The following is a 115,343-nucleotide window of genomic DNA, read 5'->3' on the forward strand; positions in this document are numbered from 1 at the left end:
ACCATTTGTTCGCTCATGCGTAATATTTTGCTCACGGTCTTGGGCGACTCTCCTTCGTGCAAAGCCAATAAACCCAAGGCGCGTGGGCGAAAATTGGCGTGATGATGCTGTTGCGCCATGCTCTCTAACATGACGATTTCATCGGGCGTGAGTGGTTGACCTAAAAGATTACGTTTCAAGCTTGGCTCCTATGAAGAGCCTATTTTGAAGCAAAATTCATTCCAATTAGTTGCAAGGAACTACTTAGTTATTAAAATCTTGGATTTTTTCCCAGAGCGTAGAGGTAAGTGATTCTGGAACCTGACAATCATCGATTACTACAGGAATGATTTTTGTTCCTTTCGAGAGTTTTCTAACTACGCTGGCATTCAGCTCTTCACGAACCCATGGCTTGTTAACGCTGAACTCAGATAGGACAATTATTACTGCTTGTGCGTCTTTAAGACCTTCCTCAAAAATTTTATCGACTAAGCTATCCCCGGGCAGCATTTCCCATTTATCAAGCCATGCGTCAACACCATTTGCTCTCAATTTAGTAGCAAATTCGATTACAAATCGTTCTTTATCTTCACTGGCATGGCTTACAAATACTTTGGGATGCATATTTATTACCCTGTATGTTGTTATGCGGATAGATGACTTGCTTTTGTTAGAAATGCAGTCTGTAGTCAGAATTTCAAGTAGAGGACAGGGTAGAAATCGTAGAGGTTTGCTATGGATTAAGCTTGAATTGCGGAATGGGTGATGTTTTGCGGAATAATGAGCAACGAATTTAAAACGAAAAAAAAGCCCCAGATTTCTCTAGAGCCTTATTTTTATTCAAGATTTTGGCGGAAGCGCAGAGATTCGAACTCTGGGGGGACTCACATCCCCGACGGTTTTCAAGACCGCTGCCTTAAACCACTCAGCCACGCTTCCGTTCTTGAATAGGTGCGCATATTAGCAAGGTTTTTTGCGCTTGTCTCGCTTTTTTGCAAAATTTTTTACAGTTTTTCCAAAACAGCGAAATTAGCCAGTGATGCATTGGCCGTGTGTTCAATCGCCGGTGAGAGTCGGATACGGTAGGTTTTACCTTGCGCAGCCAGACGGAACTCGCGGTTGTCGGCAAAAAACGCTTGCGGTACGACCAGGAAACGATTCTGGTTAATCGTGGTATTTTCTGGCGAGTACACACCAAAAAAGCTGCGATTACCCAGTAGCGGCGTTAGCTCAACGACGATGGGTGTTTGCGACACCGTTTCAATCCCGACATTGACCTGGCCTTCGCGGGTTTTGGTAATGCGGCGCACAATGCCAACCGAAACCGGGCTCATGCCTACACCATCCATGCCGACTATTTCACCCACTTGCAGCGCGTCTTCGCGCTCTGTCTGGTAATTCACACCAAAGCCAGTGGCGCTTTCATTATCAATCGTCCAGCGATCCCGGCTTGATTGCTGCGGTGGCGTGCCGCGCAGATGGCTGATGACATCATCAAGCCCGCGTGTGACATTGATCGATTTTTGCGTGGCGCGGCGCTCCGATTTGCGCACCGGTGCTGGCGCGTCGCGTGACCAGAGCGAGATCAGATGTTGCATCAAGTCCAGATTGGCGGCATTGGCCGAATCCGGTGGCAGCCCCAACTGGCTGGCTTCTTCGCCCTGATTGAGTTTTTCGATGGTTTCCTTGATGTGTAAAACCAGCGTTTCGGTAAACCAGTAGCGCCAGTTTTCACCGACCATATCGCGGCGTAAACGTTTGGGTGGCGTTGATCCGGCCACATTAATGGCAAAGAGCTGGCGGTTGGGATTGATCTGGGTTTCCAGATCGATCCGGCTGACCCAGCGCTTGAGCCATTGGGTCACCAGCTCGATTTGCGCTGATTGCATTTTTTCTGGGTGCGCCAGCGACAGCATCATCAGTACCATGTATTCGCGGCGTACGTCGGTGATTTCCATTTCCGGATACGGCTGCAAAGGGGTAGAAGCAAAGCCCTGTTGCTCGGCATACAGGTAGAGGCGGTTCAGATTGCGCCAGGTGCGGCTATCGACTTCCATATAGCGCAAATAAGACCAGCGAGCCTGTTCGACAAAATACATAATGCCGCGCAGTGTAAAGACCTGCAGTTCTTTTTCCAGACCGCGTGGCAAGCTTTGGCTGGCTTGTTTGACACAGAAACGGTAGGCATCGCCCATATCGTTCCAGAACGCCAGCAAGGTTGGCAAAACCTGTTTCGGGCTGGCACCATCGTCCAGTGTTTTGCCTTGGTAAATATCGACTAGGTGCGCCTGCAGCGAGCGGGCTTTTTCATCCAGGTAGGGAACGGTTTTAAAGCGTTCCTTGGCGCTGGTTTTCGGGTTGCTATTGAGTTGCTTGAGTGCTTTTACAATTTCGATCTGCGCTTGCAGGATGTCGCTCTCGGGGAGCTCCTGCATCATAATCGTGGCCGACTTGTAGTTGTGGACGCCTTCTTGTTCGCGTTTTCCGAGCAGCGCCCCGATCAGACTTTTAAAGTCAAACATAGGGTTATTCCTAGCTATGCCTTAATTATTAAATATATTTTTATTCTGCAACGATAAACGTGTTCTTGGCTTTGCGGCAAGCTTTGCCTTTGTTTTTCCAAGATATAGTGCCTGCGCTGTTGCAGTAATGTGATGTTGTGCACATTTTGCCCGAATCATGCTGTTTTGTAATTACAAAACCAGACGCAGGGGCTGTGATAAAATACTGCGTTTTCAGCCGCTTGGCTGCGCACTTTGCGGCGAGCTTGAGCGAATTCTTCTCGCTGATGGTGATAGGGTACACGCACAATATGATTAGTTCTAATGGCATTACGATGCAGTTTGGCGCCAAGCCACTGTTCGAAAAAGTCTCGGTAAAATTCGGCGATGGCAATCGCTATGGTTTGATTGGCGCCAATGGTTGCGGTAAATCGACCTTTATGAAAATCCTCGGTGGCGATCTGGAGCCATCTGCGGGTAATGTGTCGCTCGAACCCGGCGTGCGTCTGGGTAAATTGAAGCAGGATCAATTCGCGTATGAAGACCAGCGCGTGCTGGATGTGGTGATGCAAGGTCACGTTGAATTGTGGGCGGCGATCCACGAGCGTGACGCGATTTACGCCAATCTGGAAGCGACCGAAGACGACTATATGCGCGCCGCCGAGCTCGAAGGTCTGGTTGCCGAATTTGACGGCTACACCGCCGAAGCGCGCGCGGGTGCTTTGCTGTTGGGCGCGGGTGTGCCGATTGAGCAGCACAATGGCCCGATGTCGGATGTAGCGCCAGGCTGGAAATTGCGCGTATTGCTGGCGCAAGCGCTGTTTAGTAATCCTGACGTGCTGCTGCTCGATGAGCCAACCAATAACTTGGACATCAACACGATTCGCTGGTTGGAATACACGCTGAATGAACGCAATTCAACGATGATTATCATTTCCCATGACCGTCACTTCTTGAATCAGGTGTGTACGCATGTGGCCGACGTTGATTACGGCAATATCCAGATTTATCCGGGCAATTACGACGACTACATGCTGGCTTCAACGCAAGCGCGTGAGCGGACGCTGACCGATAACAGTAAAGCCAAAGAGCGTGTGGCCGAGTTGCAGGCTTTTGCGCAGCGCTTTGCCGCGAATAAGTCGAAAAGCCGCCAAGCCACCAGCCGTTTGAAGTTGGCGGACAAAATCAAGGAAGGTATGGTTGAAGTCAAACCATCGTCGCGGCAGAACCCGTATATCCGCTTTGAAATGGACGATAAACAAAAGCTGCATCGCCAAGCTTTTGAGATTACCAATGTGTCGAAGGCCTTCGATAAAACGCTGTTTTCCAAGTTGAACTTCATCTTTGAAGCTGGCCAGAAAATGGCAGTCATCGGTGGTAACGGCGTGGGTAAATCCACGCTGATGAAAATGCTGGTTGGCGTCCTGGAGCCGGATGCCGGCACGATCAAGTGGGCTGAAAAAGCCGAGCCGGGCTATTTTGCGCAGGATCACGAAGAAGACTTCGCTGAAGATATCACCTTGTTTGACTGGATGAAGCAATGGGGCCAGCCAGGCGACGATGATCAGGTAATTCGCGGCATCCTGGGTCGTCTGCTGTTTGGCGGCGACGACGTGAAGAAATCGGTCAAAGTGCTGTCGGGTGGTGAAAAAGGCCGCATGTTGTACGGCAAATTGATTTTGCAAAAGCCGAACGTGCTGGTGATGGACGAGCCGACCAACCACATGGATATGGAGTCGATCGAGTCGCTGAATATGGCGCTAGAGCTGTATAAAGGTACGCTGATTTTCGTCTCGCACGACCGCCAGTTTGTATCGTCTTTGGCGACGCAGATTCTAGAATTGAACGGTGACGGCACGTACACCCACTTCCTTGGGGGTTACGAGGAATACCTCGAAAGCCGTGGTCTGGAATAAGCGGCAAGGTATTGAAAGAATCAAACAAAAAACCCAGCGCTGGCTGGGTTTTTTTTTATGCTGTGAATTGCTATGCGGTGCTGTGCGATGGGCAATAAAAAAAACCGAGCCTAAGCTCGGTCTTGGGGTATTGCCTTGTAGCCAAGTCTGCACTTGGCTTGCAGCCGTATACCCGTATTAGCGGCGGCGGAAATTGCCACCTGAAGGAGGGCCGCCGCGCTCGTCTTTGTGACGGAAAGTGACGCGACCTTTGGTTAGGTCATACGGTGACATTTCAACGGTCACGCGGTCGCCCGCGATAATACGGATGTGGTTTTGACGAATCTTGCCTGAAGCGTAGGCGGTGATTTCGATCCCATTCGTCAGAGTTACACGAAAGCGCGTGTCCGGGAAAACCTCGGCCACAACACCTTCCATTTCAACTACGTCTTCTTTTGACATGCTTTATTCCAGTAAGGCTGACGCCGATCTGTTTGAGCGTCATTTTTTTAAATAAGGGCGAACTATACAGGTTTTAGCCAAAAAATGCGCCACTTTTTGTGCGTTTTTGAGCGTAACCATTTGTATTTATGCTTGATTCAGTGTAGCAGCAACTTTAAGCTTGCCGCCTCTATGAAGTGGAATCGAATACCCATGCGTCGGATCTTGATATTAAGTGCGGCTTTGCTCCTTGCTGCCTGTGCTAGCCAGCCCGTAACAGCGCCGCTGGGCACGCCTGGCGTGAGCCCGGCGCCAACCGCAACAGCGCAGACCATCCTTGCCCAAACTCCCCAGCCCACGCCTAGCGTGAGCCCAACACCCAGCGCAGCGCCAACGGCGCGCCCGAGCGCGCGCCCGCAGATCAGCGAGGCGCAGGGACGGGCGCTGATGGGCAAGCTGCTACCCGCTAAAATGCCGGATCGCGAGGGCTGGATTGACGATATGCTCGACGCGTTTACCGCGCTCAAGCTGGCCTACACGCCGGAATATATTTGCGCGCTGGCCGCCACCATTGAGCAGGAGTCGAGCTGGCAAGGCGATCCGGTGGTGCCGGGTTTGCCAAAAATTGTCTGGGGTGCGATTGAAGATCGGGCTGAAAAATACCATCTGCCGCTGCTTGCGGTGCAGACCGCGCTGCTGAAAACATCGCCTACCGGGCAAAGCTACAAAGCCCGTATTGATAGCTTGCGTACCGAGCGCGAGATGAACAATCTGTTTGAAGATCTGGCGGCCGAGGCTAAGAATCTGAAATTGCCACTGAATATGAAAAACCCGATTCGTACTGGCGGGCCTATGCAGGTGAGCATCGAGTTTGCTCAGTCGCATGTCAAAGTCTGGCCTTATCCGTATGCACTGAAAGGCAGCGTGCGCAGCGAAGTATTTACGCGCCGGGGAGGGGTGTATTTCGGTACAGCCATTCTGTTGCAATACCCTGCGCCCTATACCGATATGGTGTATCGCTTTGCCGATTTTAATGCCGGGCGCTATGCCAGCCGCAACGCGGCTTTTCAGCAAGTGGTGTCGCATTTAAGCGGCAAGGCGCTGGTTGAGGACGGTGATCTGTTGCGCTACCAGAATGGCAATCCAAGCGGTACCAGCAGTGTGCAATCGGCTTTATACGGTTTGTCTGCGCAGCTGGGCTTGAGTCGGGACGAAATATTGCGCGATCTGAAGCTGGAAAAGCTCAATGCATTTGCCCAGTCGTCCCTGTATCAAAAAGTCTATACGCTGGCTGAGCGTAATGGCAAAAGCTGGCCGCGTGCCAGCATGCCGCAGATTGATCTGAAGAGCCCGAAAATTACCCGCAAGCTCACCACTGAATGGTTTGCCAACCGGGTTAAATGGCGCTACGACACCTGCATGAAGCGGCTTTGATACACCGATTGCCACTGCCGATGATTGCTTCACCTGCTGCCTATATTTATAATTTGGATTAATCAATTCAATTTTATTGAAGGCGCAGAATGAAATTCACCCTGAGGCAATTGGAAGTTTTCGTCGCTGTGGGGCAGGGGGAGAGTGTATCGCGCGCCGCCGAGCAGTTGAAAATGTCGCAATCGGCGACCAGCACGGCGCTGGCCGAGCTGGAACGCCAGTATGAAATGCGGCTGTTTGATCGCGTCGGCAAACGCTTGCAGCTCAATGAATTGGGGGCGCTGCTGTTGCCGCGCGCAATCGAATTGCTCGACCGGGCACAAAGCATGGATGCCATGCTCAGTGGCCAGCATGGCTTTGGCCCTTTGCGTGTTGGCGCTACGCTGACGATAGGCAACTATCTGGCGACCTTGCTGATTGGTGATTTTATGCGCCAGCATCCGGGCTGCCGCGTGAGCCTAGCCGTGCACAACACCGCGACGATTGTGAACCAGGTGGTACATTTCGAGCTGGATCTGGGCTTGATTGAAGGCGATTGCCAGCACCCGGATCTGATTGTTTTGCCCTGGGTTGCCGATGAGCTGGTGGTCTTTGCCGCGCCGCAGCATCCGCTGGCGCAGCAAAAAAAAGTCAGCTTTGAAGATCTGGTGGCTGCGTCGTGGATTGTGCGTGAACAGGGCTCGGGAACGCGGCAAACCTTCGAATTCGCCATGCGCCACGCCTTATCGCAGCTGGATATCCGGCTGGAGCTGGAGCATACCGAAGCGATCAAACGTGCGGTTGAATCCGGTCTCGGCATTGGGTGTATTTCGCGGCTGGCACTGAAAGACGCCTTCCGGCGCGGTAGCCTGGTGCCACTGGATGTTGCAGGGCTGGATCTGGCGCGGCAATTTCATTTTGTGGTGCACAAACAGAAATACCAGACGCCCAGCATGGGCGCTTTTCTAGACTTATGCAAAACGGCAACGGCAGGCATTCGCCGCAGCGACGAAATTGCCATGCCTTATATCCCCTAGGGGTATATTGCTGAAAGCATTTTCCATATTTAATTGCAGGGATATACCCACCAATGAAAAAGCCCGCAATGCGGGCTTTTTCATTGGGCCGGAACAGGCGGTTTAGTGAATGCCACCGCTTTGCTGGTAGCGTTTCTCCAGATGGTTGACCCCGGCAGCCAGTACCAGTGTCATGATCAGATAGATCAGTGAAATGGTCAGGTAGGGCTCCCAGTAGCGCGAATAGGCACCGGCCACCGTGCGGGCGGCGTAGGCGAGCTCTCCCAAGCCAATGGCAGAAACAAGCGAGCTATCTTTAAGCAGCATGATTGCTTCATTACCTAGCGGCGGCAGCATGCGGCGAAATGCTTGCGGCACAATAATAAAGCGCATGGTTTGCCCGTAGCTCATGCCCAGCGAGCGTGCGGCTTCAAACTGCCCTTTGGCAATTGACTGAATGCCAGCGCGGAAAATTTCGGTGATGTAGGCTCCGGCATTGAGCGTGAGGGCGACAAGGCCGGATAGAAAGGCGCCGTATTCCTGGCGCAGTGTTGAAGCCATTTCACCGCTGAGAATCAAACCATGATCGGGGTGAACCAGCAGGGGCATGACGGCAAAATGGGTTAGCAAAATCTGTACAAAGAGCGGTGTGCCACGAAAAAAAGTGACATAGGCGGTAGCGGGCCAGCGCAGAAAAAATCTGACCGGATACTTCCACGGGCCGTGCTTGACGTCGGCCAGACGTGCCATGCCAGCAAACAAGCCGATCAGCGTACCCAAAATAACGGCAATCAGCGTGATGCCCAGCGTCATTTTGATACCGTCGATAAAGAGCTCGCGATATTCCCAGACCATCTGGAGCTGGAAGTTTTCTAGCAGCGGGACGGCATGCTGCACTTGTTGCCAAAATTGATTGAAATCCATTGCGTGTACCAATCTGTTCGCTCAAGACAATAAAGCACAACTCAAGGTTGCGCTTTATTGTGCTTCGCTAATGAGCCAAAAAGGCCGATGCCTTATTTGCCGAAATACTGTTTGTAAATCTTGTCGTAAGTACCATCAGCCTTGATTGCGGCGATGCCTTTATTGATTTGATCCAGCAGTGCTTTATTGCCTTTTTTCACCACAATGCCGTAGTACTCTTTGGCAAATGTCGCGTCATCAATGGTTTTAAGCTTGGCTTTAGGATTGTTGGCGACATAGTTGACCACAACGCCGTTATCTGCGATCACTGCATCAACACCGCCAGTCTGCAATTCCTGAATCGCCAGTGGCGTTGATTCAAAACGTTTGATATTCGGGCTGGTTTTGCCGAGCAATTTTTGTGCAACTTCATCGCCGGTCGTGCCAGTTTGGACACCAATTTTCTTGCCCTTCAAATCTGCTAGCTTGCTGACTTTGCTGCTTTGGCCAACGGCGATCAGCTGTTTGGCTTCAAAGTAGGGTTCAGAGAAATCCATGGATTGCTTGCGTTCCGGGGTGATGGTCACCGCTGAAATCACAATGTCACGATCGCCATTGTTCAGTGAGGCAAAAATGCCTTCCCACGGGGTGTTGACAAACTTGATCTTCAACCCTGCTTTGGCGGCAACCGCTTTCATGATGTCCATGTCAAAGCCAACAGCTTCTTTTTTCTCGTTCAGCGATTCGAACGGGGCATAAGCGGCATCGGTAGCAACCTGATAGGTTTTGGCTGCATGCGCTGGAGCATTTAGCATCAGACCGGCCAGTAGAGCTGTAGTTAAGAAGCGAAATGGGGTGCGCAACATTGTGAGTTCTCCAGCGATGTAAAGAAAAAGGGCAGACATCATAACCGATCTTACGGTTTCAATGCTCTGCCCTGATGCTAGTAAGCTTTAGCTATTGAGATAATCAGGTCTTTCCCTATTTTTCTCTACGGCCACGACTTCGATGCAAAAATTCAGTTTGCGAATTAGGCAATTAATTCGTCCAGTCCGCTCGAGAGATCAGCCAATTCAATCAGTTTTTCAACAAGGCTGGTGTGATCCAAACCAGCCAGTTGGGTAATGCTATCGGAGATGGCAGTTGATATTTCGTCAGTGGATGCCGATTCCTGTAATTGATGAGTGATGACTTTGGCCAAATGCAAAATTGCCGAGAGTTTATCTGAAGGCTCCTGATCCTCTGGCTGGTTCTGGTATTTGATCGCCTGCTGAATCGCTACCGGGAAGTTCCAGCGGCGGGCGAGTTCTTCGCCAACCATGACGTAGTCAAAGCCGATATTGTTGTCTTCCAGCGCAACCCGGTCGGCTGCGCCGTTTTCAACAAACTGATCAATTTTGACTGCAATTTCGGGGGCTACAATGTGAATCAGCATTTCGCCAATGTTGTGAATCATGCCAGCAGTGAAGGCGACTTCACCATTGATTTTGGCCAATTTGGAGAGCCATTTGGCAACCGTAGCCACTTGCAGACTGTTTTTCCAGAATTTCTTGCGGTCAAAGCCCGGAGTGGCGACGAATGCACCCGTGATACCTGAAGCGACAACCAGGGTTCTGACGGTATTAAAGCCCAGCACTACCACGGCTTCTTGGACTGAACCAATCTGGCGGCTGGCACCAAAATGGGCTGAGTTGGCCAAACGTAATACTTTGGCGGTAATAACCTGGTCTAGCGCGATTTTTTTGGCAATGGTGTCGATGTCGATATCGTCATTGCTGAAACTATCGATCAATTCTTGTACTACCTTTGGAATCGTTGGTAGCTTATGCGTTTGTTCGAACACTTCTTCCAATTTCATGACAACACTCCCGTGGGCATTTTTCTTATCGGTTTAAAACCAATTTCATACTAGAACAGACGAACGGGCTCTGCTAGCTGGAAAATAAAAAAACCACACCTTTTGGGTGTGGTTTTTTTCAGAGTAGTGTCAGTTTATTGCTTGGTTTCTACTTGGGCTAGCGTGGCTTGCGCACTGTCTTCGTTTGAGATGCTCGCCTGTACGTCTTTGCGGCGACGGCGGGCAGGTGCTGCAACGGTAATTTCTTCCGTAGCGACGGTCGGTGCAGAGCGAGTTTCAACCAGTTGTAATGGCTCCGGGGTCACTGCCGTTTCAGTGGTGTTGCTTTGCACATCCTTGCGGCGACGGCGTTGCGGTAGCGCTGGCTCGGTGTCGGCAGCTGGGCTAGGCTCTGCACGTGTCGCAACCTGAGTCAGGCCGACTTCTGCCGGGCTGGCTACAACAAACTCCGTTACAGCTGCAGGTGCTACTTGAACGGCGACAGGGGCAATTGGCGCTGGCTCAGCACTGCCTGCTTCTGCTGCAGGTGCTTCGCTGGCTACTTCGACTGCAACGTCTGCTGCTGCGTTGCTTGCAGTGTCTTCAGCCGCAGCTGGTGTCGTTTCAGTGATAGGGGTAGAGGCTGCTTCGGCTGCTATGGCCACTGGTGCTGCCACAGCCGTTGCTTCTGCCTGTACTTTCACAACTTCTACCGCCGGAGCACTTGGCTCGGTTGCAACTGGTGTCACAACTGGTACTGCTTGTACTGCTTCGGCTGTTGCAGTGGCCTGTGCTGTTTCTGCCGCTTGTTGGGCCTGCTGTTGCAAGATCACCTCGTTAGGCACAAAGGCAGGTGCTGCAACTTCTTCAGTTTCTACTGTCGTGCTGTTGTCTGCTGCATGAGTGCGATCATTGCGGTCGCGACGATCACGGCGGCTGCGACGACGGCGATTGCGTGTTTCACCATTTGCTTCTGTATTCGCGGTTGGCTCAGCGGTCGCTGCATCATTCAGCTCTAGTGCAGGCGTATTCAATGGCTCCTGCACTTGCTCTGCGCGTGCTTCCTGACGCTGGCGCTCTTCGCGCGGTTGACGCTCGCCACGAGGAGGGCGCTGCTGGCGCTCTTCACGTTTCTGGATGTCTTCCTCGATACGAGGTTTGCCAGAACGGTTATTACGATCCGTCCGTTCTGGGCGCTCGGCTTTTTCGCCGCGCTCAGTGCGTTCACCGCGTTCGCGTGGTGCCTGGCCTTCACGCCCTTCGCGATTCTCATTGCGATCAAAGCGGCCATTACGACGCTCGTTGCGACCACGTGGTTGGCGTGGCGCAGGCTTGGCTTCTTCAACCGGTTTTGGTTGGTCCGGCTCACTGCTAAACCACGCGACGATTTTTTTCCACAACGAAGTTTGTGCTGGTGCCGCTTTCACTTCCGGTTTGGCTGCACGTTCGGTGCTGGCGGGGGCAGGTTGCGCTGGCGTAATACCTTTCACTGCCGCTTCCTGGCGTTTAGCTTGCTCTTCTTTGCCTTTGCCGGGCTTGTAGCCTTCTTCTGCAGGCTGTTCCACCATGCGGTATGACGGCAGGGCATCTTCGTAAGACAAAACGTCTTCCGAGCGCACACGAGTAATGCTGTAGTTTGGCGTTTCCAAATGCATATTTGGAATCAGCATTACGCCGACTTTCAGGCGCGCTTCAACGGCGAACAATTCAGCACGTTTTTCATTGAGCAAGAAGGTCGCAACATCCACCGGCACTTGCGCATGCAGCGCGCCAGTGTTTTCCTTCATTGCTTCTTCCTGAATGATGCGCAGGATGTGCAATGCCGATGATTCGATGCCGCGAATAAAACCGGTGCCGTGGCAGCGTGGGCAAGCGATATGGCTGGTTTCTTCGAGTGATGGTTGCAGGCGTTGGCGTGACAATTCCATCAGGCCAAAGCGGCTGATTTTGCCGGTCTGGACGCGGGCACGGTCGTGGTGCAGCGCTTCACGCACGCGGTTTTCAACGTCGCGCTGGTTTTTCGGGTTTTCCATGTCGATAAAATCGATCACGATCAAACCGCCTACGTCGCGCAAACGCATCTGGCGTGCGATTTCATCGGCGGCTTCCAGATTGGTGCGCAGCGCGGTTTCTTCGATATCGCCGCCGCGTGTCGCTTTGGCCGAGTTCACGTCAATCGACCACAACGCTTCGGTGCGATCAAGCACGATGGCGCCGCCTGAAGGCAAGCTCACCTCACGCGAGTATGCAGTTTCGATTTGATGTTCGATCTGGAAGCGCGAGAATAGCGGCACGTCGTCTTGGTAGAACTTCACTTTATGCACATTGTTGGGCATGACGTGGCTCATAAACTGCTGAGCTTGCTCGTAAATATCTTTTTTATCGATTAGCAATTCGCCGATATCAGGCTGGAAGTAATCGCGAATCGCGCGAATGACAAGGCTGGATTCCTGGTAAATCAGGAAAGCACCCGTCTGGGTATTGGCTGCACCTTCAATGGCTCTCCAGAGTTGCAGTAGATACCCCAGGTCCCACTGCAATTCTTCGGCATTGCGGCCGATGGCTGCGGTACGCGCAATCAGGCTCATGCCGTTTGGTGTTTCGAGTTGATCCATCGCGGCGCGCAATTCATTGCGCTCTTCGCCTTCGATGCGACGCGAAACACCGCCGCCACGCGGATTGTTTGGCATGAGTACGAGGTAACGACCAGCCAAGCTAATGTAGGTGGTCAGTGCTGCGCCTTTATTGCCGCGCTCGTCTTTTTCTACTTGAACGATCAGTTGCTGGCCCTCTTTCAGGCTATCAGCGATGCGGCCGCGGCCACCGTCACCTTCACTGAGGTAAGCGCGGGCGATTTCTTTGAATGGCAAAAAGCCATGACGGTCGCAACCGTAATCGACAAAACACGCTTCGAGCGATGGCTCGATGCGGGTAATAATGCCTTTGTAGATATTGGATTTGCGTTGTTCTTTGCCGACGGTTTCGATGTCGAGGTCGATCAGTTTCTGGCCGTCGACAATCGCAACGCGCAACTCTTCGGCTTGAGTTGCATTAAAAAGCATACGCTTCATGGGTGTAGGGCTCCTGCGCGCACCCCACGGCAGAACCAAGGATTTTGACAGGCAGATCGATTGTGACGGCAGTTCGGCAATACAAAATTGCAACCTTTGCTGGCCGCTCATTGCTGGTATTCACCATCTTCGCACCTGCTTGATATCAGGTTTGAGACTGCATGCAGCGCGATGAGGCTGGCTTTCGTGTGCGGGTTGACTATTCAAGCGCATCGACAAGCTGGAAATAAGCAAGCTGAACGGGGTTCAAAGCTAAAGGCCTAGCCGTAGGCTAGTTTGGCGGACAATCGTATTGGCTTAGGAACTGGGTATCGTTACTCCGGTGATCTGTATGCTCTGTCGGGCGAACACCCAGCCAGCGTCGTAGCATGGCTAGGCGTATAAAATCCGGTGAGTGCGCTAATGTAATAAATCAATTACCATCGCTACTTCTTGTTGAGCGGTGAGCGTCATAACCGCCAATCACTGCTTTCACTAGCGTTGTACACCAGACACTTTCATTTTGTGAGTCCCGCGCCGCTGCTCTATGTCGAGTAGGTAACGTCATCCGTTACGGCGGGAAAGAAATCACAATCGTGAAAGTCGGTTACTCGCTGTAAAATAAGCGATTATTAATTCCAATATCGAGTCAAGCCAGCTCGTAGCCGGCAGCCAAAATGGTCTGCACAAACGCGTTTGCTGTTGCCTTGACTCATCCCGTAAAGACAGAGCCTTTGCGGGATAACCAGCTGCTTTATATTGCAGCGTGCCATAGAGTATATGCCAATATGTCCGAGACTAGCAAAGCGTCTGTGAGCTTCGTGACGGTCGATGAAGAAGATGCCGGTCAGCGGCTCGATAATTTCCTGCTTAAGCGCCTGAAAGGCGTGCCCAAAAGCCATGTTTATCGCATCGTTCGTTCGGGTGAAGTGCGTGTCAATAAAGGCCGTGCCGATGTCACGACGCGCGTTTGTGCGGGTGATGTAATTCGCCTGCCGCCCGTGCGTGTCGCCGAGCAACCCAAAGCACCCAATAACGCTAGCGCCGCAGCCGATTCAATGCAATTGCCGATTGTGTTTGAAGACGACGCGCTGCTGGTGATTGATAAACCGGCCGGAATTGCCGTGCACGGCGGCTCGGGGATCAGCTTTGGCGTGATCGAGCTATTGCGCGCGCAGCGCCCGCAGGCGAAGTTTTTGGAGCTGGTGCATCGGCTTGATCGCGAAACGTCGGGTTTATTGCTGGTGGCCAAAAAACGCAGTGCCTTGGTGAAAATGCACGAAGTGCTGCGCGAAAGCCATGGCATCGACAAGCGTTATCTGGCGCTCGTTGAAGGTGTCTGGCCGCACACGCGCTGTCACGTCAAAATGAAATTGCTGAAATACGAAACGCCCGATGGCGAGCGCCGCGTCAAAGTGCATGCCGACGGCCTTAGCTCGCACACGGTGGTCAATCGCCAACAAGCGTGGCCTAGCGCGTCCTTGCTGGAGTGTGAATTGAAAACCGGTCGTACGCACCAGATCCGCGTGCATTTATCGGCCAGCGGTCACGCGATTCTGGGCGATGATAAATATGGCGACTCAGCGGTGAACCGGGCTTTACCAAAACAAGGCCTGCGCCGGATGTTTTTGCATGCTTGGCGTTTGACGCTTAACCATCCGCTCACGGGCGAGAAAATGACGCTGGAAGCGCCGTTGCCTGCCGATTTGCAGGCTTATATTCATCAACTCAATTCCAATCAATCCAATACGCAAGGTTAGGGCTATGTCACGACGTTTTGATTTGGTCGTTTTTGACTGGGACGGCACGCTAATGGATAGCACGGGCATGATTGCGCGTTCGATCCAGCGTGCTTTTGACGATGTTGGGCTGGCTGTTCCCAGTGATCAGGAAGCGCGCTACGTGATCGGCTATGGTCTGGGCGAGGCGATGGCGCATCTGGCTCCCAATGCGACCGAAGCGCAGATCCGGCAGGTGGTTGACGCTTACCGCACGCATTTTCTGGCCAAAGATCAGGATTTGAAGCTTTATGATGGTGTGGAAGAAGGGCTTACCCGTTTGCGGGATGCCAACTTCCGCATGGCGGTGGCCACTGGCAAATCGCGCGCCGGGCTCGATCGCGTGCTCAAGGCCACGCAGCTGGGTGGATTTTTTGAAGTCACGCGCACGGCTGATGAAGCTTTTTCTAAACCTCATCCGGCAATGCTTGAATACATCCTGGGGTATGCCGCTGTAGAACCCGAACGTGCTGTCATGGTGGGCGATACCACCCATGATTTGCAGCTGGCTTTAAATGCTGGCACGGCGAGCCTGGGTTTGACCTACGGCGCGCACGAAAGCGAAGCTCTGCTCGATCTGCAAGCGCTGGCTTTGTTTGATGATTTCAATTCACTGGTTGAATGGATTTTGACCCATGGTTGAGATTTGCAGCTCGGCACAATTGCTTGAGCGTGGTCTGGCGGTGCGCTTTCAGGTGTTGCAGGCGGGCGTGATAAGGCCGGCGATTGCTTTGCGCTATGATGGTCAGGTTTACGCCTACCTGAATGAATGCGCGCATATTCCGATTGAGCTGGATTTCAACCCCGGTGATGTATTTGACCTCAGCCGGCAATATTTGATTTGTTCGACGCACGGCGCATATTATGATCCGACCACGGGTTTGTGTCTGGGAGGGCCGTGTAGCGGGCGGCGCTTGAAAAAATTACCCGTTGTAGAGAAAGACAATGCAGTCTGGCTGCTTGAGGAAAATAAATTATGAGTGATTCAATCGAGCGCGATGCGCTCAATGCCATTTTGACCGCTTCAGTGAAAGAGCAGCGCAGTGCGCGCCGCTGGGGGATTTTCTTCAAGCTGCTGACGTTCACTTATCTGTTTGTGATTCTGGCCCTGATGATGGGCTGGGTGGGCGGCCAGCAAAATGAGAGCGCCTCCGCCGATGCGCATGTGGCGGTCGTGAATCTGCAGGGCGCTATTTCATCCGATAGCGATGCCAGCAGTGCGCTGATTCTGCAGGGTTTGAGCAACGCTTTTGAAGACAAAAACACCAAGGCCGTGATTTTGCGCGCCAACAGCCCCGGCGGTAGCCCGGTGCAGTCGGGCATGATGTACGACGAGATTGCGCGCTTGAAGAAAAAATATCCCAAAACCCCGTTTTATGTGGTGGTTGAAGATGTGTGTGCTTCCGGTTGCTACTATGCCGCCGTGTCGGCCGACAAGATTTTTGCCGATAAAGCATCGATTGTCGGCTCGATTGGGGTATTGATGGATGGCTTTGGTTTTACCGGTACGATGGAAAAGCTGGGTGTCGAGCGCCGCCTGATCACCGCCGGGGCCAATAAAGGTTTCCTCGATCCATTCTCACCACAAAGCGAAGAGCAAAAGCAAAAAGCGGTCACCATGCTGGCTGAAGTGCATCAGCAGTTTATTAATGTGGTAAAGCAGGGGCGTGGCAAGCGGCTGGTACAGGACAACCCGGATCTATTCTCGGGTCTGGTCTGGTCGGGCGAGTCGGCTCTCAAGCTGGGGCTGATCGACGCGCTGGGCTCGGTCGATAGTGTGGCGCGCGATGTGGTCAAGGTAGACAACGTCGTCGATTTCACGCCGCAGCCCACCTACGCTGACCGTCTGGCGCGTCAGTTTGGCGTGGCCGTCGCGACGACGCTGGGTGCCAAAATGGAATGGCAGCTGAAATAATCTATTGTAGGTATGTGGCTGTAGGCTAATTTGGTATTGGTTTACAGCGATATACCCATTGATCGAGGCGGATATGGCGCGTAGAAAAAGAGTCGAAGAGCATGAAAACCACGAGCGCTGGCTGGTTTCGTATGCCGACTTTATTACGCTGCTCTTTGCCTTTTTCGTCGTGATGTACGCAATTTCCTCGGTCAATGAAGGCAAGTACAAAGTCTTGTCCAACTCGCTGGTTGATGCTTTCAAACAGCCCAAACAATCGGCCGATGCCATTCGTCTGAACGACCAGAATACACCTGGTGCGCCGCAAAAACTGATTGTGATCCCCGGCGTCACCATGATGCCCAATGCCGGGAAATTTGAAGAGCAAGCCAAAAAAATGCAAGGCATTGCCGGCGATTTGCGCCAATCGCTGGGCTCCTTGATTGACCAGGGCAAGGTGAGGGTAACGCAGTCCAAACGCGGGATTGCGGTGGAAATCAGCGATTCGATCCTGTTTGCCACCGGACGCGCCGATTTGCAGGAAGAATCAGCCAGCGCCCTGCTGGCTATCGCCGATCTGGTCAAAAATTCCGACAATCTGATCCAGATCGAAGGCCACACCGACAACCAACCGATCCGCGGCGGTTTGTTCCCCAGCAATTGGGAGCTATCGTCAGCGCGTGCGGCCAGTGTTGTGCGCCTGTTTCAAAGCGCCGGCGTGGCACCACAAAGGATGGTCGCGGTGGGCTACGCGGAATTTCGTCCTGTTGAATCCAATGATACTGTCGAGAGCCGGGCCAGAAACCGCCGTGTGACCTTGAATATTCTGGCTGATAATCAGGATGAAGTCGCCGTTATCTCCCCCTGATCGCCCGCTTTGAACGCCATAAACGGAATAAATCGAGAGTCTGTTTGATGAATGCTCATGAATCAAGCCCGGATAAAGCCAAACACCCCGCAGTGGTAGAGCGTATTACCAAGCTGGTGTATCGCAATTCGGTGTCCGGGCAAATTATCTGCATTTTAATCTCGGCCGTGCTGGCGATGGCCTATTTCGGCCATCTGAGCCAGTTGGCGTTGGGCTACTGGATTGCATCGACTTGGCTGATTGCCTTGTGGCGTTTGCATACCGCCCAGCAATATCATCAGGCAATCCAGAGGGCTCAGGTGGACTATGGTACCTGGAGCAAGCGCTTTTTTCTGGGCGTCAATGTGTCCGGTCTGGTCTGGGGCGTAGGCGGCTTTATTCTGATGCAAAACGCCTCTGACTCGCTGCGGCTGTTTACTGCGTTTGTGATGTCGGGCGTGGTCTCGGGCGCGGTGCCGATTCTGGGGGCGCACTATCAGGCATTTCGCAATTTCACGCTGTTTATTCTATTGCCCGTGCTGGCGTCGGCTTTACTGGGGCAAGGTCCGCTCGATACCGTGCTGGCGATCATGTGTTTTATGTATATGGTCGTCGTGATTAAAGGCGTGCGCAATTACAACGAAGCAATTATTGAAAGCATTGTGCTTGAGCTTGAGCAAAAAAGCCTAGTCAATGATTTGCAACAGGCGCGTAATGCGGCCGAAGCGGCCAGCCGGGCCAAAAGCGAATTTATTGCCAATGTCAGCCATGAAATCCGCACCCCGATGAATGGCATTGTTGGCATGGCCAATTTACTGGCGCAATCGGATCTGGACGAGCAGCAACAGCAGGAGCTGGCGGTGATTTTGTCCTCGTCCGATTTATTGCTGGCACTGGTGAATGATGTGCTGGATATTGCCAAGATTGAGGCAGGGCAATTTGAAATCGTCGAAAAAGATTTCGATCTGGCTTTGCTGCTCAATAACACCAACAAGATGTTTGCCGTAACGGCGAAAAAGAAAAACGTCGAGTTGATTCTAAAAGCCAGCTATGCCGGCAATTGGTGGGTGCATGGCGATGCGATTCGCCTGCAGCAGATTCTGGTTAATCTGCTGGGTAACGCAGTTAAATTTACGCATGCAGGCCGGGTTGAGCTTGATTGCCATGTGGCAGAAAACCGCCTGCAATTTTCCGTCCGTGATACGGGGATTGGTATTCCAGCATCCCATCTGGCGCATATTTTTGACGCTTTTGTGCAGGGTGATGGCTCGCTGTCGCGCCAGTACGGCGGCACCGGTTTGGGGCTGACGATTGCCAAAAAATTGACCGACTATCTGGGCGGTGAGTTAACCGTCAAATCCGTACACGGGCAAGGCACCGAATTTTCGTTTTCCATTCCCTTGAAAGCAGCCAAGCAAGTCGTACACATCGAAAGTGCGCTAGCAGAACCCGAAAATCAGCTCCGTATTCTGCTGGCAGAAGACAATCCGACCAATCGTCTGGTGGCCACCCGGATTCTGCTGGCCGCCGGACATCATGTCATTTGTGCCGAAAATGGCGAGCAAGTGCTCGGCTTGGCGCAGAGTCAGCAGTTTGATCTGATACTGATGGACATCCAGATGCCGGTGATGGATGGGCTGGAGGCCACTAGGCAGATTCGAGCTCAACAATCGCAGCGCGCAATCCCGATTATCGCACTCACTGCCAATGCCATGGATGCCGATCGTGATGCCTGCTTTGCTGCCGGCATGGATGGGTTTATTACCAAACCGGTTCGGCCGGAACAATTGGCTGCGGCAATCAAGGCTGCACTCAAGTCTGGTACACCCTAGCTTTTTTGTGTGGATTGTGATCTATCCGCTCACCCTCTATAAATAAACATTGGTGTACAAGGTATGCGGGCGTGGATAATTTGAAGCTGATTGATGCGGTGGATGTCCCCGAGTTACTGGGGAAAATCGAGTCCTGCCTGTTGCAGGATGTCGATCAGGCATTGATGCTGAGTTCTGCGCTGCAGTTGCGTTGCAAACACCTGTCGCTTGAGCCCGAACTAAGAGTGCATGCTTATCTCAACCATGCCAAGGTATTGTGGAGCTCAGGTAATCTGCGCCCGGCTTTAAGGCTAATCAACCGGACTATTCAGCTCTCCAACCAGTTACCACTGAATCATTTTCGGGCCGAAATTTATCTGACACGAGGCAAAATCAACTACAACCTGAAACGCTATTCGGCAGCCATTGACGATTTTGCTCTCGCCGCCGATGTCGCGGTTGATTTGCTCAGTGTCGATGTCGCAATCGAAGCCTATCTGTATATCGGTAGCATTTATATTGTCTTTGGCAGGCACGACCAATCGTACGAAGTGCTCAATTTTGGCTACAAAATGGCGCACGCCATCAATAGTGCCAAATTGATTTCCAAAAGCGCCATTTTTCTATCCGGCTATCTGCTTGACCAGCACCGCTATCAGGATGCGTTAAAAATCATGTACCAAAGTGAGCCTAGCTTGCTGGAATACGGCGATATGACTTGGCTGATCGAGTGCGGCAAAACAATGGCGGTCTGTTATCAGCATCTGGGTCGCGAGGAAGATGCTGATCTGTATTTTAATTGCATGCTGGCAATTGCCAAAGGGTTGAATGTCAAATGGGCGGGAGCCTTGGTCGCTATCAACTATGCCCGCTTTTTGCTCCTGAAAACACAACCGGCTCTAGCGATTGAAATGCTTGATTCGGCGCAAGAAAATCTGGCTGATTTCGATGATGTTTATTTGGCGCAGCAAAGTGCCGAGTATCGTGTATCGGCCTACAAGCAACAAAAAGATTATCAAAATGCTTTGCACGGACTTAAAAAACTGGAAACCATCAAGCTGAGATGGATACAGCTTAATGCATCAATCCGCGAAGTAAACCGCTATGGCCGCTTCAATGATTTGCAGAAAGTCATTACGCTGGTTGATAAAACCCGGCAGGAATTTGAAAGACTGCTGGGGTTGATTATTTCCCGCAGCTCGATTGGCAGAGAGAGTGTGCTGCTGGAAAAATGTAAAAACCTGCCCGCCGCAGAGACCATTTTTCTGATGAAAATAGATGCCCAATTGATGTTCCGGCGCTTGGTGGAAAACAAAGTCGATTCGGTTTTTCGCGAGTTATGCATGGACGGCGATTTATGGGTGCGCACCATCACCGGGGAGTACCTGGTCTATTTTGCCGATTCCCCGCGCGAGCACGCTGCGCTGCTGACCGGGACTATTGCCGATTTCCCCTGGTCCTGGCATGAGTGTGAAAATCCGAAAATAGAAGCGCACTGGCTCACGCCGGCTGAAGCGCTGTTAAAGCTGCAAGCACGGGTTGCCTGATGAGCGAGTATTTTCCGGAACTTGATACCAGAATTGCCGAGCTCATTAGCGGCATCGAGCTGGCGTATTGGGAGTCAAACCAGTCTCAGCATGATGACAGCAAGGCTTTGCTTGATCTGTGTTTGCAATGCAAGCATCCGCTGCTGGGTTATGCCTATCTGCTGTATGGACGCACTTTGATGCTGGTGGGAGAGCTTGAGCAGGCCTTGCTGATGATGGAGCAGGGGGTGGCGTGGTGTCGCAAGAAGAAAGATCTGACTCATCTGGCTCTGGGTTTGCTCTGGCTTGGTTCGCTGCTCAGTAAACAGAAAAAATACCCTCAGGCTTTGAAAATCTGGGTCAAGTCGCTTGATCTGGCTCTGGCGCAGGAAAATCTGGAAATAGCCGTCGAGATTTATCTGAATCTTGGCTGCCTTTATCTGATGCTGGGTTTGCGTGAGGAATGTTATGCCATTTTGATGGATGGTTTTTCTCTGGCCGAAGCCATTAATAATAAAAAGCTGATTGCAAAAAGTGGCGTTTTTCTGTCTGACTTTTTGATTGAATCCGGGCAGTATTTGTCGGCAATGTCAATTATTGCCCGCTCAGAGCTCGATATCATTCGGCATGCCGACTTTACTTGGGTGATTGAGCTGTGCAAAAACAAGGCATGTTGCTTATGGAAAATGGGCTATGCCGAAGATGCTATGGCCTGTTTTGAATCGGGCATTATTCTGGCCCGAAAATTTGATCTGGCCTGGGCTTGTATCATGCTCTCGATTGTTTACGCCGAATTTTTGCTTGAACAAGAAAAGGCCGGATTGGCCAGGCAGCATCTGGACAATGTCCATTCGTATTTCAATGCTTATTCGGATGCCGAGCTTTACCGTAAATGGTGTTTTGCTCATTATCAATCTGCCAAAGCGGAAAAAGATTTTCAGCGGGCATTGGCATCTTTGAAAGCCCATCAAGCCTGCCAGACGCATTCGATCTTTGAATTTGTGCTCTCCAGCACGATGGTCAAGCTGAAAACCAGTTTAAAGAAACTCTATCCAGGTTTAAGGCGGGATTTTCGCAATATCACCAATCTGGGTGATGCACCCAGTATTTTTATGACCATGAAGCAATTACTTGAATTCAAAAAGCGTTGCGAAAGCGGTCTTGATTCAGCCAGAGTGATCGAAGTATGTGTACCCTGCAGGGGAGAAAAACAGGCCGAACAGCGGGTGTTACTGATTATCAACGACTATTGTTCGGTTAAGGACATCTGGATTCGCGCATCGCCCGATTCCTATTATGTTTTTCCCAGTCATGAACAAAAAAGCCTGCATGCATTCTCGACTCGTTTGCTGCGGGCGATTGCCACCCAACCCTGGGCCCGTTTGAAAATAGCACCTGTACAGGCACGAACACGCATTCTGATGGTCAGCCAGGATTTTATCCGTCAGGTTGACCAGATTATTCAAAGAGGCTGGCATGACGCAAGATGATTTCACTGCATGCCTTGATCGGCAGGCGCAATACCGGCTGAGAAATTATGATCAGGCGTATGAGCTGGCCATCGAGCTGGAAAATATGGCGGCAGGCCTGAGCGATCCAGCCAGACTCGAGCTGGCGCTCTACCTGAAAGGCGAGGCGCTGGAAAAACTGGGTAAGTTTAGCGAAGCCAAATCGGTGTTGCTGACGCTGGAAAAAAAACTGCTACAGCGCAGCAAGAAAGAATTTCTGCTGCTCGATCTATATGAATGCCTCGGCAAGGCCTGCTACGCCATTGGTGAGCTGAATCTGGCGCTGGAATACTGGAGCGCCTGCCTTGAATTATCGCTAGAGCACCAATCGATTGTGCACTACATCAAGGCTTATACCGGCATTGGTGGTGTTTATCTGTACTACGGTTTTTTTGAGGATTCATTACGGCATCATCTGCTGGCGCTGGATTACGCCAAAGAGCTGGATGACCCGGTGCTGTTAATGATGCTCAATTTGTGGCTGGGCAGTGATTACAACGAATTGGGCCAACATCAGGAGGCGCTCAAGCATTTGGCGCTGGCGCAAAATTTCTACCGGCGGCAAGCCGATACCGGGCAGGTGAGTGAAGTCCTGATGCATATGGGCTTCTCCTATCTGGGGCTGGGCAATATTGTCGAGGCATTCAAGGCCTTTAATGACGCTGTGCAAATTGCCGAAAATAACCACCATGCCTGGCCCATGTCGATGGCACATCTGGGGATGAGCGAATTGTTTTTGCTGCAGGCGCGTTATAAGGACGCGCTCACTTACGCACAAAAAGCTCAGGAATACGCCGTTAGCGTCAAGTCGGTGCATCACGAGTTGCGCGCTTGCCGTGTCAAATCAGCGGCGTATGAGGGCTTGAATGAATTTGAAAATGCCCTGCTCGCCTACGAGCGGCATTATGAATTATCGGTCAAGCTGGCGCAGGAAATCACCATGACGCAATTGCAGAGTAGTGCCTTGCGCCGGATTAACCGCTCTGAAATCCGTTTGAAATTACTGCGTACCGAGCAGCAGAAAAAGAATCTGGAAAACGAAAGTATTTTAAGACAGGCCGAGTTTCTGGCCGAAAAAAATGCCCTGATGGCAGTTAATCAGGCCAAGAGCGAATTTCTGGCGCTGGTGAGTCACGAAATCAGAACGCCGCTCTCCGGGGTGATCGGTATGTTGCGCCTGGCCAAGGCGCAGAAGGAGCTGCGGCCCAATACCCGTGAGCAAATCAGTATCGGGTTGGAAAATGCCGAAATGCTGATGGGCATTATCAATGATCTGCTCGATGCGTCAAAAATCGAGGCAGGCAAGATTTCAATCGAAACTATTCCATTTGATCTGCACCGGATTATTGCCCAGGTTAGCGCCCTGTTTGCGCCCAAGGCCGAAGAAAAAGGCTTGGCGTTTCTGGTTGATGTGGCGCACTTGCCGCATGAAGGCTGCCTGGGCGATCCGACCCGCTTGCGTCAGGTCTTAATCAATCTGGTCAGCAATGCGATCAAGTTTACCGAGCACGGTTCGATCAAACTCAGTGCTTATCGGGATGGCGAACAGATCAAGTTTTCAGTGGTTGATACCGGTATTGGGCTGGACGAACAAAGTCTGGGCCGCATTTTCAACAAATTCGAGCAAGCCGATACCTCAACCACGCGCAAATATGGCGGAACCGGCCTGGGATTGTCGATCTGTCATGCGCTCATCGAATTAATGCACGGTTCCATCGCTGTAACCAGCCAGCTGGGCGAGGGAACGTGTTTCCGCGTTGACGTGCCTTTGGAGCCGGTGCAACTGATGAGCGAGCCCGAAGCCGAACCAATCGTGCTGGCGCCGCTGCCTTACCAGCTTAAAATCCTCTACGCCGAAGACATTGTGACCAATCAGCTGATTGTCGGCGCGCTGCTCGAAGAAATGGGGCTGGGTTTGCAGGTGGTCAACACGGGTCTGGCGGCCATTGAGGCGCTGGCCAAAGAGCAGTTTGATCTGGTGCTGATGGATGGCCGCATGCCGGTGATGGATGGCCTGACGGCGACCCGGTTGATCCGTCAGGGCGGCCATCAGGCGCTCACGGTGAATGACCCCGAAGTGTATATCGTGGCTTTGACGGCCAATGCTGCGCAGGAAGACCGGCAGTTTGGCCTTGAGGTGGGAATGAATGATTATTTATTAAAACCGATCGATCCGATCAAGCTGAGAAAAGTCATTATGGATGCCTGCGAGTATCAGTTAAACCGGGGCCGCAGCCTGCAGCCGCTGTTCAAGCCTGCTGCGGCAAGCAATCAGGCTTTGTCGGCGGACGATGTGCAGTTATTGCATCAGCTGGAGCTGGCGGGGGTCGCCGTCAACGAGGCCTTGCAGCGGCTGAATGGCAATGTGATGCGTTTCAAACGCTGGCTCTGGCAGTTTTTCCAGGAGCAGCAAAATTTCTTTGCCGAACTGGACGAGCTGGTGCTGGGGCGTGATATTCCGCAATTGATTAGCAAAGTACACGCCTTGCGCGGTGTGGCCGGAACGCTGGGCTTGACGGCGCTGTATGAGCAAGCGAGCTTGCTGGAGCAAAATCTGAACCATTTTACCCGGCACGGCGGGGTATACCCGGATGCCAATCGCCTGAGTCAGGCCTGGGCACACGCACAGCAAACCATCTGGCCGCTAGTTCAGATGACCAGCCAGATCGCCGAGCATCAGCCCTTGTCCAAGCCTTTGCCTAAATCCTACTGGCCGCAGGCTGGGCAATTGCAGCAAGCGCTGGAGTCCAATAGCCTCAGAGCCCGACACAAGCTGCAGGAATTGCTGGCCTTGCTGGAGGACAGCGAAGCCAAAGTGTCGCTGGGCGGTGTGATTGCTGCGCTGGACAGGCTGGATTATCCGGCCGCTTTGCTGGCTTTGCAGGCCATCATGGTTGAGGGCGGCGATGAATAGTGATTCATATATTCTGGTTGTTGATGACCAGATGGCCAATATCGAAGCGCTGGGCGAATTATTGGCCGATCAATACGATGTGCATTTTGCCCTCAGCGGGCAGGCCGCTTTGGCACAGGTGGCCAAATCCAAGCCCGACCTGATCCTGCTCGACATTATGATGCCGGATATGGATGGTTACGCGGTCTGCCGGCAACTGCAAGGCCAGCCTGAAACGGCCGATATTCCGGTCATTTTTATCACCGCGCTGGCCACGCCGGACGAGGAAACGCGCGGGCTGGATGCCGGAGCGGTCGATTACATAGTCAAACCGTTCAATCCGACTATTGTGCGCGCCAGGGTGCGCAACCATCTGGCCTTCAAGCGCGCCAAAGATCAATTGCGCTTATTGGCACAAACCGATGGGCTTACTGGTCTGGCCAATCGGCGCTATTTGTTCGAGCGCCTGCAGGCCGAGCTGGAACGGATGCGCGAGCAGGCGACGACGCAGCCTTTTTCGCTGATCCTGATCGACGTCGATCACTTCAAGCATTACAACGACAGCCAGGGGCACGTGGCCGGCGATTTATGCTTGCAGCGCGTGGCTGGGGTGCTCAAGGCCGAATTGCGCAATCCGGATGACCTGATGGCCCGCTATGGCGGTGAGGAATTTTGCTGCCTGCTGCCGCATACTGCTCTGGCCGATGCCGAGCAGATCGCCCTGCGGATTTGCCGCCGTATCAATGAGCTGGCGATTCCGAATGCCGATGGCGACCACGACGTGCATCGCGTGGTGACGGTCAGCGCCGGGGTGGCCTTGTGTACGGCAGCAATGGCCAGCGTCGAAACCTTGCTGCAGCAGGCTGATCGGGCGCTTTACGCGGCCAAGGCAGCAGGGCGAAATCAGGTTAAGGTATGGGTATAGCCCTGTAGGCTATTTATTTATTGCTCTGTAGGGCTATACCCGTCATGGCTATTTGAGCTTTTTCTCCAGCTTGGCCAGGCTGATATACAGCACTGGCGTGATATACAGTGTAATCAGCTGTGAAAACAGCAGGCCGCCCACGATGGCCACGCCCAGTGGCTGGCGCAGCTCGGCACCCGCTCCCAGCCCCAGCGCCAGCGGCATGGCGCCCATCATCGCGGCCAGTGTGGTCATCATGATGGGTCTAAACCGCTTGGCGCTGGCTTCACGGATCGCGGCAATAGGGTCGAGCTGCTCTTTGCGCTCGGCCTCCAGTGCAAAGTCGATCATCATGATGGCGTTCTTTTTCACAATCCCGACCAAAAGCAAAATACCGATCATCGCAATAAAGGTCAGCTCCAGCCCGATCAGCTGCAAGGCCAGCAGCGCGCCAATTGCCGCCGATGGAATGCCGGCCAGAATCGTGAGCGGATGAATCCAGCTCTCGTACAGTACGCCCAGTACCAGATAAATCACCGCCACCGCAGCCAGAATCAGCCAGAGCTGGCTGGTCTGGGTCTGGCTATATAGCGCCGCATCTCCGGCAAAACCGCCAAAAATATACTCAGGCAGGCCTATCGCCTGCTCGGCGGCCTTGATCTCCCGTGCCGCATCCGACAATGAAGCGCCCTCGGCCAGATTGAAAGACAGCGTAATTGCTGGCAATTGCCCCTGATGATGAATGGTGGTGGTAACGGCGGTGCGCTCAACGGTGGCAAAGCTCGAGAGCGGAATCAAGGCGCCAGTCTGGCTGCGCACGTGCAATTTGCTTAGCTTGCTTTCGTCGCTGCGATCCTGCTCGTCCAGCTGCATTAGCACCGAGTAACTATCTTGCGGTGCGTAGATGCTGGTGACTTCGCGCTCGCCATAGGCGGCGTACAGCGTGTCGCGCAAGGACTGCATATTCACGCCCAGCTCGGCGGCACGGTCGCGCTGGATATTGAGTTTGGCCTGCAGCGTTTTTTGCTCGGCATCGGAATTGACATCGCGGAAAGCTGGGTTTTTCCCCAGCTCGGCCAGCAGGCGATTGCTCCATTCTTCCAGATCATTGGCGTTCACCGCCTGCAGTGTGTACTGATAGCTGCTTTTCCCGCTGCGGCCACCAATATTCAGATTCTGCGTCGGGCGATAAAACACGCTAACGCCAGCAATCTTGCCGGTGCTTTTGCGCAGGCTTTCCAGCGTTTTTTGCATATTGTCACGCTCGCTACGGGGTTTGAGCGTAATAAATAGCCGGCCTCCGCTGCCGCTGCTACCCAGGCTTGACGCCACCGTGGCGACGTTCGGATTGCTGGCCACGGCTGAAGCCACGCGCTGCTGCAGCTTGAGTAGGGCCGGGTAGCTGATATCTGGTGCAGCATCAACGCTGGCCTGAATCTGGCCGATGTCTTCTTGCGGGAAAAAGCCTTTCGGAATCGCCATATACAGCCAGACGGTAACGCCAAAAGTGGCCAGCGTCAGCAATAGCATCCAGACCCGATGGTGCAAGACCCAGGCCAGACTGCCCTGATAGGCCGCCAGCAAACGATTGAACCCGGCTTCAAAGCAACGGCTCCAGGCCGGAGCCTGATGCTGGGCATCGTGTGGTTCTGGCTTGAGAAAGCGCGCGGCGAATAAGGGAATTAGTGTCAGCGATACCAGCATCGACACCAGAATAGCCAGCGCCACGACGACAGCAAATTCATGAAACAGCAGCCCCATTGTGCCGGGCATAAAAAAGATGGGGATAAAGACAGCCACCAGCGAAATCGAAATCGACACCACGGTAAAGCCCACTTCGCTTGCGCCCTTGATCGCCGCTTCCATCGGCGTAATGCCGTCCCCGGCTTCCTCCAGATGGCGGACGATGTTTTCCAGTACCACAATCGCGTCGTCAACCACCAGCCCCAAGGCCACGGTCAGCCCCATCAGCGAGATGTTGTCCAGGCTATACCCCAGCCAGTACATCAATGCAAACGTTGCCAGCAAAGAGATAGGGAGAGATACCGAGGGGATCAGCGTGGCTGCTGTGCGGCGCAGAAAAAGCAGTACCGACATCACGACCAGTGCCAGAGTCAGCAGCAAGGTCAGATTCACATCATGGATGGATTCGCGAATCGAGACCGATCTGTCGTTGAGTACGCGCACATTCACCGAGTCGGGCATTTGCGCTTCCAGCCTGGGCATCATGGCCTTGATCGCATCAACGGTGGCCACCGTATTGGCACCGGGCTGGCGCTGTACGGCCAGAATAATCGAGCGCTCGCCATTAACCCAGCTACCGGATTTGATGCTCTCCACGCTGTCTTCAACGCTGGCAACATCCTTGAGCCTGACCAGCCCGCCCGAGGCGCTGGAGCCAACGACCACTTCGGCAAATTCGGCCGCATTTTTCAGTTGCTCGTTCGCCTGCAGCATCAACGTCTGGCGCTCGCCTTCGAGCTGGCCAACGGGTGAATTGGCATTGACGGTTTTTAGAGCATTGGACAGCTCTGGCAGCGAAATATCACGGGCTGCGAGCTTATCCGGGTCAACAGCAATCCGGATGGCGTATTTTTTCTGGCCATAGACCTGTACCTGTGCGACGCCATCAATGGTCGATAGCGCGGGGGCGATCAGATTGTCGGAAAAATCATTCAGTTGCGACAGCGACATCGACGGCGAATTGATCGCCAGCATCAGAATCGGCGCATCGGACGGGTTCACCTTGCGGTAGCTCGGCGGGCTTTTCATCTCGCTGGGCAAGCCGCGCGTGGCACGATACAACGCAGCTTGCACATCGACCGCCGCAGATTCGATATCACGGCTGGGGGCAAATTCCAGCGTGATCGACGTGCTGCCCAGACGGCTGCTGGAGCTCATCATCGCCAAGCCGGGAATGGTCGAAAACTGCTTTTCCAGCGGGGTGGCGACCGAATTGGCCATGGTTTCCGGCGAGGCACCGCTGAGCGAGGCCGACACATTGATGGTCGGCGTGTCATAGCTGGGTAGTGCCGAAATCGGCAGGTGAAACCACGCAATACCACCCGCTACCATCACGGCCAGCCAGAGCAACAGCGTGGCGACGGGGCGGTGGATGGCCCACCATGAGATACCCTGTTTCATCGGCTTTGTACTCCGCTTGCAGCAGCAGGGCGGCTCGCTTCGCTCACCGCACCGCCTGGGCGAACATTCTGCCCGCCTTCGCGGATCACTTTGGTGCCAGCCTTGACTCCGCTAATCAGTGCCTGACCTTCGTGAATACGCAAGACCTGTATCGCTTGCATCTGTGCCTTGCCGTCGTCGGCGATGCGATAGACAAAGCGCTGTTCCGGGCCGGTCTGGATGGCTTGCAAAGGCAGAATCAGGCCTTGCTCCATGCCCAGCTGAACCTTGATGCCCGTACTCAAACCCGGCCAGAGCTGGCGGTCGCGATTGGCAAATTCGGCTTTGGCCAGCACGGTGCCACTGCTTTTATCCACCATGCTATCGAGAAACACCAGTTTGCCCTGGCGCACGCTGCCATCGGGCAGGCTGGCTTCAACGCTGATTCCGGCGGGTGCGGCCAGCAGGGCGGGCAGGTCGCGCTCGGCCACGCTAAAGCTGATGCGCACCGGGTCTAGCTGGGTTAGTGTCACCAGAGCTTCGCTGCTATTGGCCTGTACCAGACTGCCACTGCGGGCATTGATTTTGCCGGTTCGTCCGGCAAATGGCGCGACAATCCGGGTGTATGAGAGCTGTGCCGTGCTGGCGGCCTGATCGGCCTTGGCTGCCGCCAGCTGCGCACGCAAGGCGTCGGCTTTGGCGCGAGCCGTATCTACGGCCGACGGTGAAATGAATTTGGCTTGCGCCAGCTCGATCGAGCGAGCCAGATTGCGATCGGCTTCGAGCAATTGGGCGTTGACCTGCATCACGTTGGCCTTGCTGCGTTGCGCCTGGGCTGCATCGGTGCGCGAGTCGAGCGTGAACAGCAGCTGGCCTGCGCGCACTTCATCGCCTTCCTTGAAATGCACGCTGGCCAGCTGGGCGCTGATTTGCGAGCGGATATCAACCATCTGAACGGCTTCGACGTGGCCATTGGTCGTGATCATGCGCGGCAGCTCACCGGCTTTGACCACGCTGCTCACCACCACGGTGGCTCGCTCGTTTTTGCCGGCGGGTTTCTTGTTGCCACCCTGACCACAGGCCGCCAATAAGCTGCAAACAAGCAGGGTGCCAAGTAGCGGGATTTTTGTTCTTGTCATCATGATCTTTATGCCTAAGGGAGCGTGGACGCTTTTCTCTTACTGGTTAACGGTGCTCAATCATGCAGCAGCCCCTGCCTGAGACTTTGGCGATAACGCAGGATGATCCAGCTCATCACCAAAATCACCAGTCCGCCAAAGCCGATAATGATCAGATACATCGGCGGCAGGCCGTTGTGTGCAAATTGCTGCTGCAACAAGGCGCTGCTGTCGGCGGTCAGCGGGCTGCTCCAGTTTTTGACCAGCCAGGCATGCAGGCCAACCATGACCAGAATGCCCAGATTTTCATTAAAATTCTGGACCGCAATCGAGTGTCCTGCGCCCATCAGGGTATGCCCGCGATGCTGCAGCATGGCATTGAGCGGCACGACAAAAAATCCCGATAGCGCACCAATAATCAACATCAATAACGCAGCCAGCCAGATCTGGTTGACCCAGAGCATTGAAATCAGCAAAGCACCCATTGCAACACCGGCCCACAGCACGCTGAACGCTTTGTGCAACGGTATCCAGCGGCCGGCGGCGATGGCGCCAAAGGCGATGCCAACGGCGACCAGTGCTATCAGCTGGCTGGCTTGTTCGAGTTTGAGAGACAGCCAGATGACCGCCCAGTTCAGTACCACCAGCCTCATCGTTGCACCTGCGCCCCAGAACAGTGTGGTGACGCCCAGCGAGAGCTGGCCTTGCGGATCACGCCACAGGCGCTTGACGCACCAGGCGAATTCTTTAGCCTGATGCACCGGATCCAGGTGTAAGGGTTTGAGGCGTACGGCCAACTTGGGGATATAAAGATTGATATACGCGGCCAAGCAATAGAGCAGCACCGTAGCGCAGATTGCAAATTCGGCCGGGCTAAGATACTGGCCTAGTGTATTGCCTGCTAGCCAAATATCGATATGGCTGCCAGATAAATACCCCCCAATCACTGTGCCAAGGATAATCGCAGCGACGGTGGCACCTTCTAGCCAGCCATTGGCGGCGACCAGTTTTTCATGCGGCAGATATTCGGTAATGATGCCGTATTTGGCCGGAGAGTAAGCGGCAGCGCCAAAGCCGACAATGGCATAGGCAAAAATTGGCGGCATGCCAACGATCATGCTGGCACAGCCCAGCAGCTTGATGCTGTTGCAGATCAGCATGGCGCGGCCTTTGTGCATGGAATCGGCAAAAGCGCCGGCATAAGGCGCAATCACCACATAGGAGACGGTGAACGCCCAGAGCAGCATGGATAAATGCCATTCCGGTGCTTTTTGTTCTTTTAACAAGGCCAGCGCGGCAAAAAACAGGGCGTTATCGGCCAGCGCGGAGAAAAATTGCGCGCCCAGAATGGTAAAAAATCCACGGTTCATAGGGATACACTTTCGCAGCGAGGGTTCACGTCTGCTGCTTATATCACGGATTGATGACATTCAAACTGCGCCTTGTCATCTGATTGCAGCAAATTAAAAACGCCGCGCTCGTGCTATCATCGCCGCCATTGGCCTTTTTTGTGACGGTTTGTCATGGATATTCTCCAGTCGCTCATCGGAATTTTTACCGACTACGGCTATTTGGCTGTCTTTACTGTGCTGCTGATTTGCGGGTTTGGCGTGCCGATCCCGGAGGACGTTTCTCTGGTGGCGGGCGGCGTGATCTCCGGTCTGGGTTATGCCAATGTGCATACGATGTTTGCCGTTGGCATGGCGGGCGTGCTGATCGGCGATAGCGCCATGTTCCTGCTCGGGCGCTACTGCGGTGAAAACTTGCTTGAGCATCGCTATTTCAAGCGCATGATGACGCCGGAGCGCTATCAGGCCGTGCAGGACAAATTCGAGCGTTACGGCAACCGAGTGCTGTTTGTTGCCCGCTTTCTGCCGGGCTTGCGCGCTCCCATCTACCTGACTGCGGGCATGTCGCGGCGCATTTCATATTTACGCTTTTTGTTGCTCGATGGTTTTGCCGCGCTGATTAGCGTTCCGATCTGGGTGTATCTGGGTTACTACGGCGCGTCCAACCATCAGTGGCTGATGACCTGGCTGGGGCGTGGACAAACGGCGATTCTGGTGCTGGTTGGCATTATCGCGCTGATTGTGGCCGTCTGGTACGTGCGCAACCGCAAGCAAAAAAACTAAGCGGGTTACTTATCTGTCATTCGGGCTGGGGCCGCATCCAGCCTTTCCCGTACTTTGCTCAGCACTGGCTTGCCTAAGACGCAGGCGAGGGCGCATCATTTATTCCCGTCTTTGAGTTGCGATACCACCATGTCTCGTCCGATAGAGGCTGTGATCCACAGCGCCGCACTGGCACATAATTACCAGCAGATTAAAAAAAACGCACCGCAGGCGAGGGCGTTTGCCGTCGTCAAAGCCAATGCCTACGGTCACGGGCTTGCACGTGTGCTTGCAGCGCTGCCGCAGGCCGATGGTTTTGCCATTCTGGAGTTTGATGCGGCCATTGCCATGCGCGAGCAGGGTGTTAAACAGCCCATCTTGTTGTTGGAAGGTGTATTCAGTATTGCCCAGCTACAACAAAGCGCCGCACATCAGCTGATGCTGGCGATTCACGAGCCACGGCACTTGCTCTGGTTGCGTGAAACGCCGCTAAGCGCGCCTGTCGATGTATTTCTTAAGCTCAATACCGGCATGAACCGCCTTGGCTTTGCCCCCGAACAGGCCGCCGATCTGGTCGCGCAGCTGCGTGATATGCCCAATGTTGCCAGCGTGACGCTGATGACCCACTTTGCCACTGCCGACGATCCGGCCAGAGGCATTGCCCGGCAATGGGCACGCTTTCAGGCGCAAACGGCGGGGCTTGATTGTCCGCGCTCGCTGGCCAATTCGGCCGCGACGCTGGCCTATCCTGAGGTGCACGCAGACTGGGTACGCCCCGGCATTGCTTTGTATGGCTCTTCTCCATTTGCTGATCGCAGCGCGCAGTCGCTTAATTTGCAGCCAGCCATGAGTTTGCGCTCGCGAATTATTGCCGTGCAACAGCTGCAGGCAGGCGATGAGGTGGGCTATGGGGCGACTTTTACTGCCGATAAACCTATGCGCATTGGTGTGGTGGCCTGTGGTTATGCCGATGGCTATCCACGGCATGCCCCGACCGGAACGCCGATTATCGTGGCAGGCAAAATGAGCCGGCTGCTGGGACGGGTGTCCATGGATATGTTGTCCGTTGATCTGAGCGAGATTGCCGAGGCAGAAATTGACAGCGAAGTGGAACTTTGGGGGCAGAGTTTGTCCATTGATCAGGTCGCGCAGGCGGCAGGAACAATCGCTTATGAATTGATGTGTGCAGTTGCCCCGCGTGTCCCGGTGTGTATGGATTGAATGCGTTTATATAGCGTTTTGATGTCGAAATACCCTATTTGACGCAGTTTCCATTACAATAATCTGGTTTTTATTAATTTTTCCAGCCTGCAGGTTAATCATGGCATTGATCGTCCAAAAATATGGCGGCACATCGGTTGGGTCTCCTGACCGAATCAAAAACGTAGCGCGTCGCGTCGCCAAGTTTAAAGCCCAAGGGCATGACTTGGTGGTGGTTCTGTCGGCGATGTCGGGCGAAACCAATCGCCTGATCGCACTGGCTAAAGAAATGCAAGCCAATCCGGATCCACGTGAACTAGATGTAATTGTTTCGACTGGTGAACAAGTCACGATTGGCTTGCTGGCAATGGCGCTGAAAGACATCGGTCTGGATGCCGTGTCGTACACCGGCTCACAGGTCAAGATCCTGACCGATAGCTCGCACACCAAAGCCCGAATTCAGCATATTGACGATGCTAATATGCGTGCCGATCTGAACGCGGGTCGCGTGGTGATTGTGGCGGGCTTCCAGGGTGTAGACGCCAACGGCAACATCACGACCTTGGGTCGTGGCGGCTCGGATACTTCGGGTGTGGCTTTGGCCGCAGCGCTCAAAGCCGACGAGTGCCAGATTTATACCGACGTCGACGGTGTTTATACCACCGACCCGCGTGTGGTGCCGGAAGCGAAAAAGCTCAAAACGATTACGTTTGAAGAAATGCTGGAAATGGCCAGCTTGGGCTCGAAAATCTTGCAGATTCGCTCGGTTGAATTTGCAGGCAAATACAATGTGAAATTGCGCGTATTGTCCTCGTTCCAAGAAGAAGGCGAGGGTACGTTGATTACTTTTGAGGAAGACTCTACCGTGGAAAAACCAGTCATCTCCGGCATCGCCTTTAATCGCGACGAAGCCCGTATCAATGTGATCGGTGTCCCTGATAAACCAGGTATTGCTTACCAAATCCTCGGCCCGGTGGCTGATGCCAATATCGACGTGGATATGATTATCCAGAACGTCGGCCAGGACGGCACTACGGATTTCTCGTTCACCGTGCCAAAAGGCGAAATGGCGCGTGCCATCAAGGTACTCGAAGGCGTACAAAGCCAGATTGGTGGTAAGTCAGTGTCGGGCGACGACAAGATTTGTAAAGTATCCATCGTTGGCGTTGGTATGCGCTCGCATGTGGGCGTGGCATCAACGATGTTCCGCACGCTGGCGGAAGAGGGCATCAATATCCAGATGATCTCGACTTCAGAAATCAAGATTTCTGTCGTGGTGGATGAGAAGTATCTCGAATTGGCTGTGCGCGTACTGCACAAAGCCTTTGGTCTGGAGCAGCAAGGCTAATCGCCGTCCTAGCCTCTTTGCCAGTCCAAGCCGCCGTTACTGCTGTGCAGACGGCGGCTTTTTCTTGGGCGTTGGCAGCACTGATTACCCTGCGGTTGTTGTGCCCTTGGGGTGGATGAGAATATTTTGCCTTTGCGGTGAGGTACTTACGCAACCAGTCGGAAAATTTTAACGATAAGTGTTGACGAGTATCCTGGGTGTGGGTATTATCTCGCTTCTCTGAACGGAGACGTGGATGAGTGGCTGAAATCACCTCCCTGCTAAGGAGACATACGGGCTAAAACCTGTATCGAGGGTTCGAATCCCTCCGTCTCCGCCAGAGGCTTTAAATTGTTGTGTATAGTGCGCCCGTAGCTCAGTTGGATAGAGTATTTGGCTACGAACCAAAGGGTCGGGCGTTCGAATCGCTCCGGGCGCACCAGCACCACAATGTAGTAATGATGTTTTAGATGTCCCTATAGTTTAGCGGTTAGAACACTGCCCTTTCACGGCGGCGGCCGGGGTTCGATTCCCCGTGGGGACGCCAAAAGCGTCAAGTAATACAGTATGAAAAGTTTTAAATCAGTGCGCCCGTAGCTCAGTTGGATAGAGTATTTGGCTACGAACCAAAGGGTCGGGCGTTCGAATCGCTCCGGGCGCACCAATTTAAATCTGCATGCTGAATGTTTCAAGTATGTCCCTATAGTTTAGCGGTTAGAACACTGCCCTTTCACGGCGGCGGCCGGGGTTCGATTCCCCGTGGGGACGCCAAATTCAGAAACGTTGGTATCAGCCAGCGCTTCGCACTAGAAAAAGCCGATCAAATTAGATCGGCTTTTTTCATTTGGAGCCGCCCATTCCCATAATGAGCGGCGGCTTGCATTGTCTTTTCTATGCCTTTCGGCTTATTTCTGGTAAGGCCATCTCTTGGTGTGTATTTTTCCTAAGGGTATATCCCTGTTGGCTATGCCAGTAGATGGATGTGGATTAATACTTGCATAGAGTATGTGAGCTGTTTATTCTGCATCTCACATCTCACATCTCACATCTCACATCTCACATCTCACATCTCACATCTCACATCTCACATCTCACACCTCACACCTCACATCGTCGCAATGTTAAACTGTCGCCATGAAAAGCTATGACGCAGATTTAATCATTGTGGGTGGCGGGCTGGTTGGTGCTGCTTTGGCGCTGGCGCTTAAAAACACCACGCTGGACATGATATTGCTGGAAGGGCGCGAGCCGCAGCTCGATTGGCCGCTGGCAAGCTGGGATCAGCGCGTGTACGCGATCAGCCGCGCCAGCCGCCGTTTGCTGACCAACATCGGTGCGTGGCCACTGACTCGGCCAGAACGTTTATGCCCGGTATCAGCGATGCGGATTGCAGGTGATCAGCCTCACAGCCGCTTGGAGTTTGCGGCGCTGGAAAGCGGTGTCGACGAGCTGGCGTTTATTGTCGAAAATCGTGAATTGCAGCGCGCTTTATGGCTGGCGCTGGCGCAGTGCAGCAATGTGCGGGTGATCACCGGCGTGAGCGCACAAGGTCTTGAAATCAATGCCGACGCGGCACAATTGAGCCTGGATAATGGCAGTACGCTCAAGTCCAAGCTGCTGATCGGCGCTGACGGTGCTAATTCCTGGGTGCGCCAGCAGCTTGATATGCCTTCCCGTGCCAAATCGTACGAGCAGTTCGGGGTAGTGGCCAATTTCGCGTGCGAAAAGCCGCATTACGGCGTGGCACAGCAATGGTTTATGCCCGATGGCATTCTGGCCTGGCTACCGCTACCTGATCAGCAGATGTCCATGGTCTGGTCGTGCGATCAAGACCGCCGGGGTGAACTTTTAGGCCTTTCGGCTGACGAACTCGCACAGCGTGTCAGCTTGGCCGGACAATCGCGTTTGGGCGAGCTCAAACTTATTACGCCGGCGGCGGCTTTTCCATTAAAACTCACTCACGTTCCTGAAATTGCGCGCTCGCGCGTCGTTTTGGTCGGTGATGCTGCGCATACCGTGCATCCTCTGGCGGGGCAGGGCGTCAATTTAGGTTTTGGCGACGTCGCTGAGTTGGCTAAAGTGCTCGCCAGCGTGCATCCGGCTCGCATCGGCGATGCACTGGTGCTGCGCCGTTATGAGCGCGCTCGCCGCGAATCGGTCTTGCTGATGCAAACGGTGTGCGATGGATTACAGTCTTTATTTAATAATCACAACCCGATACTTAAATCTTTGCGTAATATCGGGCTTTCAATGACCGACTCTGTACCGTGGATCAAGCGTCAATTGATCCGCCATGCAATGGATTCCTAAGGAAGAAAATGAAATACCTCACCCGAATGATGATGGCTGCCGGTGTGTTGGCCATGGTGGCATGCTCTGCGCAGGCCGATAGCCAGCCCAAAGATCTGAAGGCCACGATTGCCAAAAAACTGGGTCGTCCGGTTGATAGTGTTAACCCGACACCAGTAAAAGGCATTTACGAAGTCGTCATGGGCAAGCGCCAGATTATCTATACTGATGCCAAAGGCGAGTACGCTTTTGTCGGCGAGCTGGTCGATATTGCCAAGCAGGAAAGCATCACCGAAAAACGCATGGCCGCTTTGATGAGCACGGATTTTAGTAAGCTACCGCTGGCCGATGCGGTCAAGATTGTGCGTGGTGATGGCTCCCGCAAGCTGGCCGTCTTTACCGATCTGGATTGCCCGTTTTGCAAACGACTGGAGCAACAAAGCCTGGCCGGTATCGACAATGTCACCATTTACAATTTCATGATGCCGCTGCCCCAGCTGCACCCTGATGCCGCACGCAAATCGGCGATGGTCTGGTGTAGCAGTGATCCGGCCACGGCATGGCATAACTGGTTCTTTGAGGGTAAATTGCCCGAAAACGCCAGCAACTGCGCCAACCCGGTGCAACGCAATATGGAGCTGGGTGCCGCACTGGGCATCAATGGCACACCTGCACTTATTTTTGTTGATGGCCAGATTGTCTCTGGCGCCATTCCGAAAGAGCAAATCGAAGACTTGCTCAATAAAGCCAAACCAAAGAAATAATCCCGCAGTAGTCCAGATTGCAAAAAGCCACCGAATTCGGTGGCTTTTTCATAGGCTTCATTTAGGTTTGCTGATGTCGAGCGACAAATATATAGCTTTCTATGGGTATTGCCCGCTAGGTTGGCTATCAATTGACTTGTAGAGCTATACCCCTAGAAGCCAATTTTTAGCTGCGCGGCCACAAAACCTTCGACATCCACCGCCTGAATGGTGGGTACAATAAACAGATTCAAGCCAAGGTGATAATCGGTCTCCAGTGAAACCAGAAAACCGCCTGCCGGCACAATCGGGTAGCCTTTGTCGGTGTTTTGATAGCCACTCACCAAGCCAGCTGCCGCGCCGATTGACAGGCTGGCTTTGTCGCTAAATTGCCATTGCAATGGTGTCCAGCCCAGCTGCGCGTAAATCGATGGATCGCGCAGCGAATTGCGATACGCGCCCAACATCCAGTGCCAGCGGCCATTGCTACGCTCAATCCCGAGGCCTGGATTGCTCTCGCTCAGATTGTCGTCAATCACAGCTTGGCGATCAAAGTGGCGTGTCATCACTGGGGCCACCACCCATGTTTTCCATGCTTGCTCGGTATTCATGCCTTGCAGCCAAGTGGGTGTGGCTTCGCCAAAAGCCTGATTATCAGCCCCTAGCACGCTATTGCTAGTCATACCCAGGGTTAGTATTGCTGTATATGCGAATTTTAGAGCTTTCTTCATGGCTATACCCTATTTTTTCTTGATAGCTCGCTAGTCGTTCCGCCAGCGTACCGGTATGTAGTTCAAATAAATGATTGTCGAAATCATAAAAATACAGTGATTGAGCTTCACCCGCGATGCGCGGGCGCGATGGTTTTATTTCGACGCCCAGCGCAATTAATCGTGCTGTGATCTCGGCTAAATCGGCCTCATTCACCGCAAAAGCCACATGCTGATAGCTGCGCTCGGTCGGCGGCTTGCCTTGCATCGCTGCGATCCAGATCTCGCCCAGCAGAAAGAATTTTTCTGGCGCCACTGAAAACGTTTGCGCGCCGCTGTCATACACTTCGCTTGCGCCTAGTCCTTCACACAGGAAACGCGCCATCCGTTCCAGATCTTTCACAATAAAAGTGAGATGACTGATACCACTAATCTGCACTATTAAATACCCGTTGCAGTATATTTTTCAACTCATTGTAGGTATTGGTCTTGCTGGCTATACCCCTATTCATGCCCGAATGCCCGTTCGCGCAATTGTTTGAGTTCGTCGCGTAGCTGTGCGGCGCGTTCAAACTCCAGATTTTGCGCCGCATTCATCATTTCTTTTTCGATACGCTTGAGCTCTTTCGCCAAAGTTTTCTGATCCATCTCGGCCACAATGCGCTGCTTTTTCTCCTCCAAGCGCGCTGCAGTCGCTTCTTCGGCGTTGTACACGCCGTCGATAATGTCCTTGATGCGTTTAACTACGCCGCGTGGCGTGATGTTGTTGGCCAAGTTAAACGCGATTTGTTTGTCGCGGCGGCGCTGCGTTTCGCCAATCGCTTTTTCCATCGAATTGGTAATGCGGTCGGCGTACAAAATCGCCTTGCCGTTTAGATTACGCGCCGCGCGACCGATGGTTTGAATCAGACTGCGCTCGCTGCGCAAGAAGCCTTCCTTATCCGCATCCAAAATTGCCACCAGCGATACTTCTGGAATATCCAAACCTTCGCGCAATAAGTTAATCCCGATCAGCACGTCAAACACGCCAAGGCGCAAATCGCGCAGAATTTCGACGCGCTCGACGGTATCAATATCCGAGTGCAAATAGCGCACTTTGATGCCGTGCTCGGCCAGATAATCGGTGAGCTGCTCGGACATCTTTTTGGTTAAAGTCGTGACCAAAACGCGCTCGCCAACGTCGGTGCGCAGTTTAATTTCGGACAGCAAATCATCCACCTGCGTACCCACCGGGCGCACTTCGATAATCGGGTCAACCAGGCCAGTCGGGCGCACCACTTGCTCGACCACTTGGCCTTGATGCTGTGCTTCGTAGTCCGCAGGCGTGGCCGAGACGAAAATCGTTTGCGGCATGAGCCGCTCGAATTCTTCGAATTTCAGCGGGCGGTTGTCCATTGCGGAGGGCAGGCGGAAACCGTAATCGACGAGGTTTTCTTTGCGCGAACGATCGCCCTTATACATCGCGCCGACTTGGCCTATCATCACGTGGCTTTCGTCCAAAATCATCAGCGCGTCTTTCGGGATGTAATCGAGCAGCGTCGGCGGCGCTTCGCCGGCCGGTTTGCCGGAAAAATGCCGCGAGTAGTTTTCAATGCCTTTGCAAAAACCCATCTCGGTTAGCATTTCCAGATCAAAACGCGTGCGCTGCTCCAAGCGTTGCGCCTCAACCAGTTTTTGCTCTTTGTAATAAAATGCCAGTCGGTCGCGCAGCTCGTCTTTGATCGTTTCAATCGCGCGCATGACGGTATCTCGCGGCGTGACATAGTGGCTGCTAGGGAAGATCGTATACCTACCCACCCTATTTTTAACGTGGCCGGTCAGCGGGTCGAACAGACTGATACGCTCGATCTCATCGTCAAACATCGACACGCGGACCGCCAGCTCGGCCGATTCGGCGGGGAAAATATCGATCACATCGCCGCGTACGCGAAACGTGCCGCGCGAAAAATCGAGCTCGTTTCTATCGTACTGCATCGTCGTGAGGCGCTTGATAATGTCGCGCTGGCCTATGGTTTCGCCTTCGGCCAAATGCAAAATCATCGCGTGATACGAGCTCGGGTCGCCAATACCGTAAATCGCCGACACGGTCGCGACGATAATGCAATCGCGCCGCTCGAGCATCGCCTTGGTCGCGCTTAAACGCATTTGCTCGATGTGCTCGTTAATCGCCGAGTCTTTTTCAATAAATAAATCGCGGCTCGGCACATAGGCTTCGGGCTGGTAGTAATCGTAATAACTGACGAAATACTCGACCGCGTTATTGGGGAAAAACTCGCGCATCTCGGCATACAGCTGCGCCGCCAACGTTTTATTCGGCGCCATAATAATCGCCGGCCGCCCAGTGCGCGCGATGACGTTCGCCATTGTGTACGTTTTGCCCGAACCCGTTACGCCGAGCAAAGTCTGGTATTTCAAACCATCGTCCAAGCCTTCAATCAGCTGCGCAATCGCAGTCGGCTGGTCCCCAGCGGGCGGGAAGGGCTGGAATAGGTGGTAGGGCGAGTCTGGAAAGTCAACAAACATGGCGGCCGCACGGTGAAAAGGGCAATCGCATATTGTCGGCGTAACTGGGTTTGCGTTCAAGTATGTTGAACGTTTGTACTATAAACGCTGCAAAGTGAATGCGAGTTGCTACGCTGAGTCGCATGAAGCCAGTGCTTCGTCATTTAGCGATTTAGCCGCTTGTAATTTTGAACTTTTCCAATGTTTGAGGGGCAGCTGGCGACCCAAAGCAGAACATTACCAACAAGGAAACAGTCGCCTATGTCGGCAGTATGTTGATGTGGAGTGGTAGTTATTTACGAAATACAAGTTCGACCATATCTGCGCAGACCAGCTTTAATATGCCACCAGCAACAAACTCTATCTCAATCTCAACCACAGCTGCCTCATCGTTTCCATGAGTAACGAAAGCCATGTCATAGTTGGGTCTCGAATTCACATTAACAGACCCTATGATATTGAGTCGGTCAATCTTGAACTCACTAATTTCATAGACAGAAGCCAGAATAAGGCAATTTGGTAGCGGTTCAATATTTTTATTCCAAACCTCATCAAGCGATAATCCTATATGCACAGCACCATTTCCAAAGATAAAAATGGAGTCGAGGGATGAATCGTGCAACTCAATTTTTTCAAGTGCTTCAGATACAGTCATAACCATTAGTCAATTACCTATTTTTGTTTTTGTGGGCGGCAGCTTCTGGCCGATTGCGGCTCATCGCATAGTTTAAGCCATTGCCTATTTCCAAGCTGCTTCTTCTGTAGGAACGTGGCTGAATTGCTCAGAGTGGTGACGATTCCCTTAAAATTGCTGCTGCTGATCTGATCAAAACTGCTTATCGATCTACTCGTCTTTTGCCATTAAATTCCGCTCAAAATTCACCAAATCTGCCCCTGCTTTAATTGAATACAGTTGCGCCAAGCGCCCACCTGAGCTTGTTTTTTCGTCTAAAGCGGTGAACATTTCGCTCGCTTCAATGCGCCGCATCAGGCTTTTGCGCTGAATCGGTTTTTCAATGATGGTTTCGATGACTTGCTGCAATTGGGCGATGGTAAAGCGCTCGGGCAGGCAGAAGGCGGGGATCATTGAATACAGCGTTTTTTGCTGTAGCCGCGCTTGCGCCAAGGCGATGATCTGCGCGTGATCGAATGCGAGTGGGTGCAGGCTTAAATCTTTCACATCGATCCATTGGGCGATTTTCACGCTATCGATTCGCGCTTTAACTGGCGCATGCGCCACGAGGGCGTAGTAAGCCAGTGTGACACTGTAGCCGCGCGGGTCGCGCTCGGCACCCGAAATGACCTGAAGCTGCTCCAGATATTGCGGTGTAAAGCCGGTTTTGTCGCGCAATTTGCGGTGCGCGGTTTCATCGGTGTTGGCATCCTGTTCAATATCGATAAACCCGCCCGGCAATGCCCATTGGCCTAGAAAAGGCGCTTTCGCGCGTTTAACCAATAGCACTTTGAGCGTGTTGTCCTGCACGGTAAACAGCACGCTATCAACGGTAAACAGCGGATTTTTATACGACATAGCTCGGATATCTTGTTAGTGTCTGAGAGACATTTTAAGCAATAAATCGGCTGAGGCCAATGTGTCACTTAGCCTGAGTTGTAGGGCTGAGCGAAGTGGCATTCATCACGCAGCGAAAGTGAAAAATAAAAATTCGTTGACATAGTGTCTCTGTGACACTAATATCAAGTCATCGCAAGAGATTGCTTGTTTCGAAAGTAAGTGAAAGCCATTGCTGGCGTTTGTTGGTGAATGTGCTTACGCTGTGCGAACGAAAAGGAGGTGGTGATGAGTGACCGTTTGTTATCCAGTTATGATTTACCCGCACCCGCTGCGCAGGGTGAGGCTTTAAAACTGTTTCAATTTGGCAGTGGTGAGCAACATGTGCAGCTATTGCAACAGAGCGCCAGTCACGTGCAGATACGTTTTCGCTACCGTGGTGATGCGTCGATCATGCAGCTTTTACTGCTCACCGATGCGCTAAAACGCCAAGGCGCTAGCGCAATTGATTTGCTGATTCCGTACTTTCCCGCTGCGCGGCAAGACCGGGTGTGTAATGACGGTGAGGCCTTATCGGTGAAGGTGTACGCCGATTTGATCAACCAGCAAGCGTATCGCCAAGTCACTTTGTTCGACCCGCACAGCGATGTGGTCGTGGCCTTGCTTGATCGGGCGCAGGTCGTAAAAAACTACGCGCTGGTGGAGCAGGTCGTTGGCCAGCTTGGCAGCGATGTAGTGCTGGTGTCACCTGATGCGGGCGCGAATAAAAAGGTGTTTGCGCTGGCAAGCTACTTGAGTGGCATGCCGGTCATTCGCGCCGACAAGATACGCGATGTACGCAACGGCGCGATTATCGATACCGAGGTGTTTTGTGATGATTTATCCGGCAAAACCGCGCTGATTGTCGACGATATTTGCGCCGGTGGCCGCACCTTTATTGAGCTGGCGAAAAAGCTAAAGCAAAAAAACTGCGCGCGCATTGTGCTGGCGGTATCGCACTTTGAAGGCACGGCCAATTTGCAATTGCTGGCAGACAGCGGCATTGATGCGGTGTTCAGCACTAATAGTATCAACGATTTAAGCAGTGATGACTTTTTAACGATTTTCGATATTTGGTCAGTGATGCCCAGTTTAGGAGAGCAAAAATGAGACTCAACCCAGTGACCGCGATCGATGGTTATAAAGTCGATCACCGCCGTCAGTATCCGGATAACACCGAAATCATTTTCAGCAACCTCACCGCGCGCACCACGCGCCGTGATTACACCGATGAAATGGTGTTTTTTGGCCTGCAGCACTTTGCAAAAGATTTTCTGATCGAGAGCTGGAATAAAGATTTTTTCCAGCAACCCAAAGATGAAGTGATTCGCCGCTTTGCGCGCCGGATTAATAATTATCTGGGCCCGAATAATGTCGGCACGCAGCACATTGCCGACCTGCACGACTTGGGCTACTTGCCGATCAAGATTATGGCCTTGCCCGAAGGCACGGTTTACCCAGTGCGCGTGCCGTGCTTGGTGATTTACAACACCGACGAGCGTTTTTTCTGGCTAACTAATTATCTGGAAACGATTCTATCGACCAATATCTGGGGTATGTGCACCAGTGCCACTACAGCACACGAGTACAAGAAGATACTCACCCAATATGCCTTGGAAACCGACGGCAGCACCGAGTTTGTAAATTGGCAGGGCCACGATTTTAGTTTTCGCGGCATGTTTGGCGCCGAAGCGGCGATGATGAGCGGCGCAGCGCACTTGCTCAGTTTCACCGGCACCGACACGATTCCGGCGATTGATTTTCTGGAAGACTACTACGGCGCCAATAGCGATCTGGAGCTGGTCGGTGGCAGCGTGGCGGCGACCGAGCACTCGGTGATGTGTGCGGGCGGCATGGATAACGAGCTAGAAACTTTCCGTCGCTTGATCGAAGACATTTACCCAGCTGGGATTGTCAGTATCGTGAGCGATTCTTGGGATTTCTGGCAGGTAATGACCGACTTTACCGTGCGCCTGAAAGACAAAATCTTGGCGCGCAACGGCAAAGTGGTGTTCCGCCCCGATTCGGGCGACCCAGTCAAAGTGATTTGCGGCGATGCGGATGCGCCCGTCGGTAGCCCTGAATACAAAGGCGCAGTGGAGTGCCTGTGGGACGTGTTTGGCGGCAGCACGAGCAGTAAAGGTTATAAATTACTCGATGCGCACGTTGGAGTGATTTATGGCGATTCGATCACGTTTGAGCGGGCGCGGGCGATTTGCGCTGGCTTAAAAGCCAAAGGCTTTGCCTCGACCAATATCGTGTTTGGTATCGGTAGCTATACCTACCAATACGTGACGCGTGATACCGATGGTTTTGCGGTGAAAGCAACATTTGCCAAAGTGGCGGGCCAAGATCGTGAGATCTTCAAAGCACCAAAAACCGGCGACGGCACCAAAAATTCAGCCAAGGGCTTGGTGGCAGTGTACAAAAATGCTGAAGGTAAGCTGTATCTGAAAGATCAAGCCACTTGGGATGAAGTGAATCAGTGCGAATTTATCCCAGTGTTTGAAAATGGCCGCTTGCTCAATGAAACCACGCTGGCTCAAGTGCGTGCCCGACTGGCGGCGACATTGTAAGTTGATCCATGCTGGACAATGCAAAAGCCCTGCTTTTCAGGGCTTTTTGTTGGGTATAGCCTTGTAGGTAAGATTCTAATTGGGTTGTGGCAATATACATGATGGTGTATTTCAATTAGGCAAAAAAATACCCGCCATCCTGAGGATGGCGGGTAAAGATACTGTGGTTTAACAGTACAAGCGTAATTGTGGTGCGGCTTGATTCGCGTACCGATTAGATTGCGGATTGACGCAATTGCTCCAGAATCGCCGGGTTTTCCAAAGTAGAAGTATCCGCAGTGATTTCCAGGCCTTTAGCGATGTCACGCAACAGGCGACGCATGATCTTGCCTGAGCGAGTTTTTGGCAGATTGTCGCCAAAACGGATCTCGTCTGGCTGTGCGATCTTACCGATTTCGTGCGCTACCCATTCACGCAGCTCTTTGGCGATGCGTTTGGCTTCATCGCCTTCTGGGCGCGCGCCTTTCAGTACCACGTAGGCAACAACTGATTCGCCTTTGATATCGTGTGGTTTACCCACGACAGCGGCTTCAGCAACCAGTGGGTTGGCGACCAGCGCAGACTCGATTTCCATCGTGCCAAGGCGGTGGCCTGATACGTTTAATACGTCGTCGATCCGGCCCATGATCCAGATGTAGCCATTCTCGTCGCGGTGCGCAGAGTCGCCAGCCAGATACAATTTGCCGTTGTAGTCGTCCGGGAAGTAGGTTTTCTTGAAGCGATCTGCATCGCCCCAGATATTGCGTACCATTGATGGCCAAGGTTTGCTCACCACGAGGAAGCCGCCTTTGCCCAGATCAACTTGCGCGCCAGATTCATCCACGATGTCGGCCATAATGCCTGGGATTGGCAAGGTGCAAGAGCCTGGTTTGGTCGCAACTGCGCCTGGCAGTGGGGCGATCATATTGCAGCCCGTTTCAGTTTGCCACCAAGTATCCACGATTGGGCAACGGCTGCCACCGACTACTTCGTAGTACCACATCCAAGCTTCTGGGTTGATCGGCTCACCCACGGTGCCCAATAGGCGCAGGGACGACAGATCATATTTCTTCGGCAAATCGCCACCGAGTTTGATCAATGAACGGATCGCAGTTGGCGCGGTGTAGAACGTGGTGACTTCGTGTTTTTCAATCATTTGCCAGAAGCGTGATGCATCCGGGTATGTTGGTACGCCTTCAAATACGACTTGTGTTGCACCAATGCCCAGCGGGCCGTAGGCGATGTAAGAGTGGCCAGTAATCCAGCCCACGTCGGCCGTGCACCAGTACACATCTGATTCTTTGTAATCGAATACCCATTTCATCGTCACTTGCGTGCCGAGCAGATAGCCCGCTGATGAGTGCTGGATGCCTTTTGGCTTACCGGTAGAGCCTGAGGTGTAGAGAATGAACAGTGGGTGTTCAGCTTCAACCCATTCTGGCTCGCACGTGTCGGCCTGATCTTTCACCAGCTTGTGCCACCAGATATTGCGCTCTTCGTTCCAGTGTTCTGGCTTAGTGCTAGTGCGTTGGAACACCACTACTTTTGATACTGACTCGCAACCACCCAAGCCCAAGGCTTCGTCGGTGATTGATTTCAGTGGCGTCGCTTTGCCGCCACGCACTGTTTCATTGGCCGTGATCACCACTTTGGCTTGTGCATCCTGAATACGATCGCGCAGCGCGCCGGCAGAGAAGCCGCCGAATACCACCGAGTGAATCGCACCGATACGCGCACACGCTTGCATCGCCACTACGGCTTCAATCGTGTGTGGCATGTAGATCACCACGCGATCGCCTTTGCTCACGCCCAAAGATTTCAGGCCATTGGCAAACTGACACACGCGGTGGTACAGCTCGCGGTAGGTGATGCGGGTGACCGAGCCGTCGTCGGCTTCGAAAATAATTGCTACTTTATTGGCTTTGGTTTCCAGATGGCGGTCGATACAGTTGTATGACACATTCATCACGCCATCTTCAAACCATTTGTAGAACGGCGCGTTATCGCTGTTCAGAATCTTGGTGAAGGGTTTTTTCCAGTCGAGCATGGACTTGGCCAGATCGCCCCAGAAGCCTTCATAGTCGTTGTTCGCTTTTTCGCACAGCGCGTTGTAGCCTTCCATGCCGGAAACGGTGGCGTTGACGCGGAAATCATCCGATGGCGGAAATGAACGGGTTTCTTTCAAAACAGAATCGATACCACTCATGCTGTGTACTCCTGCAAGCCAAGTTGAAAAACAGTTGGTGAAAATTGGTACCATGACTGTATGCCCGCGCCAAAATCAAAGCTAATTGTCTTTTCTGATGTGGCAAATCAATCTGGCTGATGCGAGGTGTAAGTGCCTGTAAATTAAGTCATATTAGGGTTTTTACTTAGCTTTAGGAAGATCATCGCGGCCATCAGCGCGTCATTCAGTGGGTCGTGCCGTGCCAGCGCGGGCAGATCCAGTGTGTGCAAAATCCGCTCCAGCCGCAGATCCACTTCCGGGTTATAGGCGCTCACCATGCGGTCGTAATACAGGCCGGAGACATCAATGGCGCGGTTGGGCAAGGCCATTCCCAGCCATGGTTTGAGCTGGCGATTGATCACTGCCAGATCAAATTCGAGGTAGTAGCCAATGATCGGGCGCGAACCGATAAAGTGCAGCAGCTGGCTTAGCGCATCTTCCATCGCCAGCCCTTGCGCCACGTCCTGTGCGCGCAAGCCGTGGATGGGAATGCTTTTAGGATCGAGCACGCCGCTGGGCTTGATCAATAGCGATAAAGCATTCGACAGGACAATCCGTCTGCCCGAGATGCGTACGGCGGCGATGCTGATGATTTCGGCATTTCTGGGGTCAAGGCTGCTGGTTTCGCAATCGATGCTGACCCACTCCTGTGCCGGTTCGCTGGCCAATAGAAAATCAAATTCGGCTTTGAGTAGCCGGGATCTGAGCCAGCGTTGCCGCCAGTAGCGTAGCGAAAGCGGGCTTGGTGCCGGGATTGGGCGCTGGCTCATAACTGATCCAGTTTGAAATGGTGGCGCAGCAAGGTACGAAATTGCTTAACAACGCCGAGGGCGTCTTTGAGTAGCTCGCGCTCCAGCGCTGTCAGTTGCGTCGGGTCGATCAGGTTCACTGCCTGCCGCCCGGCGGCTTGCGCCTGCAGACCGTATTTAAGCTGCAAGCCTTGCAAAAAGCTCAGGGTTTCAGCCAGATCCTGAGCAAGCGAATGGCTGATCACTGTGCCGCCACTTAACGCGGCCAGCCGCAGATAGCTATTGCGAGGCTCGATGCCAGCCTCCAGCGCCAGGCTGCGCAAGCCATGCGTGATCGGAAAAATCCCACCTTTTTTCAAGTCCAGCAGGTGATCGTCGGCATGGGTTAGCAGGCGGGAGAACAGCCCTAGCGGGCTGGGAAACTGCTCTATTGCACGTGCAAAATGCGCCATAAAGGAGGTATTGCCATCTAGCCAGCGTTTTAAATGACTTTGCAGCTCATACAGTAGGGTCGTATTTCCGGTGACTGCTGTGCCGTCGATCCAGATAGCCAGTTGCATCAATTGTTCGCTATCTGGGGAATAAGTCCAGGCGTCAATTTGCTGCTTAAAGCCGCTGACACTGAGCCGCCATGCCGGATTGCTGATCATGATCTGGCCGGGGCAGGGCGGGTAGCCCAATGCAAGCAAGGTGGCGTTAAATTGCGCACACACGCTGGTCAGCTCGGGGTGCTCATAGCCATCGGCAATAATCAGCGCATTATCCTGATCGGTGCGCAAAATCTGCTCGCCGCGTCCTTCCGAGCCCAGCGCGAGCAGGCAGACCTGCTCCAGCATTCCTGCCGGTGCCAGCAGGGCAAATAGTTTGGCGAGCAGCTTTTGCCGCAGTTCGCCAATCAGCTCGGCAATCAGTGTTACTTTCATGCCGCTGTGCTGCAATAGCTGGATCAAGGGGGTGAATCGCGCTGAAACCTGCTTGAGTTCGTCGATGCTGCTGGCGCGTTCGATCTGCACGCCAAGGCTGTGCGGATTGTTGGCCAGGCAAGCGAGCAGATCCAGCTGCTCAAGTACGCCGCTGATTTCGCCATTTTGGGCGATCAGGACCCGGTGAATGCCGTTGCGCATCATCAGGATCATGGCCTGATGCAGGGTGGCATCCGGCTCAACCGTATGTAGCCTGAAGCTGGCATGATCGGCTGCGCGTGTAGTTGCTGGTACAAGCCCCTGACTGACCAGCTGGCATAAATCGCTCTGGGTGAAAATACCGCAGCCTTGTGCCGTTTGGATCAGCACCGAGCTAACGTGTCTGGCCTGCAGCATTTGTGCAGCATCGAGCACGCTGGCGTCGGCTGGCAGATAAAACACCGGGCTGGCGCAGGCGTCGCGCACGCGCGTTAGCATCAGCGTGGCCTGACTGAGCTGGTGCGGGCTGGGCGACAATTCGGCCATCCGGCGCGCAACATCCTGATAAAAATAGGCGGCAAAAGTGGTATTGCGCTGGCTCAGTTGCAAAATGGCTTCGCGCGGAATGCACCACAGCAGCGTATCTTCGCGGGCGCTGAAAGCGTGGGCGCAGCGGCCTTCCAGCAGCGCTTTGCCATCAAATAATTCGTGTTCGGCAATCGGCACATCGTGATCAACTCCGCCTGTCACCAGCCCTTTCATTACCACGTACAGCGCCAGCATCGGGCTGCCCGCCTCGATGATCGTGCTGCCTGCGGCATGATATTCAATATCAATCTGCCGGATTAGCTCGCTGCGTTCAACCGGCGTGAGGGCATCGAAAGGTGGGTGGGAAAAATCAAACGCGCCTGGCATCGCCAACTCCTGCGGTGAAGTGAAGCAAGACAACACATAAAGAAGCGCCCCAGCGTGAATCACGAATGGGGCGCAGGTTTTATTGCAGGGTATATCGTTGTCAGTGCTTCAGCCAAAAGTTTTCATGCAAGGCGTCAAGCCGCAGGCAGTACAAGTAGTATGACAAGGCGCGACAACGAAGCAAGAAAACTATTGCCTTTCTACTGATTAGTGTTCTGATGCGCCTTCTGCGCCAATACCCGTCATAGACCGGATAAACTGCGCTTTGAATTTGCCACGTTCCAGCTGAGCCTGGGCGCTGTTGTCTGTTACCGAGAACAACCAGGTAAAGAAGAACGCTGCGGTCATCGAGAATAGTGCCGGGTTTTTATAGGCAAACAACTCGGAGCCTTTGGCATGACCCAGTACATCCACCCACACTGTTGGCCCCAGAATAATCAGCACTACCGCAGAAATCAGGCCAATTGCGCCACCCCATACTGCGCCACGGGTGGTCAGATTTTTCCAGAACATCGACAGGATCAGCACCGGGAAGTTGGCCGACGCTGCAATCGAGAAGGCCAGACCGACCATAAAGGCGATATTCTGTTTCTCGAAAATAATACCGAGCAGCATAGCGACGATGCCCAATGCAACGGTGGTCATTTTCGATACGCGAATCTCGTCGGCTTCATTGGCTTTGCCTTTCTTGATGACCGAAGCGTATAGATCGTGCGATACCGCCGAAGCGCCCGAAAGCGTCAAGCCAGCCACGACCGCCAGAATAGTGGCAAAGGCTACCGCAGAGATAAAGCCCAGGAACAAGTCGCCGCCTACTGCGGCCGACAAATGCACCGCTGCCATATTCGAGCCGCCAATCAGCGCGCCAGTGGCATCCTTGAACGCCGGATTGGTCGCAACCAGCACGATGGCGCCAAAGCCGATGATAAAGGTCAGGATGTAGAAGTAACCAATAAAGCCGGTGGCGTAGAACACCGATTTACGTGCTTCTTTGGCGTCCGATACGGTAAAGAAACGCATCAGGATGTGCGGCAGACCTGCCGTACCAAACATCAGCGCCAAACCGAGCGAAATGGCATCAATCGGGTTGGAAACCAGACCACCCGGCGCCATGATGTCCGATTTGGCCGCTTTGGCGGCGTTCTCGGCTGCGGTGGCTGCTGAGGCGAGCGCGGCTGAAGCGTCAGGCGCATTGGTGGCAACTGCAACTGCTGCCGCTTCCGAGGCTACCGCCGCTTTGGCTGCCAGCGCCTGAGCACCGGCCTGTTTAACTTCGACCGCTTGCTGGAATAGCGTTTCAAAGCTGAACCCGGCGTGCTTCATCACCATAAAGGCCATGAATGAAGCGCCAGACAGCAGCAGAATGGCCTTGATAATCTGCACCCATGTCGTCGCCAGCATACCGCCGAAGGTGACGTACAGAATCATCAGAATGCCGACCAGAATCACGGCGTAGGTGTAATCCAGACCGAACAGCAGCTGGATCAGCTTGCCCGCGCCCACCATCTGGGCGATCAGGTACAGCGCTACCACGACCAGCGTGCCGGTTGCAGCAAAAACGCGCACCGGTGTTTGCGACAGGCGATATGAGGCCACATCGGCAAAGGTGTATTTACCCAGGTTACGCAGGCGTTCGGCAACCATAAAGGTAATCACCGGCCAGCCGACCAGAAAGCCGATTGAATAAATCAGGCCATCGTAACCGGTGGTGAAGACCATCGCCGAAATGCCGAGGAAAGACGCTGCCGACATATAGTCACCAGCAATCGCCAGGCCATTCTGAAAGCCGGTAATACCGCCACCAGCAGCATAAAAGTCTTTGGCCGAGCGCGTACGGCGCGCTGCCCAATACGTAATACCCAGTGTGAAGGCCACAAAAGCCAGAAACATCACAATCGCGTGAACATTCAGGCTGCGTTTTTCTACTGCACCTTCAATGGCACCCGCAGCCCAGCTTGGCATGCTGCTCATCAGCATGACTGCGGCAAATGTGCCCGCCAAACCTAATTTTTGGAGTAATGATTTCATTTTTTAGCGTCCTCAACGACTTCACGGGTCAGTTGGTCAAATTCGGTATTGGCGCGGCGCACATAAATACCGGTGAGGACAAAGGCCGAGATAATGACAAAAATGCCAACCGGGATGCCCCAAGTGGTGACGCCATTGCCAATCGGGGTGCCCAGTGTTGCAGGTGAAAAAGCGATGAGTAGAATAAAGCCGTAGTAAATCACCAGCATCGCGATGGTCAGCATCCAGGAAAACCTGGCGCGAGTGGCCACGAGGGCGTGAAATTTCGGATTATTCTGGACGCGTTCAATCATTGAATCATGCATGCGTACTCTCCTGTTGATTTGAATTTCTATATGCGGCTTTGTTCTAGCCCCTTTAATTTTTGTGAATACTGCCTAGCAAATCTAATCGTTTTTTCTGATGTAGGTAATCAGCTAGGATCAATTCGCTTTGTTTGATAGAGGATTGCATCACAGGCGTTTTGCCGATAGTTTTTGTAATTGATCTAGGGTTATAAATTGATCGCAGCTTTGCTTGATTTGAGATAGTAGTAATAGTGAGCAGCTGTATGCATCAGCCAGTGCGTTATGCTGTTGGCCACTAGGCAGAGCATGTCGGTTTAGGCAGGCAGATAGCTGGAGTGTTTTATGATTGATGGGCAGTTGTCTAAAGTGAAGTCGCTGCCATTCGATTAACATCGTATCGAGAAATTTTAACTGGGCGGTACTGTCAAAGCACTTCTTGCATGCCATTTGTAAGAATTTCTGTTCTATTTCAGAATGATGTGCCACAAAAACATAGCTGCTATATTTTTCGAGTAGTTCGGTCATCACACTCGCGAGTTCGCGTGCCTCACGTAAATCACGATCATGTAAACCATGAAAAACAGCACTTTGTCCGACGCTGATTGGGCATTGAATCAAGCAATGCTCGGCTCTAGCAAGTTGAATCTCAAGTTGAATTACGGGTACCCAGCCTATGCTGACAATATGATCTTTCTTGGCATCAAAACCTGTGGTTTCGATATCAATGACCAGAAACTTCAGCTGAGAGGCGGGCGTTTGGGGGGGGATAGTGGCGTGTTGATTAAATGTTTGAACCAATCCATGGATTGGTTTTTTATAGAGTTTTAGCCAATCCCACATCTTACATTTCTCGGCAGAAACGATAACGCATTGATGATTGTGCGTTGCTGATGACAGCAAAACAGTCTTTAAGCTGGTGCCGTTGTAGACTTGATAAAGTCGATGGGTCGAGCAGGTTGTTGATTTCTCGACTGGCTGCTAAATCCTGAAGATGCTTATCCCAACGTAACTGAGCCAAGATATCAAATGCATCGAGTAGGGTTTGCCCATCCTTTGGGTCAAGATGTTGTTCGTTTGTGAGTTCTTGCAATCGTTGTCGTGTATTGACGCTGGACACGCCGGTTGCGAGGGCATAAACGCGCGCTAAATCAGTAATTAAACTAATACCACGTTTTTTTAGGTCTAATCCTTTGTTGTGATTGCCATCTTCTTCAAGAATAAATCCTTTTAAGAACCCGATGGGCGCAGTATTCTCAAGGGCCGTACGCGCTAGATGGGCAAAAAAAAGATCATTGCCGGCTGACTTGCTCTGGATATTGTTTTGCAGCTTTGTAAAAAGTTCTTTATTTCCTTCTATGGGACGCAAGTCGAAATAAATACTGGCATTAAGCAGCGCTTTAGGCGTAGGGGTTTCAATCCAAGCAAAAAAACGATTTGTCCAGGCTTGTGCACTTAGTCGTAGCTCAGAATTGCTGGCCATGATGTTGCCGGGGCAAAGCGGGATGCCGCAGCGTGATAAACCGTGACATACAAAATTAGCTAAGTTTTCAAAATAGACTGCTGCTTGCTCATCGGGCTCTTGTTCTAGTAAAAGGGCATTGTCTTGATCTGCATTGATGCTTTGATCCATTCTGGCTTGAGAGCCAAAGGCGAGCCAAGTGAATGTAAAAGGTGCAGGTCCAAGTGTTTGTTGAGCGAGTTTGATGAGTTTTTGAGTTAAAGCATCAGTGATGGTGCTTATTATCTGCCCTGCATCGTGAGCGGGGACTTGCTGTTTGCCGAGTGTGCAAATGAGGGCTTGGATTTTCTGGCTAAACTGAGCCAGTTCATCCAAGGTTTGTTGACGATGAATCTCGCTGATTAAATAAACGGGGTGATCGTGCTGTGCTCGTACTACATCGGTAGTGCTGATCATTCCATAGCTATGGCCATGCTCGGTGACGGGTAAATGATGAATATTGAAACGACTCATCATTTGCACCGCCTCGAACAGATACGAATTTTTATCAATCGTATGCGGATCTGGGGTCATAATTTGGCAAAGTCGGCTGCTTGCAGGTAGGTTTTGGGCTAAGACTCTACTGCGTAAATCACGATCAGTGACAATGCCAACGAGTGCGCCGTCTTTTTCGATAATTAATGACGAGACACGATGCTGTGTCATTAAAATGGCAGCATCTTGTGCGCAGTGCTCAGGCGTCAGCGCAATTTTTCTGTTTTTGACGACATCGCAAATTTTCAGTGTAAATCTAGACTGTGCTAGCTCGTCTTTGTACTGGTGTAGGCTCCTGCTAAATAAACGTTGAAAGAAAATCTCAATGTTTTTGTGTTGATGTCTTAAATGATCAAAAGCATCACTACTGAACCAATATACGAGCGCATCTTCTTCGCAGTGTAAATGCTCCTTGTTGCTTAAGTCGGTCAATAGGGTTTGATAACCGTAGAAGTCGCCTGCTTGCAATTGGGTAATCAGTTTATTTTTTTCGTCATACAAGCCGAAAACCCCAGTTCGTACCATCATGAGGCGACGCTGATTACTCGGAATCGATTCTTGTGCTCTATAATAGACAACCGTTAATTGCTTTGCGATCTGGCTAATTTGGCTCGCGGGAAGCGCGGTAAAAGGTGCATTCGCTGCCAGAAACTGGCTTACTTCTGTAATTTCCATCTCAGCTCCAGCTCCATTCAAATATTGATCACAGAATTTATTTACTGCTCTGCACGATGCTATGTTGTTTTAGCTGTCTGGCAGCTCAGCTGATAAATTTTGTCATCCACTGCTAATGCTTGCCACTCAGATCCGCTTACTGCCCCCGTTGGGGGTAGAACCAGATTTTCACTGAATGCGGTTCGTTTTTTTCTCTGACAATCTACAATTTGTCGCAGCATTCGAGTAGGGTGGCGATACTCAAAGAAATATAAATCAATTCGGATAAATTCAGGATTGAGCGTATTTTCGGTACGGCTATTGGTGTCCAGTGCAACAAACTGCAATTTGTGTGGAGCTACAAAGCTCCAAGGCCGCCACCAGCTGCTGCCATCGACAACATGAACGACCTTCACACCTTGTGGCAAACGGTTTTCGGTATGCTTAAACCAGCTATATTCGCCATAAATTGAAAACCCCAACATACCTGCGCCGGCAAAAAAAGGAATCAAATAGCGTGGAAACCGTGTTGGTTTCAAACGATGTAAAAACAAGGCGATACCTGCTGCGCCAACGCCAGCAACCACCGTTGCAATTAACTCCCAGATCATTGGCAAAGCTCCTTAAATTAAAACGGGCTTTCAGTGAAAGCCCGCATATTTGCTTCAAATATCTAAAGCTTGTTGGTCAAAGACTCAATGGTCAAGTGCTGTGCCAGCACCACGTGGATAGCGAACACTTTCTACCAAATCTTGAATTGCTTTCGGTGGTGCTTCTGTTGCAGATGAAACTGCAAAAGCGACCGCGAAGTTAATCATTGCACCAACAGCACCAATTGATAGTGGCGAGATGCCAAACATCCAATTAGCAGGGATGTTTTCAAATGATGCAGTGCCTGGGATAAAGAACCAGCCGAGGTACAAGAAGATGTAGACGCACGTAAAGATGAGGCCAGACAACATGCCTGCCACAGCACCTTTGCTATTAACTCGTTTAGAGAAAATACCCATCATCAGCGCTGGGAAAATCGACGCTGCAGCAATACCAAAGGCCAGTGCCACTGTTTGAGCTGCAAAGCCCGGCGGATTCATGCCCAGCCAAGTGGCAATGACAATAGCTACCGCCATCGAGATACGGGCATAGAATAACTCCTGTTTCTCGGTGATATGTGGGTTAATCGTTCCTTTAATCAAGTCATGACTAATTGCTGATGAAATTGCTAACAACAAGCCTGCAGCAGTTGACAATGCGGCGGCAAGACCACCTGCCGCAATTAAGCCAATTACCCAGCCAGGTAAATTCGCAATTTCAGGGTTTGCCAACACCAAAATGTCGTTGTTAACTGTTAATTCATTGCCTTTCCAGCCACGCTCAGTTGCTGTTGCCTCGAATTTCGCATTTTTGTCGTTATACATTTGAATACGGCCATCTTCGTTTAGGTCAACGTGTTTGATGAGGCCAGTTTTTTCCCAGCTCTTAATCCAATCAGGGCGCTCTTCGTACTTGATTGCCTCTGCGGTAGGGCCGGCAGGATAAATTGTGTTGACTAGGTTCAACCGAGCCATAGATGCTACAGCTGGTGCTGTGAGGTACAGAATGGCGATAAACACTAAGGCCCAACCCGCTGACCAGCGCGCATCTGATACTTTTGGTACTGTGAAGAAGCGAATAATTACGTGCGGTAAACCTGCAGTACCAATCATCAGCGATAAGGTAAACAAAACCATATTGAGTTTGTTATCTACATTCGCTGTGTAATCAGTAAAGCCAAGCTCCCGAACCACTTCATCTAGCTTTTGCAGCAAAGGGACGCCAGATTGGGTGTGCTCAGAAAAGAGCCCAACCGGAGGGAGCAAAGTATCTGTCAACTGCAATGAGATAAACACCGCAGGAATGGTGTAGGCAATGATCAATACAACGTATTGAGCGACTTGCGTGTAGGTAATCCCTTTCATCCCACCCAGCACGGCATACATAAACACGATGACGGCTGCAATAATCAGACCGGCATCACTGCTGACCTCTAAAAAGCGAGAAAATGCAACGCCAGCGCCGGTCATCTGGCCGATGACATAGGTCACTGAGGCGATAATTAAGCAAGCCACAGCAACAAGACGAGCGCTTTGGCTGTAGAAACGATCCCCAATAAAGTCAGGGACAGTAAACTTGCCAAATTTCCGTAGGTAAGGTGCCAGTAGCAGGGCGAGTAATACATAACCGCCAGTCCAGCCCATCAGGAAGGTTGAGTTGGCGTATCCACCGACCGAAATTAGACCTGCCATTGAAATAAACGAAGCGGCAGACATCCAGTCTGCTGCAGTGGCCATCCCATTCATTACAGGATGGACACCGCCACCAGCAACATAGAATTCTTTCGTTGAGCCAGCTCTCGCCCAAATTGCGATTGCAATATATAGCGCAAATGAGCCGCCAACAAAGATTAAATTAATTGCAAATTGACTCATCTGGGCTTACTCCTCGTCAAGACCAAATTGTTTATCAAGCTTATTCATTCTCCATGAGTAATTGAAGATCAGAATGATAAAAGCGATGATTGAACCTTGTTGCGCGAACCAAAATCCAAGATCGGTCCCCCCAATTCGGATACCTTCAAGCATTGGGCGCAGCACAATCCCAAATCCATACGACACGAGAGCCCAGACAATCAGGCTACCGATAATTAAGCGCAAATTGGCCTTCCAATAGGCCTGCGCATTTTTCTCTTGCTCTGACATGGTTGTTTCCTTTGCTTGTTTGTGCGAGCCGTATCAATTGAACTGCACCCGTGACACGTGTTGCTGCTCGATTATTTGCTCGAATCTAAATTAATCTGTGAAAAGCTGGTGCTCAGCTCTTCCCATGACTAATGTAAGCGTTTGTAACGACCCGAGGCTAATTGCTTTTTTTGATGCTCGGAATCACTGAAATTTATGCAGTGTTGCATAGAGCTTACTTTTTTGTTTGTAATCAAAGATTGCCTACTACATTTTGCGGCAAGCTTTATGGCGCAATGGATTGGCTTTGGGGGATAATTGCGCTTATGGAACTCTATCAATTACGAACTTTTGTGACCGTGGCGCAACAGGGGCATCTGACGCAAGCTGCTGAGTTGTTGCACTTATCTCAACCCGCCGTGACGGCGCAGATTAAAGCGCTGGAAGAGCAATTTGGCCTGGCCTTGTTTGAGCGCTACCCCGGCGGCGTATCGCTGACCGAGGCGGGCAAATTGCTATTGCCTGAGGCTGAGCAGATTCTGGCGCAGGCGCGGGATTTGCTGCACAAGGCCAAAACCCTGCAAGGCGAGCCCAAAGGCAAGGTGCGGATCGGCACCATTGGCGTCCCTGCGCGCTTGCGGCTGGGTTCATGGTTGTCGCTATTGCGGGACACTTTTCCGCTGATTACCGTGCAAACAACCCACGGTATTTCCGTTAGCATTTTGAATGAAGTACGTAAAAAATCGCTGGATGGTGGTTTTTATCTGGGCCGCAACCCGTACCAGAATGTGATGACGCTGCCGCTGGACGAGATCGGTTTTTGTATCGCCTTGCCAGTCTCCATGGCGGCCGAATACCAGAATGCCGATTGGCCCAAGCTCGGTGATGCACCGTGGCTGGGTTTGTCGCAGTACACCAGTCTGGCCGATATTTCGCAGGAATTATGGCGCAGCCATAATCTGGCGCCGAAAGTGGTGGGTGAGTTTGACGAGGAGGCGACGTTATTGGAGCTGATCAAATCCGGTGTCGGGATTGGGATCTTGGCCGAGCGCACGGCGCAGCGTTTTGCGTCGGATGGCTCGATTGTGCTGTGGCGCGGCGGGGAGGTGGTCACGCGAGCGCCGTTGCAGTTTATCTACTCGGGCGACAGGGTGTCTGATCCGATGATGCACAAGCTGTGCGCGACGCTGAAAACAATCTGGAATCTGGAATAGCCCGCAGGGTATATGCCGCTAAACCAAGTGGGGTATTTGCTACAAGGCAATACCCCTTGGGCAAACAAAAACCCCGCCGGAGCGGGGTTTCGAGTATGGTCACCAGCACTGAATTACTTCAGTTTGGTTTCCTTGTAGATCACGTGCTTGCGAGCAACGGGATCGAACTTCTTGATTTCCATCTTTTCTGGCATGGTACGTTTGTTTTTGGTCGTGGTGTAGAAATGACCAGTACCTGCAGAAGATTCGAGCTTGATCTTATCGCGCATCTTAAATTACCTCGGAATTATAGTTCGCCGCGGGCGCGCAAGTCAGCCAATACTACGTCGATGCCTTTCTTGTCGATCAGGCGCAACGCAGCGTTAGAAACACGCAAACGGATGAAGCGGTTTTCGCTCTCAACCCAGAAACGGCGTGATTGCAGATTCGGGAGGAAGCGGCGTTTTGTTTTGTTGTTGGCGTGGGAAACGTTATTCCCGGTCATCGGGCCTTTGCCGGTGACTTTGCATACTCGTGCCATGATTCTTGTCCTAACGTCGGAACTGGAAAAGTCCACGTTTATATCACAGATCGCCCTTCGAGTTCAAGTCAAAGGTGCAAAATGCTGGGTTAATCGGAATAAGTGGTGCTGGCAGTGTTGTTCTGCGGAATCAATCTCACGCGACAGCAATGCTAGCTAAGTCGCCCATCCCGAAAGGTGTAGCCGCCTGTCTTTGGAGGGCGTGGCAGATTGGTGAACACATCTGCCTTTATTCACTGGCTGGCGCCAGTACAGTCCGGTTGCCGTTGGTTTCCATGGGGCTAACCAGACCTGCGCTTTCCATTTGTTCAATCAGACGCGCGGCGCGATTATACCCGATCCGCAGCTGCCTTTGCACAGAAGAAATTGATGCGCGGCGACTTTTCATGACGAATGCGACGGCTTCATCGTACAGCGGATCGGTTTCTTCGGTGCTGCCACCTGTGCTCAGCCCGCTATTGGCCGCGCCTTCAGCTTCAAAGCCGCCATTGAGAATGCCATCAATGTAATTAGGCTCGCCCATGGCTTTGAGCGAATCGACGACGCGATGCACTTCATCATCGGCGACAAAAGCGCCATGCACGCGCAGTGGGTAGCCGCTGCCGGGCGGCAGGAACAACATATCGCCTTGCCCCAGCAGCGCTTCGGCACCCATTTGATCGAGAATCGTCCGGCTATCAATCTTGCTCGATACCTGAAACGCGAGGCGAGTCGGGATATTGGCCTTGATCAAACCGGTAATTACGTCGACCGACGGGCGTTGCGTCGCCAGAATCAGGTGTATCCCTGCTGCGCGGGCTTTTTGGGCTAGCCGGGCGATCAGCTCTTCGATTTTCTTTCCCGCCACCATCATCAAATCGGCGAACTCATCGACCACGACCACAATAAATGGCAAATGCTCTAGTGGTTCGGGATCATCTGGCGTCAGCGTAAATGGATTGGTTAGCTTCTTGCCCGCCTTTTCAGCTTCCTTGATTTTCTGGTTATAGCCGGCCAGATTGCGCACGCCCAGGGCGCTGAGCAGCCGGTAGCGTTTTTCCATTTCGGCCACGCACCAATTGAGCGCATTGGCGGCCAGCTTCATATCGGTGACCACGGGGGCGAGCAAATGTGGGATTTCGTCATAAATCGACAATTCCAGCATTTTCGGGTCGATCATGATGAAGCGCACTTCGTCCGGTGTGGCTTTGTAGACCAGCGATAAAATCATCGCATTCACGCCGACTGATTTACCCGATCCCGTCGTACCAGCCACCAGCATATGCGGCGCTTTGGCCAGATCGGTGACAATCGGTTTGCCGGTGATGTCCTTGCCGAGCACGAGGGTCAGCTTGCTGGCCATCGCGTGATACGGCTCGCTGGACATGATTTCGGAGAGACGAATCATCTGGCGTGTAGGGTTGGGTAATTCCAAGCCCATATAGGTTTTACCCGGAATCGTCTCCACCACGCGGATTGAGACCAAACCGAGCGCACGAGCCAAGTCCTTCATCAAATTGACGATCTGCGAGCCTTTAACGCCCACCGCAGGTTCAATTTCATAGCGGGTAATCACGGGGCCAGGGTAGGCGGCGACGACTTTGACTTCAACGTTGAAATCGGCCAGCTTGCGCTCGATTAGCTGCGAGGTAAATTCCAGCGTTTCCTTGCTGATGCTTTCCTGTGCCACTGGTGCGGGGGCGAGCAGTGCTAGGGATGGTAAGCTGCCATCACCCAGACTAACACTGGCCGCGCTGGTTTTTTTAGTTACAGGTGCCGGGGCAGGGGGGAGCTCATCTTCGGCAAACAGCATGGGTTGTGCCGCCTGCTTGGCTTGCTGCTCCTGTTGCTTTTCCAGTTCTTTTTTCTCGCGCTCCAGTTTTTTGGCCACTGGTACTTCGCTCTGGTGCGGGGTAATAATCAGCGGTGCTTTGTCATCCTGTTTCTTTTTGGCCGCCATGACTTTCTGTTCGCGCTCTTTCTTGATCTCGCGTCCGATCCGGCGGTCTTGCGCAGCCTGAATACCATCGATGGTTTTGAAGTAGACCCATTCGCACGCTGCGCCGATGTTTTCCATCACATTCAGCCAGGATAGACCGGTAAATAGCGAAACTCCCAACCCCATGGTCGTGAGCAACAGCAAGGTTGCGCCGCTAAAACCGAAGGTTTTCATCAACCAGCCGCCCAGCGACAAGCCCAGTATGCCGCCCGGTTTGTGCGGCAGCACGATGTCTAGGCTGTGCAAACGCAGCGCTTCAAGGCTGGCGCTGGACAGAATAATCAGCGCAAAGCCGATGCAGGCCAGAAAAACCAGTGGCTTGGACGACTCGGTAATCCGGTCTATCCGGCGATAGCCCCATAAAATGGCGGCCAGACAAAATACCGTCCACCACCAGGCCGATACGCCAAAAGTGTAGAGCAGCACATCCGCCAGCCACGCGCCAAAAGCGCCGCCCCGGTTGTGAATAAGCACTTCGGTGGCGCTGTGCGACCAGCCCGGATCGCCCCGGTGATAGCTGCTGAGCACGAGCAATAAATAGCCCAGCAGCACCACGAGCAAAAGCCACCATGATTCACGCAGTAAATTGGCTATCGGCGCGGGAAGCGCGGCACGCGTGGAGACATTCGGGACGTTTTTCTTGCGAAACAGTGGCATGGTGGTGGGTCGTTGACTGAGCTTTCACGATTATAACGGCAAGCTCGGGTGACGCAGCAGAAAAGCGATCAAGAGTCGGAGATTTAGTGAGGAACTTGCTGGTGCTTGGCGGGTAAGTCACGGTGCTAATCAAGAAAGCGCTGTTGCCAGCCCAGATACAGCGCATATACCGCCTGATTGAAACTCTCTTTGTCGGTAAATTGCTGTGGCGAAATCGGCTCAAACACATGGTAGTGCACCACCCGATTGGGGCTGCTGGCCATGCGCCAGATTTTGGTCAGCAAATGCTCGCCAGCTTGCCATTCGAATTGGGCTTGTGCTTCGTGGTGCAAAAAGACCGGCAGGATGGGCACGCCGCTAGCGAGCGAGGCGGAAAAAGCGCCATACAGAAAACGCGGCGCGATGCGGCGACCTTTGCAGCCGCCTTCCGGGTAGAGCGCGATATTATCGCCCGTTTGTACGGCCTCGATCAGCGCCTGCTGGGCAGCCTGACGTGAATCCTTGCTTTCGCGCTCGACAAACAGTGTCCCGGCTGCCTTGGCGATTTTGCCGACCAGAAACCAGTTTTTAACTTCGTGCTTAGCAAGGCTGCGAACCGGAAATAGCGCGGGGATGCCGATGTCTTCCAGCGCAGAGGGGTGATTGGCAATCAGGATAAAGTGCTGCGGCATAGCGCCCAGAAAATGCTGATGCAGGCGCAGCTCGACGCCCAGAGCCCGCACAAAGCAGCGGCACCAGCTTTGAAATAAAGAGGGGTATATCTTGCCAAGCCAGCTTGAAGGCGGGATAGCGAGCAATACCATCAGCAGTGTAAAGATCGCCAAATCCAGCCAAGCCAGCGTGCGCAGCACAATGCGCAATAAATACAGCATGATTTTTCCCCGGGGCGATGATGCTTTGACTATAGCGATTGCTTGGGCGATGTGCTGCCAAGGCAGAGTTACCGGGTCTTTATGTATGAGTGGCTTTCTGAGTATGTTGTTGAAGGCTAATTAGTGATTGGCCTGTGAGGATATACCCTAGTGATGCAAGAAACCCGCTAGTTTGTTTTCCAGCAAGCGCGGGTTTTCGCCGTTGGCGATGGTGACCAGCCCTTCGGCGACCATTTCGCGGCGGCGAACTTCGAGCATGATGTAATGCTTCAGCTTATTGGCCACGGGCAGAAAGAACAGATTGGCCGCGCCCACGCCGTAAATCGTCGCCACAAAGGCGACGGCAATCCCGGCGCCAAGCTTGGATGGGTCGGTCAGGTTTTCCATCACATGGATCAGGCCCAGCACCGCACCCAGAATGCCGAAGGTGGGCGAATAGCCACCGGCAGATTCCCAGACTTTGGCCGCAGCCCGCGCCTGGTCTTCGTAAGCATCAATATCCAGCTCCAGCGCCCGGCGCACCATTTCAGGCTCTGCACCATCGACCACCATGGTCAGGCCACGTTTGACGAAGGGATCTTTTTCACTAGTGAGATAGGCTTCCAGTGCCAGCAAGCCGCCACGGCGCGCCTGATTGCCCCAGTTCATCAGCGTGGCGAGGATTTTGCGAAAATCCATCACTGGCGGCAGAAAAATCCAGCGCAGCATTTTGAGGCCCACCACAAAATGCCGCATTTCGGTTTGTACCATCACCGCGCCCATCGTGCCGCCAATGACGATGAAAAAGGCGGTAAATTGCACTAGCGAGCCAATCTGCCCGCCTTCGAGCCAGTGCCCGAGCACAATTGCCGACAGCCCCAGAATCAGGCCAAGTACGCTGATTTTATCCATTTAAGCTAGCCAGTCTTTAAGTTTGCCGCGCAGGCGTGCCACGGCTTGGGTGTGTAGCTGACAGACGCGCGATTCGGAAACGCCCAGCACTGCGCCGATTTCTTTCAGATTGAGTTCTTCGTCGTAGTACAGCGCCATCAGGAGTTTTTCGCGCTCGGGCAAGAGGCCAATTGCTTCGATCAGACGCGTGCGAAAGGCGTCGTCGCTCAGAATATCAATCGGGTTGGCCGAATGATCGGCGGCGTACTGATCAAGCTGATCGTTTTCGCCATCCACTTCGAAATCTTCGTAATGCAGCAGCTGGTGGCCGCGAGCATCGCCCAGCATGCTTTGATACTCATCGAGCGGGATATTAAGTGCTTGCGCTACTTCACCCTCGGCAGGGTGGCGACCCAGCTGTTGTTCCAGCAACACAATTGCGCGTTCGATTTCGCGCATATTTTTGCGCGCCTGTCGTGGCAGCCAGTCGGCGCTGCGCAATTCATCAAGCATCGCACCGCGAATGCGCTGGCTGGCGAAGGTTTCAAACTGCACGCCAGCTTCGGCGTCAAAATTGCGGGCCGCTTCCATCAGCCCCATCAGCCCGACCTGGATCAGATCGTCAACGTCCACACTGGCGGGCAATTTGCTCATCATGTGATACGCAATCTTGCGCACCAGCGGGGCGTGTTGCTGCACGCGATCTTCTTCGCTGCTGCTTTGGGTACTGCGATAGAGGGACAGGGCGCGGTGTGCTGACATGATGGATGCGGTAAAAATGATCCTTAAGTGTAGCCGACTAATCGAGGTTTGATGAAGCCAGTTCTTGTTCTAATTGCTTGAACAGGCTTTCCAGTGCAGCGCTAAAGCCTGCTGCCGCGCTATTTGGGCTGGCATCAGCGATGGGGTGTTCGGCGCTGAGCGTAAATTGCGCCGATTGCTGCTGGTGGCTAAGCAGGTACTGCACCTGGATCACAGCTTTGGGCTGGGCTGGCGAGCTTACGTCGATATGCATCGCCAGCAGCTCGCCTTCCAGCTGCCAGGGCGCAATCAGGCTGCTGCCCATCGGATTGACGCGGCTAAATAGCCCGCTGCGCGCCAGCCATGAGCGCGTTTGCCGGGTGATCTGGTTGCCGGGGGGCGCCAGAAAACCATTGTAGGGGTCGGCAACAAAACGCTGCGGGCTTTCCTTGTAGATCAGGGCCAGATCGCGGTAGGGCGGGTTGCTGCGCAATTCATTGACTTGCAGTACGCCAAAGCGGGCGGCTCTGCTGGCCCCATCGCGTTCGGCGCTGATCAGAAAATCCTGTCTGGTCACGGGGGACGTAGTGCAGGCCGTGCAGACGGCCAGCACAAGTAAGGCGATCAATTTTTTCATGGTTTGGGCGGCGTATAGGGTTTGGGTTGCTCGCTAAACAGCAGGCTGCTGGGGCGCTGGTTGGCTTTTTCGCTCAGTGCCTTGAGGTTGCTGCTGGTGCTCGACAGATTATCGATGATTTGCTGCACATCGCCTTCGCGTTGCGCGCTTAGATGATCCAGCCGCAAGGTGATCTGATCCAGCCTTTGCACGGCGCTGGCCAGCGCCGGGTTGGCCAGCAACATTTTGGCCGAGCTGGCCGCGCTGGCCAGATCATTGCTGGCGGTTTGCAGTTGTGGTTGTTCAAGCAGTGTTTTTAGCGCCTGATTGCTGGCTCTGACTTCGGTGATCAATTGCGCGCTTTCGCTGGCCATCTGCTTCAGTGGCATGGCATTGAGCGTACGCAGGAGCTGCTCGGCTTCACGGCCGATGTTTTTGGCGGGTATTTCTTCCAGCCGGGTATTCATCGTCCCCAGCGTCTGGTTGAGCAGGCCGATGGTCTGATCCAGATCGATTCTTTGCAATTTGGCCATCACTTCCTGTGCGCTGCCCAGAAGCTGATTGACCGTGCTATTGGCCGACGGAATATAAAGATTGTCCGGTTGCCAGCTAAACGGCAAGGTTTTGTTCTCGGCTTGCTGTTCGTAATCGATTTCCAGATAGCTAGTACCCGTGAGCCCTTGTGGTGAGAGCTTGACGCGCAAGCCTTTGGCAATTTCGCGGTTCAGATCGGCCTGTTGCGCGTCTTTGTCGGCCGAGCCGCCCAGAATATGGCTATCGAGCTGGGCTTCAACCAGCACATACTGCTGGCGCTGGGCATTGGGCAAATCGCCTTCATAGCGGGTGTAGGTAAAGGTAATCGCGCTGACTTCGCCAATCGCCACGCCGCGGTAACGCACTTTGGAGCCAATATCGAGCCCGCGCACCGATTCATTGAAATAGGTTTCCAGTGTGATTTTCGATTGCAGCCAGCGCCCGCTGCCCACGCCGATCAGCAGTGCCACGCCCAGCAGCAGAGCCAGCAGGATAAACACGCCGAGGCGGAAATTGGATTGTTGTTCCATAAGCCTTCTATACTGCGGCGCGTGCGGGCCGCTGTGCATTGAAAAAGCTCGCTACGCGCTCGTCACTTGATTGCGCAAGTGCCGCGGGCGTATCGATGGCCAGAATACCTTTAATGCTTTTGTCGAGCATGATGGCGCGATCGGCAATTGCTGCAATACTGGCCAGCTCATGCGTCACTACCATCATGGTGACACCCTGTGTTTCGGCCAGCCGCCGGATCAGGCGATCAAGCTCGGCCGAGGTGATCGGGTCCAGCCCGGCAGATGGTTCGTCCAGAAACAGAATCTGCGGGTCCAGCGCCATCGCGCGGGCAATCGCCGCGCGTTTTTGCATGCCGCCCGAGAGCTCGTTCGGGTAAAAATCGGCAAACTCTTCCAGCCCAACCAGCCGCAATTTCAGTCTGGCCAGCGTGTCAATCGCCTTGGTATCCAGCTGGCTAAAGCTGGTCAGCGGCAGCGTGATATTGTCCAGAATACTCATCGAGCCAAAGAGCGCGCCCGATTGATACATGACGCCAATTTTACGCAGTATTGCCTCGCGGCCCTTGCTATCTGAGCCCACCAGCTCATTACCCACTACCTGTATACTGCCGGAGCGCGGCGGGTACAGCCCGATCAGATGCTTGAGCAAAGTCGATTTGCCGCAGCCCGAGCCGCCCAGAATCGTAACCACTTCACCGCGCGCCACGCTGAAATTTACATCCTCCAGAATGGTGCGCGAGCCCCAGCCACAGTACAGATGCCGAACTTCAATCACCGTGCTCATCTTTACCAGCCCAGATGATAATAAACGACGGCCAGTATGCCATCGGTGATCACTAGCAACACCAGAATATTGACCACTGCACGGGTGGTGGCAGCTCCCACCGCACTAGCACCGGTGCCCGTACCCAGACCGCGAAAGCAGCCTACCGAGGCTACGACCAGGCCAAACGCAGCGGCTTTGAGCATGCCGCCAAAAAAGTCTCCGGCGTCGACTTGCGAGCTGAGCTGCGACCAGAAGGTCGCTAGCGGAATGCCAAAGCCCTGCATCACGAGCGCGCCACCCAGCATGCCGATGGCTTGTGACCAGATGGCCAGCAGCGGCAGCATGCATACGCCCGCAAGCAAGCGGGGCAAAACCAGAAAGTGCATGGGCTGATAGCCAAATGTCACCAGCGCGTTGATTTCTTCGTTGACCTTCATGGTGCCGATTTCGGCGGCAAAAGCTGCGCCAGAGCGCCCGGCCAGCACAATGGCGGTAATCAGTGGTCCTAGCTCGCGTACCAGCGAGAGCCCCAGCAGATTGGCGACAAACATTTCCGCGCCAAATTGCCGCATTGGAATTGCTGACTGAAAAGCCAGAATAATGCCCAGCAACAAGGAAATCAGGCTGATGATCGGCAACGCATTGGCACCGGTCAGCTCGCATTGGCGCAAAAATTCACGCCAGCGCAAGCGTTGTGGCCGCACGATCACTTGCGCCAGCGCGCTGGCTGCTTCGCCAATAAACGTGATTTGCGCCGCAAAATCGCGAACTGCCGAGCGGGTCAGGTGGCCAATCTGCGTGATGGGTTTATTGCGCGATTTCTGCGGCGATAGCAGCAAGGCTTGCTGCGGATCTAGCGCGGTGAGCAGGCGCTGCGTTTCTGCGTTCAGATTGCGCAACTGCGCGCCAGATTGGCCCAGTTCAAACAGAAAAGCCGCGCCTGCGCCGTCGCAATGCCCGACCTGGCTTAAGTCAACCAGCTGGCTTTGCCAGTTAATCTGGCGGCTAGCCAGCCAGACTGGCGCTATCGCCGCCAGCGTTAAATCACCAATGAGCTGGTAGCCAGCGTCTACGGGCTCAAGGCGCAGCTCAGCCATGATGCAGCCTTTCATGCAGCAGGCGAGATGATTCGACCAGCCGATGAACAAAATGCCCGGATGAATCATGCGCCACCCTGGGGGGTATCCAGCGCAAGATCACGTCAGCTAATTGCCGCAGAGCCATACTGGCCTCGGTATCTGGAAAGGCTTCCAGCACGGTCTTGCCCAGCCGTGTAGAACGATTGAGCTTGCTGTCTTCGGGGACATAACCGATCAGCTTGAGTTCCAGAGTGCTGCCCAGAAACTGCTGGCAGACGCTGCGCAGCCGATCAAACAAGGCCATGGCTTCGCCCAGACTTTCTACCCGATTGACCAGCACGCGAAAATCTCGGCGTGCGTATTCCTGCGCCAGCTGCTTGATGGTGGCGTAGGCGTCGGTGAGTGATTCGGCGCGATTTGATAAAACAACGACGACATCATCAGCGGCCAGACTCAGGCTGGGAATGCCATTGCTGCCCATCGGGCGCGTGTCGAGCAGCAGGTAATCGACGTATTCGGTAATGGCCTCAAATTCGGCGGCCAGCCAGTGCTGCTCGGCGTCGTTCAGCCGGGCAATGATTTGCGGTTTGCCAGCAATCGATAGAATCTGAAAGCCATGCTGGGTTTCGATCAGGCTGTCGGCCAGCGTTGCTTCGTGGCGCAGTACATGCTCCAGCGTAAAGCCCTGGCTTAGATGCAGGCGCGAGCTGACATTCTGGCTGCCGCTAAATTCATCGAGCACCATCACTTCGCGCTGACGTTCGGCCAGCGCTGCAGCCAGATTGATGACCAGCGTAGTGGTGCCTGAATCGCCACGGCCACCGCACAGGCTGATGCTGCGGCAATGCGTCGGGCTGACCATCTGACGCAAGCCTGCGGCCTGGTCCTGCCAGCGTTTAGGCACGCGCACCACCCAGGCTGAGCGTGAAATCGGTTGGAATATCTTGCGTACTCATATACAGCGGGTATTCATCGCGTTGTAGCTGGAAAACGCTTTGATCCTGTTGTGTTTTAAATGCGCGGTCAAGCAGATAGGCCAGATTGGCGCGGTGCAGATCTTCCGGTACGCGCTGGCCGTTGGTGACAAACTGCAGTGGCAGTTTATGCCGGATGGCGACATCGAGACAGCCGCCCAGCGCCACGGTTTCATCCAGCTTGGTCAAAATGCAGCCCAGCAAATGATGATTGCGGTAGCGGCGCGCCACATCGTCGAGTGTGCCCGCTTGCGCATTGGCGGCCAGCAGCAAAATCGTACCGACATTATCGTGTCCCAGCATCGCCAGCTGTTCGCCAATGCGCTGGTCGCGCTGACCCATGCCGACGGTGTCGATCAGCACCAGATGCCGATCGCTTAATTCGCCCAGCGTGAGCTGCAAATCGGTTTCATCTTTGACATCATGCACCGGCACGCCAAGGATGCGGCCATAAATACGCAGCTGATCGTGCGCGCCAATCCGGTAGCTATCGGTGGTGAGCAGCGCGACCGATTGCGGGCCGTAGGCCAGTGCAGCACGCGCGGCGAGTTTGGCCACGGTGGTGGTTTTACCAACGCCAGTGGGGCCGATCAGTGCGTACACGCCACCGCGAGCGACCAGATCGTCGCTGGCACCGGTGGCGGGCAGATTGTGCGCCAATGCAGCTTTCACCCATTTCACGCCGGTATCCAGACTCATGCCGCCGGGCATTTTGTCGATGAGCTGGCGCGAGAGGGCGGCGCAGAAACCCGCGCCAAGCAATTGACGCAGAATTTCGAGTTTTTCGGGGGCGTGTTTGGATAACTCGCCCCAGGCCATGCCCGCCATCTGGCTTTCCAGCAGGCCGCGCAGCATGCGGATTTCGCGCGCAATGTCCTGCATGGCCTCCTGATCAACGGCGGGGGTGGCGGGTTTGGCCGGTTCGTCTTCAAAACTGAAGGTCGGCAGCGTGCGCGGCTCGACCACAGGTGCGGCACGGCGCGGCGGTGCCGGGCGTGCTGTTTCAGCTACGCGCTCTGAATTGCGGTCAAATGTGCGATCAGGCTGCCGTTCGGCCGTACGCTCCTGAGTGCGCTGGCTGGCTGACTGGCCGCCTGATTGGTTGATGAATTGGCTCAGCGGGATTTCTTCGCGCTGCATGTCGTGACGTGCTTCTGGCCGTGCCTCGGCCGGGCGCGGCTGGCGATTGCTGCGCAGCACCGATGGCGCTTCATAGCCTATATCCGCCGGGCTGGGTTCCTGCTCGTCATCCGGAATCGCGTACGAGCGCGCCAAGGCTTTGGCAATATTCGGGCTGGGTGCTTCGGTTTGCGCCGAATTCATGAGCCGGGCGCCGTTTTGCGCCGCACGGGGCGAGGGCTTGGGGGGCGTGGCGACGGTTTGCACATTGGTCAGCGCCGCTACATCGGCGTCGGCCACCGCCATGATTTCAATACCGCCACCCGCCACTTGGCGGTTGGAAAGGATGAGCGCGTCCGGGCCGAGTTCATCACGAACTTGCCTGAGAGCTTCACGAGTGGTGGCACCGAAGAATTTTTTGACGACCATAGTGAGGGATTATCGCTGCTCAAAGCAATCTGCACAATTGATCTGCACATTGGGAGTCAGAATCATTGCCGTTTGTTGCAAGAATAATCCGGTTAAAACACCGGAATCGGCGTCACAAGCCCTAATTATTCGCTCCCAAAACGCCAATGATGCGCAGGGTTTTTGTTTCGGGTATTTCGGTATGGGCAATGACGCGCAGATTGGGGATTGAGCGCTTTAAAAAGCGTGACAGCATTGGGCGCAATTGCGACGGCGTGATAATGACCGGATTGATGCCCTGCATTTCCAGCTGCTCTGAGAGTTGTGCCGCCTGTTGCAGGATGCGTTCGGCCAGCCCCGGCTCCAGACCGCCTTGTGATTTGCCGCTGGCGGCCGACATCAGGATATTTTCCAGCTGGGGCTCGAGCGCCACCACTTGCAGCTCGTTTTCACCGGGGAACAGCTGATGCACGATGGCGCGGCCGAGCGCGACACGGACAATCGAGGTCAGATCGTCGATGTCCTGGGTGCGCTGGACATTTTCACCCAGGGTTTCCAGAATGCTGCGCAAATCGCGGATATGCAGCCCATCGTCGAGCAGATGCTGTAGCACTTTCTGCAAAGTACCCACCGGGATGATTTTGGGTACCAGCTCTTCAACCAGCTTGGGTGATTCTTTGGCAAAGTGATCGAGCAGGGCCTGAACTTCTTCGCGGCCGAGCAATTCGGCGGCGTGTGACTGCAAAATATTGGAGATGTGCGTGCCGACAACGGTTGAGGCATCCACCACGGTAAAACCCATGGCCTGCGCCTGATCTCGCAGGCTGCTGTCCACCCAGGTGGCGGGTAGGCCAAAAGTGGGGTCGGTGGTGGCGGTGCCCGGCAGATTGCCGGCGGCGTTGCCGGGGTTGATCGCCAGCCATTGGCCGACAAAAGCCTCGCCCATGCCGACGTCGACGCCTTTGAGCTGGATACGGTATTGATTGGGGCGCAATTCCAGATTATCGCGAATATGGACAGCGGGCACCAGAAAGCCCAGCTCCTGCGCGATTTTCTTGCGGATACCACGAATCCGGCGCAGCAATTCGCCGTCCTGATTGCGATCAACCAAGGGAATAAGCCGATAGCCCACTTCTAGCCCAACCGGATCAACGGGCTGCACATCAGCCCAGCTGACTTCCTGTAGTGGTGCATCTGCCGGGGCCGCAGGCGCTGTGCCAGGCGTGGCTCCGGCGGGCGCTCCTGGCGAGGGTTTGACGCCGCCTGTGGCTTTTTGTAGCTGATTCTGTTCGGAGTACCAAGCCAGGCCACCGGCAATCAGCGCCATCAGCAGGAAGGCAAAATGTGGCATGCCGGGGATAATGCCCAGCAACGCCAGCACGCCGGCGGTGACGTAGAGCACTTGTGAGCGGGCAAAAAGCTGACCCAGAATCTGCTCGGACAAATCCTGATTGGTGCCCACTCGTGACACGACAATACCCGCTGCGACTGAAATAATCAGCGCCGGTACTTGGGCGACCAGACCATCACCAATCGTGAGCAAGGTGTAGGTTCTGGCAGCGTCAGCAAAGGCCATATCATGCTGCAGCATGCCGACCAGCAGGCCACCGATCAGATTGATGATCATCACCAGAATCCCGGCGACGGCATCACCACGCACGAACTTGCTCGCACCATCCATTGAGCCGAAGAAATTGGCTTCGTCCGAAATCTGCGCACGGCGGGTGCGGGCTTCGTCTTCACCGATCAGGCCGGCATTCAGGTCGGCGTCAATCGCCATCTGCTTGCCGGGCATCGCATCCAGTGTAAAGCGGGCTGAAACTTCGGCAATCCGGCCTGCACCTTTGGTGATCACGACAAAGTTAATGATGGTCAGAATAATAAACGCCACAATCCCGACTGCGACATTGTCGCCAATCAGCACATGACCGAATGATTCAATCACTTTACCTGCCGCATCACCACCGGCGTGACCTTCAGTAAGAACCAACTTGGTGGAGGCCACATTAAGCGAGAGGCGCAGTAGCGTGGTCATCAGCAGTACAGTCGGAAAGCTGGAAAACTCCAGCGGCTTTTGCGTGTACAAACTCACCATCAAGACGATGATCGACAGGGCGATATTGAAGGTGAAGAAAAAATCGAGCACCAGCGGCGGCAAAGGCAGGATCATCATGCCCAGCACCATCAGCACAAGGGCTGGCATTGCCAGAAGAGTGAGTTTGTTACGCCACATTCAGAATACCTGCTTGGTGTATCTTGTTCTAAGTCTTTTGGTGTTTAGCCTGGGTGGCTATACCCTGCTAGCGCCTGACTCGGGGTCTAGCTCTGGTGGCACTGGCAAATCGTTATTGAGTATCGGCTCAAAGCCGCCTTCCTTGCGGTAAAGCTCAAGCTGATAGATATAAGCCAATACTTCTGCCGTCGCAGTATACAGTGCGGTCGGGATTTCTTCGCCAAGGTCAGCATGATGATAAAGCGCGCGGGCAAACGGCGGCGTGCGGATCACCGCCACTTTGTTGTCCTTGGCAATCTCGATAATCCGTTCGGCCAGCAGGAAGGAGCCTTTGGCCACGACGGTAGGTGCGCGCATTTCGCTGTCGTAACGAATCGCCACCGCATAGTGCGTCGGATTGGTGACGACAACATTAGCTTTGGGGATTTCGGCCATCATGCGCTTGCGCGCTGCTTCGCGCTGCAGCTGGCGAATCCGCCCTTTGACGTGCGGATCACCTTCGGATTCCTTGTGTTCCTGACGGACCTCCTCCTTGGTCATCCGCAGCCCTTTGTAATAATCCCAGAGCTGGTAGGGCACATCAATCAGCGCAATCACCGCCATAGTGCTGGCCACAAGCAGCAGGGTGTGTCGTGTCATTTGCCAGGCCATGGCAAAACCCGACTCAGGGGTCATCGCCAGAAGCTGGATAAACTGCTCTTTTTCCTGCCACATTAGCCAGGCCGCAACGCCCCCAATCAGGCTGGATTTCAGAATGGTTTTGATGGTTTCAATAATCGTGCGCGGTGAAAACATCCGGCCTATGCCGCTTAGCGGATTCATCCGGCCAAAATTGGGGCCCAGTGCTTCGGTGCTAAACAGCCAGCCGCCGATCAGAATAGGGGTCAGAATCGAAATAAGCACGCAGGCGCCGAAGATGGGCAAAATCGCAATCAGTGCAATGCGCGAGAGCTCGAACAACTGTTCGCCCATCAATGCGCTTTCCCAGATTTGCGCGCGATTGAAGCTCAGTGCGGTGACCATGACTTTTTTCATCGCCGCGTAAAGATCAGGCCCGGTGGTAATCACCGCCACCAGCCCGACCATCAGCGTGGAAAACGAGGTTAATTCGTGCGAACGCGGCACCTGTCCCTTTTTGCGGGCTTCTTCCAGCCGCCGGGGCGAGGCCGGTTCGGTACGTTCGAGATCTGAATCTTCTGCCATGGGCGCAGTGTAGCATGCACTCCCTGCTCAATAATTGGCATCAAGTTTGCTTTACTGCGGATGACTCATTTTTGTGGTGTTGCGATCATGGCCAGCGGTTCAAGCAATAATATCGATCTGATTAGCGCGGTTTCTCGTCCCAGAGAGACCAATTCTGCGCGTGACAAAATGGTTAGCGCCGCTGATTCTTTCGAGACAAGATACAAGCAGGAACTCAATAAAGCCAAGCCTGCAGAGAGTGCCACCAAGAAGACTGCAGAAACAGAGCAGCCGGCAAGCCCGCGTCAATCGGCTTCCTCAGCACAACAGACAGAGCAGCAGTCTGCCGGGCAATCAGCGACTTCAAAGGGAGAGCTTGATGCCAATTCGCGTAGCGATAAGACTGCAGATAAGCTTGCCCAGCAGGATGAAAATGTAGGTCAAGCCAAGTCTGTTGATATGCCTCCGAATGCCATTGATCTAGCTGCCTTACTGGCGCAGATTCCGGCTCCCAAACAAGTCGACTCTGCCGACGCAGACAGTGGCAACTCAGTTTCAGCGTTAGCATCGGCTTTCTCTGCTGCAATTCCCGGCATGACCGAGTTGGAAATTTCAACCGAGAATCCGAAAGTAACCGATGTGTCGGTTACTGTAGATGTTGCGGGCGAACAGCAAAAGCAGGCACTAGGTGTGGCTTCATTATTACAGGCACGGGGGATTAATACCCCGGCAAGAATTGCCGCTGAAAATAAAGAGTCGGCTTCTCTTTTGCCGTTTACTGATGTCCTTGCAGTCACTGGTGCCGAACATCAGCAGTTTGAGTTGGGCTCTCAACAGGGGCAGGCGGCATTTAATTTTGCAGATAACGAATCCAGTAATCCGGGTGAACTGGGCAAATCGACCGTTCAGTATGGTGGCACCACGATTTCAGTGGGCAGTGCCGTACAAACTGCCAATCAGGCTAGCCGATCAGCTGCCACTAACGCCTATATTGAGACACCCGTACATGATGCGCGTTGGAGTGATGCAGTCGCTCAGCGGGTAAGCCTGATGCTGGGCAAGCAGGAGCAGCAGATTGAAATGCAGTTGAACCCACCCAATCTGGGCCCGATGGAGGTGCGTTTGAATCTGGGTAGCGAGCAAGCCAGTGTAATTTTTACTTCGCAGCACGCCGCAGTGCGCGAGGCTCTGGCTGCGGCCACTCCCAAATTGACGGCGCTATTGGCTGATCAGGGGATCGTTCTGCAAAATGTTCAGGTGGCATCCGATTCATTGCAACAGCAACAGCAAAATGCGTTTTCCCAGCAGCAAGCCCGGCAATTTGATTCTCCTGCTGGTGGTCCGCGCCACGGAACAATGGCCAATACCGTGGGGAATGAAATGGGTATTGAGCGGCGAGTCAATCTAAGCGATTTGCGCTTGCCTGCAGGCAGTACCCGGGTGAGTTTGTTTGTCTGATTTTCAATGTGTTACCTGAAAAACGCTTGCTTAGCGCTTGTTTTATAGTATCTTTCGCTGTAGTAGCCGAGGTGCCTCAGCATTGCTGGGGTACTTTTACATCAATATCCAGTTACAATCTTCAGAATATCTATTCCTAGTAGAGGCATTACAATGTCTGACGCCAAAGCAGCGCCAAGTGCAGATGCGGCACCAAAACCGAAGAAAAACATACTGTTATTTGCCATCATTGGATTGCTCGTCGTTTTATTGCTGCTGGGTGGTTTGCTGGCTTTTTTTCTATTGAAATCGCCCGCTGATGGCAGCGCTGACGAAGCGGTCGCTGAAGCCAATGCTCACGCTGAAGAAGAGAAAAAAGCCAAAGAGAAAAAGAAAAAAGAGAAAGAAAAAGAAGGCCATGTGGCCCCGGTTTTTGACAAACTGCAAGATCAACCTTTTACCGTGAATCTGGCGGGTGACACCGAATCGGTATTGCAGGTTGAAATCATGGTTGAATTGGCTGAAGACGCAGACAAAGAGCGTTTGAAATCAGTGCAGCCCAAAGTGCTCGACGCGGTGAATCGTCTGCTGCGTTCCAAAACCCTTGAGGAAATCAAAACCACCGAGGGTCAGGAAACGCTGGCGCGTGAAATTCGTGAAAAACTCAATGAATTGCTGGAAGTGGAAGCAAAAGACGAAGGCGTTCTTAGCGTTAACTTCACCAAGTATTTTTATCAATAAATCGGTGAGTCAATAAGGCAAACCGGTTTAATCAGGACAAGTACAGAGCGGTAAAATGGCTGACGATATCCTTTCCCAGGAAGAAGTCGATGCGCTACTCCGTGGCGTAACGGGCGAGCAGGACGAGGTTGCAGAAGACGTCGACCCTCATGCTGTCCGCGACTATGATATCGGCCGTCAGGAGCGCATCGTCCGTGGACGCATGCCGACGCTTGAAATCATTAACGAGCGTTTTGCCCGCAATTTGCGTATTGCCCTGTTCAACTTCATGCGGCGCAATGCCGAAATCAGCGTCGGGCCGGTACGGGTACAGAAATACAGCGAATTCATTCGCAATCTGGTGGTGCCCACCAATCTGAATATGGTCCATATGAAGCCGCTGCGCGGTACCGGATTATTCATTTTTGATCCGGATTTCGTGTTTCTGGTGGTCGATAATCTGTTTGGTTCGGATGGGCGCTACCACGTGCGCGTTGAGGGGCGTGATTTCACGCCGACCGAACAACGGATTATCCAGCGCCTGCTCGAAGTGGTATTTGAAGAATTCCAGAAAGCATGGCAGCCGGTGTTCGAGTGTGAGTTCGCCTACGTTCGCTCGGAAATGAATACCCAGTTTGCCAATATCGCCACGCCGACCGAAGTCGTCGTGGCGTATACCTTCAAAATCGAGTTGGGTGCGGGCGGTGGTGATTTTCACGTCTGCTTCCCATATTCGATGCTCGAGCCGATTCGTGATCTGCTCTACAGCAGCATGCAGGCCGATCGGATCGAGGCGGATAACCGCTGGACCAATCTGATGCGCAAGCAGGTACAGCATGCTGAAGTCGATCTGGTGGCCACGCTGGGCAATTCGCAAATTACGCTGGGCGAGATTCTGAGTTTGAAAGTGGGCGATGTCATTCCGCTGGATATTCCCGAGGTCATTACCGCCACGGTGGATAGTGTGCCTGTGCTTGAGTGTAAGTATGGTATTCTTCACAAGCAATATGCCTTGAAAGTCGACAAAGTATTGACGACGGCTGAGTCACTCAGCGGGCAGGAAGAGGGACACGGAGAGCAAGCCCATGGCTGACGAAAATACGGAAGAAAACCCAGATGACATCATGGATGACTGGGCCGCGGCTTTAGCCGAGCAGGAAACGGTCGAGGCTGCGCCGCAGCCCGAGCCGCAAGCGGCCAATATTTTCCAGAATTTTGACAATAATGCCCTGCCACCAGGAGCGCCCAATAATATCGATATGATTCTCGATATTCCGGTCGCGCTGACAGTAGAACTGGGGCGAACTAAAATAGCTATCCGCAATCTGCTGCAGCTGGCGCAAGGTTCGGTGGTCGAGCTCGACGGTCTGGCTGGTGAGCCCATGGACGTGCTGGTTAACGGCTGTCTGATTGCGCAAGGCGAAGTGGTTGTGGTCAATGAGAAATTCGGTATTCGTCTGACCGATATTATTACGCCTGCGGAGCGGATTCGTCGCTTGCACAAATAAGCCGCAGCAGTCGGGCTATCAAACAGGGGAGTGCGGTGTGCGGTGTGTGAAAAATCAGGCACGCCGTTTCATCCGAGCAGCATGACATTCAGTAAAATTATTCACGGCAGCCTTTTCGGGCTGCCGTTGTCGGTTTGGGCTGCGGCAAATCCGGCTCCGGTCGGCCCATCGGGCGTTGGCTCCATTATGCAGGTCATTCTGGCTTTGGGGCTGGTGCTGGGCTTGATTGTTGGCGCAGCATGGCTGATGCGACGTTTTGCTTTGTTGCCCGGTGCGGCCAATCAGCATTTACGTGTGGTTTCCGGGGTCATGGTGGGCCAGCGTGAACGGGTGGTGATTGTCGAGGTGCAAGAACGCTGGCTGGTACTCGGGGTGACCGGTGAGCAGGTCAATTTGCTGCATACGCTGGATAAACCTGAAAACCTGCCTGCACCAGTACCTGCCGCGCCTGCGTTTGCACAGTGGTTGCAAGCGGCGATTGAAAAGCGCAAAGGAGCTAAAAATGCGCTTTAATTTTAAACTGCTATTGCCATTACTCCCACTCTGTATTGCCTCGCAACTCTTGCTGGCTGCCGAGCCTGCGGGTATACCCTTTATGTCTTCGACGCAAACGGCGGCTGGGACAGCGTATTCGCTACCGATCCAGACGCTGCTGTTTATGACCGCGCTGGGCTTTTTGCCCGCGGTGTTGCTGATGATGACCGCCTTTACGCGCATTGTGATCGTGCTGTCCTTGTTGCGTCAGGCGCTCGGCACCATGCAAAGCCCGCCCAATCAGGTGATTGTCGGTTTATCGCTGTTTCTCACGCTGTTTATCATGTCGCCCGTGCTCGACAAAATCTATACCACTGCCTACCAGCCGTATGCGGAAAACAAGATGAGTTTTAACGAGGCGCTGGACAAGGGGTCTTTGCCGCTGAAAGACTTTATGCTCAAGCAAACGCGGCAGAAAGACCTGGCTTTCTTTATCGAGGTATCGGGCGCCCAAGCGCCGCAAGGGCCGGAAGATGTCAGCCTGCGCGTGCTGGTACCGGCGTTTGTCACCAGCGAGCTGAAAACGGCATTTCAGATCGGCTTTATGGTGATTATCCCCTTCCTGATTATCGATCTGGTGGTGGCCAGTATTCTGATGGGCATGGGTATGATGATGGTCTCGCCCGTGATGATTTCGCTGCCCTTCAAGCTGATGCTGTTTGTGCTGGTTGATGGCTGGACGTTGCTCATGGGCTCGCTGGTACAAAGTTTTTACGTGGGGACCTAGATGACGCCGGAAATGGTGGTAACCCTGCTGCAAAAAGCGATGGAAGTCATGGTGTTGCTGTGCGGACCTGTCTTGCTGGCCACGCTGGTGTCCGGCCTGGTGATCAGTATTTTCCAGGCCGCCACCCAGATCAATGAGGCGACGCTGTCGTTTATTCCCAAGCTGCTGATCGCCTTTCTGGTGCTGGTGCTGGCCGGGCCGTGGATGCTGGAGCTGGCCATGGACTACACCATCCGTCTGTATCAAAGCATTCCGCAAGTGATAGGCTGATGTGGCAGGTTACTCAGGCGCAGATTGATGTCTGGCTGGCGCTGTTCTGGTGGCCATTTCTGCGCATCATGGGTCTGCTGCTGGCCGATCCTTTCTTTTCCAGCCGTCGGATTTCGGTGCGGGTTCGGGTCAGCTTTGCCATCGCCCTGACGCTGGTGATCGTACCGGTTTTGCCGCCCATGCCCACCGTTCCGGTGGTATCGCCCGAAGGCATGCTGATCGCCGTGCGCGAGCTGATACTGGGGCTGGCGATGGGCTTTATTATGCGGCTGATTTTTACCGCAGTTGAAATGGCGGGGCACCTGGCAGGCTTGCAGATGGGTCTGGGTTTTGCGTCGTTTTATGATCCGCAAAATTCGGCCAATACGCTGGCCGTGGCTCAGTTAATGAGTCTGTTTATGATTTTGCTGTTTCTGGCGTTTAACGGGCATCTGATGATGCTGCGTATTTTGCTTGAAAGCATGATCCAGCTGCCAGTCGGCCAGGTACAGCTCAATGCCCGTGGTTTCGAGCTGGTGGCTTTATATGGCGGCGTGATTTTCCGCTCCGGCGTGATGCTCTCTTTACCGGTGCTGGCCGCTTTGCTGATTACCAATCTGTCGATTGGCGTGATGACACGCGCAGCGCCGCAGCTCAATGTGTTTGCTATTGGTTTTCCCTTAACGCTGGGGATCGGTTTTGCCGCTCTGTATTATTCATTCCCGTTTATGGTAACGCAGATCGATCAGCTACTGGGCGAGAGCACACGGATTGTGGCCAAAATCATGGCCGCGTTTGGCGGCGCCTAGCAACCTAGTGATCTAGCTCTTTTTCTTGCCGTGCGTGCCCAGCAAATGCCCCATGCGTTCTTTCTTGGTGAGCAGGTATTTGTGGTTTTCTGGGTTGGCGATCACTTCATGCGATAGACGCTCGCTTACCGGAATGCCCAGTGCATTAAGCGCGTCGATTTTCAGCGGATTATTGCTCATCAGCCGAACTGATTTCACGCCCAGATTTTTCAGCATCCACGCCGCATCTTCATAGGTGCGGCCATCGCTGGGCAGGCCTTGTGCCAGATTGGCCTCCACGGTATCCATGCCCTGATCTTGCAATTGATAGGCAAAAATCTTGTTGCACAAGCCGATGCCGCGCCCTTCATGCCCGCGCAGATACAGCAAAGCGCCGCGCCCTTCGGCCTGAATTCGCTGCAAAGCATGTTTGAGCTGATCACCACAATCGCAACGCAAAGACCCCAGCGCATCGCCTGTCAGGCATTCCGAATGCAGGCGAACCAGTACGTCCTCGCCGGCAATATCACCGAGCGTCAGCACCAGATGTTCAACGCCGGTATGCGGGTTGAGAAAGGCATGGCTGGTAAATTCACCCTGATTGGTAGGCAGGCGTGCAGTGGCGACTTTTTGCAATTCGGTGTTGGTATTGGGCATTGCGAGGGCAAATCCTGATGGGCATAGACTAAAGATATGGGGCTGATGCGCCTAGATTTCAAATCGATCCAGGCAATTTTCTCATCTGATAGCATGGCTTCAGATGCAACACTGTATCATTAGTGGCGATTTAAGTCTTGAGATAGGTTTTGAGAATCGCAAAACCGGCTTTGCCTTGCTGGTGTACACTGTGCCCGACTTTGCGCTTGTGTTTTGCTGGGATAAAGCATGTATATCGTTTTGATCGGTTATTTGTTTGTGGTGGTCATGATGTCGCTGGGAGCGGGGAGTATCACCGTCGGCGTCTTTTATTTCCTGTTTCTCGCGGTATTACCCACCTGGGGTGTATTGGCGCTAAAGCGGAGCATCCAGCGCAGCAAGGCGGCCAAAGCGGTTGAATTGGCCGAGCGCGAAGCAGCCAGCACCGCGCTTGAGCAAAGGAAGGTTGCAGACTCAGCGGCTGAGGTGGGCAGTGAACGGGATTAAAACTTTCGCTGCTGTGCAGTGTTTGCAAACGCCAAGGCTGATCTTGCGCGATTGGCGTGATAGCGACTTGCCGGCTTTTGCTGCGCCGGGGGCCGATCTCGAAGTGATGCGCTATTTTCCTGCGCCGCTGAGTGTGGTCGAGAGCCATGACTTTGCCGCACAGATTCGTGCGCGTCTGCAGCAGCAAGGCTGGGGTTTCTGGGCATTGGAATTGCGCGAAACCGGCGAATTTATTGGCATGGCTGGGCTCAATATCCCGCGTGTTGCCTTGCCGTTTATGCCGTGCGTTGAAATCGGCTGGCGCTTGGCGAGGCCGTTCTGGCAGCAAGGTTTGGCGCATGAAGCCGCCACTGCTGCGCTTGAGTTTGGCTTTAATGTGCTGAAATTAGACGAAATCGTCGCGTTTACTGTGCTGGCTAATCGGCGCTCGCAAGCCCTGATGCAGCGCCTGAATATGCGGCGGGATGAAGTTGGCGAGTTTGATCATCCTGCCTTACCAGCAGGGCATGTGCTGAAGCGGCATTGCCTGTATAGAAAATCAAGGGGTATATGAATAAAGGCCAATCAGTGATTGGCCTTTATCTTGATACATACGTATGTATATCAGTGCGGCATAAAGGTATGCACCAGCGCAATCGGCATCGCACCCGCCAACATCAGCAGCACTTGATACATCGTGTCTTTAATATGCGGGCGTTTGTGCAAGGTTGGGATCAGATCGGCAATCGCCACATAAATCAGGCTGGACGCACCGAGCGCCAGTAAATAGGGCTGCGCAGTCTCGACGATGCTGAGCGAGAAATAAGCCAGCAAACCACCGGCCAGCGCCGCCAGCGACGACAGCAAATTAAACAGCAATGCCTTGGCCTTGCTATATCCCGAATGCAGCAGCACGATAAAATCGCCGACTTCCTGTGGAATTTCGTGCGCAATAATCGCCACCGCGGTCGCAATGCCGACCGAGGTGTCGGCCATAAACGCCGCAGCAATCACCGCGCCATCCAGGAAATTATGCAGCGTATCGCCGACCATAATCATCATGCCAGCGCGGCCATGATCGTTGCCATGGCTATGCCCGTGTCCGTGTGAGTGAGCGTGATGATCGCCATGACTGTGCTCGTGCGTGTGGCCTTCCAATTCTTCGCACGACTCGTGATGGCAATGCCGCCAGATCACCAGTTTTTCCATCACAAAAAAGATGAAAATGCCGAGCAGAATAGTCAGTGAAATCGCCTCGGTACTCGCCTGGGGCGCGTGTTCGGCCACTGCCGCTACCGCGCTGGACGCCGCATGGTGGGCGTCCTGCAAAAGGCTTATTTCACTCACGCCATGAGCGTGGCCTTCATGACTGTCATGTCCGCCATGACTACCGAAGGCATGCGGCAAGATTTCGAGAAACACCGCCGCCAGCAAAGAGCCGACAGCAAAAGAAACGAGTTTGGGAATCCAGTTGGGCTTGGCAAAATACGCCATCGCCGCGGCTGCCAGTACGCTGAGCAAGCTGCCCAGCAGGCTCATGGTGATAATCCAGCTAAGTGTCGACATAAAGAGAAAATCCTGCAGATGCAACACTGTAACATAAAAACACCATCTCCAGCATGAGAAAGGTTCTCATCTATGCACCTCACAGCCTTCAAATTGCATGGTTTGACCATTTTGTACGACAAGCGGCTATTTTGGTTTGACACTCCATGTCAGCCTACCCAATCCTCAAGGCTACAAAATAAAGGGGTAAGAAAATGGGTTTTGTTGCGGGCACCTTGGTGCATACCAAGGACGGTTTGCGCCCGATCGAGTCGCTGCAAGTGGGTGACTTTGTCTTGGCGAAGGATGAATCCGGTCAGGGTGATACGGCCTATAAGCGGGTACTGAAAACGCTTCGTTTTGAAGACAAGGAAATTTGGTATCTAGAGTTCGGCTGGATGCGAACGAGTGACAAGCCACAGCCTGATGTATGGAAAGGCTTTCTGACCTGCACTCGAAATCACCCCTTCTGGGTACTGGGTAGATGCATTTATGTAAACGGCTTCGAACAGGCTGTGTTCGACGAACATACACCGCACGATGTGTGGCCCCGCGCCGATCTGCTCGAGCCTGGCATGGTGCTTGAGCTGGCCAATGGTGATTTGGTTGAGGTGACCAAATCGCTCTATCTGGCGCAGACCGAGCACGAACACGTTGGCTTCATTCAGGGCAATGGCGCGCCGGAGTCCTGGCAAGACGAGCTGGATGGCCGTTTGGTTGAGTTTGGTTCGGCTGGACCATCGACCGATCTGCAGAGAAAACCGCCGCTGGTGTACAACAAGGCATTGGAAGACAAGGGAGATGAATTCGAGTTTCCGGTGTACCGTACGACGGTGTACAACATCGAGGTTGAAGACTTCCATACCTACTACGTCGGCGAGATGGGCGTTTGGGTGCAGGGTGAAGTGGTGTCGCAATAAACGAAAAGGACGCTGCGCGTCCTTTTCGTTTTTATTCCAGCCAGATTAAGCTGGCCATTCGTCCAGTTTGGCCATTGCGGCGGTAGCTGAAGTAGGTCTCTGCCTGCGTCACGGTGCACTGATCGCCACCGTAAATTGCAGTAATACCTAGGGTATGTAATCGCTGGCGCGCCAATAGGTATATATCCGCCAGCCATTTACCCCCGCCTTGTGGCGAAAAAGCTTGCTCGGCTTGTGCATCGATTGCCATAAAGGCGGCGCGAACTTCGTCACCGACTTCAAACGCCGTCGGGCCAATAGCAGGGCCGAGCCAGACGAGGATGTCGCTGGCAGGGCAATTCATTTTGGCGACCGTTGCTTCGATCACGCCATTGCACAAGCCGCGCCAACCCGCATGCGCAGACGCGACGACTGTGCCCGCGCGATCACAAAACAATAGCGGCAGGCAATCGGCGGTCATCACGACGCTAACAGCGCCGCGCGTGCGGGTGAAGCTGGCGTCGGCATCCACTGGCTCGCTGACGCTGGCTGCGTCAACCACCTCAATGCCGTGCACCTGATTAAGCCACGCCGGTGCTTGCGGCAATGCTTGCGTGAGCTGGGCGCGATTGGCGGCGACATGGGCGGGATTGTCGCTAACGTGGCTACCAAGGTTAAAGCGATCAAACGGGGGCAGGCTAAAACCAGTATTTCCGGCGAAGCCATTCCGGGTGGTTTGCAGGGCTTTCACGTTGGCAGGTGCGGGCCAGTCGGGTGCAAAAACGCCCAGCGCGTGGGCGGTGGGCGTGTATGCCGGTGCGGGCTTATTCACGGACATAGATTAATTCGCAATCGTGGTCGTCATCTTCATCGTCGTCTTCGTCATAATTATCTTTGGCGAGTTCGAGATCGGCGCGCAGCGTAAAGATGAGTTGTTCCAGATCGTGTGGAATCGGCGCTTTCCATTCCATCGTTTTACCAGTCACTGGATGAACGAGAGACAGTTTACGTGCGTGCAGTGCCTGGCGATTGAGCTCTTCCAAGGCCATGCGCACTTCGGGCGAAATATCGAGCTTGGGCGGTGTGCCGTACACCTGATCGGCGGCCAGCGAATGCTTGAGGTGTGCCATATGCACGCGAATCTGGTGCGTGCGGCCGGTTTCAAGGCGGCATTCGATCAGTGTGTAGTCGGCAAATTTTTCCAGCACCAGATAATGCGTGATCGATTCTTTGCCGCTGTGGATTACTGCCATTTTGGTGCGATCTTTCGGGTGGCGGCCAATCGGCTCGTCCACCGTGCCGTCGCGCTTGATATTGCCACGCGCAATGGCGAGGTAATGGCGCTTGACCGTACGGGCTTGTAATTGCTGTACCAGATTATTCTGGGCGGGGAGGGTGCGGGCGACGACCATCAGGCCGCTGGTGTCCTTATCCAGACGGTGTACGATGCCCGCGCGCGGAATACTGCGCACTTCGGGGTAATGAAAGAGCAGGGCATTGAGCAGCGTGCCGCTCCAGTTGCCGCTGCCGGGGTGAACCACCAGGCCGGCTGGCTTGTTGATCACAATCAGCGCGTCATCCTCGTAAATGACATCCAGCGGCAAATCTTCCGCTGCAAACGCCACTTCGTTCGGGTCGGCTTGCACGTTAACCGTGAGCGTTTCACCGCCCCAGACCTTGGTTTTGGTCGTAGCGGGGGCGCCGTCAACGGTGACTTGTTGGTCTTTTATCCAAGTAGCCAAGCGTGAGCGTGAAAAATCAGGCAAAATCTTCGCCAGCGCCGCGTCCAGCCGCATGCCTGCCAGATCGGCAGGCACAGTCAGGACACGGGTGTCTGAGAAGTCGTTATAATCGTCGAGTTCAATATCGGATTGCATCATGTACAAGATTCTACCTCGAATCCTCGTTTCTGCCTTGCTGTTTAGCTTAGTGGTCGGTTGTGCCAATACCGGTACGAGCAATGACGAGACCAAAAACTGGTCTGCAGACAAGCTGTTTGCTGAAGCCAAAGCGCAGCAGGCGAGCAAAGATTACAAAAAGTCCATCGAATATTTCGAGCGCTTGGAAGCCCGTTTTCCTTATGGCAAATACGCGCAGCAGGCCCAGCTGGAAATTGCCTACAGCAATTACAAATACGATGAGCCCGCGCTGGCGCTGGCCTCGCTGGATCGCTTTATGAAGCAGAATCCTACGCACCCAAGCATGGATTACGCGATGTATCTGCGGGGGCTGGTGACATTCAATGAGTCACAAGGCTTTATGTCGGCGCTATCCAAGCAAGATATGTCCGAGCGTGATCCGAAAGCGGCCAAGGAGTCATTTGCTGCGTTTAGCGAGCTGGTAGCCCGTTTCCCCGAGAGCAAATACAGCAAGGATGCCCAGTTGCGGATGGGGTACCTGATCGGCTCGCTGGCCAATTACGAACTGCATGTTGGCCGTTATTACTACAAACGTGGTGCGTATCTGGCGGCAGCTAATCGTGGCAAGGCGCTGATTGATAACTTCAGCAATACCAAGCAGGTTGAAGGCGCATTGGCGCTGATGTACCACGCTTATGACAAGCTGGGCATGAGCGATTATCGCGACGATGCCAAACGAGTCTTGCTGAAAAACTTCCCCGATAGCAAAGCGCTGGAGCAGGATTTGGAAAAAGACGCCTACTGGTGGGCGCCGATTTAAAAATATTGCATCAGGGTATTGACGAGAGGCGGCGGTATCTTTATTATTCGCGTCTCTTTTGGGGGTATAGCTCAGTTGGGAGAGCGCTTGCATGGCATGCAAGAGGTCATCGGTTCGATCCCGTTTACCTCCACCAAAGTTTCGAGTTGTATGTTTGCCTTTAGACATGTAATTCAGCAGTACGTAGTCCCCATCGTCTAGAGGCCTAGGACATCGCCCTTTCACGGCGGTAACCGGGGTTCGAATCCCCGTGGGGACGCCAGTAGTAACAAAGTAGCAAACGCTGAAAAGCGAAAGTTTAAGTCCCTATAGTTTAGCGGTTAGAACACTGCCCTTTCACGGCGGCGGCCGGGGTTCGATTCCCCGTGGGGACGCCAGATCAAAATAAAAAAGACACCTTCGGGTGTCTTTTTTATTGCCTGTCGATCAGTCTATTCTGCCGTTTCATTACATCCACTTCATTACAGACGGGGAGCCTAGCAGCAACAGCTCTAGCGCTGTTCGCGCTGATGGCGCTCGAAATCAATTCTGGCATGTGCCAGACAGTCATAAAAATCGATTCTCAGTTGTTGGCACAATGCCAGGCATTGCTCCAGCTCATGGGTGATTTCATGGCTAAGCCGCTGCTGCGCTTGTTGTGGGTTACCGGTGTTTGAATCTGTATTGAGCATGATGCCGACCTCAATGTGTACTGTGCCAGCTAACTAGCATAAAACGTGCCGCGTATTTCTTCGCCCGCCACGGCTATGGCTCTAATTTATTGCACTGCACTATATCTTGCTGCAGCCATTGGTCAGTTTGGCTTAGATTATTTCATACATGGTATGGGTATTGACGGATAGAGCATGATTTTATTGCTCTTTAGATATATACCTATGATTATTGCTTTGCGGCGGAAAACAGTATGCGGCATTAGCGCAACACCTTGTTGTGTCTGTCGCATTCGGGCTGGATTTGCGACTGGCGCGTGTGGCGGCAAGCTTTGCCGCCAACACTGCATGGCGAAAAACTGACTAATTTATTGTTTTTGTTGTCACATTCCTTTCTAAAAAATAATATTGTTCCTTTTTTGCTGAAAGAACGAAGGAATCAGGATGAATGACAATAATCCCGCTCGCTGGGCGCTGCAGTTTCATGGCCGTGGTGGCGAATATTTCCGGATCTGGATTGTAAATTTGCTGCTGAGCATTTTGACGCTGGGCATTTATTCGGCCTGGGCCAAAGTGCGTCGGCTGAAATATTTTTATGGCAACACCGAGCTGGCCGGTTCACGGTTTGATTACACCGCCAAGCCGCTGCAGATTCTGATTGGCCGCCTGATCGCTTTTGCGTTTTTCTTTGTCTACGCCATCAGCTCGAATGTGAGCCCGATTTTGTCGGCAGTGGCCGCCGTGCTGCTGCTGGCTGCGCTGCCATGGATGATAGTGCGCAGTATTCGCTTTAATCTGCGCCAAACGCGTTATCGCAATGTGGCCTTTGATTTTCATGGCTCAGTCTGGGGCGCGGTTAAAAATTATCTGCTTTTGCCGCTGCTGCTGATTCCGACATTAGGCCTGGCGCTGCCTTTTGTCCAGCATCAGCAATACCGTTTTGTACTTGATCACGCATCGTTTGGTCAGCAACGTTTTAGCGGTACAGCCTCGGCAGTCGGTGCTTACTACCGTGCTGCGCTGGCAGGGTTGGGCTTGATGCTTGCTCTGGTCGCACTCTTCGCTTTGACCGTGGGTGTGGCTATGTGGGGTGGCGGCAATGTCCTGGATATAAGTGCACTGGCAACACCAGCGCCAGCAGAGATGGCCGCACGCTTTGCTTTGCCGGCTCTGGCCTACATTATCATGCTGATTGGCTTTAATTCGGTCGGCGCAGCGGTGCAGGTAGCGCAAGCCAACCACGGCTGGAGCAATACGGTGCTGGACGATGTGCGTTTTAGCAGCTCGGTCAATCCGTGGGCGTATGGCCGGATGATGGCATGGCGTTTGCCGCTGGCCGTGGTCACACTGGGGCTGGCTTTGCCATGGCTGAAAGTGGCTCAGGCCCGGGTGCGTACCGAAGGCATGCAGATCGAAGCGCCGCATGATCTGAGCCAGTTTGCCGCTGCACAGCAACAGTCGGGCTCGGCCATTGGTGCTGAAGCGTCCGATCTGTTTGACGTTGATCTGGCACTATGATGCTTGTTGCCAGTTATCTGGACGGGCAGAGCAGTGCGCTGCATCGTGTTCAGTTGCAGCGCATTGGTGATTGCCTGCTGATCGTGGGCGAGGGCTGGACGCGCGAAGTGGCGATTGCCGATTGCGAGCTGGAAGCTGCGCTGGGTTCCTTGCCCAGCCGCGTGGTCTTTTCTGATGGTGCGGCGCTGGAATGTGGTGACCAGAGTGCATTGGCCGCGCTGCTCGGGCAGGCCCGCAATCGGCTGGCGCTACTGGAGAGCCGCTGGCGCTACGCCGTGGTGGCGCTGCTCGGTATTGTCGTGGCGGCGATTGCGTTTTACTGGCAGGGCATGCCGCTGATGGCGCAGCTGGCCGCTAGGCTAACTCCGGTACAGCTTGAAGTAATGCTGGGGCAATCCACGCTGCAAACTTTGCCCAAGCTGGGCATCGAGCTTGAAACCAGCCAGATTGCCTCAGAGCGGCAACAGCGTTTGCGCCAGCGTTTTCAGGCCTATACCTCCGGGTCGGAGTTTGTTTACCAGCTGCATTTTTATGCCATGCCCGAGATTGGTGCCAATGCATTTGCCTTACCCGGCGGAACGATCGTCGTGACCGACGGGCTGGCCAGCCTGCTCAATGATGATGAGTTGATGGCGGTATTGCTGCATGAAATGGGGCATGTTCAACTGCAGCATGGTCTGCGCAATGTTTATCAGAGCACCGGTATTGTGCTGGTGGCATCGGTCATTCTGGGCGATGCGCCGGGTGCGATGGGTAATCTGGCTGCGGCAGGTGCGATGCTGGTGCAGTTGGGATACTCACGCCAGTTTGAACGCGATGCGGACATTTTTGCCGCCGAGCGTTTGCGTGAAACGGGTCTGTCACCCACTTTACTGGCTGACGCGCTGCAAAAACTAAGTGCCTCGGTGAAAGATGCGCTTGATGTTCCCGAGTTGCTGGCAACGCATCCGGCAACGCAAGAGCGGCTCAAAGCCTTGCGCAGTGCTGCAAACCTATAAACTACTTCATCAATGATTTAAATCATTTAAATCATGTTCCCCGCTGTAAATAGCAGGCAATAAAAAAGCCACGACGATTTGTCGTGGCTTTTTGTTATCCGCATGAGATGCGGTATTACTTTTTACGCTGTGGTGGCAAATCGGTACATACGCCTTTTGCCACTTCGGCGGCCATACCAATTGATTCGCCCATCGTTGGGTGCGGGTGGATGGTTTTGCCGATGTCGACCGCGTCCGCGCCCATTTCGATACCCAGACACACTTCACCGATCATATCGCCAGCGTGTGGGCCAACAATCGCACCGCCGAGGATCTGGCCGTTTTCCGCGTCGAAAATCAGCTTGGTAAAGCCCTCATCACGACCATTGGCAATCGCACGGCCTGAAGCGGCCCATGGGAATACGCCCTTAGTGATCTTGATGCCTTCTTTCTTCGCTTGATCTTCAGTCAAACCAACCCAAGCCACTTCAGGGTCGGTGTAGGCTACGCCTGGAATCACGCGTGCGTCGAAGTAAGCTTTGTGATCCGCCGCGTTTTCCGCTGCCACGTGCGCTTCGTGGACGGCTTTGTGCGCCAACATCGGTTGGCCAACCAAATCGCCAATCGCGAAGATGTGCGGCACGTTGGTGCGCATTTGCTTGTCAACGGCGATAAAGCCACGCTCGTCAACGATGACGCCCGCGTTTTCTGCGCCGATTTTCTTGCCGTTTGGCGAGCGACCAGTTGAGTACAAGACCAAATCGTAGCACTGCGCTTCCGCAGGGGCTTTCGGGCCTTCAAACGTCACCCAGATGCCGTCTTCTTTTGGCGTGATGCTGGTCGTTTTCGATTGCAACATGATGTTGTCAAAACGGTGTTTATTCCAGTCTTGCCATACTTTCACCAGGTCACGATCCGCGCCTTGCATCAGGCCGTCAGACAATTCAACCACGTCCAGACGCGCGCCCAGCGTTGAGTACACTGTACCCATTTCCAGACCGATAATACCGCCACCGATAATCAACATGCGTTTTGGTACTGATTTCAGCTCCAGCGCGCCTGTTGAATCAACGATACGTGGATCGTTCGGGATGAAAGGCAATTTCACCGCTTGCGAACCGGCAGCGATAATCGCTTTAGCAAACTTGATGACTTTCTTCTCGCCAGTCAAATCTTTGCCGGTACCCGAAGTCAATTGCACTTCGATGTGGTTAGCGTCAAGGAAAATGCCGATACCGCGTACATGCTCAACTTTACGCATTTTGGCCATGCCCGCCAGACCGCCAGTGAGCTTGTTGATGACTTTTTCTTTGTAGCCACGCAGACCGTCGATATCGACTTCCGGTTTGCCAAATTTAATCCCGTTCGATGCCAAGTGAGCCACTTCGTCAATGACCGCCGCATTGTGCAGCAAGGCTTTAGATGGGATACAACCGACGTTCAGGCAAACGCCGCCCAGTGAGCCATAACGCTCAACGATGACGGTTTTCAGGCCCAAATCGGCCGAGCGGAACGCTGCTGAATAGCCGCCAGGGCCTGCGCCCAAGACCATCATGTCCACTTCCATATCGACCGCACCAGCGTATTGGCCAGCAACTGGGGCAACGGCTGGCGCAGCTGCAGGTGCAGCCGCCGGAGCTGCTGCAGGCGCTGGTGCCGCGGCCGCCGGTGCTGGCGCAGCTGCGCTGGCAGCGACTTCAAGCACCGCAATCACGCTGCCTTCAGAGACTTTATCGCCCACGGCGATTTTCAATTCTTTAATCACGCCGGCGTGCGTAGATGGCACTTCCATCGTTGCTTTGTCGGTTTCCAGTGTAATCAGGCTTTCTTCCACCGCAACGGTGTCGCCGACTTTAACAAACAACTCGATAATCGCCACATCGTTATGACCGCCGATATCGGGTACTTTCAATTCAATAATATTGCTCATAATTTATTCCTGAGAGGTCTTGGGTATGAGGTGGGGGGCTAGGTATGTATTAAGCTACAGAGCAATACCTAGCCCATCACGCCTCGCAGAATTAGAGAATCAAGCGGCGAACGTCGCTGAGCAATTTGCCCATGTACACGGTGAAGCGGCCAGCTTGCGCGCCGTCGATCACGCGGTGATCGAATGACAGCGACAATGGGCACATCAGGCGTGGCGCAAATTCTTTGCCGTTCCAAACTGGTTTAACTTGCGATTTGCAAACGCCCAAGATCGCGACTTCTGGTGCATTGACGATTGGCGTGAAGCTGGTGCCGCCGATGCCGCCCAAGCTAGAAATCGTGAACGTTGCGCCTTGCATATCGGTTGGCTTGAGTTTGCCTTCGCGCGCAGCGAGCGACAATTCGGTCAACTCTTTGCAAATCTCTTTCAGGCCTTTCTTGTCTGCGTCTTTGATCACAGGAACCACCAAGCCGTTTGGCGTATCGGCCGCAAAGCCGATGTGGTAGTACTGTTTCAAGACCAGATTGTCGCCATCGAGCGAAGAGTTCATTTCTGGGAACGCTTTCAGTGCTTCAGCCGCAGCCTTGATGATGAAGGCCAATGGGCTGATCTTCAGGCCAGATTTTTCCCACTCTTTGCCGACTTGCTTGCGGAATTCTTCCAGCTCGGTGATATCGCACTCGTCGTTGAACGTCACGTGCGGGATTACCACCCAGTTGCGGTGCAAGTTCGCGCCAGAGATTTTCTTGATGCGTGACAATGGCTTGGTTTCGATCGGGCCAAACTTGGCAAAATCGACTTTTGGCCATGGCAACAGATCCAAACCGCCGCCCAATGATGCCGCTGCAGGCGCCGCCAATGAAGATGCAACCGCGCTGGTCATCACAGATTTAACGAATGACTGAACGTCTTCGTGCAAGATACGGCCTTTCGGGCCTTTACCTGCCACTTTGCTCAAATCAACACCCAATTCGCGCGCAAATTTGCGCACTGATGGTGAAGCGTGCGCTTTGTTAAAGTTGGCTTCGTCAAATTTGGCTGGTGCAGATGCGACTGCCGCTGGCGCTGCAACCGGTGCTGCTGCGGCTGGAGCAGCAGGCGCTGCTGCAGGTGCTGGTGCCGCAACTGGTGCTGCTACTGGAGCAGGCGCTGCAGCTGCTGCGCTAGCACGTACGGTCAGAACCAAAGCGCCTTGTGCGACTTTGTCGCCCACTTTAACGGCGATGCTTTCTACCACGCCGGCGGCCGTTGATGGCACTTCCATGCTGGCTTTGTCCGATTCCAGCGTGATCAGGCCGTCGTCAATCGCAACGGTGTCGCCGACTTTCACGTTGACTTCAATCACTTCAACTGCGTCGAAATTACCGATGTCCGGTACATGCACTTCAACAGTTGAAGATGTGGCGGCTGCAGCAGGTGTTGTCGCAACTGGCGCTGCGGCTGGTGCCGGAGCTGCTGCGGCTGGCGCTGGTGCAGCAGCGGCTGCGCCAACTTCCAGCATCAAGACCACATCGCCTTCCGAGGCTTTGTCGCCGACTTTGATGCGCATTTCTTTCACGGTACCCGCTTCAGTCGATGGCACTTCCATCGTGGCTTTGTCGGTTTCCAGTGTAATCAGCGATTGCTCTTTCTCGATCACATCGCCAACTTTGACAAATACTTCAATCACTTCAACGCCAGCGTGGCCGCCAATGTCGGGGATTTTCAATTCAATAATGTTGCTCATTTGCAAAATCCTGTAAGGAGTGAGGAGTAAGAGAGGGAGAGCCACTCTCATACTCGGTGTGGGTTTCTTAGCAGGGTATATCTGGCTAAGTAATGGTGGGTGAGGCTTTGGGGTAGATACCCCTTGCGCCTCACACCTAACACCTCACATGTTTATACAGTCCAAGGTGCCGGACGATCGCTGCGGATGCCGTATTTGGCAATTGCTTCCGCTACTTTAGCCACTGGCAGCAAGCCTTCGTCAGCCAGCGCTTTCAGTGCCGCTACGGCAACGTGGTAGCGATCTACCTCGAAGAAGCTGCGCAATTCTTGGCGGCTAGCCGAACGACCGAAACCGTCACAACCCAGAACAACATAGCGACCTGGTACGTATTCGCGGATTTGATCGGCGTAAGTGCGTTTGTAGTCAGTTGCACATACGACAGGACCTTGAGCGTCTTTCAGGCATTCCGTGACGTATGGAACACGCTGCTCTGCGGTTGGGTTCAGGTAGTTAAAGCGAGTGGCGGCCATACCGTCGCGACGCAATTCGTTAAAGCTTGGCGCTGACCAGATGTCGGCGTCGACGCCGAAATCGTTCTTCAGCAAGTCGGCTGCAGCGATCACTTCGCGGAAAATCGTACCCGAGCCCATCAGTTGAACTTTGAGCTTGCCAGCTTCGCCTTGTTTGAACTTGTACAGACCTTTCAGAATGCCCGCTTCAGCACCGGCTGGCATTGCTGGGTGCGTGTAGTTCTCATTCATCACTGACAGGTAGTAGTAGATGTTCTCTTGGTTTTGGTACATACGACGCATACCGTCTTGGACGATGACGGCCAGCTCGTAGGCGAACGTCGGATCGTATGACACGCAAGTCGGTACGAATTCAGCAAACAGATGGCCGTGACCGTCTTGGTGTTGCAAGCCTTCGCCGTTCAATGTCGTGCGACCTGCAGTACCGCCGATCAAGAAACCACGTGCGCGCAAGTCGCCCGCTGCCCAAGCCAAGTCGCCAATACGTTGGAAACCGAACATTGAGTAGTAGATGTAGAACGGAATCATCGTGTGGCCGTGGTTGGCGTACGACGTTGCAGCCGCGATCCAGTCGCTCATTGCGCCCGCTTCGTTAATCCCTTCCTGCAGAATCTGACCAGTTTGCGATTCTTTGTAGAACATCAATTGGTCAGCATCTTGTGGCTCGTACAGCTGGCCCACGTGCGACCAGATACCCAATTGACGGAACATGCCTTCCATACCGAAAGTACGGCTTTCGTCTGGAACGATAGGCACTACGCGTTTGCCGATTTGCTTGTCTTTGACCAAAGTATTCAACAAACGTACGAAGGCCATCGTCGTCGACATTTCGCGCTCACCCGATGATTCGAGCAAGGCTTTGAATGCGTCCAGACCTGGTACTTCCAGAGGTTCGTTCACTGGTTTACGCGATGGGATAAAGCCGCCCAATGCGCTGCGACGTTCCATCATGTATTTGTATTCTGGGCTGTCTGCTGGCGGACGATAGAAAGTGCACGCTTTGGCTTCTTCGTCAGTCAGTGGTACGTGGAAACGATCGCGCAGGTGCAGCAGATCGTCGTCGCCCAGTTTTTTGGTGTTGTGTGCGGTATTTTGTGACTCGCCCGCCGCGCCAACGCCGAAGCCTTTAACGGTTTTCACCAGCAGCAGGGTGGGTTGACCTTTGTGTTCAACCGCCGCTTTGTAGGCTGCGTACACTTTGTACAGATCATTACCGCCGCGAGTCAGCTTCCAGATGTCGTCGTCCGACATGGCTGAAACGAGGTCGAGCAATTCCGGGTAAGCACCGAAGAAATGTTCGCGTACATACGCGCCATTTTTCGATTTGTAGGTTTGGTATTCGCCGTCAACCACTTCCATCATGCGTTTTTGCAGCAGGCCTTTCTTGTCCTGCGCGAGCAGGGCATCCCAGCCTGTACCCCAAACGACTTTGATCACATTCCAGCCAGAACCACGGAAATCGCCTTCGAGTTCCTGGATGATTTTGCCGTTACCGCGTACCGGGCCGTCCAGACGTTGCAAATTGCAGTTGATGACGAAAATCAGGTTGTCGAGTTTTTCACGGCCAGCCAGTGAAATCGCGCCCAGAGACTCTGGCTCGTCCATTTCACCATCACCGCAGAAACACCAAACGTGACGATCACCTTTTTGCTTGAAGCCGCGGTCGTCCAGATATTTCATGAAACGAGCTTGGTAGATCGCCATCAACGGGCCCAGACCCATTGATACGGTCGGGAATTGCCAGAAATCCGGCATCAACCATGGGTGTGGGTAAGACGACAGACCGTCACCATCGACTTCACGGCGGAATTTGTTCAGTTGCTCTTCAGAGATGCGGCCTTCAAGGAAGGCGCGTGAGTACATACCCGGTGCAGAGTGGCCTTGGAAATACACCAAGTCACCGCCGTGGTTTTCGTTCGCTGCGTGCCAGAAGTGATTCCAACCCACATCGTACAAAGTCGCTGCAGATGCAAACGATGAAATATGGCCGCCAGGCTCAGCCGCGTCGCGGTTGGCTTTGGCCACCATCGCTGCTGCATTCCAGCGGGTGTAAGCCAGAATGCGCTCTTCCAGATGAGCGTTGCCAGGGTGCTTGGCTTGTAGGTGTGCAGGTACAGTGTTGATATACGCCGTAGTCGCAGTGTAGGGGATGTTTACACCGTCTTGACGGGCTTGATCTACCAGTTTTTCCACGAGGAAATGGGCGCGTTCTGCGCCTTCAGCTTCGATAACGCCTTGCAGCGCTTCCAGCCATTCTTTGGTTTCTTGTGGATCATGGTCGTTAATCTGATCTGCCATCGTGTATCTACCTTGTGAGTGGGTTATTTTGAAATCACACTTCTACAGACCCGGTTCATGTGGCCGGGCCTCGGTCACGCAGGGTTTGCCTGCGTGTCTAGCTTAGCGCGGTGTATTGCGTTTGAAATAGTTGATCAAGCCATTGGTTGATGCGTCATGGCTGGTGGTCAGGCCTGGTGTCGTTAAATCGGCTTCGATTAGCTTAGCCAATTGTTTACCCAATTCAACGCCCCACTGATCGTAGGAGTTGATATTCCAGACCGTGCCTTGGACAAAAATCTTGTGCTCGTACAGGGCAATCAGTGCACCCAGACGGCGTGGCGTCAGGCGTTGCATGATGATGGTGTTGGTCGGGCGGTTGCCTTTGAAAATCTTGTGGGGTACCAGATCGTCCTGCGCCTGACCGGTAATGCCTGATTTTTCCAACTCGGCACGCACTTCTTCTTCGTTTTTCCCGCGCATAAAGGCTTCGGTTTGTGCAAAGAAGTTAGCCATCAGGATGGTACTGTGTGGCTCTGGAATATCCGGATGCTCGATGGTGGCAATAAAGTCGATCGGTACAATTTGCGTACCCTGGTGCAGCATCTGATAGTAAGCATGCTGACCGTTAATCCCCGCGTCGCCCCAGACTACCGGGCCGGTGGCGTAATCAACACGGTTGCCTTGCAGGTCTACGGTCTTACCGTTCGATTCCATGTCCAGCTGCTGCAGATAGGCCGGAAAGCGTGACATACACTGGTTATACGGTGAAACCAGATGCGTATTGGCGCCAAAGAAATTGCCGTACCAGATGCCCAGCATGGCCATAATTACGGGTACATTCTGCTCCAGCGGCTTGCCACGGAAGTGCTGATCCATCGTGTACGCGCCGTGCAGCAAATCCTGATAATTGTGCTTGCCCAGATAAATGGCAATCGGCAAACCAATTGCTGACCACAGGGAATAACGGCCACCCACCCAGTCCCAGAATTCGAACATGTTTTTGGTGTCGATACCGAATTCGGCGACGGCTTTGCTATTGGTTGAGACGGCAACAAAATGCTTGGCGATGTATTTTTCATCGCCTGCCGTATTCAAAAACCATGCGCGCGCAGTGCGGGCATTGGTAATGGTTTCCTGCGTCGTGAAGGTTTTAGACGCAATGATAAACAGCGTTGTTTCCGGGTTGAGCTTTTTCAGCGTTGAAACAATTTGGTCGCCATCAACAGTGGATACAAAGTGCATAGCCAGGCGGGCATGGCCGTATTCCTTGAGTGACTGGCACACCATCAGCGGGCCAAGGTCCGAGCCGCCAATCCCGATATTCACAATGTCGGTAATCGGTTTGCCGGTGTAGCCTTGCCATTCGCCAGAGCGAACTTTGTCGGAGAATTCGCCAATCTGCTCTTTGACCGCATTCACCTTGGGCATTACATCTTCGCCATCAACGACAATCGGGTTGTGGTCCAGATTGCGCAGTGCCGTGTGCAGTACTGCACGGTTTTCGGTGATATTGATTTTCTCGCCCGAGAACATTTTTTCAATGCGTTCGGCTACGCCGGATTGGCGCGCCAGCTCAAGCAGCAATTGCATGGTTTTTTCGGTAATGCGGTTTTTCGAGTAATCAAAAAACAGGCCACCGGTTTCCAGCGAGAATTTTTCAAAACGATGCGGATCATTCTGAAACAGATCGCGCATATGCAGCGGTTCTACTTCTTTAAAGTGCTCGACCAGTGCTTGCCAAGCTGGTGACGAAGTTAAATTGGACATCGACATCTTTCCTCGTGAATCACTATTTCTGCTGTTATTGGCTTTGGTTCGCTTACTCATGGCCACGAACTCGTTTTTCTTTCATATTGCGTTTCATTTTTTCGAGCTGATCAATCAGCTCGGGGCCGCGTTTGAGTGCAACACCAACGGCCAGCACGTCAATAATCACCAGATGCACAATCCGGGTGATCATCGGGGTGTATAAATCGGGGTCTTCCATCGTATCGGCGTACAGGCAAATATTGCAGCGCTTGGCCAATGGCGATTTGGAATGGGTAATGCCAATGACGTCCGCCCCCGCGTCGCGGGCAATCTCAACCGAGCGCAGCATATCGAGCGTACGGCCCGAATTGGACACGGCGATCACCGCGTCGCCCGGTTTGAGCATCGACGCACTCATGCCGTGCATATGCGGGTCGGTATACGCCACAGTCGGTACGCCCAGACGGAAAAATTTATTCTGCGCGTCAATGGCCACCGCGCCCGATTGGCCCTGACCCCATACTTCGATTTTGTGCGTGTTGGACAGCACTTTGATCGCGCGCTCAAGCACATCGGTGTCGAGCTCGTTCCGGCAGCGCAGCAGGTGCGAAATGTTGTTATCAAATAATTTACGCGCCAGATCGTGCGCCGAATCATCGGCTGACACCATCGAGTGCACATACGGCACGCCCGATACCAGACTGCGGGTCAGGCGCAGTTTGAAATCCTGCAGGCCGGAGCAATTGAGCGAGCGGCAAAAACGAATGACGGTCGGTTGCGAAACATCGGCCAGCTCGGCAATCTGGGCAATCGGTGCATTGGCCACCAGATTGGGTTGGGCGATGACCAGCTCAGCGACCTTGCGCTCAGATTTGGACAGCGAGTCAAGCACGGTTTTAATGCGTTCGAGCATGGTACTCACTCCTTACGTGCACAAACACCCGCCAGCTGGCAGGTGATGTGAAAAATGAATCTGAATGTGAGTGTCATTGCGCTCGCTCATGCGGCCCAAAATACATCGGCGAGTGCCACTTGGTCGAGAACACGGCGGATAGGGTACTGCTCATTCACGGCCACATTGGCTGCCATCGCGTTCTGCAGCAAGGTTTTCTTGCCTTCGCCCGTGATGTGCACGATGACTTTCGGGCTTTTCACAATGGTTGGTAACGTGAGGGTAATGCGCTGATGTGGTGCTGCCGGTGGCGTCACTGCCGCCAGCAGGGCAGTGGACGCGCAGGCGGCTTCCAGTTCGGCTGCATTCGGAAAGAGCGAGGCGGTATGGCCATCATCGCCCATGCCCAGAATCACCACATCAATCGGATTGGGCAATGCAGCCAGACGCGCTTCGATTTCGGGCTGCGCTTCGTGTGGCGTCGCCGCCAGATTGACCAGAGAAATAAATGTTGCTGCAGCAGCGCCGTCCTGCAGCAGTTTGTCGCGCGTCAGGCGCTCATTGCTGTCAGCGTGATCAGGCTGAACCCAGCGCTCGTCCACCAGCGTAATCACCACGCGTGACCAGTCCAGATCACTTGCGCGCAAGGCTTTGAACATACCGGCTGGCGTGCGGCCGCCTGAAACAGCCAGGCCAGCGCTGCCACGTTGTGCGATTGCTTGTTTGAGTTCATTCGCGATGGTGGTGGCCAATTGCTGATCGAGTGCTTCTTTGGTGCTAAATTCATGCCATTGCAAGGACATCTAAATCTCCAGACTGTCAAAATACTACGGGGTATTGCAATCAAGACCATACTGGGTATGGTCTTGATGTGTTTACTACATGGGGGTATTTAAGCTTCTTCGTGCCAGCACAAGCCGTCACGCGACAGCAGCGCCGATGAAGCCGCCGGGCCCCAAGTGCCTGCAGTATAGGTTTTCGGACCTTCGTTGCTGTTTTCCCAATAATCGATAATCGGCTCAACCCAGCGCCACGCGGCACGCTGCTCGTCGCGACGAACAAACAGCGACAGATCGCCCTTGATCACGTCCATCAACAGACGCTCATAGGCTTCCGGGCTGCGCGTGCTGAAGGCTTCCTTGAAGTCCAGATCCAAATACACTTCACGCAGCTGATCTTTGCCCGGCTCTTTGGCCATCATGTACAGACGCACTGATTCATCAGGCTGCAACTCGATCACCAGGCGGTTTGGACGAGTGTTCTTGCCAAATGTCGAGGTCGGTACTTCGCGGAAATTGATGACGATTTGTGCCAGACGGTCGCCCAGACGCTTGCCGGTACGCAGGAAGAACGGCACGCCAGCCCAGCGCCATGTTTCAATCTCGGCTTTGAGCGCGACAAAGGTTTCTGCTTTCGAGCCGGCCGGAACACCTGGCTCATCCTGATAGCCGATGACCGGCTTGCCACCAACGGCACCGGCACGGTACTGGCCGCGCACTACCTTGGTTTTCACATCATCAGTCGTCAACGGTTTCAGGGCGCGCAATACTTTGAGTTTTTCATCACGTACTGCATCAGCGTCGATGGACGCTGGCGGCTCCATCGCCACGATAGTCAGCAGTTGGAGCAAATGGTTTTGTACCATATCGCGCAAAGCGCCAGTTTTGTCGTAGAAGTCAGCTCGGGTTTCCACGCCCACTTGTTCGGTGACGGTGATTTGTACATCACGAATCCATTCGCGACGCCACAGAGGCTCGAGCAAGGTGTTGGCAAAACGCAATGCGATCAGGTTAAGTACCGGCTCTTTACCGAGGTAATGGTCGATACGGTAGATTTGTTGTTCGTTGAAATATTCGCCAACTTCGTCGTTGATCTTGTTTGATGAATCCAGATCATGACCCAGCGGTTTTTCCAGTACGACGCGCGCCGAACCCTGATTCAGGCCTTGAGCCGCCAGATTTTTGGCAATCGGGGCAAAAAAGTCGGGAGCGGTTGAGAGGTAGAAAACGCGTTCGCGATTCGGGAATTGATTGAGCGCTGCTGCTAGGCCAACAAAGTCTTCAGTCGTATTGGCATCGACTTTCAGGTACTCGATTCGAGCAGCAAATTTGTTCCAATCACTTTCGTTATAATGGCTGCCAAGGTATTCTTTCGCCTTCGCGTGGGCTTTGTCGACATAAGCTGCGGTGTCAGACGGGCTGCGGCCCAAACAGATAACTCGACCTTCGCGTGGCAAATTGCCGTCTTGGTCTTGGTGGTAGAGTGCAGGAAGTAACTTGCGTAAAGCGAGGTCACCTGTGCCGCCAAAAAATACGATATCGAAAGCGTCGATCGCAGTCATGAGCCAAAAATCCTCGTCTGGAATTGGGGCTTGACGATGAGTCAAGCATAGTAAGCTTTGTAATCTTACTACAGGCTCAAACACCCAAGCAAACGAATTTATTACGTAATGGTTTGCACTAATATGGCGCAAGACGTTTTGACTGAAACCCTTTGTGGTGCAAGGCCTTGTTGCACTGCAGCGAATGGGCTTTGTGTCGAGTTTTGCTTGTCGAAATGGCGTTGTTGTAGTAAAACTACGCTTAAAATCTAAGTCCGCAGCTGATGCGGTTTAGTTCAGAAAATTTGGAGTTCTTTCATGTCCCTGCATCCTGGTTTGGTCGAAGTCACTCAGCGCGTTATTGAACGCAGTAAAGAATCACGTTCACGCTATTTGGCGCGTTTAGAACAGGCGGCAAGCAAAGAACCCGTACGTAAAGGTCTGGCCTGTACCAATCAGGCGCATGCTTGGGCTGCCATGCCTGAAACCGACAAGATCATGATGCGCGAAATGCGCCAGCCTAATCTGGCGATTGTCTCTTCGTACAATGAAATGCTGTCGGCGCATCAGCCATTTGAAACTTTTCCGGCCATTATCAAAAAAGCTGCGCACGAAGCTGGCGCAACGGCTCAGTTTGCGGGTGGTGTCCCAGCGATGTGTGATGGCGTGACGCAAGGTCAGGCTGGCATGGAATTGTCGCTGTTCAGCCGCGACGTGATCGCCATGTCGACTGCCGTGGCGCTATCGCACAATATGTTTGATGCGACATTGTGTCTGGGCGTCTGTGACAAAATCGTTCCTGGTTTGCTGATCGGCGCGCTGCAGTTTGGTCACTTGCCAACGATTTTTGTGCCTGCCGGCCCAATGACAACTGGCATTGCTAATAAAGAGAAAAATATCACCCGCCAGCTGTTTGCTGAAGGCAAAGTGGGTCGTGATGCCTTGCTGGCCTCGGAAGAGGGGTCTTACCACGGCCCGGGTACCTGTACTTTCTTTGGTACGGCCAACTCCAACCAGATGCTGATGGAAATCATGGGCTTGCACATGCCTGGCGCTGCATTTACCAACCCGGGTACGCCTTTGCGTGAAGCGCTCACCGTCGCTGCGGCAAAACGCGCAGCGCAGATTACCGCCTTGGGTAATGAGTTCATCCCGGTTGGCAAAGTGATTGATGAAAAGGCCATCATCAACGGCATTATCGGTTTGCTGGCAACGGGCGGTTCAACCAATCACACCATCCACTTGATCGCGATTGCACGCGCAGCGGGTGTGATTATTAACTGGTCTGACTTTAATGATTTGTCGGCCATTATTCCTCTGCTGGCCAAGGTGTATCCAAATGGCGCGGCAGACGTAAATCACTTCCACGCAGCAGGTGGCATGGGTTATCTGATCCGTGAATTGCTCGATGCTGGCCTGTTGCATAATGATGTGTGGACAGCTGCCGGTTTTGGCCTGCGTCATTATGCGCAAGAGCCCTTCCTAGATAACGGTGTTGCAGTATGGCGTGATGCGCCAGCGCAAAGTGGCGATGATTCGGTGCTGCGGACTGCTGCCAATCCGTTCCAGGCTGATGGCGGTACAAAACTGCTGCAGGGCAACTTGGGGCGTGCGGTAATTAAGACATCGGCCGTTGCGGTTGAACATCGCATTGTTAATGCGCCAGCGATTGTGTTTGATGATCAGGAAGATGTGATTGCAGCCTTCAAGCGTGGTGAGCTTGAGCGCGACTTTATTGCTGTTGTTCGCTTCCAGGGCCCGCGTGCCAATGGCATGCCTGAGTTGCATAAACTGACTCCACCGCTGGGCGTATTGCAAGATCGTGGCTTTAAGGTGGCTCTGGTTACTGATGGCCGCATGTCTGGCGCTTCAGGCAAAGTCCCTGCTGCAATTCACATTACGCCTGAGGTTGTTTCGGGTGGCGCCTTGGGTAAAGTGCGCACTGGCGACATGATCTTGTTGAATGCCGAAACCGGTGAGTTGGTCGCTCAGGTTGATGCGGCAGAGTGGGCTGCGCGTGAAGTGGCTACGGCCGATTTGTCTGCCAATGGTTTTGGCATGGGGCGCGAGTTGTTTACCAGCTTCCGTGCCGCAGCAACTGGCGCTGAAGAAGGTGCGATCAGCCTTGGCTTGGCACACTAATTAATATTTTTGTAGTGAGCGGCTGGCGTGTGAGGAGATGCGTTAGCCGGTTTGAAACCTTTGCTGACCTCGATAAAAATAGAAGGCTGCAATCTAATAAGACGGAAAATTCTCATGCAGATTCGTGACATCATGCGCTCTTGCACTGTTATGCCAGTGTTGGTGATTGAAAACGTAGAACACGCTGTGCCTTTGGCAAAAGCTCTGGTTGAAGGCGGCATTCGTGTACTGGAAGTGACATTGCGCACTGATGCGGCGCTCGCTGCAGTGAAAGCCATTGCGGAAAACGTGCCCGGCGCGATTGTTGGTGTGGGCACGGTTGTTCGTCCTGAGCAATTTGCTCAGGCCAAAGAAGCGGGTGCGGTATTTGCCGTGACTCCTGGCTTGACGCCAAAGCTAGCTGCTGCAGCGCGTGAGTGCGGCATTGCCTTGCTGCCTGGTGTGATGACCCCATCCGAAGCAATTGCGGCATTGGAAGAAGGCTTTGACGCAATGAAATTGTTCCCGGCTGAACAAGCTGGCAGCCTGGCTATGCTTAAAGCTTTGGGTGGCCCACTGCCGCAAATTCTGTTCTGTCCAACGGGCGGTGTTAGCGTTGAGTCGGCGCCAAAACTCTTGGCATTGCCAAATGTTGGTTGCGTGGGTGGTTCATGGTTGGCACCAAAAGAGATGGTTGCCAATGGTGACTGGGCTGGCATCACTGCCTTGGCCCGTGAAGCTGCAGGATTGCGTGCTTGATTAGCAGTTAATTAAAATCGGGCTATACGCCCGATTTGTTTTTCGGGGCGGCTTGTGCCGCCCCCATTTTGTTTTTCTAAGTTGTTTTTGTCATGGCGCAAAGGCAAGTGGGCATCAAATGGTGCATGCTTGAGTGTCCCGATTTGTTCGATTCCTTAGATTGTTTGGAGATGATGTATGGCTATCAAAGTTGGTATTAATGGTTTTGGCCGTATCGGTCGTATGGTTTTTCGTGCTGCGGTTTATGACTTTGCAGATGATATTGAAATCGTAGGCATTAATGACTTGCTCGAGCCCGACTACCTTGCTTACATGCTCAAGCATGACTCGGTGCATGGCAAATTCAAGGGTCAAGTTGCGATTGAAAACGGTAATTTGGTTGTAAATGGCAAAACGATTCGTCTGACTGCGGTGAAAGACCCGGCTGAACTGAAATGGGGCGAAATCGGCGCTGACGTTGTTGTTGAGTCAACTGGCCTGTTCCTGACCAAAGAGACTTGCGAAAAGCATATTGCCGCTGGCGCGAAAAAAGTCATCATGTCTGCGCCATCAAAAGATGACACCCCAATGTTTGTTTACGGTGTCAACAATGACACTTATGCAGGTCAGGCAATTATTTCCAATGCGTCTTGTACCACTAACTGCCTGGCACCAATTGCCAAAGTCATTAATGACAACTTCGGCATCAAACGCGGTCTGATGACGACTGTCCACGCTGCGACTGCGACGCAGAAAACAGTTGACGGCCCATCAAACAAAGACTGGCGCGGTGGTCGTGGTATTCTGGAAAACATCATTCCTTCATCAACCGGCGCAGCGAAAGCGGTTGGTGTGGTTATTCCTGAAATCAAAGGCAAGCTGACTGGCATGGCTTTCCGTGTGCCAACATCTGATGTTTCAGTCGTTGATTTAACGGTAGAGCTTAATAAAGAAGCATCTTACGAAGAAATCTGCGCAGCAATGAAAGCGGCCTCTGAAGGTACGATGAAGGGTGTGTTGGGTTACACCACAGAGAAAGTGGTTTCAACCGACTTCCGTGGTGAAGCATGCACTTCGACTTTTGATGCTGATGCAGGTATTGCTTTGGACCAAACCTTTGTCAAACTGGTTGCCTGGTATGACAACGAGTGGGGCTATTCAAGCAAAGTACTGGAAATGGTGCGTGTAATGGCAGGCAAATAAGCCTCCTGTTTCAAGCCCTGCAAGCCGGTCGGCCAAGTCGACCGGCTTTTTTTGTGCCTCAAAGATTTGTTTGTAGTAGGTCTGTACTGCTCAAGGCCTTGCAGGTCTTGATCCCCTCCGATTTGAGTGTTGCTCCTAGGCTACACCATCGAGTGAAAAAGGTAATTGCTTTTGCCTTGCCGGGGGATATTCCGTAATCTTGAGTCTGTAAAGCAGTGGCCCCACTACAAAAAGAGGCCCTCTGTTACGGTGGTTTAAAATAACTTAACTCTCTTTTTTTGGAGAATATTTAATGTTCAAGCGCGCTCTTATGGTTGCTGCAGTAGCAGCAGCAGTTTCAGCTCCAACTTTCGCTGAAGTTTCAATCAGTGGTTCTGCAGAAATGGGCTTTATGGTTGTTGATCCAAAAAATGGTGACGCAACTCAAGAATTCGACCGTGCATTCCTGTTGAACTTTGACGGTTCAGACAAACTGGATTCAGGCAGCAAATTCATTTGGCGTGTTTCTCAAAAAGTAACTTCAATCGAAGGTACCAACTGGGGTACTCGTGAAGCGTACGCTGGTTTGACTGGTGACTGGGGTACTTTCAAATACGGTAAACAATTCCTGAATAGCTACCTGACTCTGGACTGGCCTTACGGTATCAACGGTAACTGGCAGTTGGCTGAGCGTACTTGGGGTCCAGCTGGTCACGCTGGTAAATTGACAGCACTGATCTATGGCAATACTTCAGTAAACTACACTTCACCTGATTTCGGTGGCTTTAGCTTCGGCGTTCAACACGGTTGGGACGTTAACAAAGCCACGCAAACTGGTAAAGTTGGTGACTCTAACGTAACTGATTTGTCTGCAAACTTCAGTTTCGGTGGTGTTAACCTGAACGCTGGTTACTTGTTCGGTAACGACGTAACTGCTAAAGGTTCTAAAGAAAACCAATACTTCATCGGTGCTAACACGTCATTCGGTGATTTGGGTGTTCGTGCAGTTTACAATGCACAAAGCACTAAATCTGCTAAAGGCGTGACTAAAGATTCTCACGACTGGTTGTTGGGCGCGAACTACAGCTTGGGTAAAGGCACTATCAAGGCTTCTATCCACCAGTTCGACGGCGATGACTTCGGTAGCGCAGGTCGCATCAGTGCTTTGGCTTACCACCATGGGCTGTCTAAAAACACTGAAGGCTACGCTCGTATCCAGAACCGTAACAAAAACGCTGGCGACATGAACGTGTTCCTGGTAGGTATGTGGCACGGTTTCTAATCTGACCTGTTCAGCTTAGATATTGCATTTCAAAAAAGCGGCCTCGGCCGCTTTTTTGTTTTTTTTATTTATTCAATTGCTTAGTGCTCGATGTAATAATTTTGTCACTGTTATGACATCGTTTATTAACAATGAGTTTATACAATGGCTGCGATGTGAAAGTTCACAGAAACAGATTATTTTAAACTCGGAGTTAAAGAAATGAACAAATTGATTGCTGCTGCAGTTGCTGCTGCTTTTATTGCCCCTGCTGTAATGGCCGATGTTGATTTGGGTCCTGTGAAAATTTACGGCAGTCTGCGCACTGCAGTAGAAGTTGCCAGCGTGTCACCTTTGAAAGGGACTGCTCTGACTGATATTACTGACGATCAAACCCGCCTAGCAGATCAAGGTTCACGCTTTGGTGTTAAAGGCGAGTGGAAGATCAGTGATGATTTGAAAGCGATTGGTCAAGTTGAATCACGTTTTTATGTTGGTGATAGCGGAGAGAAGAAATCGGCTTCAGCGACATTTGGCACGCGAAATACTTTCATTGGTTTGAATAGCAACAAAGCGGGTAAGTTTTTGGCAGGTCGGCATGATAATGCTTATAAAAATCTTAAGAAAGCCGCATACGGCGTATTTGATGACAACCTGAACGATACAACTGATCTGACTGGTAAAGATTCAATTATCGGCCGCATGGGGGGGCGTGAAGGTGACATCGTTCATTACGAAACACCAAATCTTGCAGGCTTTAATGCGCAATTGAGCTACAATTTCGGCAAAGTAGGCGAAGTTCAAGCTCCTCAGCTTTCACTAATGGCCGCATACTCTAGCCAATTCTTTGATGTGGGTGTTGGTTATGCACAGTTGAGCGATGCATCATATGATTTGACTGGTGTGAAGCTGTCAAGCAAATCAGATAAAACTGGTAGTCAAGGTAATGAATCTGCCGATGCATTCACCGTGGGCGCTACTGCTAAATTCTCAGGCGTAAAAGTAAGCGCTGTATGGGAAAAAATGAATAGCGAATACACTATTGCCCCAGCCGCCAAGGTTGACCAAGAGCAAAATACTTATGGTTTTGGTGTGGCGTATGGTATGGGCGATTGGAACTTCCACGCTAACTATGCAATCGCTGATGAAGCAGAGCAGAATGGTAAAAAAGTTGCCGATTCTGGTGCCAAACAGTTTGGTCTGGGTGCGTCATACAAATTGCATAAACAAGTTCGTGTGATTGCGACATACACTAAAATCGATAACGATGCTAAAGCTAACTCAACCACAGGTTCTGGTTTTGCTTTGAGCAAAGGCTCTGACGCCAGCATTATCGCAATCGGTCTGCGTGGTGATTTCTAAGCTGTAAAGATTGCTACGCTTGAAACCACCGGATTTGATAACCGCCAATCTCAATTGAGATTGGCGGTTTTTTTTATTTCGGCGGCTAGTAATCAATTATGGCTGGCTCCGCGTTGTGGGCTCTGGCGTGGTAAAATCGCCCACATTCAGAATTAAAACAGACTCTTGGAGTGCACCATGTCGGGCAATAGTTTGGGCTTGTTGTTTACTGTAACTTCATTTGGCGAAAGCCACGGTGCTGGCATTGGCTGCATCGTCGATGGTTGCCCTCCGGGAATGGAATTGTCATTAGAAGACATCCAGCTCGAACTTGATCGCCGCAAGCCCGGTACCAGCCGTCATGTTACGCAGCGTAAAGAGCCCGATACTGTCGAAATTTTGTCTGGTATTTATGAAGGCAAAACTACCGGCACACCGATTGCGCTGTTGATTCGCAACCAAGACCAACGCAGCCAAGACTACGGCAAAATCGTCGATACCTTCCGCCCGGGTCATGCCGATTACACTTACTGGCATAAATACGGCATCCGCGATCCACGCGGTGGCGGCCGCTCTTCCGCGCGTGAAACCGCCGTGCGCGTTGCGGCTGGTGCGATTGCTAAGAAATGGTTACGCGAAAAGTTCGGCATTGTAATTCGCGGTTATATGAGCAAATTGGGCGAGATTGATATCCCATTCCAAAGCTGGGATCACGTGAGCGAGAATGCCTTTTTTGCGCCAAATGCCGAGATTGTGCCGCAGCTCGAAGACTATATGGATGCGATTCGCAAAGAGCGCGATTCGGTTGGTGCGCAAATTTCAGTGGTGGCTGAGAATGTGCCTGTTGGTTGGGGTGAGCCTGTGTACGATAGGCTCGACGCCGAAATCGCGTACGCGATGATGAATATCAATGCGGTGAAAGGCGTTGAAATTGGCGCAGGCTTTACCAGCGTTGCGCAGCGCGGCTCTGTGCATTGCGATGAGTTGACGCCAAATGGCTTTGCCACCAATCATGCTGGTGGTATTTTGGGGGGTATATCGACAGGGCAGGCGATTACAGTGAACTTGGCGGTTAAACCCACCTCCAGTATTGCTCAAGAGCGCCAGTCAATCGACAAAATGGGCAATTCGGTCATGATGGCCACCACAGGCCGCCATGACCCTTGCGTAGGCATTCGCGCAACGCCGATTGCTGAAGCGATGCTGGCCTTGGTGTTGATTGATCATGCCTTGCGTCACCGCGCGCAGTGCGGTGATGTGGTGGTGAATACGCCGAAAATCCCGGGCAGTATCACCTGATGTCGGCGCGCGCACTGTTGACGATATTTGTGCTGGCCGTGCTGGCGGGCTGTGCCAGCCCGTCGTTTGTGGCCACCGTGTCGGTGCGCCATCAATTACCCGCAGGCGTGTTGAAGGCTTCGGCTCCTGCTGCATCCGGTGCCGCTGCAGTCGCCGCCGCGATGGCCCGGCCCAAAGCTTTTGCGTTTGAGCGCAGCGCCTCGCAAACGCAAAGTCTGGCCTATCAGCAATATGAGACCGAGCTAGCGCAACATCTGGTTGAGCAAGGCCTGATCTGGCAGCGAGACCCGAAAGCGGCCGATTGGCTGGTGCGGTTTGATTACCAGATCGACGATGGCAAGAATAAATCGTACCAGCAACCAATCTGGGGCACGATAGGCTACTCGGTCAGCTATCGGCGCGTGATCAGCGGCGGCAGTGTGGTGTTTATCCCGCGCTATTACCCGGAAACCGGCATCGTCGGCACGCAAACGGTGAATGAAACCATTTATACCCGCGAAGTATTTGTCGATATTCTGGATCGTAAAACGCTGGATAAAGGTGAATTTGCCAAGCTCTACGAAGGCCGGGTGCGCAATCGTAGCCAGAATGATGAGCTCGATGCCGCCGTACCGTGGCTGATTCGCAGTCTGTTTAAACCCTTTCCAGGCCCTTCGGGCGTGAGCCGTGAAGTGCGCATGCCAATGACGACGCCAACTCCTTAATTCATTTCGACCCGAGACGTCCTGTGACACCAGATCAATATTGCGAAGACAAAGCCGCCAAAAGTGGCTCGAGTTTTTATTACAGCTTTCGCTTTTTAAGCCCAGAAAAACGCATCGCGATTACCGCCTTGTATGCCTTCTGTCGTGAAGTCGACGACGTCGTCGACGAATGCACCGACGAAGGCGTGGCGCGCACGACGCTGAACTGGTGGCGTAATGAAGTCGATCAGATGTACGCTGGCGCGCCGCAGCATCCGGTCACGCAATCTCTGCTGCCCGCAGTCAAAGCCTACGATTTACCGCGCGAGCTGTTTTTGGAAATCATCGACGGCATGGAGATGGATCTGAATCAAGCGCGCTACAACAGCTTTAAAGATCTGCACCTGTATTGCTACCGCGTTGCCAGCGTTGTCGGCCAATTGGCCGCCAGCATTTTTGGCTACACCGATCGCAAAACGCTGAAATACGCGCACGATTTGGGCATCGCATTTCAGCTGACCAATATCATTCGTGACGTCGGCGAAGACGCGCGCCGTGGCCGCATTTATTTGCCGGTGGACGAGTTGCAACGCTTTAACGTGCCAGCGGCTGATATTCTGAGTTACCGCGAAACGGCCGAATTTAAAGCGTTGATGAATTTCCAGATCGATCGTGCCGAGCAATATTACGAGCAGGCGATGAAATTGCTGCCCGAAGTCGATAAGAAAAACCAGCGTACAGGCCTGGTGATGGCGGCGATTTACCGCGCCACTTTGGCCGAGATTCGCTTGGAAGGCGCGCAGAAAGTCCTCAACCAGCGCACCTCACTCACACCAATCCGTAAATTGTGGCTGGCGTGGAAAACATGGTGGTTTGCCTAAGCCAATGACTGCTTTAAATCTAGGCCGTAAACGCGTCGCCATCATCGGGGGCGGCTACGCTGGCATGGCTGCTGCGGTTGAGCTAGCGGCGGCTGGTGTGCAAGTGACTGTTTTCGAAGCTGGCAAAGTGCTCGGTGGCCGTGCTCGGCGGGTTGAGCGCGCTTCACTGTCGTCGCATAACACTAGCAACAAACCTGCGGCGCTCGACAATGGCCAGCATTTGGTCATCGGTGCATACAGCGAATTACTGCGCTTGATGCGCGTGTGTGGCGTCGATCTGGAAGCTGCGTTTTTGCGCCAGCCGATGCGACTCCAAGTTGAACCCGACTTTCTACTCGAATGCCCGCGCTTACCTGCGCCGCTGCATTTGGCCGTCGGCTTATTCCGCGCCAAAGGCCTTAATTGGGGCGAGCGCTGGGCGCTGATCCGTGCGATTCAAGTCGCGAAATGGCGTGGCTGGCGGCTGAAAAAAGATGTCACCGTCGCAGAGTGGCTGCAGCTACAACACCAGCCTGCAACGTTGATCAGCCGCTTCTGGGCGCCGCTAACTTTGGCTGCGCTCAATACGCCGCTGGAACTGGCGAGCGCACAAGTGCTGCTGAATGTATTGCGCGACAGCCTGGGCGGCCGCCGTGCGGCATCTGATTTAATGCTGCCTAAACTTGATTTTACTGATTTATTTCCTGCGCCTGCAGCCGAATTCGTCAAGGCTAATGGTGGGTATATTCAGCTAGGTCAACGTGTAAAAAGTGTTCATGGCAATACAGGTGGGTGGTGTATTGATGGTGGCGAACAATATTTTGACGCCGTCATTATCGCAACCGCGCCGCACCAAGCGGCCAAACTGTTGGCTGATTCCAATCAGGCCAGCGAGTTAGCGCAGCAACTCGCCGCCTGGCCTTACCAGCCGATTGTCACCGTGTATTTGCAGTACGAAGCCGATGTAAAGCTGAGCCAGCCTATGCTGGGGCTTTCCGATGCGATCTCGCAATGGGTGTTTGATCGTGGCGTGACGCACGCGTGCCCAGGCTTGATTGCCGTGGTGATCTCAGCGCAGGGCCTGCACAGCGGGCTAAGCCACGATGAGCTGGCCTTGGCGGTGCAGCAGGAATTACACGAGCGCTTGGACCTGCCTGATCTGGTTTTGCAACAACAGGTGATCACCGAAAAACGCGCGACGTTTGCGTGTACGCCTGATTTAGTTCGCCCCGATAATCGCACCGAGATTGCGGGTCTGTATCTGGCGGGCGATTACACCGCAGGTCTGGCGTCGATGAATGCCAATGGTTTTGAGGATGCGCGCGGCGAATATCCGGCGACGCTGGAAGGCGCGGTGCGCAGCGGTGTTAAAGCTGCGCGCGCAGTGTTGAAAGATTTTTAGGGTATTGCTCTGTGGATCAATTGGCAATTGGCCTGTGTGGCAATACCTTGCTATGTATATTTAAACTTGGATCTCATCATGGAAAGCTGGAAAAACTATCAGGCGCAGGCCAAATCAATGCAAGACCGTGTGATTTTGGTGACCGGCGCAGGGCAGGGCATCGGCGCGATGGCGGCGGTTGAGCTGGCCAAACTGGGCGCGACGGTGATTTTGCTCGGTCGCAATGAAAAGAAACTCAGCCGTACTTACGACGCGATTGAATCGGTCGGTGGGCCGCAACCGGCTGCCGTGCCGATGGATCTGGCCAAAGCGGGCGAGACCGAGCTGACGCAGCTGGGCGTGTTGATTCAGAAAGAATTTGGCCGCCTTGACGGCATTCTGCATTGTGCGAATGGCTTTAATCATTTGTCGCCACTGACCATGCAAAAGCTCGACGAATGGGTGGATATGTTCCGCGTCAATGTCGCCGCACCATTTGCGATGACTCGCACGCTATTGCCGCTGCTGCAAGCTGCACCCGACGCAGCCGTGCTGGTGATCGGTGAAAGCCACGCGTTTGAGCCTAAAGCGTACTGGGGCGGCTTTAGCGTGACCAAAGCAGGTCAGCATAATTGGGTGCAAATTGCCGCATCAGAATGGGATAAATTTGCCAATCTGCGCATCAATCATCTGGTGCCCGGCCCGATCCAATCGCCATTCCGTTTGGCTACGCATCCGGCTGAGTCAAAAGACAGCTTGCCGGAAACCAGCGCCATCATGCCGGCTATTCTGTACTGGCTGGGGCAGGCCAGTCAGGGGCAAAGCGGTCAGACTTTGTTCTTTAGTGCAAAGTAAAAAATACCATGCAATTTTTAGCGCAGGACGATGAACTTTCCGCCGCGTATTCCCTCTGAGCTAGGGTAAGTTTGTGATTGATCTCCAAGCTTAAGTACTCTGCCGAAAGGCTGTGGTGCAACGCAAGTGTGTAGTTTGTTTCATCTCTCCCTGTAGTTACTAGCCCCGCCTCGCGCGGGGCGTTTTTTTGAGTTTCCCGCCTTGAGCGGGGTGTTTTTTTTCAGTTTCCCCGCTCTGAGTGGGGCGTTTTTGAGTTTCCCGCCTTGAGCGGGGTGTTTTTTTTCAGTTTCCCCGCTCTGAGTGGGGCGTTTTTTAGTCTCCCGCTTTACCGGCCAAAAAACGTCGCAGCTTCATGAATCTGTACTGCGGCATCATCCCGCGCCCGGATGCTAAATTGAATCGGATTTGCGCCAGCCTTGGCGTGGCTGGCTGCGGTGCGAACGCGCACGACAAATTCCTTGCTTTCTGTTCCTGCCAATTGCAAGGCTTCATTCCGGTTAATTTCGGTGCTGATGCCATCCAGCCCCGTGGCGGTCAGCATAAATTCGCGTGGGTGCTCGGCGGTATTTTGCAGCCGAACACGATACACGTTTTCCAGCTCGCCACTCGCCAGCTCGCGTAGCAGCGTATTGCGCTCGCGGACAATTTCGGCCTTGATCGGCTGGTGGTGTTGCAATGAATAGGCGCTGATGGCCATCACCGCCAGCAGCATCACGCTAAACAGTGCTAGTTGCGGGCGGCGTAAATGGGGCCACCAGCGTGTCTGGTGAGCCGGATTCTCCAACTGATTGGCCGTGGTGTAGCGGATCAGCCCACGCGGATAACCCACCTGATCCATCACCTGATCACAGGCATCAATACAGGCGGTACAGCCGATGCATTCGTATTGCAAACCATCGCGAATATCAATGCCAACGGGGCAGACCTGCACGCACATCGTGCACGACACGCATTCACCCAGCCCCTGCAATTGGTAATTGCTGCCAATTCCACGCGCGCCGCGTGGTTCGCCGCGATTGCTGTCGTAGCTGATGATCAGCGTGTCTTTATCAAACATCGTGCTTTGAAAGCGCGAATACGGGCACATATGCTGGCACACTTGCTCGCGCAACCAACCTGCGTTGCCATAGGTTGCAAGGCCATAAAACAAAATCCAGAACGTATCCCACGGCCCCATGTTTAATGTCGCCAAGCCGCTTTGGAGTTCGGCCATTGGCGTGAAATAGGCGACGAAGGTCAGCCCTGTGAATAAAGACAGCGTAATCCAGATAGTGTGTTTCAGCGTTTTGATGCCGATCTTGCGAGCGGAAAGTGGCGCTTGATCGAGCTTGATCCGCGCCGATCGATCGCCCTCGGTCCATTTTTCTATCCACAAAAAAATCTCGGTATATACCGTTTGTGGACAGGCATAACCACACCATAGCCGCCCGCCAATCGCCGTCCAGACAAACAGCCCAAACGCCGACACCAGCAGCAGCGCCATCAGGTAGATAAAATCTTGCGGCAGGAACACGAGGCCAAAAATATAAAATTTGCTGTTAGCGATATCGAATAGCAGCGCTTGGCGGCCGTTGATCTCTAGCCACGGTACGCCGTAAAAAAACAATTGCGTTACAACAACGAAGAAAATCCGCCAATTATTAAAGTAACCCGTCACCCAGCGCGGGTAGATTTTTTTATGCGAGTGAAAATGGATAATTTGCGCGTCGCTACTGGACGACGCTGAGTTGGGCGTTGAGCTATTCATTGCGCAGACCTGGCCGAGGGTGGACTGAAATACCGTCGAGTATGCGATACTGCGCAAAGGCAGAACAGAATCAGAAAACGAATCAAATACCGGATCAGATTGATCAATACAGAAGGTTTGTTATGAAACGCTACGAAGGTCTGTTATGAAACGCTACGAAGGTCTGTTATGAAACGCTATGAAGCGCTCGCCGAGCTGATCGCCGCCGATATTCGCAATGGTACGATACCGGCAGGCAGCAAATTGCCGTCGGTCCGCAAATTGCGCGCGCAACATCAGGTCAGCGCGTCAACGGTGTTTGAGGCCTATCACCGCCTGGAAGATCGCGGTCTGGTTCGCGCTCGCGAGCGCTCTGGTTATTTTGCGCTCGGTATCAAGCACGATGTGTTTGCCATGCCCAAGGCCAGCAGCGCCACGCCGCAACCGGCGCAAGTCGATATCAGCCAGTTAATTTTCAGCATCCTAGGCGCGGTGCAAGATCGCAATATTCTGCCGCTGGGCTCGGCTTTTCCTTCACCGAAACATTTCCCCTTACCACGCTTGGCCAAATCTTTGGCTAGCACCGCTCGCTTTATCGACCCGTGGGAAACCGTCGCCAGCCTGCCGCCCGGGCACTTGGCGCTACGCCAGCAAATTGCGCTGCGCTATTTGGGCTTGGGCATACCGCAAGCGCCGGAGAATATCATCATTACCAATGGCGCGCTCGAAGCGCTTAACCTTTGCCTCGCCGCCGTTGCGCAGCCCGGTGATTTAATCGCGATTGAATCGCCCGGCTTTTACGCGCCGCTGCAAGCGATTGAACGGCTGAAAATGCGCGCGCTCGAAATCCCTGTTTGTGCCAAAGAAGGGCTGGATTTAGACTCGCTGGAGGCGCTGCTGGCGCAACACCCGGTCAAAGCCTGCTGGTTTATGACCTCATTTCAAAACCCGATGGGCGTGAGCCTAA

Annotated in this window: 98 protein-coding genes and 9 tRNA genes (1 of these 107 running past the window's edge); 54 read left to right on the forward strand and 53 right to left on the reverse strand. The window is 53.2% G+C overall.

Going from position 1 to position 115,343, the window contains the following annotated elements; all coding sequences use genetic code 11:
* Positions 1-243: 243 nt before the first annotated feature.
* The 3 genes from FLS37_RS06340 to FLS37_RS06350 form a co-directional block, all read right to left on the reverse strand.
* Complete coding sequence (locus FLS37_RS06340; protein WP_157315125.1) at positions 244-603, reverse strand: toll/interleukin-1 receptor domain-containing protein; 360 nt, start codon at positions 601-603, stop codon at positions 244-246.
* Between the two features lie 225 nt (positions 604-828).
* Positions 829-918: transfer RNA gene (locus tag FLS37_RS06345), tRNA-Ser, on the reverse strand.
* Between the two features lie 65 nt (positions 919-983).
* Positions 984-2,501: a hypothetical protein gene (locus FLS37_RS06350; RefSeq protein WP_157315126.1), complete on the reverse strand. Its 1,518-nt coding sequence runs from the start codon at positions 2,499-2,501 to the stop codon at positions 984-986.
* Between the two features lie 290 nt (positions 2,502-2,791).
* Between FLS37_RS06350 and FLS37_RS06355 the strand changes: the two genes are divergently transcribed.
* Positions 2,792-4,396, forward strand: a complete 1,605-nt coding sequence (locus tag FLS37_RS06355) for an ABC-F family ATPase (RefSeq protein ID WP_157315127.1) — start codon at positions 2,792-2,794, stop codon at positions 4,394-4,396.
* 177 nt (positions 4,397-4,573) lie between these two features.
* Here the strand turns inward: FLS37_RS06355 and infA are convergent, their stop codons facing one another.
* A complete protein-coding gene (infA, locus tag FLS37_RS06360) occupies positions 4,574-4,837 on the reverse strand; it encodes a translation initiation factor IF-1 (protein ID WP_157315128.1) in 264 nt (87 codons plus the stop codon).
* Positions 4,838-5,029: 192 nt separating this feature from the next.
* Here infA and FLS37_RS06365 point away from each other — a divergent pair, with 192 nt between their 5' ends.
* Entirely contained in the window at positions 5,030-6,250 is a 1,221-nt protein-coding gene (locus FLS37_RS06365; protein ID WP_157315130.1) for a DUF1615 domain-containing protein, read from the forward strand.
* 89 nt (positions 6,251-6,339) lie between these two features.
* Complete coding sequence (locus FLS37_RS06370) at positions 6,340-7,266, forward strand: LysR family transcriptional regulator (RefSeq protein WP_157315132.1); 927 nt, start codon at positions 6,340-6,342, stop codon at positions 7,264-7,266.
* A gap of 102 nt (positions 7,267-7,368) precedes the next feature.
* Here the strand turns inward: FLS37_RS06370 and FLS37_RS06375 are convergent, their stop codons facing one another.
* The 4 genes from FLS37_RS06375 to FLS37_RS06390 form a co-directional block, all read right to left on the reverse strand.
* Positions 7,369-8,169 (reverse strand): amino acid ABC transporter permease, encoded by an 801-nt coding sequence (locus FLS37_RS06375; RefSeq protein WP_157315134.1) that lies wholly within the window; start codon positions 8,167-8,169, stop codon positions 7,369-7,371.
* 92 nt (positions 8,170-8,261) lie between these two features.
* Positions 8,262-9,014, reverse strand: coding sequence for a basic amino acid ABC transporter substrate-binding protein (locus tag FLS37_RS06380; protein ID WP_157315136.1), 753 nt, complete (start codon positions 9,012-9,014; stop codon positions 8,262-8,264).
* A gap of 164 nt (positions 9,015-9,178) precedes the next feature.
* Positions 9,179-10,006, reverse strand: a complete 828-nt coding sequence (locus tag FLS37_RS06385; RefSeq protein ID WP_157315138.1) for an HDOD domain-containing protein — start codon at positions 10,004-10,006, stop codon at positions 9,179-9,181.
* A 134-nt stretch (positions 10,007-10,140) separates the two neighbouring features.
* Positions 10,141-13,056 carry an Rne/Rng family ribonuclease gene (locus tag FLS37_RS06390; RefSeq protein ID WP_157315140.1) on the reverse strand — a complete coding sequence of 972 codons (2,916 nt, stop codon included), beginning with the start codon at positions 13,054-13,056 and terminating at the stop codon, positions 10,141-10,143.
* A 767-nt stretch (positions 13,057-13,823) separates the two neighbouring features.
* On the opposite strand from FLS37_RS06390, the gene FLS37_RS06395 reads away from it, so the two are divergent.
* The 10 genes from FLS37_RS06395 (at position 13,824) to FLS37_RS06440 (ending at position 26,217) form a co-directional block, all read left to right on the forward strand.
* The gene (locus FLS37_RS06395; RefSeq protein ID WP_157315142.1) at positions 13,824-14,795 is read left to right on the forward strand and encodes an RluA family pseudouridine synthase; all 972 of its coding nucleotides are present in this window, start codon (positions 13,824-13,826) and stop codon (positions 14,793-14,795) included.
* 4 nt (positions 14,796-14,799) lie between these two features.
* Complete coding sequence (locus tag FLS37_RS06400) at positions 14,800-15,456, forward strand: HAD-IA family hydrolase (RefSeq protein ID WP_157315144.1); 657 nt, start codon at positions 14,800-14,802, stop codon at positions 15,454-15,456.
* Positions 15,449-15,793 (forward strand): Rieske (2Fe-2S) protein, encoded by a 345-nt coding sequence (locus tag FLS37_RS06405; RefSeq protein ID WP_157315146.1) that lies wholly within the window; start codon positions 15,449-15,451, stop codon positions 15,791-15,793. Before FLS37_RS06400 ends, FLS37_RS06405 begins: the two co-directional genes overlap by 8 nt.
* Entirely contained in the window at positions 15,790-16,728 is a 939-nt protein-coding gene (locus FLS37_RS06410; protein WP_157315148.1) for a S49 family peptidase, read from the forward strand. Before FLS37_RS06405 ends, FLS37_RS06410 begins: the two co-directional genes overlap by 4 nt.
* A 73-nt stretch (positions 16,729-16,801) precedes the next feature.
* Entirely contained in the window at positions 16,802-17,575 is a 774-nt protein-coding gene (motD, locus tag FLS37_RS06415; RefSeq protein WP_157315151.1) for a flagellar motor protein MotD, read from the forward strand.
* A gap of 47 nt (positions 17,576-17,622) precedes the next feature.
* The gene (locus tag FLS37_RS06420) at positions 17,623-19,386 is read left to right on the forward strand and encodes an ATP-binding protein (protein ID WP_157315153.1); all 1,764 of its coding nucleotides are present in this window, start codon (positions 17,623-17,625) and stop codon (positions 19,384-19,386) included.
* Positions 19,387-19,457: 71 nt separating this feature from the next.
* Complete coding sequence (locus FLS37_RS06425; RefSeq protein ID WP_157315155.1) at positions 19,458-20,912, forward strand: hypothetical protein; 1,455 nt, start codon at positions 19,458-19,460, stop codon at positions 20,910-20,912.
* The gene (locus tag FLS37_RS06430) at positions 20,912-22,381 is read left to right on the forward strand and encodes a hypothetical protein (RefSeq protein WP_157315157.1); all 1,470 of its coding nucleotides are present in this window, start codon (positions 20,912-20,914) and stop codon (positions 22,379-22,381) included. Before FLS37_RS06425 ends, FLS37_RS06430 begins: the two co-directional genes overlap by 1 nt.
* The gene (locus FLS37_RS06435; RefSeq protein WP_157315159.1) at positions 22,368-25,313 is read left to right on the forward strand and encodes an ATP-binding protein; all 2,946 of its coding nucleotides are present in this window, start codon (positions 22,368-22,370) and stop codon (positions 25,311-25,313) included. The genes FLS37_RS06430 and FLS37_RS06435 overlap by 14 nt, the downstream gene beginning before the upstream one ends.
* The gene (locus FLS37_RS06440) at positions 25,306-26,217 is read left to right on the forward strand and encodes a diguanylate cyclase (protein WP_157315161.1); all 912 of its coding nucleotides are present in this window, start codon (positions 25,306-25,308) and stop codon (positions 26,215-26,217) included. The genes FLS37_RS06435 and FLS37_RS06440 overlap by 8 nt, the downstream gene beginning before the upstream one ends.
* A gap of 48 nt (positions 26,218-26,265) precedes the next feature.
* On the opposite strand, the gene FLS37_RS06445 is transcribed toward FLS37_RS06440, so the two are convergent.
* Genes FLS37_RS06445 through lplT form a run of 3 tightly spaced genes read right to left on the reverse strand, consistent with a single transcriptional unit; the run spans position 26,266 to position 31,807 of the window.
* Positions 26,266-29,340, reverse strand: coding sequence for an efflux RND transporter permease subunit (locus tag FLS37_RS06445; protein ID WP_157315163.1), 3,075 nt, complete (start codon positions 29,338-29,340; stop codon positions 26,266-26,268).
* Positions 29,337-30,461, reverse strand: a complete 1,125-nt coding sequence (locus FLS37_RS06450) for an efflux RND transporter periplasmic adaptor subunit (protein ID WP_157315165.1) — start codon at positions 30,459-30,461, stop codon at positions 29,337-29,339. The genes FLS37_RS06445 and FLS37_RS06450 overlap by 4 nt, the downstream gene beginning before the upstream one ends.
* A 53-nt stretch (positions 30,462-30,514) precedes the next feature.
* Positions 30,515-31,807 carry a lysophospholipid transporter LplT gene (gene lplT / locus FLS37_RS06455; RefSeq protein WP_157315167.1) on the reverse strand — a complete coding sequence of 431 codons (1,293 nt, stop codon included), beginning with the start codon at positions 31,805-31,807 and terminating at the stop codon, positions 30,515-30,517.
* A gap of 153 nt (positions 31,808-31,960) precedes the next feature.
* Here lplT and FLS37_RS06460 point away from each other — a divergent pair, with 153 nt between their 5' ends.
* The 10 genes from FLS37_RS06460 (at position 31,961) to FLS37_RS06505 (ending at position 38,128) form a co-directional block, all read left to right on the forward strand.
* Positions 31,961-32,569, forward strand: a complete 609-nt coding sequence (locus FLS37_RS06460) for a DedA family protein (RefSeq protein ID WP_157315169.1) — start codon at positions 31,961-31,963, stop codon at positions 32,567-32,569.
* Positions 32,570-32,698: 129 nt separating this feature from the next.
* The gene (gene alr / locus FLS37_RS06465; protein ID WP_157315171.1) at positions 32,699-33,769 is read left to right on the forward strand and encodes an alanine racemase; all 1,071 of its coding nucleotides are present in this window, start codon (positions 32,699-32,701) and stop codon (positions 33,767-33,769) included.
* Between the two features lie 100 nt (positions 33,770-33,869).
* On the forward strand, positions 33,870-35,096 hold the full coding sequence (locus tag FLS37_RS06470; protein WP_157315173.1) for an aspartate kinase: 1,227 nt from the start codon (positions 33,870-33,872) through the stop codon (positions 35,094-35,096).
* A 225-nt stretch (positions 35,097-35,321) separates the two neighbouring features.
* A tRNA-Ser gene (locus FLS37_RS06475) sits at positions 35,322-35,415 on the forward strand.
* Positions 35,416-35,440: 25 nt separating this feature from the next.
* Positions 35,441-35,517: transfer RNA gene (locus tag FLS37_RS06480), tRNA-Arg, on the forward strand.
* A gap of 30 nt (positions 35,518-35,547) precedes the next feature.
* A tRNA-Glu gene (locus FLS37_RS06485) sits at positions 35,548-35,622 on the forward strand.
* A 40-nt stretch (positions 35,623-35,662) separates the two neighbouring features.
* A tRNA-Arg gene (locus tag FLS37_RS06490) sits at positions 35,663-35,739 on the forward strand.
* Between the two features lie 32 nt (positions 35,740-35,771).
* A tRNA-Glu gene (locus tag FLS37_RS06495) sits at positions 35,772-35,846 on the forward strand.
* 363 nt (positions 35,847-36,209) lie between these two features.
* Positions 36,210-37,385 carry a UbiH/UbiF family hydroxylase gene (locus FLS37_RS06500; protein ID WP_157315175.1) on the forward strand — a complete coding sequence of 392 codons (1,176 nt, stop codon included), beginning with the start codon at positions 36,210-36,212 and terminating at the stop codon, positions 37,383-37,385.
* Between the two features lie 8 nt (positions 37,386-37,393).
* The gene (locus FLS37_RS06505; RefSeq protein WP_157315177.1) at positions 37,394-38,128 is read left to right on the forward strand and encodes a DsbC family protein; all 735 of its coding nucleotides are present in this window, start codon (positions 37,394-37,396) and stop codon (positions 38,126-38,128) included.
* Positions 38,129-38,280: 152 nt separating this feature from the next.
* Here FLS37_RS06505 and FLS37_RS06510 read toward each other — a convergent pair whose 3' ends face one another.
* The 5 genes from FLS37_RS06510 to FLS37_RS06530 all read right to left on the reverse strand — a co-directional run bounded on the left by FLS37_RS06510 (position 38,281) and on the right by FLS37_RS06530 (position 42,850).
* Positions 38,281-38,790, reverse strand: coding sequence for a hypothetical protein (locus FLS37_RS06510; protein ID WP_157315179.1), 510 nt, complete (start codon positions 38,788-38,790; stop codon positions 38,281-38,283).
* Positions 38,783-39,256 carry a FosX/FosE/FosI family fosfomycin resistance hydrolase gene (gene fosX / locus FLS37_RS06515; RefSeq protein WP_304487495.1) on the reverse strand — a complete coding sequence of 158 codons (474 nt, stop codon included), beginning with the start codon at positions 39,254-39,256 and terminating at the stop codon, positions 38,783-38,785. Before fosX ends, FLS37_RS06510 begins: the two co-directional genes overlap by 8 nt.
* A gap of 65 nt (positions 39,257-39,321) precedes the next feature.
* Positions 39,322-41,340, reverse strand: coding sequence for an excinuclease ABC subunit UvrB (uvrB, locus tag FLS37_RS06520; RefSeq protein ID WP_157315181.1), 2,019 nt, complete (start codon positions 41,338-41,340; stop codon positions 39,322-39,324).
* A 271-nt stretch (positions 41,341-41,611) separates the two neighbouring features.
* On the reverse strand, positions 41,612-41,974 hold the full coding sequence (locus FLS37_RS06525; RefSeq protein ID WP_198314514.1) for a hypothetical protein: 363 nt from the start codon (positions 41,972-41,974) through the stop codon (positions 41,612-41,614).
* Positions 41,975-42,163: 189 nt separating this feature from the next.
* Positions 42,164-42,850: an NUDIX domain-containing protein gene (locus tag FLS37_RS06530; RefSeq protein ID WP_157315185.1), complete on the reverse strand. Its 687-nt coding sequence runs from the start codon at positions 42,848-42,850 to the stop codon at positions 42,164-42,166.
* A 267-nt stretch (positions 42,851-43,117) separates the two neighbouring features.
* Here FLS37_RS06530 and prs point away from each other — a divergent pair, with 267 nt between their 5' ends.
* The gene (prs, locus tag FLS37_RS06535) at positions 43,118-43,978 is read left to right on the forward strand and encodes a ribose-phosphate diphosphokinase (RefSeq protein ID WP_198314515.1); all 861 of its coding nucleotides are present in this window, start codon (positions 43,118-43,120) and stop codon (positions 43,976-43,978) included.
* Entirely contained in the window at positions 43,975-45,444 is a 1,470-nt protein-coding gene (locus FLS37_RS06540; protein ID WP_157315189.1) for a nicotinate phosphoribosyltransferase, read from the forward strand. Before prs ends, FLS37_RS06540 begins: the two co-directional genes overlap by 4 nt.
* A gap of 214 nt (positions 45,445-45,658) precedes the next feature.
* On the opposite strand, the gene acs is transcribed toward FLS37_RS06540, so the two are convergent.
* The 10 genes from acs to FLS37_RS06590 form a co-directional block, all read right to left on the reverse strand.
* The gene (gene acs / locus FLS37_RS06545) at positions 45,659-47,629 is read right to left on the reverse strand and encodes an acetate--CoA ligase (RefSeq protein ID WP_157315191.1); all 1,971 of its coding nucleotides are present in this window, start codon (positions 47,627-47,629) and stop codon (positions 45,659-45,661) included.
* A 143-nt stretch (positions 47,630-47,772) separates the two neighbouring features.
* Entirely contained in the window at positions 47,773-48,420 is a 648-nt protein-coding gene (locus FLS37_RS06550) for a 3'-5' exonuclease (protein ID WP_157315193.1), read from the reverse strand.
* A complete protein-coding gene (locus tag FLS37_RS06555; RefSeq protein WP_157315195.1) occupies positions 48,417-50,216 on the reverse strand; it encodes a putative nucleotidyltransferase substrate binding domain-containing protein in 1,800 nt (599 codons plus the stop codon). Before FLS37_RS06555 ends, FLS37_RS06550 begins: the two co-directional genes overlap by 4 nt.
* A gap of 207 nt (positions 50,217-50,423) precedes the next feature.
* A complete protein-coding gene (locus FLS37_RS06560; RefSeq protein WP_157315197.1) occupies positions 50,424-52,244 on the reverse strand; it encodes a cation acetate symporter in 1,821 nt (606 codons plus the stop codon).
* Positions 52,241-52,549 carry a DUF485 domain-containing protein gene (locus FLS37_RS06565; protein ID WP_157315199.1) on the reverse strand — a complete coding sequence of 103 codons (309 nt, stop codon included), beginning with the start codon at positions 52,547-52,549 and terminating at the stop codon, positions 52,241-52,243. The genes FLS37_RS06560 and FLS37_RS06565 overlap by 4 nt, the downstream gene beginning before the upstream one ends.
* A 147-nt stretch (positions 52,550-52,696) precedes the next feature.
* Positions 52,697-53,371, reverse strand: coding sequence for a 3'-5' exonuclease (locus FLS37_RS06570; protein WP_157315201.1), 675 nt, complete (start codon positions 53,369-53,371; stop codon positions 52,697-52,699).
* Between the two features lies 1 nt (position 53,372).
* Positions 53,373-55,199: a putative nucleotidyltransferase substrate binding domain-containing protein gene (locus tag FLS37_RS06575; protein ID WP_157315203.1), complete on the reverse strand. Its 1,827-nt coding sequence runs from the start codon at positions 55,197-55,199 to the stop codon at positions 53,373-53,375.
* 59 nt (positions 55,200-55,258) lie between these two features.
* Entirely contained in the window at positions 55,259-55,789 is a 531-nt protein-coding gene (locus FLS37_RS06580) for a hypothetical protein (RefSeq protein ID WP_157315205.1), read from the reverse strand.
* Positions 55,790-55,873: 84 nt separating this feature from the next.
* A complete protein-coding gene (locus FLS37_RS06585; RefSeq protein ID WP_157315207.1) occupies positions 55,874-57,643 on the reverse strand; it encodes a sodium:solute symporter family protein in 1,770 nt (589 codons plus the stop codon).
* A gap of 6 nt (positions 57,644-57,649) precedes the next feature.
* Positions 57,650-57,913 (reverse strand): DUF4212 domain-containing protein, encoded by a 264-nt coding sequence (locus tag FLS37_RS06590; RefSeq protein WP_157315209.1) that lies wholly within the window; start codon positions 57,911-57,913, stop codon positions 57,650-57,652.
* 305 nt (positions 57,914-58,218) lie between these two features.
* Here FLS37_RS06590 and FLS37_RS06595 point away from each other — a divergent pair, with 305 nt between their 5' ends.
* Positions 58,219-59,106: a LysR family transcriptional regulator gene (locus FLS37_RS06595; RefSeq protein WP_157315211.1), complete on the forward strand. Its 888-nt coding sequence runs from the start codon at positions 58,219-58,221 to the stop codon at positions 59,104-59,106.
* A gap of 113 nt (positions 59,107-59,219) precedes the next feature.
* Here FLS37_RS06595 and rpmG read toward each other — a convergent pair whose 3' ends face one another.
* From rpmG to flhB, 14 genes are all read right to left on the reverse strand, one after another.
* Positions 59,220-59,375 (reverse strand): 50S ribosomal protein L33, encoded by a 156-nt coding sequence (gene rpmG, locus FLS37_RS06600; protein WP_028449594.1) that lies wholly within the window; start codon positions 59,373-59,375, stop codon positions 59,220-59,222.
* A gap of 17 nt (positions 59,376-59,392) precedes the next feature.
* Positions 59,393-59,626 carry a 50S ribosomal protein L28 gene (gene rpmB, locus FLS37_RS06605; protein WP_157315212.1) on the reverse strand — a complete coding sequence of 78 codons (234 nt, stop codon included), beginning with the start codon at positions 59,624-59,626 and terminating at the stop codon, positions 59,393-59,395.
* Positions 59,627-59,855: 229 nt separating this feature from the next.
* Positions 59,856-62,261, reverse strand: a complete 2,406-nt coding sequence (locus tag FLS37_RS06610; RefSeq protein ID WP_157315213.1) for a DNA translocase FtsK — start codon at positions 62,259-62,261, stop codon at positions 59,856-59,858.
* A gap of 125 nt (positions 62,262-62,386) precedes the next feature.
* Positions 62,387-63,133 carry a 1-acyl-sn-glycerol-3-phosphate acyltransferase gene (locus tag FLS37_RS06615; RefSeq protein WP_157315214.1) on the reverse strand — a complete coding sequence of 249 codons (747 nt, stop codon included), beginning with the start codon at positions 63,131-63,133 and terminating at the stop codon, positions 62,387-62,389.
* A gap of 147 nt (positions 63,134-63,280) precedes the next feature.
* Positions 63,281-64,024 (reverse strand): flagellar motor protein, encoded by a 744-nt coding sequence (locus FLS37_RS06620; RefSeq protein ID WP_157315215.1) that lies wholly within the window; start codon positions 64,022-64,024, stop codon positions 63,281-63,283.
* Positions 64,025-64,765, reverse strand: coding sequence for an RNA polymerase sigma factor FliA (locus FLS37_RS06625; RefSeq protein ID WP_157315216.1), 741 nt, complete (start codon positions 64,763-64,765; stop codon positions 64,025-64,027).
* 37 nt (positions 64,766-64,802) lie between these two features.
* On the reverse strand, positions 64,803-65,381 hold the full coding sequence (locus FLS37_RS06630) for an ABC-type transport auxiliary lipoprotein family protein (protein ID WP_157315217.1): 579 nt from the start codon (positions 65,379-65,381) through the stop codon (positions 64,803-64,805).
* Positions 65,378-66,424, reverse strand: coding sequence for an MlaD family protein (locus FLS37_RS06635; RefSeq protein WP_157315218.1), 1,047 nt, complete (start codon positions 66,422-66,424; stop codon positions 65,378-65,380). The genes FLS37_RS06630 and FLS37_RS06635 overlap by 4 nt, the downstream gene beginning before the upstream one ends.
* Before the next feature lie 7 nt (positions 66,425-66,431).
* Positions 66,432-67,190: an ABC transporter ATP-binding protein gene (locus tag FLS37_RS06640; protein ID WP_157315219.1), complete on the reverse strand. Its 759-nt coding sequence runs from the start codon at positions 67,188-67,190 to the stop codon at positions 66,432-66,434.
* 2 nt (positions 67,191-67,192) lie between these two features.
* The gene (locus FLS37_RS06645) at positions 67,193-68,269 is read right to left on the reverse strand and encodes an ABC transporter permease (RefSeq protein WP_157315220.1); all 1,077 of its coding nucleotides are present in this window, start codon (positions 68,267-68,269) and stop codon (positions 67,193-67,195) included.
* Positions 68,262-69,155, reverse strand: coding sequence for an AAA family ATPase (locus tag FLS37_RS06650; RefSeq protein WP_157315221.1), 894 nt, complete (start codon positions 69,153-69,155; stop codon positions 68,262-68,264). The genes FLS37_RS06645 and FLS37_RS06650 overlap by 8 nt, the downstream gene beginning before the upstream one ends.
* Positions 69,148-70,773 carry a flagellar biosynthesis protein FlhF gene (gene flhF / locus FLS37_RS06655; RefSeq protein ID WP_157315222.1) on the reverse strand — a complete coding sequence of 542 codons (1,626 nt, stop codon included), beginning with the start codon at positions 70,771-70,773 and terminating at the stop codon, positions 69,148-69,150. Before flhF ends, FLS37_RS06650 begins: the two co-directional genes overlap by 8 nt.
* A gap of 121 nt (positions 70,774-70,894) precedes the next feature.
* The gene (flhA, locus tag FLS37_RS06660) at positions 70,895-72,985 is read right to left on the reverse strand and encodes a flagellar biosynthesis protein FlhA (protein WP_157315223.1); all 2,091 of its coding nucleotides are present in this window, start codon (positions 72,983-72,985) and stop codon (positions 70,895-70,897) included.
* Between the two features lie 57 nt (positions 72,986-73,042).
* Positions 73,043-74,188, reverse strand: a complete 1,146-nt coding sequence (gene flhB / locus FLS37_RS06665) for a flagellar biosynthesis protein FlhB (RefSeq protein WP_157315224.1) — start codon at positions 74,186-74,188, stop codon at positions 73,043-73,045.
* A gap of 87 nt (positions 74,189-74,275) precedes the next feature.
* Between flhB and FLS37_RS06670 the strand changes: the two genes are divergently transcribed.
* The 8 genes from FLS37_RS06670 (at position 74,276) to fliR (ending at position 80,151) form a co-directional block, all read left to right on the forward strand.
* The gene (locus FLS37_RS06670; protein WP_157315225.1) at positions 74,276-75,625 is read left to right on the forward strand and encodes a flagellar hook-length control protein FliK; all 1,350 of its coding nucleotides are present in this window, start codon (positions 74,276-74,278) and stop codon (positions 75,623-75,625) included.
* A 153-nt stretch (positions 75,626-75,778) separates the two neighbouring features.
* Positions 75,779-76,345, forward strand: a complete 567-nt coding sequence (locus FLS37_RS06675; RefSeq protein ID WP_157315226.1) for a flagellar basal body-associated FliL family protein — start codon at positions 75,779-75,781, stop codon at positions 76,343-76,345.
* 55 nt (positions 76,346-76,400) lie between these two features.
* Complete coding sequence (gene fliM, locus FLS37_RS06680) at positions 76,401-77,417, forward strand: flagellar motor switch protein FliM (RefSeq protein ID WP_157315227.1); 1,017 nt, start codon at positions 76,401-76,403, stop codon at positions 77,415-77,417.
* Positions 77,410-77,832: a flagellar motor switch protein FliN gene (gene fliN, locus FLS37_RS06685; RefSeq protein ID WP_157315228.1), complete on the forward strand. Its 423-nt coding sequence runs from the start codon at positions 77,410-77,412 to the stop codon at positions 77,830-77,832. The genes fliM and fliN overlap by 8 nt, the downstream gene beginning before the upstream one ends.
* A gap of 81 nt (positions 77,833-77,913) precedes the next feature.
* Positions 77,914-78,345, forward strand: a complete 432-nt coding sequence (fliO, locus tag FLS37_RS06690) for a flagellar biosynthetic protein FliO (protein ID WP_157315229.1) — start codon at positions 77,914-77,916, stop codon at positions 78,343-78,345.
* Positions 78,335-79,093, forward strand: a complete 759-nt coding sequence (fliP, locus tag FLS37_RS06695) for a flagellar type III secretion system pore protein FliP (protein WP_157315230.1) — start codon at positions 78,335-78,337, stop codon at positions 79,091-79,093. The genes fliO and fliP overlap by 11 nt, the downstream gene beginning before the upstream one ends.
* Complete coding sequence (gene fliQ, locus FLS37_RS06700; RefSeq protein ID WP_157315231.1) at positions 79,094-79,363, forward strand: flagellar biosynthesis protein FliQ; 270 nt, start codon at positions 79,094-79,096, stop codon at positions 79,361-79,363.
* On the forward strand, positions 79,363-80,151 hold the full coding sequence (gene fliR / locus FLS37_RS06705; RefSeq protein ID WP_157315232.1) for a flagellar biosynthetic protein FliR: 789 nt from the start codon (positions 79,363-79,365) through the stop codon (positions 80,149-80,151). Before fliQ ends, fliR begins: the two co-directional genes overlap by 1 nt.
* Positions 80,152-80,163: 12 nt before the next feature.
* Here the strand turns inward: fliR and ribA are convergent, their stop codons facing one another.
* Complete coding sequence (gene ribA / locus FLS37_RS06710; RefSeq protein WP_157315233.1) at positions 80,164-80,787, reverse strand: GTP cyclohydrolase II; 624 nt, start codon at positions 80,785-80,787, stop codon at positions 80,164-80,166.
* Positions 80,788-81,015: 228 nt separating this feature from the next.
* Between ribA and FLS37_RS06715 the strand changes: the two genes are divergently transcribed.
* Positions 81,016-81,273: a hypothetical protein gene (locus FLS37_RS06715; protein WP_157315234.1), complete on the forward strand. Its 258-nt coding sequence runs from the start codon at positions 81,016-81,018 to the stop codon at positions 81,271-81,273.
* Positions 81,260-81,826, forward strand: coding sequence for a GNAT family N-acetyltransferase (locus tag FLS37_RS06720; RefSeq protein WP_232522522.1), 567 nt, complete (start codon positions 81,260-81,262; stop codon positions 81,824-81,826). Before FLS37_RS06715 ends, FLS37_RS06720 begins: the two co-directional genes overlap by 14 nt.
* A 50-nt stretch (positions 81,827-81,876) precedes the next feature.
* Here the strand turns inward: FLS37_RS06720 and FLS37_RS06725 are convergent, their stop codons facing one another.
* Complete coding sequence (locus tag FLS37_RS06725) at positions 81,877-82,818, reverse strand: ZIP family metal transporter (RefSeq protein WP_157315235.1); 942 nt, start codon at positions 82,816-82,818, stop codon at positions 81,877-81,879.
* Positions 82,819-83,012: 194 nt separating this feature from the next.
* On the opposite strand from FLS37_RS06725, the gene FLS37_RS06730 reads away from it, so the two are divergent.
* Positions 83,013-83,717 carry a polymorphic toxin-type HINT domain-containing protein gene (locus FLS37_RS06730; protein WP_157315236.1) on the forward strand — a complete coding sequence of 235 codons (705 nt, stop codon included), beginning with the start codon at positions 83,013-83,015 and terminating at the stop codon, positions 83,715-83,717.
* A gap of 31 nt (positions 83,718-83,748) precedes the next feature.
* Here FLS37_RS06730 and pgeF read toward each other — a convergent pair whose 3' ends face one another.
* Together pgeF and rluD are read right to left on the reverse strand one after the other, a co-directional pair.
* The gene (pgeF, locus tag FLS37_RS06735) at positions 83,749-84,534 is read right to left on the reverse strand and encodes a peptidoglycan editing factor PgeF (RefSeq protein WP_157315239.1); all 786 of its coding nucleotides are present in this window, start codon (positions 84,532-84,534) and stop codon (positions 83,749-83,751) included.
* A complete protein-coding gene (rluD, locus tag FLS37_RS06740; RefSeq protein ID WP_157315241.1) occupies positions 84,521-85,576 on the reverse strand; it encodes a 23S rRNA pseudouridine(1911/1915/1917) synthase RluD in 1,056 nt (351 codons plus the stop codon). Before rluD ends, pgeF begins: the two co-directional genes overlap by 14 nt.
* Here rluD and FLS37_RS06745 point away from each other — a divergent pair.
* From FLS37_RS06745 to FLS37_RS06760, 4 genes are all read left to right on the forward strand, one after another.
* Complete coding sequence (locus FLS37_RS06745) at positions 85,575-86,375, forward strand: outer membrane protein assembly factor BamD (RefSeq protein ID WP_157315243.1); 801 nt, start codon at positions 85,575-85,577, stop codon at positions 86,373-86,375. The genes rluD and FLS37_RS06745 overlap by 2 nt on opposite strands.
* 60 nt (positions 86,376-86,435) lie before the next feature.
* Positions 86,436-86,511: transfer RNA gene (locus tag FLS37_RS06750), tRNA-Ala, on the forward strand.
* A 50-nt stretch (positions 86,512-86,561) separates the two neighbouring features.
* Positions 86,562-86,637, forward strand: a tRNA-Glu gene (locus tag FLS37_RS06755).
* 40 nt (positions 86,638-86,677) lie between these two features.
* Positions 86,678-86,752 (forward strand) — tRNA-Glu (locus tag FLS37_RS06760).
* A 114-nt stretch (positions 86,753-86,866) separates the two neighbouring features.
* On the opposite strand, the gene FLS37_RS06765 is transcribed toward FLS37_RS06760, so the two are convergent.
* Positions 86,867-87,046 carry a hypothetical protein gene (locus FLS37_RS06765; RefSeq protein WP_157315245.1) on the reverse strand — a complete coding sequence of 60 codons (180 nt, stop codon included), beginning with the start codon at positions 87,044-87,046 and terminating at the stop codon, positions 86,867-86,869.
* 423 nt (positions 87,047-87,469) lie between these two features.
* On the opposite strand from FLS37_RS06765, the gene FLS37_RS06770 reads away from it, so the two are divergent.
* Entirely contained in the window at positions 87,470-88,543 is a 1,074-nt protein-coding gene (locus tag FLS37_RS06770) for a YjgN family protein (RefSeq protein ID WP_157315247.1), read from the forward strand.
* Positions 88,540-89,541: a M48 family metallopeptidase gene (locus FLS37_RS06775; protein ID WP_157315249.1), complete on the forward strand. Its 1,002-nt coding sequence runs from the start codon at positions 88,540-88,542 to the stop codon at positions 89,539-89,541. The genes FLS37_RS06770 and FLS37_RS06775 overlap by 4 nt, the downstream gene beginning before the upstream one ends.
* Before the next feature lie 115 nt (positions 89,542-89,656).
* Here the strand turns inward: FLS37_RS06775 and lpdA are convergent, their stop codons facing one another.
* The 7 genes from lpdA to zwf all read right to left on the reverse strand — a co-directional run bounded on the left by lpdA (position 89,657) and on the right by zwf (position 100,950).
* Complete coding sequence (gene lpdA, locus FLS37_RS06780; protein WP_157315251.1) at positions 89,657-91,450, reverse strand: dihydrolipoyl dehydrogenase; 1,794 nt, start codon at positions 91,448-91,450, stop codon at positions 89,657-89,659.
* Between the two features lie 91 nt (positions 91,451-91,541).
* Positions 91,542-93,176 carry a dihydrolipoyllysine-residue acetyltransferase gene (gene aceF, locus FLS37_RS06785; protein ID WP_157315253.1) on the reverse strand — a complete coding sequence of 545 codons (1,635 nt, stop codon included), beginning with the start codon at positions 93,174-93,176 and terminating at the stop codon, positions 91,542-91,544.
* A 152-nt stretch (positions 93,177-93,328) separates the two neighbouring features.
* On the reverse strand, positions 93,329-95,986 hold the full coding sequence (gene aceE / locus FLS37_RS06790) for a pyruvate dehydrogenase (acetyl-transferring), homodimeric type (protein WP_157315255.1): 2,658 nt from the start codon (positions 95,984-95,986) through the stop codon (positions 93,329-93,331).
* A gap of 102 nt (positions 95,987-96,088) precedes the next feature.
* Positions 96,089-97,735 carry a glucose-6-phosphate isomerase gene (gene pgi, locus FLS37_RS06795; RefSeq protein ID WP_157315257.1) on the reverse strand — a complete coding sequence of 549 codons (1,647 nt, stop codon included), beginning with the start codon at positions 97,733-97,735 and terminating at the stop codon, positions 96,089-96,091.
* Between the two features lie 52 nt (positions 97,736-97,787).
* Positions 97,788-98,630 carry a transcriptional regulator HexR gene (hexR, locus tag FLS37_RS06800; protein ID WP_157315259.1) on the reverse strand — a complete coding sequence of 281 codons (843 nt, stop codon included), beginning with the start codon at positions 98,628-98,630 and terminating at the stop codon, positions 97,788-97,790.
* A gap of 86 nt (positions 98,631-98,716) precedes the next feature.
* A complete protein-coding gene (gene pgl / locus FLS37_RS06805) occupies positions 98,717-99,412 on the reverse strand; it encodes a 6-phosphogluconolactonase (RefSeq protein WP_157315261.1) in 696 nt (231 codons plus the stop codon).
* Between the two features lie 89 nt (positions 99,413-99,501).
* Positions 99,502-100,950, reverse strand: a complete 1,449-nt coding sequence (gene zwf / locus FLS37_RS06810) for a glucose-6-phosphate dehydrogenase (RefSeq protein ID WP_157315263.1) — start codon at positions 100,948-100,950, stop codon at positions 99,502-99,504.
* Positions 100,951-101,247: 297 nt separating this feature from the next.
* Here zwf and edd point away from each other — a divergent pair, with 297 nt between their 5' ends.
* The 10 genes from edd (at position 101,248) to FLS37_RS06860 (ending at position 112,650) form a co-directional block, all read left to right on the forward strand.
* Entirely contained in the window at positions 101,248-103,071 is a 1,824-nt protein-coding gene (gene edd / locus FLS37_RS06815) for a phosphogluconate dehydratase (protein WP_157315265.1), read from the forward strand.
* Between the two features lie 114 nt (positions 103,072-103,185).
* Complete coding sequence (gene eda, locus FLS37_RS06820) at positions 103,186-103,809, forward strand: bifunctional 4-hydroxy-2-oxoglutarate aldolase/2-dehydro-3-deoxy-phosphogluconate aldolase (protein ID WP_198314516.1); 624 nt, start codon at positions 103,186-103,188, stop codon at positions 103,807-103,809.
* Positions 103,810-103,986: 177 nt separating this feature from the next.
* Entirely contained in the window at positions 103,987-104,991 is a 1,005-nt protein-coding gene (gene gap, locus FLS37_RS06825) for a type I glyceraldehyde-3-phosphate dehydrogenase (protein ID WP_157315267.1), read from the forward strand.
* A 292-nt stretch (positions 104,992-105,283) separates the two neighbouring features.
* Complete coding sequence (locus tag FLS37_RS06830) at positions 105,284-106,252, forward strand: porin (protein ID WP_157315269.1); 969 nt, start codon at positions 105,284-105,286, stop codon at positions 106,250-106,252.
* A gap of 201 nt (positions 106,253-106,453) precedes the next feature.
* Positions 106,454-107,593, forward strand: a complete 1,140-nt coding sequence (locus tag FLS37_RS06835; protein WP_157315271.1) for a porin — start codon at positions 106,454-106,456, stop codon at positions 107,591-107,593.
* Positions 107,594-107,770: 177 nt separating this feature from the next.
* A complete protein-coding gene (gene aroC / locus FLS37_RS06840) occupies positions 107,771-108,871 on the forward strand; it encodes a chorismate synthase (protein ID WP_157315273.1) in 1,101 nt (366 codons plus the stop codon).
* Positions 108,871-109,575, forward strand: coding sequence for a DUF4136 domain-containing protein (locus FLS37_RS06845; protein WP_157315275.1), 705 nt, complete (start codon positions 108,871-108,873; stop codon positions 109,573-109,575). The genes aroC and FLS37_RS06845 overlap by 1 nt, the downstream gene beginning before the upstream one ends.
* Before the next feature lie 23 nt (positions 109,576-109,598).
* Positions 109,599-110,435: a presqualene diphosphate synthase HpnD gene (gene hpnD, locus FLS37_RS06850; RefSeq protein ID WP_157315278.1), complete on the forward strand. Its 837-nt coding sequence runs from the start codon at positions 109,599-109,601 to the stop codon at positions 110,433-110,435.
* Positions 110,436-110,439: 4 nt separating this feature from the next.
* A complete protein-coding gene (hpnE, locus tag FLS37_RS06855; RefSeq protein ID WP_157315280.1) occupies positions 110,440-111,816 on the forward strand; it encodes a hydroxysqualene dehydroxylase HpnE in 1,377 nt (458 codons plus the stop codon).
* Positions 111,817-111,894: 78 nt separating this feature from the next.
* Positions 111,895-112,650, forward strand: a complete 756-nt coding sequence (locus FLS37_RS06860) for an SDR family NAD(P)-dependent oxidoreductase (RefSeq protein WP_157315282.1) — start codon at positions 111,895-111,897, stop codon at positions 112,648-112,650.
* A 325-nt stretch (positions 112,651-112,975) separates the two neighbouring features.
* On the opposite strand, the gene ccoG is transcribed toward FLS37_RS06860, so the two are convergent.
* Positions 112,976-114,397 carry a cytochrome c oxidase accessory protein CcoG gene (gene ccoG, locus FLS37_RS06865; protein ID WP_157315284.1) on the reverse strand — a complete coding sequence of 474 codons (1,422 nt, stop codon included), beginning with the start codon at positions 114,395-114,397 and terminating at the stop codon, positions 112,976-112,978.
* 168 nt (positions 114,398-114,565) lie between these two features.
* Here ccoG and FLS37_RS06870 point away from each other — a divergent pair, with 168 nt between their 5' ends.
* Positions 114,566-115,343, forward strand: the 5' portion of a protein-coding gene (locus tag FLS37_RS06870) for a PLP-dependent aminotransferase family protein (RefSeq protein WP_157315287.1). It continues 632 nt past the right edge of the window; the window shows 778 of its 1,410 coding nt (coding positions 1-778); its start codon is at positions 114,566-114,568; its stop codon lies off the right edge, out of view.

Origin of the sequence: Chitinibacter sp. GC72, from assembly GCF_009760905.1 — a bacterium.
Taxonomy (GTDB): domain Bacteria; phylum Pseudomonadota; class Gammaproteobacteria; order Burkholderiales; family Chitinibacteraceae; genus Chitinibacter.

Excerpts from the sequence above, each read along its gene's own strand:
- FLS37_RS06340 (WP_157315125.1), bottom strand. The coding sequence starts at position 603 with ATGCATCCCAAAGTATTTGTAAGCCATGCCAGTGAAGATAAAGAACGA.
- FLS37_RS06350 (WP_157315126.1), bottom strand. The coding sequence starts at position 2,501 with ATGTTTGACTTTAAAAGTCTGATCGGGGCGCTGCTCGGAAAACGCGAA.
- FLS37_RS06355 (WP_157315127.1), top strand. The coding sequence starts at position 2,792 with ATGATTAGTTCTAATGGCATTACGATGCAGTTTGGCGCCAAGCCACTG.
- infA (WP_157315128.1), bottom strand. The coding sequence starts at position 4,837 with ATGTCAAAAGAAGACGTAGTTGAAATGGAAGGTGTTGTGGCCGAGGTT.
- FLS37_RS06365 (WP_157315130.1), top strand. The coding sequence starts at position 5,030 with ATGCGTCGGATCTTGATATTAAGTGCGGCTTTGCTCCTTGCTGCCTGT.
- FLS37_RS06370 (WP_157315132.1), top strand. The coding sequence starts at position 6,340 with ATGAAATTCACCCTGAGGCAATTGGAAGTTTTCGTCGCTGTGGGGCAG.
- FLS37_RS06375 (WP_157315134.1), bottom strand. The coding sequence starts at position 8,169 with ATGGATTTCAATCAATTTTGGCAACAAGTGCAGCATGCCGTCCCGCTG.
- FLS37_RS06380 (WP_157315136.1), bottom strand. The coding sequence starts at position 9,014 with ATGTTGCGCACCCCATTTCGCTTCTTAACTACAGCTCTACTGGCCGGT.
- FLS37_RS06385 (WP_157315138.1), bottom strand. The coding sequence starts at position 10,006 with ATGAAATTGGAAGAAGTGTTCGAACAAACGCATAAGCTACCAACGATT.
- FLS37_RS06390 (WP_157315140.1), bottom strand. The coding sequence starts at position 13,056 with ATGAAGCGTATGCTTTTTAATGCAACTCAAGCCGAAGAGTTGCGCGTT.
- FLS37_RS06395 (WP_157315142.1), top strand. The coding sequence starts at position 13,824 with ATGTCCGAGACTAGCAAAGCGTCTGTGAGCTTCGTGACGGTCGATGAA.
- FLS37_RS06400 (WP_157315144.1), top strand. The coding sequence starts at position 14,800 with ATGTCACGACGTTTTGATTTGGTCGTTTTTGACTGGGACGGCACGCTA.
- FLS37_RS06405 (WP_157315146.1), top strand. The coding sequence starts at position 15,449 with ATGGTTGAGATTTGCAGCTCGGCACAATTGCTTGAGCGTGGTCTGGCG.
- FLS37_RS06410 (WP_157315148.1), top strand. The coding sequence starts at position 15,790 with ATGAGTGATTCAATCGAGCGCGATGCGCTCAATGCCATTTTGACCGCT.
- motD (WP_157315151.1), top strand. The coding sequence starts at position 16,802 with ATGGCGCGTAGAAAAAGAGTCGAAGAGCATGAAAACCACGAGCGCTGG.
- FLS37_RS06420 (WP_157315153.1), top strand. The coding sequence starts at position 17,623 with ATGAATGCTCATGAATCAAGCCCGGATAAAGCCAAACACCCCGCAGTG.
- FLS37_RS06430 (WP_157315157.1), top strand. The coding sequence starts at position 20,912 with ATGAGCGAGTATTTTCCGGAACTTGATACCAGAATTGCCGAGCTCATT.
- FLS37_RS06435 (WP_157315159.1), top strand. The coding sequence starts at position 22,368 with ATGACGCAAGATGATTTCACTGCATGCCTTGATCGGCAGGCGCAATAC.
- FLS37_RS06440 (WP_157315161.1), top strand. The coding sequence starts at position 25,306 with ATGAATAGTGATTCATATATTCTGGTTGTTGATGACCAGATGGCCAAT.
- FLS37_RS06445 (WP_157315163.1), bottom strand. The coding sequence starts at position 29,340 with ATGAAACAGGGTATCTCATGGTGGGCCATCCACCGCCCCGTCGCCACG.
- FLS37_RS06450 (WP_157315165.1), bottom strand. The coding sequence starts at position 30,461 with ATGATGACAAGAACAAAAATCCCGCTACTTGGCACCCTGCTTGTTTGC.
- lplT (WP_157315167.1), bottom strand. The coding sequence starts at position 31,807 with ATGAACCGTGGATTTTTTACCATTCTGGGCGCGCAATTTTTCTCCGCG.
- FLS37_RS06460 (WP_157315169.1), top strand. The coding sequence starts at position 31,961 with ATGGATATTCTCCAGTCGCTCATCGGAATTTTTACCGACTACGGCTAT.
- alr (WP_157315171.1), top strand. The coding sequence starts at position 32,699 with ATGTCTCGTCCGATAGAGGCTGTGATCCACAGCGCCGCACTGGCACAT.
- FLS37_RS06470 (WP_157315173.1), top strand. The coding sequence starts at position 33,870 with ATGGCATTGATCGTCCAAAAATATGGCGGCACATCGGTTGGGTCTCCT.
- FLS37_RS06500 (WP_157315175.1), top strand. The coding sequence starts at position 36,210 with ATGAAAAGCTATGACGCAGATTTAATCATTGTGGGTGGCGGGCTGGTT.
- FLS37_RS06505 (WP_157315177.1), top strand. The coding sequence starts at position 37,394 with ATGAAATACCTCACCCGAATGATGATGGCTGCCGGTGTGTTGGCCATG.
- FLS37_RS06510 (WP_157315179.1), bottom strand. The coding sequence starts at position 38,790 with ATGACTAGCAATAGCGTGCTAGGGGCTGATAATCAGGCTTTTGGCGAA.
- uvrB (WP_157315181.1), bottom strand. The coding sequence starts at position 41,340 with ATGTTTGTTGACTTTCCAGACTCGCCCTACCACCTATTCCAGCCCTTC.
- FLS37_RS06525 (WP_198314514.1), bottom strand. The coding sequence starts at position 41,974 with ATGACTGTATCTGAAGCACTTGAAAAAATTGAGTTGCACGATTCATCC.
- FLS37_RS06530 (WP_157315185.1), bottom strand. The coding sequence starts at position 42,850 with ATGTCGTATAAAAATCCGCTGTTTACCGTTGATAGCGTGCTGTTTACC.
- prs (WP_198314515.1), top strand. The coding sequence starts at position 43,118 with ATGAGTGACCGTTTGTTATCCAGTTATGATTTACCCGCACCCGCTGCG.
- FLS37_RS06540 (WP_157315189.1), top strand. The coding sequence starts at position 43,975 with ATGAGACTCAACCCAGTGACCGCGATCGATGGTTATAAAGTCGATCAC.
- acs (WP_157315191.1), bottom strand. The coding sequence starts at position 47,629 with ATGAGTGGTATCGATTCTGTTTTGAAAGAAACCCGTTCATTTCCGCCA.
- FLS37_RS06550 (WP_157315193.1), bottom strand. The coding sequence starts at position 48,420 with ATGAGCCAGCGCCCAATCCCGGCACCAAGCCCGCTTTCGCTACGCTAC.
- FLS37_RS06555 (WP_157315195.1), bottom strand. The coding sequence starts at position 50,216 with ATGCCAGGCGCGTTTGATTTTTCCCACCCACCTTTCGATGCCCTCACG.
- FLS37_RS06560 (WP_157315197.1), bottom strand. The coding sequence starts at position 52,244 with ATGAAATCATTACTCCAAAAATTAGGTTTGGCGGGCACATTTGCCGCA.
- FLS37_RS06565 (WP_157315199.1), bottom strand. The coding sequence starts at position 52,549 with ATGCATGATTCAATGATTGAACGCGTCCAGAATAATCCGAAATTTCAC.
- FLS37_RS06570 (WP_157315201.1), bottom strand. The coding sequence starts at position 53,371 with ATGTGGGATTGGCTAAAACTCTATAAAAAACCAATCCATGGATTGGTT.
- FLS37_RS06575 (WP_157315203.1), bottom strand. The coding sequence starts at position 55,199 with ATGGAAATTACAGAAGTAAGCCAGTTTCTGGCAGCGAATGCACCTTTT.
- FLS37_RS06580 (WP_157315205.1), bottom strand. The coding sequence starts at position 55,789 with ATGATCTGGGAGTTAATTGCAACGGTGGTTGCTGGCGTTGGCGCAGCA.
- FLS37_RS06585 (WP_157315207.1), bottom strand. The coding sequence starts at position 57,643 with ATGAGTCAATTTGCAATTAATTTAATCTTTGTTGGCGGCTCATTTGCG.
- FLS37_RS06590 (WP_157315209.1), bottom strand. The coding sequence starts at position 57,913 with ATGTCAGAGCAAGAGAAAAATGCGCAGGCCTATTGGAAGGCCAATTTG.
- FLS37_RS06595 (WP_157315211.1), top strand. The coding sequence starts at position 58,219 with ATGGAACTCTATCAATTACGAACTTTTGTGACCGTGGCGCAACAGGGG.
- rpmG (WP_028449594.1), bottom strand. The coding sequence starts at position 59,375 with ATGCGCGATAAGATCAAGCTCGAATCTTCTGCAGGTACTGGTCATTTC.
- rpmB (WP_157315212.1), bottom strand. The coding sequence starts at position 59,626 with ATGGCACGAGTATGCAAAGTCACCGGCAAAGGCCCGATGACCGGGAAT.
- FLS37_RS06610 (WP_157315213.1), bottom strand. The coding sequence starts at position 62,261 with ATGCCACTGTTTCGCAAGAAAAACGTCCCGAATGTCTCCACGCGTGCC.
- FLS37_RS06615 (WP_157315214.1), bottom strand. The coding sequence starts at position 63,133 with ATGCTGTATTTATTGCGCATTGTGCTGCGCACGCTGGCTTGGCTGGAT.
- FLS37_RS06620 (WP_157315215.1), bottom strand. The coding sequence starts at position 64,024 with ATGGATAAAATCAGCGTACTTGGCCTGATTCTGGGGCTGTCGGCAATT.
- FLS37_RS06625 (WP_157315216.1), bottom strand. The coding sequence starts at position 64,765 with ATGTCAGCACACCGCGCCCTGTCCCTCTATCGCAGTACCCAAAGCAGC.
- FLS37_RS06630 (WP_157315217.1), bottom strand. The coding sequence starts at position 65,381 with ATGAAAAAATTGATCGCCTTACTTGTGCTGGCCGTCTGCACGGCCTGC.
- FLS37_RS06635 (WP_157315218.1), bottom strand. The coding sequence starts at position 66,424 with ATGGAACAACAATCCAATTTCCGCCTCGGCGTGTTTATCCTGCTGGCT.
- FLS37_RS06640 (WP_157315219.1), bottom strand. The coding sequence starts at position 67,190 with ATGAGCACGGTGATTGAAGTTCGGCATCTGTACTGTGGCTGGGGCTCG.
- FLS37_RS06645 (WP_157315220.1), bottom strand. The coding sequence starts at position 68,269 with ATGGCTGAGCTGCGCCTTGAGCCCGTAGACGCTGGCTACCAGCTCATT.
- flhF (WP_157315222.1), bottom strand. The coding sequence starts at position 70,773 with ATGGTCGTCAAAAAATTCTTCGGTGCCACCACTCGTGAAGCTCTCAGG.
- flhA (WP_157315223.1), bottom strand. The coding sequence starts at position 72,985 with ATGTGGCGTAACAAACTCACTCTTCTGGCAATGCCAGCCCTTGTGCTG.
- flhB (WP_157315224.1), bottom strand. The coding sequence starts at position 74,188 with ATGGCAGAAGATTCAGATCTCGAACGTACCGAACCGGCCTCGCCCCGG.
- FLS37_RS06670 (WP_157315225.1), top strand. The coding sequence starts at position 74,276 with ATGGCCAGCGGTTCAAGCAATAATATCGATCTGATTAGCGCGGTTTCT.
- FLS37_RS06675 (WP_157315226.1), top strand. The coding sequence starts at position 75,779 with ATGTCTGACGCCAAAGCAGCGCCAAGTGCAGATGCGGCACCAAAACCG.
- fliM (WP_157315227.1), top strand. The coding sequence starts at position 76,401 with ATGGCTGACGATATCCTTTCCCAGGAAGAAGTCGATGCGCTACTCCGT.
- fliN (WP_157315228.1), top strand. The coding sequence starts at position 77,410 with ATGGCTGACGAAAATACGGAAGAAAACCCAGATGACATCATGGATGAC.
- fliO (WP_157315229.1), top strand. The coding sequence starts at position 77,914 with ATGACATTCAGTAAAATTATTCACGGCAGCCTTTTCGGGCTGCCGTTG.
- fliP (WP_157315230.1), top strand. The coding sequence starts at position 78,335 with ATGCGCTTTAATTTTAAACTGCTATTGCCATTACTCCCACTCTGTATT.
- fliQ (WP_157315231.1), top strand. The coding sequence starts at position 79,094 with ATGACGCCGGAAATGGTGGTAACCCTGCTGCAAAAAGCGATGGAAGTC.
- fliR (WP_157315232.1), top strand. The coding sequence starts at position 79,363 with ATGTGGCAGGTTACTCAGGCGCAGATTGATGTCTGGCTGGCGCTGTTC.
- ribA (WP_157315233.1), bottom strand. The coding sequence starts at position 80,787 with ATGCCCAATACCAACACCGAATTGCAAAAAGTCGCCACTGCACGCCTG.
- FLS37_RS06715 (WP_157315234.1), top strand. The coding sequence starts at position 81,016 with ATGTATATCGTTTTGATCGGTTATTTGTTTGTGGTGGTCATGATGTCG.
- FLS37_RS06725 (WP_157315235.1), bottom strand. The coding sequence starts at position 82,818 with ATGTCGACACTTAGCTGGATTATCACCATGAGCCTGCTGGGCAGCTTG.
- FLS37_RS06730 (WP_157315236.1), top strand. The coding sequence starts at position 83,013 with ATGGGTTTTGTTGCGGGCACCTTGGTGCATACCAAGGACGGTTTGCGC.
- pgeF (WP_157315239.1), bottom strand. The coding sequence starts at position 84,534 with ATGTCCGTGAATAAGCCCGCACCGGCATACACGCCCACCGCCCACGCG.
- FLS37_RS06745 (WP_157315243.1), top strand. The coding sequence starts at position 85,575 with ATGTACAAGATTCTACCTCGAATCCTCGTTTCTGCCTTGCTGTTTAGC.
- rluD (WP_157315241.1), bottom strand. The coding sequence starts at position 85,576 with ATGATGCAATCCGATATTGAACTCGACGATTATAACGACTTCTCAGAC.
- FLS37_RS06765 (WP_157315245.1), bottom strand. The coding sequence starts at position 87,046 with ATGCTCAATACAGATTCAAACACCGGTAACCCACAACAAGCGCAGCAG.
- FLS37_RS06770 (WP_157315247.1), top strand. The coding sequence starts at position 87,470 with ATGAATGACAATAATCCCGCTCGCTGGGCGCTGCAGTTTCATGGCCGT.
- FLS37_RS06775 (WP_157315249.1), top strand. The coding sequence starts at position 88,540 with ATGATGCTTGTTGCCAGTTATCTGGACGGGCAGAGCAGTGCGCTGCAT.
- lpdA (WP_157315251.1), bottom strand. The coding sequence starts at position 91,450 with ATGAGCAATATTATTGAATTGAAAGTACCCGATATCGGCGGTCATAAC.
- aceF (WP_157315253.1), bottom strand. The coding sequence starts at position 93,176 with ATGAGCAACATTATTGAATTGAAAATCCCCGACATTGGCGGCCACGCT.
- aceE (WP_157315255.1), bottom strand. The coding sequence starts at position 95,986 with ATGGCAGATCAGATTAACGACCATGATCCACAAGAAACCAAAGAATGG.
- pgi (WP_157315257.1), bottom strand. The coding sequence starts at position 97,735 with ATGTCCAATTTAACTTCGTCACCAGCTTGGCAAGCACTGGTCGAGCAC.
- hexR (WP_157315259.1), bottom strand. The coding sequence starts at position 98,630 with ATGCTCGAACGCATTAAAACCGTGCTTGACTCGCTGTCCAAATCTGAG.
- pgl (WP_157315261.1), bottom strand. The coding sequence starts at position 99,412 with ATGTCCTTGCAATGGCATGAATTTAGCACCAAAGAAGCACTCGATCAG.
- zwf (WP_157315263.1), bottom strand. The coding sequence starts at position 100,950 with ATGACTGCGATCGACGCTTTCGATATCGTATTTTTTGGCGGCACAGGT.
- edd (WP_157315265.1), top strand. The coding sequence starts at position 101,248 with ATGTCCCTGCATCCTGGTTTGGTCGAAGTCACTCAGCGCGTTATTGAA.
- eda (WP_198314516.1), top strand. The coding sequence starts at position 103,186 with ATGCAGATTCGTGACATCATGCGCTCTTGCACTGTTATGCCAGTGTTG.
- gap (WP_157315267.1), top strand. The coding sequence starts at position 103,987 with ATGGCTATCAAAGTTGGTATTAATGGTTTTGGCCGTATCGGTCGTATG.
- FLS37_RS06830 (WP_157315269.1), top strand. The coding sequence starts at position 105,284 with ATGTTCAAGCGCGCTCTTATGGTTGCTGCAGTAGCAGCAGCAGTTTCA.
- FLS37_RS06835 (WP_157315271.1), top strand. The coding sequence starts at position 106,454 with ATGAACAAATTGATTGCTGCTGCAGTTGCTGCTGCTTTTATTGCCCCT.
- aroC (WP_157315273.1), top strand. The coding sequence starts at position 107,771 with ATGTCGGGCAATAGTTTGGGCTTGTTGTTTACTGTAACTTCATTTGGC.
- FLS37_RS06845 (WP_157315275.1), top strand. The coding sequence starts at position 108,871 with ATGTCGGCGCGCGCACTGTTGACGATATTTGTGCTGGCCGTGCTGGCG.
- hpnE (WP_157315280.1), top strand. The coding sequence starts at position 110,440 with ATGACTGCTTTAAATCTAGGCCGTAAACGCGTCGCCATCATCGGGGGC.
- FLS37_RS06860 (WP_157315282.1), top strand. The coding sequence starts at position 111,895 with ATGGAAAGCTGGAAAAACTATCAGGCGCAGGCCAAATCAATGCAAGAC.
- ccoG (WP_157315284.1), bottom strand. The coding sequence starts at position 114,397 with ATGAATAGCTCAACGCCCAACTCAGCGTCGTCCAGTAGCGACGCGCAA.